108 protein-coding genes, 2 tRNA genes, 1 other RNA gene and 2 pseudogenes are annotated in these 110,198 nt (G+C 48.1%); 39 read left to right on the top strand and 74 right to left on the bottom strand.

The annotated features are described in order from the left end of the window. The 20 genes and pseudogenes from XMD564_RS11435 to XMD564_RS09765 form a co-directional block, all read right to left on the bottom strand. Nucleotides 1–465 (bottom strand): annotated as a pseudogene (locus XMD564_RS11435) (transposase); the annotation flags it as partial. 52 nt (nucleotides 466–517) lie between these two features. Further along, nucleotides 518–910, bottom strand: coding sequence for an MBL fold metallo-hydrolase (locus XMD564_RS09855; RefSeq protein WP_173508260.1), 393 nt, complete (start codon nucleotides 908–910; stop codon nucleotides 518–520). 333 nt (nucleotides 911–1,243) lie between these two features. Continuing rightward, on the bottom strand, nucleotides 1,244–1,699 hold the full coding sequence (locus XMD564_RS09850; protein ID WP_217364298.1) for a DapH/DapD/GlmU-related protein: 456 nt from the start codon (nucleotides 1,697–1,699) through the stop codon (nucleotides 1,244–1,246). 158 nt (nucleotides 1,700–1,857) lie between these two features. After that, nucleotides 1,858–3,120: a hypothetical protein gene (locus XMD564_RS09845; protein WP_173508259.1), complete on the bottom strand. Its 1,263-nt coding sequence runs from the start codon at nucleotides 3,118–3,120 to the stop codon at nucleotides 1,858–1,860. Nucleotides 3,121–3,130: 10 nt separating this feature from the next. Then, complete coding sequence (locus tag XMD564_RS09840) at nucleotides 3,131–4,051, bottom strand: hypothetical protein (protein WP_173508258.1); 921 nt, start codon at nucleotides 4,049–4,051, stop codon at nucleotides 3,131–3,133. 3 nt (nucleotides 4,052–4,054) lie between these two features. After that, nucleotides 4,055–5,116, bottom strand: coding sequence for a pseudaminic acid synthase (gene pseI / locus XMD564_RS09835; protein ID WP_173508257.1), 1,062 nt, complete (start codon nucleotides 5,114–5,116; stop codon nucleotides 4,055–4,057). A 3-nt stretch (nucleotides 5,117–5,119) separates the two neighbouring features. Beyond that, the gene (gene pseH, locus XMD564_RS09830; protein WP_217364297.1) at nucleotides 5,120–5,641 is read right to left on the bottom strand and encodes a UDP-4-amino-4,6-dideoxy-N-acetyl-beta-L-altrosamine N-acetyltransferase; all 522 of its coding nucleotides are present in this window, start codon (nucleotides 5,639–5,641) and stop codon (nucleotides 5,120–5,122) included. Next, a complete protein-coding gene (gene pseG / locus XMD564_RS09825) occupies nucleotides 5,638–6,738 on the bottom strand; it encodes a UDP-2,4-diacetamido-2,4,6-trideoxy-beta-L-altropyranose hydrolase (RefSeq protein WP_173508256.1) in 1,101 nt (366 codons plus the stop codon). Before pseG ends, pseH begins: the two co-directional genes overlap by 4 nt. Nucleotides 6,739–6,768: 30 nt before the next feature. Beyond that, complete coding sequence (locus tag XMD564_RS09820) at nucleotides 6,769–8,328, bottom strand: hypothetical protein (RefSeq protein ID WP_173508255.1); 1,560 nt, start codon at nucleotides 8,326–8,328, stop codon at nucleotides 6,769–6,771. 3 nt (nucleotides 8,329–8,331) lie between these two features. Continuing rightward, the gene (locus tag XMD564_RS09815) at nucleotides 8,332–8,967 is read right to left on the bottom strand and encodes a bifunctional 2-polyprenyl-6-hydroxyphenol methylase/3-demethylubiquinol 3-O-methyltransferase UbiG (RefSeq protein ID WP_173508254.1); all 636 of its coding nucleotides are present in this window, start codon (nucleotides 8,965–8,967) and stop codon (nucleotides 8,332–8,334) included. 3 nt (nucleotides 8,968–8,970) lie between these two features. Then, nucleotides 8,971–10,998 (bottom strand): aminotransferase class III-fold pyridoxal phosphate-dependent enzyme, encoded by a 2,028-nt coding sequence (locus XMD564_RS09810; RefSeq protein ID WP_173508253.1) that lies wholly within the window; start codon nucleotides 10,996–10,998, stop codon nucleotides 8,971–8,973. Further along, on the bottom strand, nucleotides 10,995–11,873 hold the full coding sequence (locus XMD564_RS09805) for an aldo/keto reductase (protein ID WP_173508252.1): 879 nt from the start codon (nucleotides 11,871–11,873) through the stop codon (nucleotides 10,995–10,997). Before XMD564_RS09805 ends, XMD564_RS09810 begins: the two co-directional genes overlap by 4 nt. Continuing rightward, nucleotides 11,870–13,030 (bottom strand): UDP-4-amino-4,6-dideoxy-N-acetyl-beta-L-altrosamine transaminase, encoded by a 1,161-nt coding sequence (pseC, locus tag XMD564_RS09800; protein WP_173508251.1) that lies wholly within the window; start codon nucleotides 13,028–13,030, stop codon nucleotides 11,870–11,872. Before pseC ends, XMD564_RS09805 begins: the two co-directional genes overlap by 4 nt. Next, complete coding sequence (gene pseB, locus XMD564_RS09795) at nucleotides 13,030–14,028, bottom strand: UDP-N-acetylglucosamine 4,6-dehydratase (inverting) (protein WP_173508250.1); 999 nt, start codon at nucleotides 14,026–14,028, stop codon at nucleotides 13,030–13,032. Before pseB ends, pseC begins: the two co-directional genes overlap by 1 nt. A 6-nt stretch (nucleotides 14,029–14,034) precedes the next feature. Further along, nucleotides 14,035–14,901 (bottom strand): NAD-dependent epimerase/dehydratase family protein, encoded by an 867-nt coding sequence (locus XMD564_RS09790; RefSeq protein ID WP_173508249.1) that lies wholly within the window; start codon nucleotides 14,899–14,901, stop codon nucleotides 14,035–14,037. After that, nucleotides 14,898–16,253: a UDP-glucose/GDP-mannose dehydrogenase family protein gene (locus tag XMD564_RS09785; protein WP_173508248.1), complete on the bottom strand. Its 1,356-nt coding sequence runs from the start codon at nucleotides 16,251–16,253 to the stop codon at nucleotides 14,898–14,900. Before XMD564_RS09785 ends, XMD564_RS09790 begins: the two co-directional genes overlap by 4 nt. Before the next feature lie 3 nt (nucleotides 16,254–16,256). Further along, complete coding sequence (gene metK / locus XMD564_RS09780; protein WP_173508247.1) at nucleotides 16,257–17,447, bottom strand: methionine adenosyltransferase; 1,191 nt, start codon at nucleotides 17,445–17,447, stop codon at nucleotides 16,257–16,259. Nucleotides 17,448–17,623: 176 nt separating this feature from the next. Next, entirely contained in the window at nucleotides 17,624–17,923 is a 300-nt protein-coding gene (locus XMD564_RS09775; protein ID WP_173508246.1) for a nucleotidyltransferase domain-containing protein, read from the bottom strand. After that, nucleotides 17,913–18,446, bottom strand: a complete 534-nt coding sequence (locus XMD564_RS09770) for an HI0074 family nucleotidyltransferase substrate-binding subunit (protein WP_217364295.1) — start codon at nucleotides 18,444–18,446, stop codon at nucleotides 17,913–17,915. The genes XMD564_RS09775 and XMD564_RS09770 overlap by 11 nt, the downstream gene beginning before the upstream one ends. A gap of 3 nt (nucleotides 18,447–18,449) precedes the next feature. After that, the gene (locus tag XMD564_RS09765) at nucleotides 18,450–18,782 is read right to left on the bottom strand and encodes a MarR family EPS-associated transcriptional regulator (RefSeq protein WP_173508245.1); all 333 of its coding nucleotides are present in this window, start codon (nucleotides 18,780–18,782) and stop codon (nucleotides 18,450–18,452) included. A gap of 231 nt (nucleotides 18,783–19,013) precedes the next feature. Here XMD564_RS09765 and XMD564_RS11340 point away from each other — a divergent pair, with 231 nt between their 5' ends. Together XMD564_RS11340 and XMD564_RS11335 are read left to right on the top strand one after the other, a co-directional pair. Beyond that, nucleotides 19,014–19,331 (top strand): site-specific integrase, encoded by a 318-nt coding sequence (locus tag XMD564_RS11340; RefSeq protein ID WP_217364294.1) that lies wholly within the window; start codon nucleotides 19,014–19,016, stop codon nucleotides 19,329–19,331. Nucleotides 19,332–19,353: 22 nt separating this feature from the next. After that, nucleotides 19,354–19,962: a tyrosine-type recombinase/integrase gene (locus XMD564_RS11335; protein ID WP_217364299.1), complete on the top strand. Its 609-nt coding sequence runs from the start codon at nucleotides 19,354–19,356 to the stop codon at nucleotides 19,960–19,962. Here the strand turns inward: XMD564_RS11335 and rfaH are convergent. Beyond that, the gene (rfaH, locus tag XMD564_RS09755) at nucleotides 19,955–20,434 is read right to left on the bottom strand and encodes a transcription/translation regulatory transformer protein RfaH (protein WP_173505763.1); all 480 of its coding nucleotides are present in this window, start codon (nucleotides 20,432–20,434) and stop codon (nucleotides 19,955–19,957) included. The genes XMD564_RS11335 and rfaH overlap by 8 nt on opposite strands. A 1,081-nt stretch (nucleotides 20,435–21,515) precedes the next feature. Here rfaH and XMD564_RS09750 point away from each other — a divergent pair. The 6 genes from XMD564_RS09750 to XMD564_RS09725 all read left to right on the top strand — a co-directional run bounded on the left by XMD564_RS09750 (nucleotide 21,516) and on the right by XMD564_RS09725 (nucleotide 29,700). After that, a complete protein-coding gene (locus XMD564_RS09750; protein WP_371731655.1) occupies nucleotides 21,516–23,669 on the top strand; it encodes a type I secretion system permease/ATPase in 2,154 nt (717 codons plus the stop codon). Further along, nucleotides 23,666–24,973: an HlyD family type I secretion periplasmic adaptor subunit gene (locus tag XMD564_RS09745; RefSeq protein WP_173508244.1), complete on the top strand. Its 1,308-nt coding sequence runs from the start codon at nucleotides 23,666–23,668 to the stop codon at nucleotides 24,971–24,973. Before XMD564_RS09750 ends, XMD564_RS09745 begins: the two co-directional genes overlap by 4 nt. Next, nucleotides 24,974–25,264 carry a hypothetical protein gene (locus XMD564_RS09740; RefSeq protein WP_173508243.1) on the top strand — a complete coding sequence of 97 codons (291 nt, stop codon included), beginning with the start codon at nucleotides 24,974–24,976 and terminating at the stop codon, nucleotides 25,262–25,264. It begins immediately after the preceding gene. 12 nt (nucleotides 25,265–25,276) lie between these two features. After that, on the top strand, nucleotides 25,277–29,023 hold the full coding sequence (locus XMD564_RS09735; protein WP_173508242.1) for a calcium-binding protein: 3,747 nt from the start codon (nucleotides 25,277–25,279) through the stop codon (nucleotides 29,021–29,023). Nucleotides 29,024–29,140: 117 nt separating this feature from the next. Further along, nucleotides 29,141–29,398 (top strand): type II toxin-antitoxin system Phd/YefM family antitoxin, encoded by a 258-nt coding sequence (locus XMD564_RS09730; protein WP_173480264.1) that lies wholly within the window; start codon nucleotides 29,141–29,143, stop codon nucleotides 29,396–29,398. Beyond that, entirely contained in the window at nucleotides 29,386–29,700 is a 315-nt protein-coding gene (locus tag XMD564_RS09725) for a type II toxin-antitoxin system RelE/ParE family toxin (protein ID WP_173494998.1), read from the top strand. The genes XMD564_RS09730 and XMD564_RS09725 overlap by 13 nt, the downstream gene beginning before the upstream one ends. 42 nt (nucleotides 29,701–29,742) lie before the next feature. Here XMD564_RS09725 and XMD564_RS09720 read toward each other — a convergent pair whose 3' ends face one another. Then, nucleotides 29,743–30,327 (bottom strand): type IV pilus biogenesis/stability protein PilW, encoded by a 585-nt coding sequence (locus XMD564_RS09720; protein WP_173494997.1) that lies wholly within the window; start codon nucleotides 30,325–30,327, stop codon nucleotides 29,743–29,745. Between the two features lie 62 nt (nucleotides 30,328–30,389). Further along, on the bottom strand, nucleotides 30,390–32,726 hold the full coding sequence (gene mrcB / locus XMD564_RS09715; RefSeq protein ID WP_173508241.1) for a penicillin-binding protein 1B: 2,337 nt from the start codon (nucleotides 32,724–32,726) through the stop codon (nucleotides 30,390–30,392). 80 nt (nucleotides 32,727–32,806) lie between these two features. Between mrcB and XMD564_RS09710 the strand changes: the two genes are divergently transcribed. Further along, nucleotides 32,807–34,351: a bifunctional aminoglycoside phosphotransferase/ATP-binding protein gene (locus XMD564_RS09710; RefSeq protein ID WP_173483795.1), complete on the top strand. Its 1,545-nt coding sequence runs from the start codon at nucleotides 32,807–32,809 to the stop codon at nucleotides 34,349–34,351. On the opposite strand, the gene XMD564_RS09705 is transcribed toward XMD564_RS09710, so the two are convergent. Next, nucleotides 34,315–34,941: a hypothetical protein gene (locus tag XMD564_RS09705; protein WP_173495129.1), complete on the bottom strand. Its 627-nt coding sequence runs from the start codon at nucleotides 34,939–34,941 to the stop codon at nucleotides 34,315–34,317. The genes XMD564_RS09710 and XMD564_RS09705 overlap by 37 nt on opposite strands. Nucleotides 34,942–34,993: 52 nt before the next feature. On the opposite strand from XMD564_RS09705, the gene XMD564_RS09700 reads away from it, so the two are divergent. Next, a complete protein-coding gene (locus tag XMD564_RS09700; RefSeq protein ID WP_173489050.1) occupies nucleotides 34,994–35,308 on the top strand; it encodes a Rieske 2Fe-2S domain-containing protein in 315 nt (104 codons plus the stop codon). On the opposite strand, the gene XMD564_RS09695 is transcribed toward XMD564_RS09700, so the two are convergent. Continuing rightward, the gene (locus XMD564_RS09695; protein ID WP_173508240.1) at nucleotides 35,305–36,477 is read right to left on the bottom strand and encodes an aminotransferase class I/II-fold pyridoxal phosphate-dependent enzyme; all 1,173 of its coding nucleotides are present in this window, start codon (nucleotides 36,475–36,477) and stop codon (nucleotides 35,305–35,307) included. The two genes, XMD564_RS09700 and XMD564_RS09695, sit on opposite strands and share 4 nt — an antisense overlap. A 171-nt stretch (nucleotides 36,478–36,648) precedes the next feature. Here XMD564_RS09695 and dksA point away from each other — a divergent pair, with 171 nt between their 5' ends. From dksA to panC, 6 genes are all read left to right on the top strand, one after another. Then, on the top strand, nucleotides 36,649–37,080 hold the full coding sequence (gene dksA, locus XMD564_RS09690; RefSeq protein ID WP_173480256.1) for an RNA polymerase-binding protein DksA: 432 nt from the start codon (nucleotides 36,649–36,651) through the stop codon (nucleotides 37,078–37,080). 49 nt (nucleotides 37,081–37,129) lie between these two features. After that, nucleotides 37,130–37,999: a tRNA glutamyl-Q(34) synthetase GluQRS gene (gene gluQRS, locus XMD564_RS09685; RefSeq protein WP_173480255.1), complete on the top strand. Its 870-nt coding sequence runs from the start codon at nucleotides 37,130–37,132 to the stop codon at nucleotides 37,997–37,999. Nucleotides 38,000–38,385: 386 nt separating this feature from the next. Continuing rightward, on the top strand, nucleotides 38,386–39,819 hold the full coding sequence (gene pcnB, locus XMD564_RS09680; RefSeq protein WP_173505769.1) for a polynucleotide adenylyltransferase PcnB: 1,434 nt from the start codon (nucleotides 38,386–38,388) through the stop codon (nucleotides 39,817–39,819). A gap of 1 nt (nucleotide 39,820) precedes the next feature. After that, entirely contained in the window at nucleotides 39,821–40,303 is a 483-nt protein-coding gene (folK, locus tag XMD564_RS09675; RefSeq protein WP_173508239.1) for a 2-amino-4-hydroxy-6-hydroxymethyldihydropteridine diphosphokinase, read from the top strand. Nucleotides 40,304–40,338: 35 nt separating this feature from the next. Further along, nucleotides 40,339–41,133: a 3-methyl-2-oxobutanoate hydroxymethyltransferase gene (gene panB / locus XMD564_RS09670; RefSeq protein ID WP_173482967.1), complete on the top strand. Its 795-nt coding sequence runs from the start codon at nucleotides 40,339–40,341 to the stop codon at nucleotides 41,131–41,133. A gap of 3 nt (nucleotides 41,134–41,136) precedes the next feature. After that, the gene (panC, locus tag XMD564_RS09665; protein WP_173480251.1) at nucleotides 41,137–41,985 is read left to right on the top strand and encodes a pantoate--beta-alanine ligase; all 849 of its coding nucleotides are present in this window, start codon (nucleotides 41,137–41,139) and stop codon (nucleotides 41,983–41,985) included. On the opposite strand, the gene XMD564_RS09660 is transcribed toward panC, so the two are convergent. Next, nucleotides 41,982–42,815 (bottom strand): 6-carboxytetrahydropterin synthase, encoded by an 834-nt coding sequence (locus XMD564_RS09660; protein ID WP_173482969.1) that lies wholly within the window; start codon nucleotides 42,813–42,815, stop codon nucleotides 41,982–41,984. The two genes, panC and XMD564_RS09660, sit on opposite strands and share 4 nt — an antisense overlap. Nucleotides 42,816–42,937: 122 nt before the next feature. Here XMD564_RS09660 and rsuA point away from each other — a divergent pair, with 122 nt between their 5' ends. Genes rsuA through XMD564_RS09645 form a run of 3 tightly spaced genes read left to right on the top strand, consistent with a single transcriptional unit; the run spans nucleotide 42,938 to nucleotide 45,353 of the window. Beyond that, nucleotides 42,938–43,636 carry a 16S rRNA pseudouridine(516) synthase RsuA gene (rsuA, locus tag XMD564_RS09655; protein WP_173480249.1) on the top strand — a complete coding sequence of 233 codons (699 nt, stop codon included), beginning with the start codon at nucleotides 42,938–42,940 and terminating at the stop codon, nucleotides 43,634–43,636. Continuing rightward, on the top strand, nucleotides 43,629–44,663 hold the full coding sequence (locus XMD564_RS09650) for a methyltransferase (protein WP_173508238.1): 1,035 nt from the start codon (nucleotides 43,629–43,631) through the stop codon (nucleotides 44,661–44,663). Before rsuA ends, XMD564_RS09650 begins: the two co-directional genes overlap by 8 nt. A gap of 6 nt (nucleotides 44,664–44,669) precedes the next feature. Next, nucleotides 44,670–45,353, top strand: a complete 684-nt coding sequence (locus XMD564_RS09645; RefSeq protein WP_173480247.1) for a YciC family protein — start codon at nucleotides 44,670–44,672, stop codon at nucleotides 45,351–45,353. A 301-nt stretch (nucleotides 45,354–45,654) separates the two neighbouring features. Here the strand turns inward: XMD564_RS09645 and pnp are convergent, their stop codons facing one another. The 14 genes from pnp to rlmE form a co-directional block, all read right to left on the bottom strand. Next, nucleotides 45,655–47,766 (bottom strand): polyribonucleotide nucleotidyltransferase, encoded by a 2,112-nt coding sequence (gene pnp / locus XMD564_RS09640; RefSeq protein ID WP_173482972.1) that lies wholly within the window; start codon nucleotides 47,764–47,766, stop codon nucleotides 45,655–45,657. Nucleotides 47,767–47,945: 179 nt separating this feature from the next. Then, complete coding sequence (rpsO, locus tag XMD564_RS09635) at nucleotides 47,946–48,215, bottom strand: 30S ribosomal protein S15 (protein WP_173480245.1); 270 nt, start codon at nucleotides 48,213–48,215, stop codon at nucleotides 47,946–47,948. Between the two features lie 102 nt (nucleotides 48,216–48,317). Then, nucleotides 48,318–49,262, bottom strand: a complete 945-nt coding sequence (gene truB / locus XMD564_RS09630) for a tRNA pseudouridine(55) synthase TruB (protein WP_173508237.1) — start codon at nucleotides 49,260–49,262, stop codon at nucleotides 48,318–48,320. A gap of 1 nt (nucleotide 49,263) precedes the next feature. Continuing rightward, nucleotides 49,264–49,644 carry a 30S ribosome-binding factor RbfA gene (gene rbfA / locus XMD564_RS09625; protein WP_173480243.1) on the bottom strand — a complete coding sequence of 127 codons (381 nt, stop codon included), beginning with the start codon at nucleotides 49,642–49,644 and terminating at the stop codon, nucleotides 49,264–49,266. Nucleotides 49,645–49,652: 8 nt separating this feature from the next. Beyond that, nucleotides 49,653–52,160 carry a translation initiation factor IF-2 gene (gene infB, locus XMD564_RS09620; RefSeq protein WP_173483790.1) on the bottom strand — a complete coding sequence of 836 codons (2,508 nt, stop codon included), beginning with the start codon at nucleotides 52,158–52,160 and terminating at the stop codon, nucleotides 49,653–49,655. Nucleotides 52,161–52,188: 28 nt separating this feature from the next. Further along, nucleotides 52,189–53,682 carry a transcription termination factor NusA gene (gene nusA / locus XMD564_RS09615; protein WP_173480241.1) on the bottom strand — a complete coding sequence of 498 codons (1,494 nt, stop codon included), beginning with the start codon at nucleotides 53,680–53,682 and terminating at the stop codon, nucleotides 52,189–52,191. Nucleotides 53,683–53,714: 32 nt separating this feature from the next. Continuing rightward, nucleotides 53,715–54,170, bottom strand: a complete 456-nt coding sequence (rimP, locus tag XMD564_RS09610) for a ribosome maturation factor RimP (protein WP_173480240.1) — start codon at nucleotides 54,168–54,170, stop codon at nucleotides 53,715–53,717. Nucleotides 54,171–54,405: 235 nt separating this feature from the next. After that, nucleotides 54,406–54,482: transfer RNA gene (locus XMD564_RS09605), tRNA-Met, on the bottom strand. A gap of 45 nt (nucleotides 54,483–54,527) precedes the next feature. Further along, a tRNA-Leu gene (locus XMD564_RS09600) sits at nucleotides 54,528–54,612 on the bottom strand. Nucleotides 54,613–54,619: 7 nt separating this feature from the next. Next, on the bottom strand, nucleotides 54,620–54,982 hold the full coding sequence (gene secG / locus XMD564_RS09595) for a preprotein translocase subunit SecG (protein ID WP_173480239.1): 363 nt from the start codon (nucleotides 54,980–54,982) through the stop codon (nucleotides 54,620–54,622). Between the two features lie 77 nt (nucleotides 54,983–55,059). Then, nucleotides 55,060–56,409, bottom strand: a complete 1,350-nt coding sequence (gene glmM, locus XMD564_RS09590) for a phosphoglucosamine mutase (protein WP_173482973.1) — start codon at nucleotides 56,407–56,409, stop codon at nucleotides 55,060–55,062. Between the two features lies 1 nt (nucleotide 56,410). Continuing rightward, the gene (folP, locus tag XMD564_RS09585; RefSeq protein ID WP_173508236.1) at nucleotides 56,411–57,280 is read right to left on the bottom strand and encodes a dihydropteroate synthase; all 870 of its coding nucleotides are present in this window, start codon (nucleotides 57,278–57,280) and stop codon (nucleotides 56,411–56,413) included. 57 nt (nucleotides 57,281–57,337) lie between these two features. Next, nucleotides 57,338–59,335: an ATP-dependent zinc metalloprotease FtsH gene (gene ftsH / locus XMD564_RS09580; protein WP_173489040.1), complete on the bottom strand. Its 1,998-nt coding sequence runs from the start codon at nucleotides 59,333–59,335 to the stop codon at nucleotides 57,338–57,340. A 52-nt stretch (nucleotides 59,336–59,387) separates the two neighbouring features. Further along, complete coding sequence (gene rlmE / locus XMD564_RS09575) at nucleotides 59,388–60,011, bottom strand: 23S rRNA (uridine(2552)-2'-O)-methyltransferase RlmE (protein ID WP_173498470.1); 624 nt, start codon at nucleotides 60,009–60,011, stop codon at nucleotides 59,388–59,390. A gap of 98 nt (nucleotides 60,012–60,109) precedes the next feature. On the opposite strand from rlmE, the gene yhbY reads away from it, so the two are divergent. The 4 genes from yhbY to XMD564_RS09555 all read left to right on the top strand — a co-directional run bounded on the left by yhbY (nucleotide 60,110) and on the right by XMD564_RS09555 (nucleotide 63,538). Then, nucleotides 60,110–60,412, top strand: a complete 303-nt coding sequence (yhbY, locus tag XMD564_RS09570) for a ribosome assembly RNA-binding protein YhbY (RefSeq protein WP_173480234.1) — start codon at nucleotides 60,110–60,112, stop codon at nucleotides 60,410–60,412. Nucleotides 60,413–60,656: 244 nt separating this feature from the next. Beyond that, nucleotides 60,657–61,700, top strand: coding sequence for a TRAP transporter substrate-binding protein (locus XMD564_RS09565; protein ID WP_217361972.1), 1,044 nt, complete (start codon nucleotides 60,657–60,659; stop codon nucleotides 61,698–61,700). Between the two features lie 15 nt (nucleotides 61,701–61,715). Continuing rightward, nucleotides 61,716–62,228 carry a TRAP transporter small permease gene (locus tag XMD564_RS09560; protein WP_173482975.1) on the top strand — a complete coding sequence of 171 codons (513 nt, stop codon included), beginning with the start codon at nucleotides 61,716–61,718 and terminating at the stop codon, nucleotides 62,226–62,228. Continuing rightward, a complete protein-coding gene (locus XMD564_RS09555) occupies nucleotides 62,225–63,538 on the top strand; it encodes a TRAP transporter large permease (RefSeq protein ID WP_173482976.1) in 1,314 nt (437 codons plus the stop codon). Before XMD564_RS09560 ends, XMD564_RS09555 begins: the two co-directional genes overlap by 4 nt. Before the next feature lie 356 nt (nucleotides 63,539–63,894). Here the strand turns inward: XMD564_RS09555 and XMD564_RS09550 are convergent, their stop codons facing one another. From XMD564_RS09550 to ffh, 22 genes are all read right to left on the bottom strand, one after another. Continuing rightward, on the bottom strand, nucleotides 63,895–64,311 hold the full coding sequence (locus XMD564_RS09550) for an acyl-CoA thioesterase (RefSeq protein ID WP_173483789.1): 417 nt from the start codon (nucleotides 64,309–64,311) through the stop codon (nucleotides 63,895–63,897). A gap of 51 nt (nucleotides 64,312–64,362) precedes the next feature. Beyond that, on the bottom strand, nucleotides 64,363–64,845 hold the full coding sequence (gene greA, locus XMD564_RS09545) for a transcription elongation factor GreA (RefSeq protein WP_173480230.1): 483 nt from the start codon (nucleotides 64,843–64,845) through the stop codon (nucleotides 64,363–64,365). Beyond that, nucleotides 64,842–68,063 carry a carbamoyl-phosphate synthase large subunit gene (gene carB, locus XMD564_RS09540; protein WP_173482978.1) on the bottom strand — a complete coding sequence of 1,074 codons (3,222 nt, stop codon included), beginning with the start codon at nucleotides 68,061–68,063 and terminating at the stop codon, nucleotides 64,842–64,844. The genes greA and carB overlap by 4 nt, the downstream gene beginning before the upstream one ends. Nucleotides 68,064–68,109: 46 nt before the next feature. Continuing rightward, nucleotides 68,110–69,249: a glutamine-hydrolyzing carbamoyl-phosphate synthase small subunit gene (carA, locus tag XMD564_RS09535; RefSeq protein WP_173480228.1), complete on the bottom strand. Its 1,140-nt coding sequence runs from the start codon at nucleotides 69,247–69,249 to the stop codon at nucleotides 68,110–68,112. 206 nt (nucleotides 69,250–69,455) lie between these two features. Next, nucleotides 69,456–71,348, bottom strand: coding sequence for a DNA topoisomerase IV subunit B (parE, locus tag XMD564_RS09530; protein ID WP_173489038.1), 1,893 nt, complete (start codon nucleotides 71,346–71,348; stop codon nucleotides 69,456–69,458). 12 nt (nucleotides 71,349–71,360) lie between these two features. Continuing rightward, nucleotides 71,361–71,948 carry a YqiA/YcfP family alpha/beta fold hydrolase gene (locus XMD564_RS09525; RefSeq protein ID WP_173483788.1) on the bottom strand — a complete coding sequence of 196 codons (588 nt, stop codon included), beginning with the start codon at nucleotides 71,946–71,948 and terminating at the stop codon, nucleotides 71,361–71,363. Further along, a complete protein-coding gene (locus tag XMD564_RS09520) occupies nucleotides 71,948–72,400 on the bottom strand; it encodes a DUF1249 domain-containing protein (protein ID WP_173480225.1) in 453 nt (150 codons plus the stop codon). The genes XMD564_RS09525 and XMD564_RS09520 overlap by 1 nt, the downstream gene beginning before the upstream one ends. Further along, nucleotides 72,393–73,028, bottom strand: a complete 636-nt coding sequence (locus XMD564_RS09515) for an NUDIX domain-containing protein (protein WP_173480224.1) — start codon at nucleotides 73,026–73,028, stop codon at nucleotides 72,393–72,395. Before XMD564_RS09515 ends, XMD564_RS09520 begins: the two co-directional genes overlap by 8 nt. Continuing rightward, nucleotides 73,025–73,912, bottom strand: coding sequence for a deoxyribonuclease IV (nfo, locus tag XMD564_RS09510; protein ID WP_371731420.1), 888 nt, complete (start codon nucleotides 73,910–73,912; stop codon nucleotides 73,025–73,027). Before nfo ends, XMD564_RS09515 begins: the two co-directional genes overlap by 4 nt. Continuing rightward, nucleotides 73,900–74,082 carry a hypothetical protein gene (locus tag XMD564_RS09505; RefSeq protein WP_173480223.1) on the bottom strand — a complete coding sequence of 61 codons (183 nt, stop codon included), beginning with the start codon at nucleotides 74,080–74,082 and terminating at the stop codon, nucleotides 73,900–73,902. The genes nfo and XMD564_RS09505 overlap by 13 nt, the downstream gene beginning before the upstream one ends. Before the next feature lie 21 nt (nucleotides 74,083–74,103). Beyond that, complete coding sequence (gene recJ, locus XMD564_RS09500) at nucleotides 74,104–75,834, bottom strand: single-stranded-DNA-specific exonuclease RecJ (RefSeq protein WP_371731421.1); 1,731 nt, start codon at nucleotides 75,832–75,834, stop codon at nucleotides 74,104–74,106. Next, complete coding sequence (locus tag XMD564_RS09495) at nucleotides 75,831–76,628, bottom strand: YdcF family protein (RefSeq protein WP_173498469.1); 798 nt, start codon at nucleotides 76,626–76,628, stop codon at nucleotides 75,831–75,833. Before XMD564_RS09495 ends, recJ begins: the two co-directional genes overlap by 4 nt. A gap of 35 nt (nucleotides 76,629–76,663) precedes the next feature. Continuing rightward, nucleotides 76,664–78,058, bottom strand: coding sequence for a threonine synthase (gene thrC, locus XMD564_RS09490; RefSeq protein WP_173480221.1), 1,395 nt, complete (start codon nucleotides 78,056–78,058; stop codon nucleotides 76,664–76,666). 12 nt (nucleotides 78,059–78,070) lie between these two features. Continuing rightward, nucleotides 78,071–79,372 carry a homoserine dehydrogenase gene (locus XMD564_RS09485; protein WP_173480220.1) on the bottom strand — a complete coding sequence of 434 codons (1,302 nt, stop codon included), beginning with the start codon at nucleotides 79,370–79,372 and terminating at the stop codon, nucleotides 78,071–78,073. 239 nt (nucleotides 79,373–79,611) lie between these two features. Beyond that, the gene (locus tag XMD564_RS09480; protein WP_173480219.1) at nucleotides 79,612–80,328 is read right to left on the bottom strand and encodes a DsbC family protein; all 717 of its coding nucleotides are present in this window, start codon (nucleotides 80,326–80,328) and stop codon (nucleotides 79,612–79,614) included. A 35-nt stretch (nucleotides 80,329–80,363) separates the two neighbouring features. After that, nucleotides 80,364–81,290 carry a site-specific tyrosine recombinase XerD gene (xerD, locus tag XMD564_RS09475; RefSeq protein ID WP_371731422.1) on the bottom strand — a complete coding sequence of 309 codons (927 nt, stop codon included), beginning with the start codon at nucleotides 81,288–81,290 and terminating at the stop codon, nucleotides 80,364–80,366. Beyond that, nucleotides 81,290–82,624 carry a hypothetical protein gene (locus XMD564_RS09470; protein WP_173498838.1) on the bottom strand — a complete coding sequence of 445 codons (1,335 nt, stop codon included), beginning with the start codon at nucleotides 82,622–82,624 and terminating at the stop codon, nucleotides 81,290–81,292. Before XMD564_RS09470 ends, xerD begins: the two co-directional genes overlap by 1 nt. Before the next feature lie 126 nt (nucleotides 82,625–82,750). Beyond that, nucleotides 82,751–83,107: a 50S ribosomal protein L19 gene (gene rplS, locus XMD564_RS09465; RefSeq protein ID WP_173480217.1), complete on the bottom strand. Its 357-nt coding sequence runs from the start codon at nucleotides 83,105–83,107 to the stop codon at nucleotides 82,751–82,753. Between the two features lie 28 nt (nucleotides 83,108–83,135). Further along, nucleotides 83,136–83,876 (bottom strand): tRNA (guanosine(37)-N1)-methyltransferase TrmD, encoded by a 741-nt coding sequence (gene trmD / locus XMD564_RS09460; RefSeq protein ID WP_173480216.1) that lies wholly within the window; start codon nucleotides 83,874–83,876, stop codon nucleotides 83,136–83,138. 3 nt (nucleotides 83,877–83,879) lie between these two features. After that, entirely contained in the window at nucleotides 83,880–84,413 is a 534-nt protein-coding gene (gene rimM / locus XMD564_RS09455; RefSeq protein ID WP_173480215.1) for a ribosome maturation factor RimM, read from the bottom strand. A 20-nt stretch (nucleotides 84,414–84,433) separates the two neighbouring features. Continuing rightward, nucleotides 84,434–84,682, bottom strand: a complete 249-nt coding sequence (rpsP, locus tag XMD564_RS09450) for a 30S ribosomal protein S16 (protein WP_173480214.1) — start codon at nucleotides 84,680–84,682, stop codon at nucleotides 84,434–84,436. 168 nt (nucleotides 84,683–84,850) lie between these two features. Then, complete coding sequence (gene ffh / locus XMD564_RS09445) at nucleotides 84,851–86,233, bottom strand: signal recognition particle protein (protein ID WP_173508235.1); 1,383 nt, start codon at nucleotides 86,231–86,233, stop codon at nucleotides 84,851–84,853. Between the two features lie 161 nt (nucleotides 86,234–86,394). Between ffh and XMD564_RS09440 the strand changes: the two genes are divergently transcribed. Further along, nucleotides 86,395–87,189, top strand: a complete 795-nt coding sequence (locus XMD564_RS09440; RefSeq protein WP_173480212.1) for an inner membrane protein YpjD — start codon at nucleotides 86,395–86,397, stop codon at nucleotides 87,187–87,189. Between the two features lie 65 nt (nucleotides 87,190–87,254). Continuing rightward, nucleotides 87,255–88,532 (top strand): HlyC/CorC family transporter, encoded by a 1,278-nt coding sequence (locus XMD564_RS09435; protein WP_173480211.1) that lies wholly within the window; start codon nucleotides 87,255–87,257, stop codon nucleotides 88,530–88,532. On the opposite strand, the gene XMD564_RS09430 is transcribed toward XMD564_RS09435, so the two are convergent. Beyond that, a complete protein-coding gene (locus XMD564_RS09430; RefSeq protein WP_173480210.1) occupies nucleotides 88,480–88,698 on the bottom strand; it encodes a DUF1289 domain-containing protein in 219 nt (72 codons plus the stop codon). The genes XMD564_RS09435 and XMD564_RS09430 overlap by 53 nt on opposite strands. Next, complete coding sequence (locus XMD564_RS09425) at nucleotides 88,698–89,294, bottom strand: CoA pyrophosphatase (protein ID WP_173480209.1); 597 nt, start codon at nucleotides 89,292–89,294, stop codon at nucleotides 88,698–88,700. Before XMD564_RS09425 ends, XMD564_RS09430 begins: the two co-directional genes overlap by 1 nt. Before the next feature lie 53 nt (nucleotides 89,295–89,347). Between XMD564_RS09425 and XMD564_RS09420 the strand changes: the two genes are divergently transcribed. Next, nucleotides 89,348–89,929 carry an NUDIX hydrolase gene (locus XMD564_RS09420; protein ID WP_173480208.1) on the top strand — a complete coding sequence of 194 codons (582 nt, stop codon included), beginning with the start codon at nucleotides 89,348–89,350 and terminating at the stop codon, nucleotides 89,927–89,929. Further along, a complete protein-coding gene (locus XMD564_RS09415) occupies nucleotides 89,929–90,246 on the top strand; it encodes a helix-turn-helix domain-containing protein (protein ID WP_173482987.1) in 318 nt (105 codons plus the stop codon). Before XMD564_RS09420 ends, XMD564_RS09415 begins: the two co-directional genes overlap by 1 nt. Here the strand turns inward: XMD564_RS09415 and XMD564_RS09410 are convergent. After that, nucleotides 90,240–90,722: a MarR family winged helix-turn-helix transcriptional regulator gene (locus tag XMD564_RS09410; protein ID WP_173480206.1), complete on the bottom strand. Its 483-nt coding sequence runs from the start codon at nucleotides 90,720–90,722 to the stop codon at nucleotides 90,240–90,242. The genes XMD564_RS09415 and XMD564_RS09410 overlap by 7 nt on opposite strands. Before the next feature lie 203 nt (nucleotides 90,723–90,925). On the opposite strand from XMD564_RS09410, the gene XMD564_RS09405 reads away from it, so the two are divergent. The 3 genes from XMD564_RS09405 (at nucleotide 90,926) to XMD564_RS09395 (ending at nucleotide 94,120) form a co-directional block, all read left to right on the top strand. Continuing rightward, complete coding sequence (locus XMD564_RS09405) at nucleotides 90,926–91,921, top strand: ABC transporter substrate-binding protein (RefSeq protein WP_173508234.1); 996 nt, start codon at nucleotides 90,926–90,928, stop codon at nucleotides 91,919–91,921. Between the two features lie 77 nt (nucleotides 91,922–91,998). Beyond that, a complete protein-coding gene (locus XMD564_RS09400; RefSeq protein ID WP_173482989.1) occupies nucleotides 91,999–92,895 on the top strand; it encodes a proline/glycine betaine ABC transporter permease in 897 nt (298 codons plus the stop codon). Continuing rightward, nucleotides 92,888–94,120 (top strand): glycine betaine/L-proline ABC transporter ATP-binding protein, encoded by a 1,233-nt coding sequence (locus XMD564_RS09395; protein WP_173489032.1) that lies wholly within the window; start codon nucleotides 92,888–92,890, stop codon nucleotides 94,118–94,120. Before XMD564_RS09400 ends, XMD564_RS09395 begins: the two co-directional genes overlap by 8 nt. A gap of 175 nt (nucleotides 94,121–94,295) precedes the next feature. Here the strand turns inward: XMD564_RS09395 and dapB are convergent, their stop codons facing one another. The 5 genes from dapB to grpE all read right to left on the bottom strand — a co-directional run bounded on the left by dapB (nucleotide 94,296) and on the right by grpE (nucleotide 99,792). Then, a complete protein-coding gene (dapB, locus tag XMD564_RS09390; protein ID WP_173508233.1) occupies nucleotides 94,296–95,105 on the bottom strand; it encodes a 4-hydroxy-tetrahydrodipicolinate reductase in 810 nt (269 codons plus the stop codon). A gap of 22 nt (nucleotides 95,106–95,127) precedes the next feature. Next, nucleotides 95,128–95,925 carry a serine O-acetyltransferase gene (gene cysE, locus XMD564_RS09385; protein ID WP_173494985.1) on the bottom strand — a complete coding sequence of 266 codons (798 nt, stop codon included), beginning with the start codon at nucleotides 95,923–95,925 and terminating at the stop codon, nucleotides 95,128–95,130. 3 nt (nucleotides 95,926–95,928) lie between these two features. Further along, nucleotides 95,929–97,056, bottom strand: a complete 1,128-nt coding sequence (gene dnaJ / locus XMD564_RS09380; RefSeq protein ID WP_173480200.1) for a molecular chaperone DnaJ — start codon at nucleotides 97,054–97,056, stop codon at nucleotides 95,929–95,931. A gap of 114 nt (nucleotides 97,057–97,170) precedes the next feature. Then, entirely contained in the window at nucleotides 97,171–99,096 is a 1,926-nt protein-coding gene (gene dnaK / locus XMD564_RS09375; RefSeq protein ID WP_173489029.1) for a molecular chaperone DnaK, read from the bottom strand. A 105-nt stretch (nucleotides 99,097–99,201) separates the two neighbouring features. Further along, nucleotides 99,202–99,792 (bottom strand): nucleotide exchange factor GrpE, encoded by a 591-nt coding sequence (gene grpE / locus XMD564_RS09370; RefSeq protein WP_173480738.1) that lies wholly within the window; start codon nucleotides 99,790–99,792, stop codon nucleotides 99,202–99,204. A 166-nt stretch (nucleotides 99,793–99,958) separates the two neighbouring features. On the opposite strand from grpE, the gene recN reads away from it, so the two are divergent. Next, on the top strand, nucleotides 99,959–101,635 hold the full coding sequence (recN, locus tag XMD564_RS09365) for a DNA repair protein RecN (protein ID WP_173508232.1): 1,677 nt from the start codon (nucleotides 99,959–99,961) through the stop codon (nucleotides 101,633–101,635). A 67-nt stretch (nucleotides 101,636–101,702) separates the two neighbouring features. After that, nucleotides 101,703–102,023 (top strand): outer membrane protein assembly factor BamE, encoded by a 321-nt coding sequence (locus XMD564_RS09360; RefSeq protein WP_173480197.1) that lies wholly within the window; start codon nucleotides 101,703–101,705, stop codon nucleotides 102,021–102,023. Between the two features lie 31 nt (nucleotides 102,024–102,054). Here XMD564_RS09360 and XMD564_RS09355 read toward each other — a convergent pair whose 3' ends face one another. Together XMD564_RS09355 and XMD564_RS09350 are read right to left on the bottom strand one after the other, a co-directional pair. Then, nucleotides 102,055–102,354: an RnfH family protein gene (locus XMD564_RS09355; protein ID WP_173482670.1), complete on the bottom strand. Its 300-nt coding sequence runs from the start codon at nucleotides 102,352–102,354 to the stop codon at nucleotides 102,055–102,057. An 8-nt stretch (nucleotides 102,355–102,362) separates the two neighbouring features. After that, nucleotides 102,363–102,794 (bottom strand): type II toxin-antitoxin system RatA family toxin, encoded by a 432-nt coding sequence (locus XMD564_RS09350; protein ID WP_173494981.1) that lies wholly within the window; start codon nucleotides 102,792–102,794, stop codon nucleotides 102,363–102,365. 113 nt (nucleotides 102,795–102,907) lie between these two features. Here XMD564_RS09350 and smpB point away from each other — a divergent pair, with 113 nt between their 5' ends. The 6 genes from smpB (at nucleotide 102,908) to XMD564_RS09320 (ending at nucleotide 108,325) form a co-directional block, all read left to right on the top strand. After that, a complete protein-coding gene (gene smpB, locus XMD564_RS09345; protein ID WP_173480194.1) occupies nucleotides 102,908–103,384 on the top strand; it encodes an SsrA-binding protein SmpB in 477 nt (158 codons plus the stop codon). Nucleotides 103,385–103,427: 43 nt separating this feature from the next. After that, nucleotides 103,428–103,787, top strand: a transfer-messenger RNA (tmRNA) gene (ssrA, locus tag XMD564_RS09340). Between the two features lie 188 nt (nucleotides 103,788–103,975). After that, nucleotides 103,976–105,157, top strand: a complete 1,182-nt coding sequence (locus XMD564_RS09335) for an integrase arm-type DNA-binding domain-containing protein (protein WP_173508231.1) — start codon at nucleotides 103,976–103,978, stop codon at nucleotides 105,155–105,157. Between the two features lie 14 nt (nucleotides 105,158–105,171). Further along, a complete protein-coding gene (locus XMD564_RS09330) occupies nucleotides 105,172–105,828 on the top strand; it encodes a hypothetical protein (protein WP_173508230.1) in 657 nt (218 codons plus the stop codon). A gap of 78 nt (nucleotides 105,829–105,906) precedes the next feature. Further along, nucleotides 105,907–106,122, top strand: coding sequence for an AlpA family transcriptional regulator (locus XMD564_RS09325; RefSeq protein WP_173508229.1), 216 nt, complete (start codon nucleotides 105,907–105,909; stop codon nucleotides 106,120–106,122). A gap of 1 nt (nucleotide 106,123) precedes the next feature. Then, nucleotides 106,124–108,325 carry an AAA family ATPase gene (locus XMD564_RS09320; RefSeq protein WP_173508228.1) on the top strand — a complete coding sequence of 734 codons (2,202 nt, stop codon included), beginning with the start codon at nucleotides 106,124–106,126 and terminating at the stop codon, nucleotides 108,323–108,325. Between the two features lie 407 nt (nucleotides 108,326–108,732). On the opposite strand, the gene XMD564_RS09315 is transcribed toward XMD564_RS09320, so the two are convergent. After that, nucleotides 108,733–109,047, bottom strand: coding sequence for an addiction module antidote protein (locus XMD564_RS09315; RefSeq protein ID WP_173508227.1), 315 nt, complete (start codon nucleotides 109,045–109,047; stop codon nucleotides 108,733–108,735). A 3-nt stretch (nucleotides 109,048–109,050) separates the two neighbouring features. Then, nucleotides 109,051–109,338, bottom strand: a complete 288-nt coding sequence (locus tag XMD564_RS09310) for a type II toxin-antitoxin system RelE/ParE family toxin (RefSeq protein ID WP_371740270.1) — start codon at nucleotides 109,336–109,338, stop codon at nucleotides 109,051–109,053. 395 nt (nucleotides 109,339–109,733) lie between these two features. On the opposite strand from XMD564_RS09310, the pseudogene XMD564_RS11430 reads away from it, so the two are divergent. Continuing rightward, a pseudogene (locus tag XMD564_RS11430) lies at nucleotides 109,734–110,198 on the top strand (transposase); the annotation flags it as partial.

Here is a 110,198-nt window from a genome sequence, read left to right as displayed (position 1 = left end):
GACTGTGCAGCATCAAATAACCGTAAGCTGACTGCTTTGCAGCCAGTTCTTTCAATCGATACCGAAGTGCTGAATCATCAGTTGGCGCCGCTACATATCGAAAGCTCGATCTGCCTAAACAAGCCAGCCTGCAAGCAGCTCTTTCACTTAAGTTATGATGTTCAATCAGATGTGTGACCACCTCTTTACGCTGAGCGGTCTTTACCACTTTTTTGAGAGAACATCCTTCATCGCATCGACCTCAAGTAACTTCTCCGCTAGAAGCTTCTTGAGTTTATTGTTTTCAGCTTCAAGCTCACGAAGGCGTTTGGCTTCGTTAACCTCAAGACCAGCATATTTACTTCGCCAGTTGTAAAAGGTTCCAGCTGATACATTTAGCCTACGGCAGATGTCATCTACCTTGGCTCCTGCCTCATGCTCTTTGATCGCCTTAATGATCTGTTCTTCGGTGTAACGCTTCTTCATATCGAGATCTCCATCCCTTTAGGTTAAATGGAAATCTCATCGAGGTCATGGTCTAGTTTTTGGGGGATAGGTCACAATTATCTGCTGCGTAAATTGTTATCGAGCCGCCATTATCAAATTTAAATGGCACGGCGTTGTCGCATTCAATTACTTCAAATCCAAGCATTTCTAACTTTCGCTTTACAAACTTTGAATCATAGTTGTGAATTATAACCGGTTTTTTAAATGGTAAAGCTTTAAAAGTTCTCTCACTAAGATGGTCTGGATGAATATGCGATACATAAATATAGTCGTATTCTAATTTTTCAAAATTTTTGCTTTCAAAAGGAGGGTAGTGATACCAACTTCCATAGTATTCTCCATCTGTTAACCAAGGATCTGTTAATACTTTAATTTCGCCTAGATGTATAATTTGGGTTGAGCTTTGAAGATGTGTAATTTTCATTGTTTATTATTCCTTCTGATAATTAACCTTTCAGCAGCAGATGATTTAAGCAATAGATCAAAATCTTTGCAGAGTCGCTTTACTTTTCTCAGTGCTTTAGCTTGTTCGTTCTTCTTAGCTTAAATCATCTGCTGCTGAATTGTTCAATTTCAGCTTTCATATCACCATAAGAAATCATTACACACCTCCATAGGTTGCAAATAAGTCTTAAATTATCGAGTCATCAAGGGATTGCCAGCCAGCATGCTTCGAACCAGTGTAGATTGGATTTAAAGGGATAATGAAAACCAAAAAAGTCTGCTAACAAAAAATCAGAGAAATTGCGTATCTCATCTATCGATTGCCTATAACCCTTGCTGGAGATCCAGCAACAACCAGAAAATCCTCAACGTCGTGCGTGACTACCGAACCAGCCCCGATAACTACTCCATTCCCTATGCTAACTCCGGGGCAAATTACGGCATTTACACCGATCCAGCAGTCATCACCAATTGAGATCGGCTTGTCGAGTCTGCTCAAATCACCTTCAATTTCAATAATCCTCTCTTCTTGCTCCCTGATGCTTAAATTCGAATATTCTCTAAACGGATGAGTACCTGATGAAATAAATACGTTTGGCGCAATAATACATGATCTACCAATCTTTATATTACCATTCAGGGTTGCTCTTCTTTGAACAGTTGTGTCATCTCCTATGCAGATTAAACCCGCCACATCAACTTCTACACTATGTGATATCCACACACGATTCCCAAGAATCAACGCCCCCCCCCCCTCTAAATTAAACAAGCAATCTCTTTTAACTCTAACTCCGTTCCCAATTATCGCTCTAGAAATCATTCCTTTATAAATACCTGACGGACTTAGCCAGGATCGCTTCGCGATAAAGTAAAAAAATACAGTGAGCGAATGGAAGATTGATCGAGTGTAGATTGACATTAGCTTTTTCATCTATATGCAACTCGGGCAGAATTAAACAACAACAGAATATAATTTATGATAACTGAAGTAAGAATTGAATAATATATCATATTGATACTCCCAACGTTTTCGAAAAAAACTTTTATGAATGACAGAGATATTATAAAATTAAAAATTCCAATTAATGCAATGCATATCAATATACGCTCCCTCCGGCATATCAAAAGATAGGAGCTCCAAAAATCAGAAACACGAATTATTGCTAGTGTGTAAACCAATGGAAAAAAATTTAGAATATCAACATAATCCGCAAAGTAAATTGGAAGATAAAACTCCAAAAAATAACTAAAAGGAATATAGCACAAGAAACCTGAAATGATTAAAGTGAATGCTATTTTTAATATTAATATATAATTTTCTTTCATACGCTCAGGCTTTTGAGCCAATATTGGATACAAACTCGAGTTAAGGACAACTTGAAAAGATTGAGCCGCCAAAACGATTATCATCGAAAATGAATACAAAGCCTGAGAAGGCTTATCAAGAAAAAAAACGGATAGCCATCTATCAATATTTTCAGCGCCAAAAGAGACCAACATCAACATCATCAAGCCTAAAGGCTCCTTCCATCTAACCTTTCTTATTCCCAATGCAGCAATATACAAAAACCTTAAGGTCGATATATTATTTTTTACAAACGTTTGGATAAATATAAAACTGCAGACCAACAGCGTTGCAATCGCCTCCACTAAAATTGTAGTCGAGGCGGTTTCAAAACAAATGGAAGCTAAATATCCAGCGAAGAAAACCAGAATTGATCTCGAAAGGTACTCCATAGAAAACGTAACCATCATTAAGTTACTTCGACTGAATATTGTTAGCAAAAGGAATGTTTGCTGCAAAGCACCATGCGCAAGGCCTGCTCCAACTACTTTCCCACTATAGGTAGATTCTGATGGGTAGGTAAAAACCCAAATCAGCAGAAAGAACACGCCCAAAAATAAAGTTACTATGATTGCCTGCGCTATGTTTTTCAGTGATTTTGTCAGTTTCCCCTGTTTCAGATACAGAGGCAAATCCCTCTGACTTATTGACTGCAGCCCCAATGCGCCCAACACACAAAATGATGAGGAGATCAAAAGACTCACGTTATAGCTTGCATATTCCTCTACATTCAACACTTGAGCTTGTACTAAGCTTCGCGCGAGCATAAGCACCATAGACAACCCTAGTAGCGGAATATAGCCCAGCATCCGAGTCCGAGTCCGAGTCCGAGTCTTTTGAATCATCTATGGGTACTTAGTTTATCATTCGGAGTTGACTTGGATCTCGCTCATCACTAACTACTCCGAAGTCGTTCAGTGAAAACTGGAATTGTAAAAGTAAACGGGCACTCTTTTTTGGGGTTTTGCCTTTATGTATTGACCATGTATCTTCTGCGAATCCGTCGCCGGCTAAGCCGGCAACTTCTACAATATCTTCGACGGGATAGTGAGAAGTTATTTCATCATCAGAGTAACGTCTTATATTCCATCTATCTAATAATGTGCGGGTTGGCGGTTTTCCTTTGGAATTTTTCACAACTACGTGCCCGCCATCTCCGATCTCAACATCTGTTAAATAGAAGAAAAACTTGAAAAACCTAAAATCATCAACATCGCGGTGAAATTTATGAGCATGACGGTACCGATCTTCGTCAGACGCATTCACCGGAAAAGTCCACCAGAGGTTCACTCCTACAAATCTGGAATTTTCGCCCAAGTATCCTTTTGCCACTTTATGGAGCATCGGGTCATTAACTAGTTGACCAATTTCTCTGCATTCATGCGCACTATTAAAATATTGAGCTACGAGTATTTCTTTATTGAGTTTTTTTGAGGCTTCGGCGTGCTCTCTAACGTAGAACCCCTTATCAAGTTTTCGATCTGCATAGCAACAAGCGCTCTCAGCGTACTGTCGAATGCCCTCGACAATATCTTTCGGCAGTTTTATACCAAAAGATACACCTGTTTTTTTTAAGTCTTGAATAATTCTATGTTCATCGATATTTGGAAAGACTGTACTAGAACTTATTGTTCTCGCGACCGCTGGCTGTCTAATTTTCAGCATTTTGATTATATTAGGTGCTAACACTCGAAAGATTTCAAACCTGGCAAAAAGTCGCATCATTGAATAGGAGGGATGATCCAGATACTGCTTCATACGCTTCAGGTAATTCATTGCTTATTTACCCCTATCAATGTCATCGAAACTTACAGGCTCACCAAACTCAACGTGACGCAATAATCTTCTGCCGATCACCTGGTCTAAATGCTTCGGTGCTATCCCAAAGCCCGGTCGAACACTGCGAACATCGGACGGTCCGATGATCGTACCTGCAGCTAGGGAGTTGACGAAGTAGAGGGACCTGCGGAATTGAATATTGCCTACCTCGCTGGATTTTCTACCGTAATCTATACTTCCAATAGATCTCCACGCAGTTTTCGAATTCCTGCAAAGCTCACTTAAGTCCTGGGGTTCCAATGAGAAGCTGTCATCAGGCCCCCCGCCGTTGCGATCTAAGGTGAAATGTTTTTCAATAATAGATGCTCCGAGCACTAGGCCCGCGATAGCTGTCGTATTATCCAGAGTGTGATCTGACAGCCCCGTCACTAGACCAAAGCGTTCGATCATATCGCCGATGGTACGCAGGTTGTAATCTTCTGCGGGGGCCGGGTAACCGCTGACACAATGGAGAATCGCCAGCTCTTTACAACCACCCTCTCGTGCGGCGGTGATGGCTTCTTGGATTTCCTCGGCATCTGCCATGCCGGTGGAAATAATCATCGGCTTGCCCGTCGCTGCCACGTAGCGAATCAACGGCAGGTCTACTGCTTCAAATGATGCAATTTTGTATGCAGGGGCGTTCAGTTCTTCGAGCAAGTCTACTGCAGTAGTATCAAAGGGAGAACTAAATATGGTAATGCCAACTTTTGCCGCGTATTCGAACAAGGGCTTGTGCCACTCCCAAGGCATATGTGCCTCTTCATAGAGATTATAGAGTGTTCTACCATCCCACAAACCACCTTTGATTTTGAATTCTTCAGAGTCTGAGTCCAGCGTGATGGTGTCGGGGCGATAGGTTTGTAGCTTGACAGCGTCGGCACCTGCTTTGGCAGCTTCGTCGATGATTTTGAGTGCAGTTTCCAGCTTACCGTTATGGTTAGCGGAGAGTTCAGCAATTATATAAGGTGACTGATTCCGCGAAATTTCCCGACCTGCTATTACAATTTTAGGCTCGTTCATAAATTAACCCTCAACTGGTCCTCGCCACTCGGCACTCAATAGACCAAAGCACAAAACATCATGAAATTGGATGCCATCAAAGTGATGTTCCCGCAGGCAGCCTTCTTCTGTAAAACCTAGTCTTTTATGAAAGGCGATTGAGCGTGTATTAAACCCAAGCGCTTGCCCACAAACTTTGTGAAGGTTTAACTGTGCGAATGCATAGTTTAGTGCCAGCTTTCCCAAGCTACTGCCGCTGCCCTTGGGTGCATCAGGTGACAGATAAAAGCCCCAGTCTGCCACTTCGACGCTTCGGGTACGTGTAATGTTTACAAAGCCTTGCGATTTACCATCTTGTACATAAATCAGCAGAGCTACTGCTGGGTTGTTGCTCGCGTTGGCGAACCAACCCCGATGCTCATCCAGCCGGATTTCGTGGGTGGAATACATGTTAATTCTCACCTCCGGGTGGTTACGCCATTCTAGCACCTGCTCAAGGTCATCCTCGACCATCTGACGTAGCCTATGTTCGTTCATCAACTTCATCTTTCAATAGCGCTCATAATGCTGACGACTTTGAAAACCCCGTTACCATCTGTGATAAAGGCCGCCGCGTTGCTCATATCCATTAGGTAAGCCGAATTTGATAGCTCTGTAAAAATTGAAGGCAACATTTCTCCTATCAGTGAAGGTTCACAAATCGTTCTCGCTGCACCTGCGGTTTCTAATGCCTCTGCGCCAGATACTTGATTCTCTGCTAATACTACCAAAATAGCGGGCAGCCCAAGGCAAGAGCGCTCCCATGAAGTACCTCCCGCTGCACCTATAGATAAGTCTGCAAGAAACATCCGCTTTGCCATATCTTGCACATCTACACTTACCCTTACTGTAAATTGCAACTGTGCTGCTTGCCGGCGGACTTCCTTCAAATATGGGGCAGTAGCCCCCATAATGATATCCAGCTCAGTACCGACTGGTAGTGACGACTGCGCAAGTGCTGTAAGTACCTGACCGGTCGCGTTGGTGCAATCAACACCGCCGAGTGAGATAAGAATGCGTTTAAGTTTCGGGGGCTTTCGGCGTATCAGGCTTTGCTCTCGGAACTCTGCAAATTCAGGTCGCAATAGCGCATAGCGTGGGCCAACCAATCGAAGGCACTCAAGCGGTAACAGCCCGTCATAATCTTCTGCAACACGGCCAAGGTTCTGATCTAACAGTAGTGCGCATTCGTGTGGCCGATTTGCCAAATCATCGATCACCATGATTTTGCTCACTGCGCTTGAAAGCGTGCGTTCCCACTGTGCATCAAGTGCGTAATGGTCTACGACCAGCCAGTCCGGCTTTAGTGTTGAAAACGCTTCCAACGTTTCGTTGGCATCCACTTGCCAGGGTACGCCCAACCAGCGTGCGTAGTCGTCGGATGCGATTCTATGCTGCTGCGGTGGAGTATCTGATGAAGCCGGTAACAAGGTTAGGTTGTGACCTTTACTGACGATTAAATCACCAAGATGCCCAGGATGTTCTCGGCAAATGAACCAGCATTCATGGCCTTGGCGAGTAAGTGCATCTGCTAGTGTCAGGCAACGCTGGACATGCCCAGTTCCAATTTGTACGGAAGCATCAGTCCTAAAAAATATTTGCACAAAAGGAATCTCTTAAGTATCTGGATAACACTACAGTGAATCACCCTTACGAAAAAAACTCCTCAAATATAACACTATATTCGCGATTAGTGATCTATGTTTGACAATACTATTTTTATCGATTTTAGAAATATGCATTGGTTTAAAGTTCTGTTCACGTAAAGCTTTTAAGACGTCAATCTCAAAGTTGCGATTTGAAGCTTCATATGCTTCATCAAGTATCATCCTACCGGCCATAAAAATATTTATGGCATCACTCGAATAACCATCAATCAACGAATAGCTATTTGCCGAATCCATCTTAATATTCCTCGATAAAAAAGGAAGTCGGTATGCCATTAGGTAAACGAACCTAAGCGCATTAATAGAAAAAACATCAGAGTTTTTGTAAGCGCCTTGCTTAAATATCAAATTAATATCAGATCCATTAAGTTCACTATCATTATATAAATTAATAGATATTCCCGCCTCAGAGAAATGATTCGGTGATATGCTGATTACTAACTTACCTAAAATTGCTGCTTCAATAGCAGCCGAAGATACTGAAACCAGTACAACCTTCGACTGGGAAATCAGTTGGTTGGTCGATGTTTCATCAGAAGAGTCGATGTACTGGTAACCTTTTTCCATCGCCCATCTTCTGTAGTCTTCATTAAGATGAGCTCCATCAATTCCTCCGATTCTTTCAGACCATACAGGATGTCCACGCACCAAAACCTGATCTGGATCTAATTGTAATTTAGTTATTATCTTTTCAAATCCATCAATTTGAGAAGGCCATTGCATTTCCCAATCAGGATGGTTTGAAACTTCACACATGCTGCTAGGTAGAACAAGCAACTCATGTTTTATATGCTCAACAAATTCCGATGAAGTTAATTTATTTGTGTATTGTCGCCACTCATTATCTGACGTGCCCGAAAATCTCTTATATAATAGCTCAGCTGCAGCATTACTTTGCTCCTGCGTAAGCTGCCGCTCTTTCCAAACGACTGACTGACTATGAATATATTTTAAACCGAGACAATCTTCGTCTCTGAGAATCTGAAAACCATCGCCGAACCACGTTCGTTCAAAAGAGTAAGTTTTTAAACCCGCATCCACGCATGCCTTAAAAATAGAATTCAGCATATCCATACGGCCATTAAAAACAAATACAGAATCTAGATCTCTTCTATCAATCCAGTCTCTGGCCGATGTGTAAGCACTTTTTGATAACGAATATAGACCTTTGAAATCATCATCCAGAAAAAATTCTTCTCTGAACGCCTCAAACCTTTTTATCGAAGTAAAACTAGACCTTGCACCCTTGGCTACTTCAGGGTCAATTTCGACAGCCTTTACATCCGCAGGTTTATGTTCTATGAAGTCAATGTTACTTCTTGTTATACGATTTATTTTGGAGATCTTGCAGAGCTTACAAGCTACAGACGACGAACGACCGAGAAGTTTAGAATAGCAATTATTGTCGCTTCCAGAACAGTCTAAAAAACAAACATTATGCCCAGCTTCATTCAGTATTTTCTCCAATATCCTCGACTGCTCAACGTGTAGTCGCCAAGGATAAATAACTACTATGCCAATATTCATAGATTATCCTTTAAATAATATCTGAACACTTACCCTCTCATTCGAATCCTTTGAAAAGGAATCTGAATAATGAGAAAAGCTGTGTTTCTCGATTAAAAAATAACCTTTCTCAATAAAATATCTTCCGTAATCCTCTTTATAAGAAAAAACATCATCAGCATGCGAATATTTATTTACAATCGATTTGAGTGGATCAAAGTCTGTAATAATAAGGAAACCACCATCCCGTATTAATTTATCGGCCTTTGCTAACATCTCTTGTAGCTTATCCCTGGGGATCAGATACAAACAAAACCCGAAAAAAACCATATCGAACTGGCCATCATTTAGCTCTACATCTTCTAACGTTCCCACTTTAAGATCTAAGGAACGTTTTGTTCTAGCAAGTCCCGAATCTATTGCTTTTTTTGACGGATCAATACCGACCCCTCGTGCAGCAAAACTCTCACATAGCGCTTCAAGCTTTCGACCATCAGCGCAACCTATTTCCAGAATTGAATTTATTTCTTCATGAAAATATTTTAATGTTTCCTCAATAAATTGAGTGTCTACGCTTTTACCTCCAAGTTCGAGAGCTGATTTATTTCTATCAAACCAAGCATCGCCTTCGCCGGTCTTAAATATTTCACTTTGATTCATAAATCAATTCAGTCTTTTAAACCCGCCATGACATACAGGCCCCTTCAAAAGCCCGTCTACATCTAATCCATTCTCACACTTGGCAATAATTTCAAAAACCTTTTCTAAATTAAACAAATATTCTTCAATGATATCTTTTTTATGTTCTGTACACAGGTAAATTGAATTACTTGCCAGGTAACCCCGATTTAGCATCTCTTGAGTTATTAAGGTTTTATATTTCAGTGAATTAGAGCTTTCAAAACTAAAGCCTGTTAATGCTGGAATCCCCCAATGCTTAATTTCCAATTCGTATTTATCCGCCAGAGCTTGCCATTGGCTTTTAATTTCTAAGCCCGTTTTTGTTATGTACTCCCAAGACTTCTCTCTTTGCATCACCTCTAATGTTTTCAAACCTGCCACTGAACCGATACGCTCCGTCCAAAAAGTACTACTAATGAAGCTCGTCTGAGCTGCCTCCATAATTTCTCGACGCCCAATAGTTGCAGTAACAGCGTAACCATTGCCCAAGGCCTTTCCAAACATAGCCATGTCTGGTTCGACACCATATTTTTTATGGATTCCACCAAATGTTTCCCTAAAACCAGAGGTACATTCGTCAAAAATTAAAACTATACCCCTGTCGGTTGCTAGTTGTCGGACTTTGTGGAGAAAGCCATCTTCAGGCCCCATGTTCCGGACAACTTCCATTTTTATCACACCGATATCGTGCCGGTTTATCAGGCCCGTCAAGCCTTCGATATCGTTGTAGCTAAACGGATAGACTGTCCCTTTAAGATTATTTGGAACACCGTTTGGCTCTAGCCCTGGTAATAAGTGGCCAGCTAAGTTTTCGTCATCACCCAAGTTTGCCGACAGATACCAGTCATGCCAACCATGGTATCCACATACCGCAACCTTATCCTTGCCGGTAGCTGCACGAGCGATTCGAATAGCTATGGCATTAGCTTCGCCCCCGGACCGAGCAAAACGCACCATGTCTGCCCAAGGATGGAGTTCAATTAATTTTTCGGCTAAATATACCTCTTCAGGTGCATTTAATGTCGACATATTTCCGTTATCGACAACCGCCCTAACCGCGTCATCAACCTCTGGATGGCCATAACCAAGAGTGTTAGTGCCTATACCCATAATGCTCATGTCAGTGTAGGCGTTGCCGTCCAAATCCCAAACGGTGCAGCCCTTGGCCTTACTGAAATAAGAGGGCCATTGATCTGGCAAAAACATTTCTGTACGCTTGGATAACAGCATATTGCCACCCGGTATTACATTTTTAGCGCGTTTCCAAAGTTTTTGCCCTTCGCCCATCATAGCTCCTTCGTTTCGTATTATCTGTTGATTGGTCTCGAATCTGTGAGGCTCAATTCGCTGGAGCTCAGCAACTTCCTTCCAGCTAAAATCTATTCGTGGTGCAAAATACTCAAACACTTGCCTGATCACCTGTAAATCGGCAACCTCATCCACTGTCCAACGCCATGCCGATAGATCCTCAGCTCCGGTTAAACCTTTTACTAAGTAGCGTCCTGAATTACGTAAGAACGGCGTGACATGCTCTCTATCAAAACGGTCAAGTGCTAACAGTTCTGATTCTTTTAATGCAGTATATTTAAACACTTCTATGTCTAAACCGTCCGGGTATGTCGGTGGAAAGCAGTTGCTGACGTAATCAGCTTTTGATGAATTGAAGTGTTCGATTACCGTATCGACTAGTTCGGCATCAACTAAGGGACAATCACCTGTGATTCTAACTATAACATCCGCCTTACTGACCTCTGCTGCCGAAACGTAGCGATTGAGTACGTCTTTTTCATCACCCTGAAAGCAATGGTACCCGAGATCTTTGACATGGGTTGCTAGAGGACGGTTCGCAGCATCCGTAGATGTTGCAACAACTATCTCGTCAATCAATTTAGACTTCGAAAGGCGGTTTAATAGAACCTCTATCAACGGCAAACCGCCCACCGACTTCATTACCTTTCCTGGCAATCGACTTGACCCCATTCTGGCCTGCACAATAGCAACAACTTTCATAATAAATTCCACTTAGCAGGATTGAGAACACGTAAATCTTCGATGAACGGTTCAAATTTATTAAATATCGATAGAGTATCTAATGAACTTAGCATTTGCTGTAGTTGCTCCACTGAGTTAACGCCAATTACTACTTTTTCAACTCCTTCTAAATTAACCGCATGACTTAGACACGCCTCGAGAGGCGTTTGATTTTTATCAGCGAGCCATTCGTCCCAACGTTCAAATGAGCTTTGCCACGGATTAAATTTGGACGGTCGCTCGGGCCTTGACATTAACAACAGACCTTGTAAGAAGATTGATCGAATATGAACTGCTACACCCGCAGATGATAATTTTTCCAGCCAACCGCTGGTTACCAATCTTTGATCGAAGGGGTTGTAGGGTGCTTGAATTAAATCAAACGATAATTCGGTGGGCAGGTCATCAAGTTCTTGGGGCTCATAAATTGATACGCCTATCCGCTTAACATACCCTCTGTCTCTCGCGGCACATAAATGTTTGTAAAGTTCGTCACCTAAGTTGGTGGCTAGTTGCTGAGGCCGGTGAAGCAGCAAGCCATCAAGCTGATCGATTTGCAACCGGTTTATGGATTCAGCGATCTGTTTATCTACCCAGGCTCCGATATCGTACACATCCTGAGGCACTTCAGGTAACTTGGTTACTACCGAAAAATCCCTACACCCTACTTGTCCTAACACTGTTTCGCTATCGCCATATGCAATTGCAGTATCCAGAGTGGAAACGCCAGCTTGTCTAGCCGTTTGAATTACGTTAAGTGCATCTGTGTAGGGAACTTTGCCGTTTTTATTTGCAACACCGTAGTCTAAACCGAACTGAACAGTTCCAAGGGCTATTTTCTCAGCAAAGCTCATGTTCTTGTTAGCTTCCTGAGCGCTTCTACGACATCCAACTGTTCTTTATCACTCAACCCCTGATACATGGGGAGACTTATCGCTTCGGAGTAATAACATTCAGCTTCCGGAAAATCGCCCTGTTTGAAACCCATCTTTTGATAGTAGGGCTGAGTATGCACCGGAATGTAGTGGAGATTGACTCCGATACCATGCGCCCGCAGTCCCTCAAAGACTTCTCGATGACTCCTTGCGCATTTATCAAGATTCAGCCTAATCACATATAGGTGCAGGCCCGAGTAGCTATCTTGGTGCTGAAACGGCCTAATAACAGGAAAGTTTTCTAATAAAATATCGTATTGCTGAGCTAACTGATGTCGGCGCGAGACGAACGCATCAAGACGTTCCATCTGACTAATGCCCAGTGCGGCCTGCAACTCGGTCATGCGATAGTTATAACCAAGAGCAATCTGCTGGTAATACCATGGCCCATCCGAATCGTGAGTCATTAAACTCTGGTCACGTGTCACGCCGTGACTACGATAAAGATTCATCTTTTCAGCGAGAAGATCATTATTGGTAACTGCCATCCCCCCCTCGGCAGTGGTAATAATTTTTACCGGATGAAAACTAAAGACTGTAATATCGCTGTATCGACAATTGCCGATATATTCACCCTGATACTTACCACCAATCGCGTGAGATGCATCTTCGATAATCTTAAATCCAAACCGCAGCGATAACTCATAAATGGCCTGCATCTCACAGGGTTGGCCGCACAGATGAACTGCTACAAGTACCTTTGGCAGTTTACCGTTATGCTCAGCGTCTACCAGCCTGGCTTCAAGAGCCCTTGGGCATAAGTTATATGTGTGAGGATCGATATCAACGAAATCTACCTTCGCCCCGCAGTAAAGACCACAGTTGGCTGAAGCCACAAAGGTAACGGGGGTTGTCCAAAGCCAATCCCCCTGCCCGAGCCCGAGTGCCATGCAGGCAACGTGAAGTGCGCTGGTGGCACTATTAACTGCGAGTGCATGTTTAGCTCCCACCTTGTAAGCGACCACTTTCTCAAACAAAGGCACTTTAGGCCCTTGAGTTAAAAAATCAGACTGTAACACTCCTACAACAGCATCTATGTCTGTTTGGCTAATATCCTGCCGGCCATAGGGAATCACTATATACTCCCGATTTTTTCGCGGTTTATATCGATCCAAAGTTGAAGCTCGTCATCGCTCATCCACTCGGTATTGTTGTCGCTTGCGTAAACAAATCCTTCGGGTACTTTTACGCCATCTTTAATGCGATTGACGTCCGTATCCCAATTATTAATCTGCGGCAATATCTTGTAGTGTTCGGAGTATTCGTACGTAAAATAAGCATCCTCAGCACCAATCATCTGCTCATGCAATTTCTCACCAGGACGAATACCTACCAGCTCCTGCTTGGCTTCCGGAGCAACCACACGAGCCAAGTCAGTAACCTTCATGGAAGGTATCTTCTTAACGTAGATTTCACCACCAACCATATCTTCAAAAGCATGCCATACCAGCTCGACGCCCTGCTCAAGCGAGATCATAAAGCGGGTCATGCGATTATCAGTGATTGGCAGTACGCCTTTTTCCTTGATTGACATAAAGAAGGGAATAACCGAGCCACGCGAACCCATAACGTTTCCGTAACGGACAACAGAAAAACGGGTGCCCTTGCCACCAGCATAATGATTACCAGCAACAAACAGCTTGTCGGATGCCAATTTAGTTGCGCCATAAAGATTAATAGGACTGCTGGCCTTGTCTGTTGACAACGCCACTACACCTTTAACCTTTTTATCGATACAGGCATCTATAAGGTTCATGGCGCCATCAACATTCGTCTTAACGCACTCGAAAGGGTTGTACTCAGCCGTTGGGACGATTTTGGTTGCAGCAGCATGTACCACATAGTCGACACCATCCAGTGCACGATACAGCCGCTCACGATCACGAACATCGCCAATAAAGAAACGCACACGAGGATCATCCTGGTAGCCTTTGGCCATATCCCACTGCTTCATCTCATCGCGAGAGAAAATAATAATTTTTTTGGGTTTGTATTTAGCCAATGTCATCGGCACAAACGTATTGCCAAACGAACCTGTTCCACCGGTTATTAAAATCGTACTATTAGTTAGCATTTATATTTATGACTCCCAACCAGTGCTGCGCAAACTATCAATATATGTTTCAAGATTGTGAATAGGCTCCCAACCCAGCGCTCGCGTTTTATCAGACACAACATCCGCAGCCATCCTATTCCCTCTTCTTTCAGGAATCATGTTAATTTCTCCGCCGAATATTTTAGCGACATCTAAAACACTAAAAGAAGCAGGATGCCCGATGCCAAACTCATCGCCAAATCCATTTTCACCGACGAGAATCAAACCACTCACGATATCTTTAACATGGGTGAAATTACGCTTTTGTTCTCCGGGACTGACGACTGTTAATTTATCACCCTTCTTCATTTTTTCGGCAAATATTGCGATCAAAGTTGCATATTTACCATTTCTTATTTCTCGGGGGCCATATGCGTTATAAAAGTATACTATCGAGTATGGGACGTTGAACCAATCTCCAAAGTTCTCAACTAATTCAGTATTTGATGCTTTGGTCCAACCATAAGGGCTTTGACGTCGACCTAACCCACCATCACCGAATTTTGTACTACTACCAGCATAGACGATTTTGGATGCATGCTCTCTACAAAACTGTAGAACTGAAAACGTCCCTATCTTATTAAAACACCAGACCTTTTCTATATCATCAAAACTCTGTTCAACCCTAGAATACTCACCAAGATGGTAGACAATATCGGGACTAAACTTGATATGATCCTGAATATCTTGAGTATCACCATTTATGTATTCAACATTAGCCACGTGATTGGCTTCACTGCCAGTGGAATAGTTGTCCAGCGAATAAACTTTGTTTTCTGGATTTTTAGCAAGCTCTTCACATAAGTGGCTTCCGATAAAACCGGCACCACCTGTCACAAGTATAGTTTTCAATTCATGCCCTTATTAATTATTGCTATTGAATCAGCACGTCCCACAGCAAAATAGACTAAACCAGCATTACGGACCTGCACCGGATCGTACAAGTTGCGTCCATCAACAATAACGGGACTCGCTAGCTGTTCCTTTAGCCAAGCAAAATCAACTGCTCGGAAGCTTTTCCACTCAGTACAGATCACCAGCGCATCAGCGCCTTCTACCGCGGCTTCTCGATCATCAACCAGTGTTAGATCGTCACGATCACCGTAGATGCGGTGTGTCTCTTCCATCGCTTCTGGATCGAACGCTTTTACTTTGCCGCCGGCAGTCCAGATAGATTCCATCAGCGTTCGGCTTGGCGCCTCGCGCATATCATCCGTATTCGGCTTAAAGCTCAAACCCCAAACTGCAATGGTGCGTCCTTTTAGGTCCCCATCAAATGCGTTGTTGAGCTTGGTAAAGAGCGTGGTTTTCTGGCGCAGGTTGACTGATTCCACTGCTTTGAGCAGTTCTGCATCGTAATCGACTTCAGCAGCTGTTTTTGCCAGCGCTTGAACATCTTTAGGGAAACAAGAGCCTCCGTAGCCACAACCAGGGTAGATGAAGTGGTAACCAATACGAGGGTCAGAACCTATACCTTTACGCACGTTCTCAATGTCAGCACCTAGGCGTTCAGCAAGGTTAGAGAGTTCATTCATAAAGCTGATCTTAGTTGCCAGCATCGCATTAGCAGCATATTTGGTCAGTTCAGCAGAACGAACATCCATGAACATCAACTTCTCATGGTTACGGTTGTAAGGGGCGTAACATTCGCGCATACGATTGATTACCCAGTCGGACTGAGTACCAACAACTATACGAGCACCTTTAGTGAAGTCCTCAATCGCTGAACCCTCTTTTAGAAACTCTGGGTTTGAGCAGACTTCGTATGGAATATCACTTGAGCGACTTGTCAGCACTTTGGCAATTGCTGCGCTTACTTTATCGGCTGTGCCTACAGGAACAGTCGATTTATCAACAACAATCTTTGGCGCATCCATGTGCTCAGCGATAGTGCGAGCAACGGTTAAGACATAACGTAGATCTGCAGAACCATCTTCATCTGGCGGTGTGCCTACAGCGATAAACTGTACCTCACCAAACCTTACGGCTTCCGCAGCATCGGTTGTGAAGTGAAGGCGACCTGCACGGTGATTCTCTATCACAATCGGCTCAAGACCTGGCTCGTAGATTGGAATAGTGCCCCTCTTTAGACCATCAATCTTTGCTTGGTCTACATCTACACAGGTGACTTCATGGCCAGCATCGGCAAGGCATGCGCCTGTTACTAAGCCGACATAGCCGGTACCAAATACGGTTATTTGCATTTTTTACAATCCTGCTGCGCTGCGAAGCTCGTCAGCTTTATCCGTCTTTTCCCATGGGAAGGCAGTAAAGGTGTCGTTACCTACCGTCATCTCAAATGGGTTGCGACCAAAGTGACCGTATGCTGCTGTTTGGCGATACATTGGGTGAAGAAGATCTAGCATGCTGGTGATCGCATATGGGCGAAGATCGAAGTTGTCGCGAACAAGCTGAATGATCTTCTCATCTGAGATCTTGCCAGTACCGAAGGTGTTGATCGATACCGAAGTTGGCTCTGCAACACCGATTGCGTAAGAGACTTGGATCTCACAACGATCAGCAAGGCCTGCTGCAACAATGTTCTTAGCCACGTAACGACCTGCGTAAGCAGCTGAACGGTCCACTTTTGATGGATCCTTGCCAGAGAACGCACCGCCACCGTGACGTGCCATACCACCGTAGGTGTCTACGATGATCTTACGACCCGTTAGACCACAGTCGCCTACAGGGCCACCGATAACAAATTTACCGGTTGGGTTAATGTGGTATTTAGTGCCAGCGTGCAGAAGATCTGCTGGAAGTACCTGTTTGATGATCAGCTCTTGAACCGCTTCCTGAAGATCTTTCTGAGAGATTTCTGGGTTGTGCTGAGTAGAGAGTACAACCGCATCTATCGCTACTGGCTTACCATTTTCGTAACGGCAAGTAACCTGAGACTTAGCATCTGGACGCAACCAGCCAAGCAGGCCAGATTTGCGCGCTTCAGCTTGGCGCTCAACTAGGCGGTGAGCGAATGTGATTGGAGCAGGCATCAGAACGTCAGTCTCGTTAGATGCGTAACCGAACATCAAGCCCTGGTCGCCTGCGCCCTGATCTTCTGGACGAGAACGGTCAACACCCTGCGCAATATCTACTGACTGTTTACCGATGATGTTGATCACACCACAGGTGTTACCGTCGTAACCTACGTCAGACGATGTGTAGCCGATATCGTTGATTACGTTACGCACTAGATCTTCTAGATCGATCCACGAAGAGGTAGTGATCTCACCAGAGACAATCGCTACACCCGTCTTAACCATCGTTTCACAGGCAACACGTGCGTATTTATCTTCTGCGATTATTGCATCAAGAATAGCGTCTGAAATTTGATCCGCAATTTTATCTGGATGCCCTTCTGATACTGATTCAGAAGTAAATGTCGAATACTCACTCAAAATAATATAACCAATTGATTTATAATATATTTTTAATTAATTGAACTTTTAAAAACCAGCTTCACTCTTAGTGTAACCTTAAGGTGATTTTAGGGTTATTCGAAACATTAAACCTTTCTATTTAAACCTACTTTAGATAACGATAAGGGCCCCTTATTAATATAAGCCCGCCTTACCTATAAAAGCGCCTCGTACTCTTTCAAAATATTCGCTTGAAAGCTTTCAGGTATGCGATTCCAATCTAAAACCTGAACAAGAATCGGAATTGTTGATTCTTGTAATAAATCTTTGAACACACCTAACTCGCTAAGATCAATCATTTCATCGCCATCCGGCAGCACAACCAAATCGAGGTCGCTACCTTCGTGAGCCAGACCACTAACACGGCTACCATAAGCCCAAATTTTAACTGGCTTTGTAAACGACCTTTTAGCTAGGCGGATAATTTCCTTGTGATCTTTATCTCTAAGCAGCATCTATAACTTCTGCCAACCGTTTAGCATCAATAATAAATTCAGGGATCAACAGCAGAGTTGTGTTAGCGAGTTTTTCACCATAATCATGACTCGTGGAATTCCGATTATCCCTGAAGTGCAACCATCTTTCTGCTTCTTCAGCAGTGATCAGACCATGCAATGCTGCATGACGAAATATATCTTTGAAATAAAGCTCATCAGCAGCCTTATTACTGTGAAAGAAAGGTCTCAATCGTTTTTTTAGTAACTTACCCGACTGCTCCAATATAATTTCAAACTCTTTGATGGTCGCTGAGCGATAGAGTTCAAATTCGATGCTTTCAGCTTGTGAGGCATTCAACATTTCGAAGGCACGCTCTAGGGCAGATATACATTTCACATAAAAAGCTGTGTCAATTTTCAGATCGCTCATCGATAGCACTTCTCTACTAAAATCAAAAATATCAGGACAAACCTCAAGAAAGTCTTTATCGCCCTTATGATAAGATTTCAATGATACCCAATTTTGACTTTTAGTTCTCAACACTCACTCTTCGATTCTTGATTGAATGTCCGCTATTTCAGCCTTTAAACGCTCGTACTCTTCCACCTTCCGTTTTAAGAATCGCGCAGTAATAACCCCTTTATCTGAAATACCTTTGGGAGTCAGAAGGTACAAGTAACCGGCTTTGTTATTTGAACGCTTGAAGTTTTCCGCTTTAACCAAGCCACGCTCTATTAGTGCAGACAATACGTAGTTGGTTTTACCCACACTAAACCCCAGCTGCGAAGCCAGTTCGCGCTGTGAAATATCTGGGCGTTCTTCTATTAACTGAAGAACCCGGTAATCGTATTCAAGAGTATCGCTGTTTTGACTCATTTAGGCACGCTACCGCCCCTGCTTGCCACAGTGAGGTTTCATTAAATATTCGTTCAATACGTGAACACACTATCAGCGTTTCAATAAATTTACAAAGTAGTGTTAGTTTTATCGAACTTAATGATACGAATTTAATAGAGTTTTAAGTCCACACAATTTTCCGCAGATCTTTAAATCGAAACTCCAAATTTTTGTCTACACTTAAGGCATCACGATACAGGGAGGTAGGTGATGGACGTAAAAGAATTTTTAGATGATTTGATGGCACAACTCGATGGTGCCTTTGCGGAAAACACCCTCAAAGCGTATCGCAGTGACTTTAAGCACTTTGCTAACTGGGCAATATCCAATGGTTTAGATCCTCTACCCCCTAAAGCTTCAGATCTAGCAGCCTACATCGCCGATATGTCTGAATGCCAAAAGAGTGCAACGATTCGACGCCGTATCGACACGATAGGGTCTATCTGCTTTTTCTCTGGTTTTGGTAGTCCTACCAAAACACCAGAAGTTAAAATTGCTCTGAAAAAGATGCATCGAAAAAATCGGTAGGTAGCAGAAACAGGCGCACCCGCTGACACTCGATCTTTTAGAGCAACTTTTAAAAAAATGTGACTCCTCTCTAGCCGGTCGGCGCAATGAACTACTGCTTAGAATCGGTTATGAGACCATGCGCCGCTCCTCAGAGATCTGTTCATTCTGTTTAGAGGACTTAAAGACACTTCCAAACGGTCACTTTGCGTTAAACCTTAAACGCTCTAAAACCGATCAGTTGGGCAATGGCAAACTCATCCCTATAAGCGATCTACTAGCAACTAGGATATCCAGATGGAAAAGTCGAATTGGCGCTAAAGAGGGGCATATTCTGCGATCCATCCGCAAAGACAACAAAACCTTGGGTGACAAACTCAACCCGGCATCCATCAATATTATTCTGGTCGATCTGCAATACAGGGCTAGGCGTAGAGATCTGCCACACTTAAGCGGCCACTCGTTTCGGATGGGTGCTGCTCTGGATATGTTGAATGCAGGCGTGCCGTTAGAGAAGATTATGCTGCGTGGCGGATGGCGAAAAGAGACAACCACATTAAGGTATCTGCAAAGTTGGGTCGATAACGTAAACCCAGCCGAACTTCAAATTGAGGAGTGTACGCCGGTTTGGGATGTTACGGCCTCTAACTAAGAGCCGACAGCTCTACGGACATCTTCTGCCAACGCCCCAATAACTCGAGCAAGACAAACGCTCTTTGTTCACCGTCGTATTCTAAAAACACTGCTTGCAGGTCTTTGAATGGCCCATCATTGATAGAAACCTTATCGTCTTTGGTGAACTGCTTTTCAGAATCGATGTGCCTTAACTGAGCTCGAATGGCATTGACGGCAGCTGTTGGCACGATAGCCGGTTCATTTCCAAAGCTAATCAGCTTAGCCACTCCGCGTGTTGATCGAATAGGGCGCCAATTACTCTCTTCTTTGGAGAGGTAAATGAATAGATAACCTGGAAAAAGCGGTGTCTCTATTTCAGTTCGCTTTCCTTGTTTGATTTGCTCAGTTTTAAGCAGCGGCAGGTAGGTTTCAAAACCTTGCTGTTCAAGCTCAAATTGGGCTTTAAACAATTGACCAGGCTTTGATTGAATAACGAACCAGTTGTACATAACCTTGTCTCAAAAACTAATCTTAAAAGCATTATAAACAAAAAAGAACGCGCCTTGAGAAATTCCATCTTCTCGCGGCGCGTAAGATTTTTGGCATTTGCCTGAGATCCCTCTCATCACTTCAATCCTTTGAAGTGTTTGTAAAGCTCACAACAATCCATTGCAGTTCACTTTACTGGGATCACTCCCATGTGAGCCATTCCTTTGGCTCCTTTAGCTACATAGGTAACTAAATCAAAAATAGGGTGCGCTTTGAAAAATTCCCTCTTCTCGCCACGCATCGGATATTAGTCGAAACTTGAGATCCCTCTCCAAACCTCACTCCGTTGAGGTTTGCGTGTAATGCATCATTGCCATCCTTTGCCGATCACATCACTGGACATTAAACGACAGACTCAATCGAAGGGACTCATTCCTGTAAAACTGTAGTGCCTGCTAGGGAACACTACAGAGTCAGAGTCTATCGTTCAGGGATCCCTCCCTGCTGTGCCCATCCTGCGGCACCCTTAACCGCCCTCATAACACGGTTAAATTTATGGTTGATGCGCATTGAAAAACTCCCTCTTTTCGCGGCGCATCAGATTTTGGCAATTGCCGAAGATCCCTCTCCAAACCCAAATCCCTTTGGGTATTTGCATGCATCGGATCATCCTTGATCGATCAACATGTCGATTTCAATCAGCTCTCAGGAGCGAAGGGGGAGCTCACTAACTAATCCTCTATGCTGGATGGATTGGTTAGGTGGAAAACCGATTCGAGATCTCTCTCGTTATCCCCATTCCGTCGGGGATGTATATAGGTATAGAACAAGATTTAAATTTTTGCGTAATAAAAAATGAAAAAAAGTTTAAAAAAATTCGATTTTTTAACAAAAACCCAGAGCAACATCTCTCTCAAACCCCTATGGATAGTGACTTTCAGGTAGATTTTAAAAAACTAAAAAAATTTGTCGTTTTTTTCTAAAAAATGATGGTAGTCGCAAAGCTAAGACTAATTAGTGGAATAAAAAGAAAAAATTATTACGCACATTTTCAATTCCTCTGCTAAACCTTAATGAGGTGTCCACGGAGGGATAGTTATTGTGAATCCATTTGAATCAGCCATATACAGCATTACGACATTAGCCAAGCTTAGACATAAAGCTTGTGATACAGAGCAGTTGCGCCATCAATGGCAAACATCCAAATCCACACTGACAGAAACGGATTTCATAAGAGCGCTAAACTCACTTAACCTAAAAGCAGGGATAAGAAACTGTAAAATCAGTGACTTACACAATGAATTTATGCCCGTTGCAGCACCTATGTCCGATGGGCAATACCTCACCCTTCTTCGCGTTAATCAAAATGGACAGGATTGGTTCTGCTTAGTCATCAAGCCCGGCGAGACCACACCCAGAAAACTCAATTTGGCAGAGTTTGATCAGCTCTGGGATAACAGAATTATTTTCATTAAAGAGCGAGAAACCCTAGGTTCTGATCGCCGATTTGATCTGAAATGGTTTATCCCTTCCCTGATTAAACACAAAGGGATTTTTACCGAAGTCATCATAATTTCTGTATTCCTTCAGCTATTTGCCCTAGCCACGCCCTTTTTCTTTCAAATCGTTATGGACAAAGTGCTGGTGCATAGAGGCTTCACTACGCTGGATATTCTGGCCATCGGATTTGCTGCACTGCTGATGTTTGAATTGGTGATGGGCATCGTTCGCAACTACCTGATGGTTCATACCACCAGCAGAATTGACGTGGAGCTTGGCGCTAAGCTTTTTAACCATGTCATGCGCTTACCTGCAGCCTATTTCGATTCACGCCAAGTAGGGCATACCGTGGCGAGAATCAAAGAGCTAGACACACTAAGGGAGTTCATCACTGGGGGTGCATTGACCCTGATGATTGATCTTAGCTTTCTTCTGCTCTTCATCGCTGTGCTTTGGATGTTTAGCCCTACGCTCACGTGGATCGTTCTTGGGTCACTTCCGTGCTACTTGCTGTTATCTATACTCATCACACCCACTTTGCGCCATCGCTTAAATGAGAGTTTCAAACGCAGTGCCGAAAACCAAGCGTTTCTGGTTGAATCGATCACGGGCATCGATACCGTTAAATCAATGGCGCTTGAGCCAAAGATGCAGCAACGCTGGGAAAAGCAGATTGCCCAAGCGACCAGCATCGGCTTCAAAGCTAAAAACCTCGGTAATATCGCGACTCAAATTGCTCAGTTTATTAGCAAGTTCACCACGGTGTTAATTATCTGGTTTGGTGCCCTTCTGGTCATGGACAATCAGTTAACCATCGGTGAATTGATCGCATTTAATATGATCGCGGGTCGAGTCAGTGCACCCATTTTGAAACTGGTTCAACTCTGGCAAGACGTCCAACAAGCGGGTATATCCTTGAAACGTCTCGGCGATATACTCAATACGCCCTCTGAGTCTGACGCTCAGACAAGCCAAGCGTCTCTCCCTAGCTTGCAAGGCTCCATTGCCTTTCAACACGTCAGTTTTCGCTACAGTCTGAATAGCCCCACGGTTCTGAATAGGATCAACCTTGAGATCAACGCCGGAGAATCGATCGGTATTGTCGGCGCTTCAGGCTCTGGCAAAAGCACACTGACCAAGCTGATTCAACGGACTTACCTACCCAACTTAGGAAAGGTGCTCATTGATGGTGTTGATTTAGCACAGGTCAACACTGATTGGCTTAGATCCAATATCAGCGTCGTTCCACAAGAGAGCTTTTTATTCAATAAAAGTGTGCGCGACAACATTGCGATACGCACACCCGGTGAATCGCTAGAAACCATTGTCAAAGCCGCCAAACTGGCCGGTGCGCACGAGTTTATCACTGAGCTTCCAGCTGCTTATGACACCTTGGCGGGTGAGCGTGGCAGCAACCTCTCAGGGGGGCAGCGCCAGCGAATCGCGATAGCGAGAGCCCTGATCAGCAATCCAAAAATTCTGATTTTTGACGAAGCAACGAGCGCTCTCGATTACATTTCAGAAGAGAAAATCCGTCAGCAGATGCACTTGATCTGCAAAGGGCGCACCGTCATCACCGTCGCTCACCGCCTGAACACAGTAAGACACTGCGATCGAATTCTTGTACTTGATCAAGGCGAGTTAGCTGAGTCTGGCACCCATCAAGAGCTGATGACATTAAACGGCCGCTACGCCGAAATGATTCGTCTTCAATCGGCCGATCAACCATCAGAATTTAAGGAGGCCATCGCATGAGGCTGACATCAAAAGAGCTGCACGATTTTTTACCTGGTGCGCTACTGATTCAAGAGCGACCACCCAAGAAATGGCCGAGGGTAACTGCCTACTTAATCGCCCTGCTGATGATGTCAGGCCTCACCTGGGCGTCTATTGGTGAGGTAGACATTGTGGCAAGGGCATCTGGAAAAGTCATACCAACCGGACAAACAAAACGAGTTCAATCGTCTATCACAGGGAAAATCGATTCGATCAACATCACCAATGGTGATGCGGTTCATGCCGGTGAAACCCTAATTGAACTGGATGCCACAGAACCTTTTAATCAACTCCAGCAGAAACTGGAGCAACAGAAGTTTAAGCAACACGAGATAGAACGCACCCGGCTCTTTGCTGAGTATTTAGAGAAAGGCAACGTCAAGTATCTGTCATCCTCTAACCCTCAACAGGCGCTCTTTTCAGAACAGATAGAGAGCTATAACAAGAAACTTGAACAGTTAAACGCGCAACTGCGCAGCTCAGAATTGAGTCATTCACAGGCTAAAACGCAACTCGATTCAATGTCACGACTCCGCTCAATTGTTGAGGCCGAAACAGAAGCGATTGAGTCATTGGTTAAAAACGGCGCTGCATCAAACAGCGCCCTTCTTACCCAACGCCAACGGCTTATTGAAGTGGAAGCTAGCGTAAGGGCGTTACAACTGGACGTAGCTTCAACCTTGAGCCAGGCCGTTTCAATTCAAAAGCAGATCCAAGCATTTAAAGCAGAGAGCAAAGCGCAAACGTTGAATGAACTGCATCGACTGCAAGAGGCCGCCAGATTTCTATATGGGGATATCGCTCAATTAGAGTGGTTTATTGAGCAGCATAACATTCGCGCACCGATTGACGGGATAGTCAGTGATCTCAACGCATTTACAGTTGGCGCTATCGCTACCAGCGCTGAGACCCTAATGAATCTTGTGCCACTGAATCAATCATTAAGAGTCGAAGCCTGGTTGCAAAACAGCGATGTAGGTTTTGTACAAACAGGCCAACGCGCCGAAATTAAAGTGGATGCATTCTCGTTCACAAAATACGGCGTAATCGATGCTGAGATCGTTCACCTTGGCGCCGATGCACAACAAAATGAACAAGGCGTTTTACTCTTTCCTGCAGAACTTAAACTCTTCTCAGAAACCTTAGAAATCGACGGCAATTCCCACCCCCTGCAACCCGGGATGAGCGTCAGCGCGGAATTAAAAACAGGCAAAAGGAGGATCATCGAGTATCTACTTTCACCGTTACTAAGAATGAAAACTGACTCAATTGAGGAGCGTTAAATGGAAAATGAAGAAGAAAATGATGTGTTTAAGGAAGAACCGGTCACTCTTAAACAAATACTATTTGGAAAACTAATCTTCTTTGGGACTCTAACTATTTTCATGTTGTTTATCCCAAAAAATGAATATTTCCAATACTTCGGTTACACAGTAATCATAGCAATCATTACAGCTCTAGTTTCACGAATGAAACTGGTTTCTATGAGTACTACACATTATCTATTACTGGGTCTAACAGGATACGGAATTGCCCTATGGATCCTCGCAATCACTCAAGCATTTAATAAATAAAAGGATATAAAGATGACGACTATCGCCAAGGAAGGTTTTGTTGACGCACTTTCACTAACCGTAAGCACCCATACCTATGAACGAAACGTGGGTATATTCAGTTCTAAAGAATCTACAACACTAGAAAAATTATCAGCTTTTGCTGCTATTACTGCAGCTGCAATTGACGCTACTACAGACAGCAAATCTCCATTGGGCATGACTTTAGGGCGTATGTTTGGAACCGTTGCTTTTACCACAGCCCTTGCTGAGGTCCTTGAGGATTTTGATCAAGGTGAATTCGAACTTGGAAATGCAATCGCACTAGTTGGCACAGCCGCCTCACTGGTACCCGGTCCTCATACTGCCGCTCTAGTGCCATTGATGGCGCTCTATCCGCTTGCCGATGACTTTGGCGAGTATCTCGCTGAAAAGGGAACATTAGATCCGATCTTCGACCTGCTTTTGCATCAGCCTGATGTGGAACTCACCTGGAACGATTGGGAGTTTGCAGCGAACGATCAATATGTTGAAGCACCCAGTTTCGCCAATGCAGAATCGATTACCTCACCGCTCGTTTTAGATCTGGACGGCGACGGCGTCGAAACTATTGGAATTGATCAAGGCGTCTATTTCGATCACGCTGGCGATGGTTTTGCCGAAAAAACTGGATGGGTATCACCTGATGATGGCATGTTGGCCATCGACCTGAACAACAACGGCAAAATCGATGACGGAACCGAGCTGTTTGGTAATAACACCCAGCTATCTAACGGAGACAAGGCCGCCAATGGGTTTGAGGCTCTAAAAGAGTACGACTCCAATTTCGATGGGGTCATCGATGAGTTCGATCGAGATTTTCAAGCGCTTAAAGTCTGGCAAGACCTCAATTTAGATGGACAAACTCAAGAGTTTGAACTGAAAACTCTAGAAGAGCTCGGAATCACATCGATCAACCTAGACTACTCTGAAGATTCACAGCAACAACAAGGCAACCACTTCATTCAAACGAGCTCGTTTGCAAATACAAATAGCCCTTCCAATGAGCTGGTCGATGTCTGGTTTCAAACTGATGAAACGCAATCCATCTATCAGGATTCCACTCAAACAGCTGATGACCTAATCAACTACCCTGATATTAAGGGCTGGGGTTATGTGGCCAACCTACAACAGGTAATGGCACACAATACAGAGCTCAAATCGATGGTTGACCAGTTCATTCAAGAGTCCGACCCTGCTGCACGATCTGCGTTGGTTAATGAGATCATCTACCAGTGGACGGGGGTAGCCGACGTCGACCCCTACAGTCGCGACCCAAGCCGCATTTATGGGCACGTCATGGATGCTCGACAGCTTGAGGCGTTAGAAGAGTTAACGGCTAAAGACTATGTTGGCACCTGGTGCTGGGGTGAACATGACCCAAACCCACATGGCCGCGCGGCACCGGTTCTGATCGCACAATTCAAAGCATTTAGCGACTATGTCGAAGGGCAGCTCAACGCCCAAACCCACTATGCTGAGGCTTTTGATTTGATTGGGGTTAAATTTGATTCAAGCACCGGTCAATTTGCTCCAGATACGGAGAATTTCGAAGCCCATCTGCAAAGCCTTATCGATCAAAACGACCTGTCACAAGCCAATCTACTCTTCAAAACAGTGCAGCAGCTATCGAATCTGTCGCCCGCTTATGACGATGTAATGGATGATCTGAAAGAGAACCCAGCTCTTGCCCCGTGGCTTATTGATTCACAGATCACAGGTACAGATGCTTCTGAGACACTGACAGGCTCAAATGATGATGATCTGATCACCGGTGGTTTAGGCGACGACCAACTCTTTGGCGGCGTGGGTAATGATATTTACCACTACAGCATTGGAGACGGCTCTGATCAAATCTATGACAGCCAAGGAAACGATGTACTTCTATTTGGCGAGGGTATTTCAGTCAGCAACCTTCTGTTTGAGCGAGGCATCAGTCACATCGACATTCATCTGCTGAATGAAGATGGCGCAAAAAGTGGCGCTGCTATTCGGTTAGAAAACGTATTCGACTTTGATGGCAGCCTTCAGGAGGGCACCATTGAAACCCTACGTTTTTATGATGGCAAAGCTCTTAATCTATCAGAAGTGATCACTCACTTTTCGACGAAAGGCGGCAACAGCGACGATTATTTATTCGGTTCCGATCTGGCGGATACACTTCAAGGCAATCAAGGTAATGACACACTTTACGGTGGTTCCGGGGATGATCTTTACCTATTTACTCAAGGGGATGGGCAAGACACCTACATTGAACATTCCGGCAGAGACACAATTCGCATCGTTGGAATAGAGCAATCTGATCAGCTAACTCTTCGACGCATTGGAACTTCTGGAGAGGATCTACTGATCCAATTCTCAGACCAAAACGGTCAATTGACGGGAGATCAGATCACCATCAAACAGGTCTATGACAAAGGTATTATCACACCCAATCTGATTGAAACAATTGAACTAGTGAATGCGGAGGGGGGTTCAACACAGCACTCTATTTTTGAGCTTAACAGCCTCTACCAATCACTAGACTCCAATAGGCTCTATGGACTTGAGGGGGATGATAGGTTGCAGGGAGCCGATGCCAATGAATACCTAGAGGGCGCCGGTGGTGACGACCATTTAATAGGTAACCGTGGAGATGATCACTTATCTGGAGGTGAAGGAGGTGACCTGTTAGTAGGTGGTGAAGGGGCTGACGTTTTGCAAGGAGGTCAAGGCAAAGACACCTACCTCTTTAGCCGAGGTCACGGTCAAGATGTGATCAACAACCGCGACCGTGACTCCATCGATAAGGTGTTGTTTGATTCCACTATTAGCAAAAAGCAAGTTGATATCAGCCGGATCAACGATGATCTCTTAATCGAAACAGGGCAGCCGGGGGATCTAATTACCGTCAAATCCTTCTTTAATGGCGATCTTATCTCACTCGACACCATCAAATTGATTGAGTTCAGTAACGGTGAACAGATGAATCTATCGGACATTGCCCAGCAGACGCTTGCGACCAGCAACGGCGATGATCATATCCAAGGCTTAGCCTCTGCTGATGTCATCAGTGGTCATGGTGGCGACGATACTATCTCCGGCGGTGGCGGCGATGATCTTATCCACGGAGATCAGAACAACGATCTCATCTATGGCGATTCCGGCGATGACGAACTATTTGGTGATCAGGGAGAAGATCGTCTGCATGGCGGTAGCGGTTCGGACCACCTGTTTGGCGGCAACGAGTCGGATCAACTTTATGGTGGATCCGGAAACGATAAGCTATCAGGCGACAACGGCACGGATCATCTCTTTGGGGGCAGTGGCCAAGACAGGCTTATGGGCGGCAATGGCGATGACCAGTTAACCGGCGGTAAAGGGGATGACCTGCTGGAGGGCGGAAAAGGCGATGATACTTACATTATTCGAGCGGATGATGGATCAGACCAAATAGTGGATAGCAGTGGGAGTGATACGCTTGTATTGGAAGGCATCAATTGGGAGCGTCTTCAGTTGGAGATGCTTAATGATTCGCTACTGATAAAAGACCGTGATTCCAGCACCGAGGTGACTATTCAATCGGCTAATAAAGATGGCATTGAGAGGATAGAAACTGAAGATGGCTGGGCTGACATGGCTGATATCTACGCCATCATTCATGCAATTGCCCAGTTTGATGCACTCGATGAAGAGGAGGTGACTCTGGAGGATAGAAACACTCGCAACAACGTCTTAGCAACTGCCTGGCATAGTGAGTGATATTGATACTCGATAAGGGGGTCAGACCGAAAGGTCAGCCCCCTTAAGCTACCCCTGAGATGAATTCCATTTAGATAAAGTGATACAATTGTATCACTTAAAACTCAGGGGTTATCTATGAAAACAGAGTTAGTAACCAACCTTAAAAGGCACGCGACTAAAATTCTTAGTGAGTTGCACGTCAACAAGGAGCCTATCTTGATTACAGAACATGGACAGCCTTCGGCCTACCTAGTAGACGTAGAAGATTACGAGTACATGCAAAACCGATTGGCTTTGCTTGAAGCGATTGCGCTTGGTGAAAAAGACGTTGCTGAAGGCAAAGTTCATACTCAAGCTGAAGTAGAAGCCAAGTTGGACAAATGGCTAAGCTAATCTGGACAGAAAAAGCGATCGATGACCTTTCAGAATTAGCAGAGTATGTTGCTATTAGTGACAGAGCCGCAGCAAAGCAGTTAGTGCAGAGAATACTGTCTAGCGTCAGGCGACTGGAACAATATCCTGAATCAGGTCGCCGCTTACCTGAGCTTCCATTACAAAACTACAGGGAAGTGATCACTCCACCCTCACGCATCGTCTACAGAATCGAGAAAGAAAATGTCTTCGTAATTAGGGTGATACGACAAGAACGCGATTTAAGGCGGTTAATGCTAGGGCTTAACACTCATAACCGATAAGTCATTCAAATAAAATCGCGGCCTTAATAAGACCGCTCCAACTTATCGAGTAGCTTCTGCGCGTGCAGCAGCGGCGCCAGCTGCATCCCCTGCCTGTTCGCGAATCAATGCCAGTTCACGCCAGAGTTTGCGCTGATAATCGGGAAGTCCCGTTGCAACGGCAACACCTCTTAGCGCAACCTGCTCTGCCTGAATCAGATTCAACTGGCGGCGTTTAATAGACGCTAAATGCAAATAGACCTGTGGATCGCGCGGTGAGATACGCAGTGCGCGTTCAACTTGGGATTCAGCAGCTGCCAGATCACCTCTATCCGCAGCCTGTTTTGCTTCAGCGAGCAACGACACTGTTGCTGAGTTGGAACTTTCATCAATCGCGAGCGGCTCAGAGGGAGCAATTTGAGCGGGTTGTTGTGAAGGTTGAGTTGGTGCGAAGTTCGGCACATCGTAGATGGGGGCAACATTCACATCACCGCGGGGTTCCACCGGAACAACCGCGCCGGGTGCAACCTTTGCATTGCGTGGCGACACATCACGCTCCTCTACCGGAGTGAGGTAAGGGCTTGGGCCTGCACAACCGACCAGCAAGGTCAGCACAGCTGAAGTGGATAAAGATTGGTACAGATTCATGAACCGACTCGATGTTCTCAAGATTAAGACGCACTAAGAATAATCAGTTGATTGCAGAAAATCTAATTAAACCAACCTTTGAACCAGTCTAATGGCGATTTAATCGCCTCCCCAGGTTTGCGTTTGCCACCACAGCTGACTCGCTGTACAGGTTCTGTGCCTTGAATGTAGGGAACTGAACGAGCCCCCTCACACTGCTGTTCGGTTTGAACATTTTGCGCTGCATCGACCCAAACATACTCCACCTCTCTCGGTTTTAAGGCCAAATAGGGTTCGGGCTGCTCTCTCTTCATCAGATCCGTCCACACCTTTAATGCGCCGCCTGATCCAGTAAAAGGTAAGGTCGCATTGTCATCCCGGCCAACCCAAACAACGGCTAAACGGCTGCCGGTAAATCCAGCAAACCAACTGTCTCGCTGCTGATCAGATGTCCCTGTTTTACCCGCCACATTTAAGTTGCTGGGAAGCGTTCTGTAGAGCGATCTAGCCGTACCCTCACGAGCCACCGATTGCATTGCGTAGTGAATCAGATGAACCTGTTTAGGATCAACGACTTGATTGAGCTTAAAGGGGTAGCGAGAGAGCTCTTGCCCATAGGCATCGGTGACTCGACGAATGGCGCGAAGCGGCATTCTGAACCCATTCGCGGCTAGCGTTTGATAGACCTGCGCTACTTCAATAGGTGCCAAGTTGAGCGCTCCCAATAGCAGCGATGGGTAGGGTTTGATCTCTGAATCAACGCCTAGTCGCTTCAACATATCGATGACCGAATCGACTCCTATATCCAGACCTAAGCGTGCTGAGGAGAGATTGTAGGAGCGCGAAATGGCCTCATACAGGGGCACCATACCCTTCTCTTTGCCGTCAAAGTTCTCAGGTGACCATACCGACCCGTCCGGCTGCTGCATCTGAAAGGCGCTGTCTTCGATCAGTGTCGTTAGGGTGTACCCCTTCTCTAACGCGGCCAAGAAGGTGGCCGGTTTAACTAAGGAACCAATCGGGCGGCGAGCATCCAAGGCCCGGTTAAATCCAGCAAATCGGGCATTACGTCCACCAATAACCGCTAACAACTCTCCTGTTTGCGGATCGGTAACCACCGTTGCGCCCTGCAGAGGCTGTGCTTTTTTGCCGTACTGTTTTTCTAACAACGCGATACGTTCACTTAACGCCGAAGCCGCATTCTGCTGCACTAAAGGATCCAGTGCTGTAAAAATACGAATCCCCTCAGAATTCAAATCCTCTTCGCGATACTCTTGTCGAAGCTGACGTTTCACCACATCGAGGTAGGCTGGGTAAGCCCCTTTTAAACGGGTGCCTCGTTTAATGACATCAAGCGGTTGTTGTATCGCACGTTGATACTGATTGGAGCTGATCATCGCTTGATCCAACAGCAGTTTCAGTACCAGATCACGGCGTTTTAGAGCTCTCTCTGGGTGACGCCGAGGATCATAATAAGAAGGCCCTTTAACCAACCCAGCTAGCAATGCAATGTGATGCAGCTCGAGTTCAGCGGCGGGACGGCCGAAGTAGAAGAGGCTACCTTGACCAAAACCGTGGATCGCACGCGCGCCATCCTGTCCCAGATAAACCTCATTAAGATAGGCCTCAAGAATTTCATCTTTCTCGTAGTGAAGATCCAACAGAACCGCCATCGGCAGTTCAAGCAATTTACGCGAGAGGGTTCTCTCAGAGGTCAGGTAGAAGTTCTTGATCAACTGCTGAGTAAGGGTACTCCCCCCCTGAACAAATCGACCCGCACGAAGATTGACCCACATCGCGCGGGCAATGCCCTTCAAAGAGATACCGAAATGATCGTAAAAGGCACGATCTTCAACGGCAACTAAGGCCTGGGGCAGTAGATTGGGCACATCTTGAATACGCACCAGTTCACGATCTTCATTATCACCAGGGTAGATCCCCCCTATCAGCACCGGTTCTAAACGCGCCAACGTCATGGAGCGATTGTTGGCATCCATCAAGCGAGCTATCTGCCCTTGCTGAAAGCTAAGAGTGACGCGTTTTGATCTCTCAGCGCCCTCAGGAAAATCAAAGCCACGGGTATATATGTCGGCTCGAGTGGCACTGATTCGCGCTGTGCCAGGGCGATTGACCTGATTACCAATACTGTAGCCAAGTGCTTTCAATTCGAGTTGCAAAGCCTGAGTGTCCAGACGTTGCCCAGGGTAGAGTTCTAATGGGCGTGCATAGACCTTAGCCGGCAGTGACCAGCGTTTGCCTTCAAACTTTTCACGCACCTGCGCATCGAGGTAGACCAGACCCACCGCAGCAACAACGGTAGCGACCAAGCCCAGTTTAAAAAGAAACCAAAACAGCGATTTAGCCCAATTGCGGCTCGATTTTGCTTTGGTTTGCTTAGATTGATGTCTCTTTTTTGTCATCTTCTCAGTATAATCTTCGACCCGCTGGCGCGTATCTCGTTAGGCCAGCTTATGTTTAGTAAGGGCAGTTTAGTCGAACTATGGAATCCACGCTGGTAAACAATCTACTCAATCCAGCTTGCTACCCGCATGAGGTGAGCGAGTTTGAAGTGATTGAGACGCACATCGCGTGGCTTATCAGAACCGGCGAGTTCGTCTACAAAATCAAAAAGCCGGTCAACTTTGGATTTTTAGATTTTACTACACTTGAGAAGCGAAAGTACTTTTGTGAGGAGGAACTTCGCCTCAATCAACGTCTTTCTGAAAATACCTATATTGAAGTTGTGGCTATCGGCGGTACTGAGAGCGATCCAGTGATTGGAGCGACAGGTGAGCCGATCGAATACGCCGTCAAAATGCGTGAGTTTGCTTCAGGGCTACTGCTCTCCGAGCTACTAAACGTCTACAAATTCGACCCCAACTGGATCGATAAACTGGCTGATAAAATTGCTGACTTCCATCAGCGCGCACCCATTGTTGCCCCCGGAAGTCCATGGGGTGAACCCGATAGCATTGCCGCCATTTCCGAAGATAACTACAGGGACATCGATCGTTCGCTTATTCCCGAAGAGGATGCCAAAGAGCTCGACCGTCTTTGGCAGCACATTAAAGATCGTTACCAACTGCTTGAACCCTTAATGCGTCGTCGCAAGCTCGATGGCTCGATTCGTGAGTGTCACGGTGATCTTCACCTGGGCAACATCACCTTAGATGGTGATTCACTCCTCGTGTTTGACTGCATTGAGTTCAACCTAGAGTTCCGTTGGATCGATAAGATGTCGGACCTTGGCTTCCTGTTGATGGACCTAGAGGCTAACGGCCACCCTCGTTGGGCGAACCGTTGTCTTAACCGCTATATGGAGATCACCGGCGATTACGAAGGGTTAATTCTACTGCCCTACTACAAAGCGCACCGCGCGATGGTACGAGCGAAAGTCGCCATGTTGGGCGAGAAACCCAATCTTGCTGAGTTCCAACACTACCTTAAACTGACCGCCGAATACGCGGCTGCGCCACTACCGATGTTGGTGATGATGCAGGGGATTAGCGGCTCCGGTAAATCACATATCTCTAGCAAATTAGCCGAGCTGATCTCCGGTGTTCGTGTACGATCAAGTGCTGAGCGTAAAAAGATCTATCGCAAAGCGTCTCGCGAAGGTGAAAGCCTTGAGATGTACGGTGCAGACATGAATATGCGCACTTTCCTAGAGATGAAGCGCGTCTCTGGCATTCTGTTAGAAGCGGGCCAGACTCTGATTCTGGATGCCGCATACATTCGCCAACGTTCACGTCGACAGTTTCTGCAACTGGCCGAAGAGCTGGGCTGCCCAGCACGAATCATCGCTTGCGAACCTCCAGAGAAAGTCATCGAGGCGCGCCTGGCTAAACGTTCCGAAGAGCGTGAAGACCCAACAGATGCCACCATTGAAGTGATGCAAGCGCAGAAACGCGTCGCTGAGCCATTAAGTGAAGAGGAAGAGAAGATCGCCCTTCACATCGATACCAGCGAAGAGAATGCGCACCTTAAGATCATTCAATACTTGATTGATCAGAAGCTGCTACCAGAGACGGTAAACTGCGGATAACCCTCCTCAGTGGGCTCTGCACTCTCGACTTCCACCTCGAACAGTTGCCTTAAGTGAGCGACCGTTAGAACAGAGTGGTCACCCTCGACAACAGAGTCTTGGGTGCCAAGTAAGTAAAAGTAATCCCCCATTCGTGAAGCCAAACTCGCCTCTTGAAGGGTCACAACAACCGCATAGCCCTCCTCTTTAAATGATCTAAGCAGCTCCACTGTCCGGCGTTTAAACTCCGCATCCATGGCAGTGCAAGGCTCTTCAATTAATATTAGGCTGGGCTCATTGGGGCGACTCACCAAATCACAGGCCAGCTGCACACGCTGCCTCTCGCCTCTCGAGAGCGTTTTAAAGGGGCGCTGCAATATTGATTCGAGTAACAACTGAGTTTTTACCCTTTCACTGCGCGATTCGAATAAGACTTCATCAGCACCCGAAGAGTGACCGGCCTGCAGAAGCAGAGACGAAACATTCATATCAGGATCAAGATTAAACTTTGAGAGAGACTGGCTTAACTCAGAAAAATGGCCAAACAGATCCACGTCATAGGCCTGTAAAATGACACTGACTTTGTGACGTTTAAAGGGATGAACAGGCATACCGTTTCTCTCTGTAAAGCATTAAAATTTGGAAAAATTTTAGGTGTAACCCATGATTCTCTGCAGTGTATCGGATTTAGTCGACGGTGAAAGCCGTGGTTTTGAACGGGAGGGCCTATCCCTTTTTGTTGTAAAACAGGGCGACCAAATCTCAATTTTCAAAAACAGCTGCCCCCATCGCGGTATTCGCCTAGAGTGGCAACCAGACACTTTCTTGGATGTCGAAAAGCAGTTCATCCAATGCGCCACGCACGGCGCGCTATTCACGATAAACGAGGGCGAGTGCATCGCGGGCCCTTGCCCAGGTGAACGGTTAGAGGCGATCCCCTTTGAAATCATCGACGGGAATATTAGGTTAACGATTTAACCTCTAGTGTCGCTGACAAACTGTTCAATTCGGTTAAGCGCCTCATCGATATTGGCCAAAGAGGTGGTGTAAGCGAAGCGAACAAATTTGTGCGCCTGATACTCACCAAAATCGGCACCAGGCGTCGCGACCACGCCCGCCCTCTCTAGTAACTCCCAGCACCAACTAAAGCTGTAATCACACAAGTCTGAAGCATCGGCATAGATATAAAAAGCACCCGCTGGCGTTCTAGGGACTTTAAAACCAATTCGCTTGAGCCCTTCTAACAGGCGATCACGTCGCTGCTGCAACTCCTCTCTTCGCAACTCGAACAGTTCAATCGCATCAGGTTCGAATGCTCTGAGCGCAGCATACTGAGACAAGGTCGTGGGAGAGATGTAGAGATTTTGTGCCATCTTCTCCATTTCAGCCACCGCTGATGCATCCGCTACCAACCAACCCAAGCGCCAGCCCGTCATGCCGAAATATTTTGAAAACGAGTTGATCACGATGCAGTTTGTATCGATGCTAAAGGCACTGGGAGTCTCTGCACCGTAGGTTAGGCCGTGGTAGATCTCATCAACAACCAAGGTGCCACCTAAACGAGAGACCGTTGCTGCAATATTGGCAAGCTCTTGTGGATCGATGACCGCTCCGGTTGGGTTAGCTGGCGAGGCAATAAGAACGCCTGCAGTCTGTTCATCCCAATGCTGCTCAACCAATTCAGCGGTTAATTGGTAGTTCTGTTCATGATCCACGGGAATAGAGACCGCTTGGGCCTCCACTATGCGCAAAAATTGACGATTACAGGGGTAGCCTGGATCGGCCATCAATATCTTTTGATCACGATTGGCTAACAGGGCAAAGGTCAATTGCAGTGCTGCTGAAGCACCTGCTGTGACTAACACATTGTCTGCGGCGATCTTCTGCCCGTAACGCTGTTGGTGAAAGGCTGCAATTTTTTCACGAAGAGCCGAAATACCTGCTGCCGGTGTGTAGGTCATAGGGGTAGTGTCCAGCAGACGTTTTGCCTCCTCGATCACCTGGGGTGCCGCACCAAAATCGGGTTCGCCCGCCCCTAAATGGATGATAGAGCGCCCCTGATCGGCTAACGCATGAGCGTGTTTAAGCAGATCCATCACTTTAAAGGATTCAATTAACTGCGAACGCTGACTCCAACTCTTAGACATATCACCTCCCGATCGAATCGACACAGTATACTTGTTACACCAACAGAGACTAGCCATCTTTATACTGTTCTGGTAACTTCGCTGACTTACTAAAAAACGGACTCTCTCGATCCAACGTATTACCCAATAATCGAGAGCAATAATACAATCACAGGGTACGAGGCAGACACTATGCCAAGCAGTAATACTGAATCTTTTACTCACATTGCGCCATACGACATCAAAGACTCAGAAGAGTACATGAACGATGCGCAGAAGGATCACTTCCGACTTATTCTTAAAGAGTGGAAGCGCGAACTGATGGAAGAGGTCGATATGACCATCAACCACCTTAAGGAAGAGGCTAGCAACTTTGCTGACCCTGCCGATCGTGCCAGCCAGGAAGAGGAGTTCAGCCTTGAACTTCGCACACGAGATCGTGAGCGCAAGCTGATTCGCAAGATCGATAAAGCACTCGAGTCAATCGATGAAGACGATTTCGGCTATTGTGAAGCCTGCGGTGTAGAGATCGGTATTCGCCGACTCGAAGCTCGACCAACGGCAACTCTCTGTATCGACTGCAAGACGCTTGCAGAGATAAAAGAAAAGCAGACAGGCAAATAATAGAAGCGCGGTTTGTACCGCGCTTTTTTATGTCCTTTATATTCATACAATGAACTACATTGGTCGATTCGCCCCCTCTCCAACAGGCCCTCTTCACGAAGGCTCACTGCTAACCGCGCTGGCCAGTTACCTAGAAGCTAAAAAGCATCATGGACTTTGGCTAGTCCGAATAGAGGATCTTGATCAACCACGCTGTCAGCAGGCGCATGAAAAGGCGATTCTTGAAGCGCTAGAAGCCTACGGTCTCCATTGGGATAAAACGGTCATGCGTCAAACTGACCGAATCGATCGCTACACTGATCTCTTTCAGTCGCTCATCGCTCAAGGGCAGGCATATCGCTGTGGTTGTAGCCGAACGGACTTAAAGAGTCGGCACGCCTTACCGCATTACGATCGGTACTGTTTGCTGCACCCTGCCAATAAAGAGCCAACCGCAGTCCGATTTAAAGTGGAGCAATGTTCAGGGTTTGATGACCTCCTTCAAGGCTCTCAGCCGACTCCTTCAGAAGGGGTTGGTGATTTCATTCTCTACCGTCGTGATGGCATTGTTGCTTATCAGCTTGCCGTCGTACTGGATGACTATGAACAGGGAGTGACTGACATTGTTAGAGGGTCAGATCTGCTTGATGAAACGCATAAACAGCGAGCACTGCAGCTCACACAGGACTACCCTCTGCTGAAATATGCTCATTTGCCGTTGGTGTTAGCCGCTGATGGACAAAAACTATCGAAACAGACCTTTGCGTGCGCCTTGCCAACAGAACCATTGGAAATCATTAAACAACTTAAAAAGGCGATGGTTAGGCTTGGGCAGATTGATGAAAAGTGCGATATACCGAGCGATGTAGAGACTTTTATTCAGTTCGCACTAGACGTTTGGGATATACAAAAAGTTCCAAAAGTTATTAAAAACAGCTAGTTATTTAGACTTTGGTATGAAGTGTTAAATTTTTTTCACTTTAGAGTTGAATAGAGCTAATGGATTACCTATAGTCGCTCCACAACAACAAGAAAGGACGGCGCAATACTTAGCTCAAATAAAAATAACAAGAGCAAAAGGTGCCGACGAAATACCTGCTCCGAATAAAAATAAAAATGGAGCATTACTCGATCGTGAGGACTGTCACCGCAAGGGACAATAAAAATAACACCAAATTATTGGTGGCAGCCTCACGCTCGAACCCCCAAACGCAAATCCTACCCCTCTAAAATTCATTTTATATAAGACATTTTCAGACCGGTTATTAATTCTTACTAACTACTGGTAGACTAGCGCCTTTGTATTTTGACTCGAACTGTTTTTAAATGACTTCTCAAATTGTTCTGTTCCTTTTGGGCATTGCCGCGATTGCTGGCCTCTATTTTGCGCTTCGTACTAAAGCGGCACCGATCACTGAAGCCAATATTGAAAACACCCAAGCGGATGATCTAGTCACAGCCATTTTGCCGGAAGGTGAACGTCGCGTTGTTCCCGAGTCGATCCATAACATTCCTCGCCACGCTCTGGATGACAATGCCATGCGTGTCGTCTACCGTTTGCTTGATAACGGCTACGATGGCTATCTAGTCGGTGGCTGTGTACGCGATCTTCTGGTCGGCAAAAACCCTAAAGATTTTGACGTTGCTACCTCCGCAACCCCTGAGCAAGCAGAACCCCTATTTAACCGTGCTCGACTTATTGGTCGCCGCTTCAAGATCGTCCACGTCCGTTTTGGTCGAGAGATCATCGAAGTCACCACTTTCCGTGCCGGACACGACAGCGTTTCAACCTCTAAGGATCAGTCACGACAGGCCGCGTCGGGCATGCTGCTGCGTGATAATGTCTACGGCACCATCGAAGAGGATGCAAAGCGTCGCGACTTCTCGATTAACGCGCTCTACTACAACGTTGAAGACAACTCCGTTTATGACTTTGCCAACGGCTACCCAGATCTTCTTGAAAAACGCATTCGCATCATCGGCGATGCAGAAGAGCGCTACCGAGAAGACCCTGTTCGTATGCTGCGCGCCGCTCGCTTTGCTGCAAAACTGAGCTTTGATATCGACCCCGACACCGCCCAACCGATTCATAAACTGGGTGGCTTGATCAGCAAAGTCGCTCCTGCTCGCATGTTTGATGAAGTACTTAAGCTATTACAAACCGGCTACGGCGAAGCCTGCCTTCGCCAACTGCTCCGTTTTGATCTATTTAAGTACCTTCTACCGGCCACTGATCGCATGTTAGGTAGCGATGAGTACCCAGTCGAGCAGCTCGTTAACAATGCGTTACGCAATACTGATCGCCGTCTTGCTCAGGATAAGAGCGTCAACCCCGCTTTTCTATTTGCAGCGATGCTTTGGTACCCGCTGGTGGATCGCATGCGTGATCTTGAAGGACATAAAGACCTACCGCCTCTACAGCGACTTCACGAGGCCGCTAATCAGATCCTAGGTGAACAGGTCCGAGCGACTGCCATTCCAAGACGTTTCTCCACGACGATTCGTGAAATCTGGGAGATGCAGCACCGTCTAATGCGCCGCGATCGTGCCGATCAACTGATGGAGCATCCACGCTTCCGTGCTGGCTACGATCTTTTAGTGTTGCGCGAAGAGAGTGGTGAAGATCTTAACGGAATCAGTGGTTGGTGGACCGAATACCAGAACAGCCAACCCAATGCTCGTCCTCAGGTACCCGCTGAAGAGCGCCGCAAACGCTCTCGCCGTCGTCGCCCTAATCGTAAGCCAAAAGAGCAGTCATAAGATGATTCGCGCCTACGTCGGATTGGGCAGCAATTTAGAGAATCCTCTAAAGCAGGTGACTGATGCTCTGCGAGAACTGCAGGCGATTCCCAACACCAACCTTGTAGAGCACTCCAGACTCTATCGCTCAGATCCAGTGGGTCCGCCTGGACAACCCGACTACATCAATGCGGTCGCCTGCCTTGAGACAGGCTTAGAAGCCGAACAACTGTTGGATGAACTGCAAGCGATAGAGCAAGCCCATGATCGTGTTCGAGTGCAACACTGGGGGCCGAGAACCTTAGATCTGGATATTTTACTCTTTGGTGATCAAGTCATTAATACTGAGCGACTCACAGTACCCCACGCCTTTATGTGTGAGCGTTCATTTGTACTCTACCCGTTGGCCGAAATCGCCCCCAATCTTCACTTACCTAACGGCACTGATCTAAAGCAACTATTAAGCCAATGCCCTATGGGCACACTGGAACCAATCGCACTATAATAGTGCGCATCTTATCGAATAGAGAGACTGATTAAATGAGCACACCAAGCCTGCACCGTTTAATTGAGAAAAAACAGGCGGGAGAGAAATTTGCGGTTCTAACTGCCTACGATGCAACATTCGCCCATGTCGCCAGCAGTGCTGGCGTAGACCTGATTCTGGTCGGTGATTCATTGGGTATGGTTCTGCAAGGTGAATCCAGCACGCTGCCGGTAACGGTTGACGATATGGCCTACCACACTCGCGCGGTGGCTATGGGCAACCAAGGGTCTCTCATCGTGTCTGACCTGCCCTTTATGAGCTACTCAAACACTCAGCAAGCGGAAGAGAGTGCCGCAAAACTGATGCGCGCTGGTGCCCACATAGTCAAACTGGAAGGCGGCGCTTGGTTAACTGACACCATTTCAGCACTCAGCCGCCAAGGCGTACCTGTCTGCGCACACCTAGGTTTAACACCACAATCGGTCAATAAATTGGGTGGATACAAGGTACAGGGACGCGACAACCATGCCGCGACGTTGATGCTTGAGGACGCTCAGCGCTTACAGGACGCAGGCGCAGATATGCTGGTGTTAGAGTGTGTGCCAACCCTACTGGCCTGTGAAATCACTAAAAACCTCGACATCCCAGTGATTGGCATCGGTGCAGGTAATCTTACCGATGCTCAAGTGCTTGTAATGCATGATCTGCTAGGTATTACACCTGGACGGCGTCCCAAATTCGTTAAAAACTTTATGGAAGGTGCTGGCTCGATCCAAGAGGCGATTGAACAGTACGTTGCCGACGTTAAAAGCGGCACATTCCCTGGCCCAGAGCACAGTTTCGAATAATCTATGAAAACCGTTACGACCATTGCCGAGCTTCGAGCTGCGGTCACTGCAGCACGTGCTGCAGGTAAAAAGATCGGCTTCGTGCCGACCATGGGCAACCTTCATCAAGGTCACTTAAATCTTTTGATTCGGGCTCGCGAGCTTTCAGACTTTGTTGTCTCATCGATCTTCGTTAACCCGTTACAGTTTAATAACGCTGACGACTTGGAACGATACCCTCGAACCCTTGAAGAGGATCAGGCGAGTCTGAAGGAGTTTGGTTGCGATCTGCTGTTTGCGCCAGCTGAGGCAGAGGTCTACCCCAAGGGTCGTGATTCACAGACCTTTGTTGAAGTACCAGAAGTCTCTAATCTTTACTGCGGTGCTAGCCGCCCCGGACACTTCCGCGGTGTCACGACCATCGTCAACAAACTGTTTAATTTGGTCCAACCTGACCTAGCGGTATTTGGACGAAAAGACTTTCAACAGCTGCACGTAATTCGCCGTATGGTCGATGATCTATCGATGCCCATTGAGATTGTTGGGGAAGAGACAGCCCGTGCTGACTCAGGTTTAGCACTCAGCTCTCGTAACGGTTATCTGACCGACAGCGAACTGGCTGCAGCGCCAGCGCTCTACCAACAACTGAGCCAAATCCGTGATCAGGTTCAAGCGGGTAGCAACGAGTTTGCAGTGCTACAGGTCAAAGCGAGTGAAGCATTAGAAGAGGCGGGGTTCCGTCGTGATTATGTGCATATCGTTAATCGCAATACGCTTCAGCCGGCGACACCGGATGACACTCAACTGGTGATCTTAGCGGCCGCCTATTTAGGTCACGCTCGTCTAATTGATAATCTTGAGTTCGATCGCTAAGCCGTTGCGATCGAACCCTTACCAATTCCCTCAAACGCACGCACTTCAATCTGTTTTCCAGGTAGGGTTGCCGCAATGGTTTGCGCCAGATGATTGGCGATCAACTCCACGGTAGATTCCGTGTCGATCATGTAGACCACTGAGGTAGGAAGCGTCAGGCTGAATGCCCCCTGGGGTGCTTGGTAGGCAAAATTGACAGACTGTTCGGTACGACTGACGACATGATCTTCTGTCCCTATGTAGATATCTTCAAAGCGCTTTGCCCACTGCGCTTCAAGTGCTAGATCACGCTCACCATCAATTAGAATGTGGATTCTTGAGCGGTGTCCATGAGCGATACGTTGGCAGTTACCCTCATGCTTCTGTAGACCGTGTGTGTAATGGTAGTAGGCACCGTCAATCACTTCCGGGTATAGGGTCACTTTGATACCACTGACCGTTGGGAAGATCGCAGCCAACTCCTGTTCACACCAACGAGCGACGGGTTCAGGCTCTATCGCATCCACGGGAAGGATCTCAAACGCTTGATGTGGCGCGCTGCAACGAAGGGGCTCACCCGATGGGTAGAGCCACTCCACAGTCGTGTTCTGTTCTGCTGTAGTCACCTTTAGGTTAGCTGTCTTATCGGCAATCACTAACGAGTGATCTAAGCCAGCATCAAACCACTGTTTCACGCGCTTTTTAACGATGCCAAAATCAACAATCATCCCCTCATCATTTAATTGGCCGTCCAGCTCTAAACGGACAGCCCAGGACTCACCCACAAGACCGCGTTGCGCGTCCAAATAGGTAAAATCAACATGGGTAAGATCATCAACAAATAGCTTCACACACGACTCCTAACAGCTTGTGCTGCTATTTTAGCGAATCGGGATAAGAAATCACCTGATTGTTCGCAGCCATCGGTTGCTCCGGTATAATGCAATGATCTTAATTCAGGTGAACCCTTCCTATGCGACTCGATAAGTACCTTGCTCAATCCACCGGTTTCTCTCGTAAAGAGGTGAAGCGTATGCTGCACGCCGAAGAGGTACGAGTGAATGGCGAACTTGAAAAGAACCCCGCTCGCAAAGTGGCTGAAGAGGATGAAGTCATTCTGGACGGCTACGAAATTGAAGCCCCGCGTGATCGCTACATCATGCTTAATAAGCCCCTGGGTTATGTCTGCTCACACGATGAGGGTGATCATGCGTCCGTGCTGGGCCTTATCGAACTTCCACGTGTCGATAACCTCACGATTGCCGGTCGGTTAGATGTTGATACAACAGGGTTAGTACTGCTCAGTGATAACGGGCAGTGGTGTCACCGTATCACCTCGCCACGTCATAAGCTGGGTAAGATCTATGAAGCGACCTTGGCAGACCCGATTGATGAGAGCTACATCGAGAAATTCGAGCGCGGTATTCAGCTTAATGGTGAGAAAGAGCTCACTAAACCGGCAAAATTAGAGATTCTCTCTGAGCAGGTAGCCAGAGTGGAGCTGTTCGAAGGACGCTACCACCAAGTAAAGCGCATGTTCGCAGCACTGGGTAACAAAGTAGAAGAGCTGCATCGCGAATCGATTGGACCGATCGCACTGGATGATGATCTCTATGAGGGTGAGTGGCGAGAGCTCACTGACGACGAGGTAGCCAGCATCTTTAATGGCTAACTTCGAATCGCTCATCAATCAGGAGATTCAAGCCAATCCAAACGGCCTTCTGATTGTTGATGAAAACCTCAACCCAAAAACAGTTCAAGCCGCCTCCGGTTGGCAGGCTCTGACCAACCGCTTTGATCAGCAACAAGCACTTTGCGCTCAAGGCTGGCAATGCTCACTCTCTGATTTTGAGTGGCCTACAGACTTAACCACTGATCTTATTCTGTATCGCATCAGCAAAGAGAAGGCGGTTGTTAATCATCTCATCAATTTGGCAGCAGAGCAGTTAAAGTCCGGTGCTCGCCTAATCTTGTTGGGTGATAAATCAGAAGGGATAAAAAGCTACGCCAAAAATGGCCAAAAATGCCTAAACGGTGATCGCTCTGAGGTTAAATTGGGCGGCGATAGCTGGAGGGTCGAACTCACAGTAGGCCAGGCAACAGGCACACCGTTAGATGATCAAGACTATCATCAAGTCCGAGAGGTTTCCAAAGTAAGTGAATACTCACTACTATCAAAGCCCGGTGTATATGGTTGGAAAAAAATCGACCAAGGTAGCCAGCAGCTGATTGAGTGCCTACCTTATATCCTCAATCGTCAGCTACCGATTGGAGCCGATCGTGTGTTAGACCTGGGCTGTGGATCAGGTTATCTTACTCTCGCTTCCTGTAGCCAAGCATCTTTCATCACAGCGACTGACAATAACGCAGCAGCAATCAAAGCGACGCAAGCAACCTTGGCAGCAGCGAACTTTCAGGCTGAAGTTTGCTTAACCAATGCCGGTGAAGAGTTGGCCTCTGAGTACGATCTGATACTATGTAACCCGCCCTTTCATAGTGGTTTTGGGATCGATTACGATTTAACTGACCGCTTTTCGAGAAATGCCGCTAGACTGTTAGCAGCAGAGGGGAAAGCCTGTTTCGTCGTGAACCAGCATGTACCACTGAAACGTATCGCATCAAGCTACTTCGAGTCTGTCGAGCTTGACCAAGATACAGGACATTTTTGCACCTATTTACTGACTAAGCCTAAGCGCTAGAGTTTTATGACTAAAGATTATCTACAACAATCGTTTTTCTTCTTCCGTTCCAACTTCAGTGCTCTATTGAGCATTCAACTGCCGTTTCTGATCATTCTGATGATCATCCAGATGAGCACTATTTCCGGAGTGGATGAGTCGAGCAACATGCAGGCACAGCTGATTCTGCTAACCGGTATGGACATGCTGTTTGTTCCTATCTACCTAGCGGCGACCATCTTCTATATGCAAGCCGTCATCGATGGAGGTTCGATCACAACCACGCAAAGCTGGTTTATGGCATTCCGCTGCTGGGGCAGACTCTTTTTAACCTTCGTGCTTTCGGCATTGGTAACAGCACTGGGACTCATGTTGCTGATCGCCCCCGGTATCTATATAGCCGTTCGCTTAGCCCTGGCTAACGCCATCTGTGTCATTGAAGGTAAAGGGCCAATCGACTCGATGAAAGAGAGCTGGGAAGGCACTGACGGCCTGTTCTGGACCATGTTCAAAGGTCTGGCTCTGATCTTTGGTGGCCTGTTCATTCTAGAGGTGATCCTATCGCCGATGGTCGATCCAAGCAGCATGATCTCGATGCTGATCTCAGTCACCCTAGACTTCCTAAATGTCCTAGGCACCATCTACGCCTATCGCGTCTACCGCGCATGGCGTGACAAAGAACCGGTTGAGGATGAACCTTCGGTTCTTTAATGGTGTTGGAGCATCTTTTCGCGGTTTGCCCTTCGGGGCAATTCGCTCCTACAGTAGGACTCCGTTGCGGGCTTATCGCGAAGTCCTATTGTAGGAGGGAATTCAGCTCTGCTGAAACCCCGATCGATTTCAACAGCGGGTAACAGGCTGAAGGCCAGTCACCATACTTCGTAGGAAGATCAGCGCTCCAGTGACTGGCTTTAGCCTGTCATCTGCTTTCTAAAACAATCGCGGCCTTTTTAAGACCGCTCCAACAAAAAACCGCCATAAAGGCGGTTTTTTTAGTGCGAATCAGCAGTGATTAGTTCTCTGCAGTTTCGTCCTCTTCAAGATCTTTCATTGAAAGCTTGATACGGCCGCGGTTATCGACGTCCAGTACCTTAACTTTAATGACGTCATCCATGTTGATGTAGTCAGTTACTGCGTTCACGCGCTCTTTAGCGATCTGTGAAATGTGTACTAGACCATCTTTACCAGGAAGAATGTTAACGAATGCGCCGAACTCTTCGATGCGAACAACCTTACCTTCGTAGATCTTGCCGATCTCTGCTTCTGCAGTGATCGCAACAACACGGTCAACAGCTGCTTGTGAAGCTGCTTTGTTGTCTGCGTAGATACGAACAGTACCGTCGTCATCTAGATCGATTGAAGCGCCTGTCTCTTCAGTAATAGAGCGGATAGTTGCACCACCTTTACCGATAACGTCGCGGATCTTCTCTGGGTTCACTTTAAGCTGAGTCATGGCAGGAGCGTGGTCAGCCAGTTCTGGACGAGCGTAACCGATCACTTTCGCCATCTCACGTAGGATGTGAACACGAGCGTCCAGTGCCTGTTCTAGAGCGATCTCCATGATCTCTTCAGTGATACCCGTGATCTTGATATCCATCTGCAGTGCTGTAACACCGGCTTCGGTACCTGCTACTTTAAAGTCCATATCACCTAGGTGGTCTTCGTCACCCAGAATATCGGTTAGGACAGCGAAACGATCGCCCTCTTTAACCAGACCCATTGCGATACCGGCAACTGCTGAACTGACTGGTACACCCGCATCCATCATGGCAAGTGAAGAGCCACAGACAGAGGCCATTGATGATGAACCGTTTGATTCAGTGATCTCAGAAACAAGACGCATGGTGTATGGGAAGGCTTCCTGAGTTGGAAGTACCGCAGAGACACCACGACGAGCCAGACGACCGTGACCGATTTCACGACGACCTGCACCACCCATACGGCCAGCTTCACCAACAGAGTATGGAGGGAAGTTGTACTGAAGCATGAATGGATCACGACGCTCGCCTTCAAGCGCATCGATGATCTGTACGTCACGGCTTGTACCCAGTGTACAAGTAACGATTGCCTGAGTTTCACCACGAGTGAACAGAGCTGAACCGTGTACGTTTTTAAGAACACCCACTTCCACTTCGATTGGACGAACGGTTTTACCGTCACGACCGTCAATACGTGGCTGACCGCTAAGGATACGTTCACGTACAGTTGCTTTCTCGATAGACGCGAATACTTTAGAGACTTCACCAGCGCCTGGTGCGCCCTCTTCACCTGTTGCAAACTGCTCTACAGCGGCATCGCGAAGTGCTTTAAGCGTGTCTTGACGCTCCATCTTGTCTGCTACTTGGAAGGCTGCTTCAACCTGTGCACCGAATGCAGCAGTAATCGCATCAGTCAGCGCTTCGTTTTTAGCAGCTGGCTGCCAATCCCACTTAGGTTTAGCGGCTTCAGCGGCAAATTCGTTAACGGCGTTGATAACCACTTGCATCTCTTGGTGAGCAAATAGAACCGCACCTAGCATCTCATCTTCGCTAAGCTCTTTCGCTTCTGACTCAACCATCAGTACCGCTTCGTTGGTACCCGCTACGACCATGTCTAGTTCAGAGTTTGCTAGCGCTTCGTAGGTTGGGTTAAGGATATAACCTTCATCTTCCGTGAAGCCCACACGTGCTGCACCGATTGGGCCAACAAATGGGATACCAGAGATGGTGAGTGCTGCAGAGGTACCGATCATTGCAGCGATATCTGGATCAACATTCTTATCAGAAGAGACCACAGTACACACCACCTGAACTTCGTTCATGAACCCTTTAGGGAACAGTGGACGAATTGGGCGGTCGATTAGACGAGACGTTAGTGTCTCTTTCTCAGTTGGACGGCCTTCACGTTTGAAGAAGCCACCAGGGATACGGCCAACTGCGTAGTATTTCTCTTGGTAGTGCACTGAAAGTGGGAAGAAGTCTTGTCCCTCTTTCGCTGTTTTTGCGCCAACGACAGTACACAGAACCTGTGTCTTTTCGTTAACAGTAACCATAACTGCACCAGTCGCCTGACGAGCGACCTTACCAGTTTCGATCGTTACGGTGTCATTACCGAACTGGAACGTTTTAGTAACCGTGTTAAACATCGATTAACTCCTAGTAATTAACTATGTTCCGCGTCCCCTGATCTTCACTCTTTTAAAGCCAGTACTCAGTTGAATTCAGTAAACTCAAGTGAGTACAGGCTGTCAGATCATTTGGTTTTGCGGAGGGTTTAAAGTAGAAAGGGCCATACTAAGTATGGCCCTAACTGGGTATCTAGCTCTTAGCGACGAAGACCTAGACGACCGATCAACTCAACGTAGCGAGTAGCATCTTTCTTCTTAAGGTAGTCCAGCAGCTTACGACGCTGGTTAACCATACGAATTAGACCACGACGTGAGTGGTGATCCTGCTTGTTCGCTTTGAAGTGACCCTGAAGGCCTTCAATGTTTGCAGTTAGAAGGGCAACTTGAACTTCTGGTGAACCAGTATCGTTCTGACCACGACCGTACGCTGCAACGATTTCAGCTTTCTTTTCAACAGACAATGCCATTGTTTTATCTCCTATTAGCAATATGCACACAGTCTAGGCTGCGGGTTAAGTCGCGCAACACCGAGCATATTTTCAGTGAAGCGTCATACCCTTGAGGGTAAATCAGTTTTCAGAGGTATCGAGTAGTCGACGAGCGCGTAATCGCCCCTCATCATCCACTTCAGCCATACCTAAGAATCGCTCTTCAGCAAAGAGTCTGACGAGGCCGCGCTCTGAGAATAACTCCCCTAAACGTTGCCCCTGCAGAAGACGATTTGCTAAATCTGCGGGTAATTCGATTGAAGGCAATGACTCCACTGCACTCCAGGGCGGCAATAATAGCGCATCTAAACGCATTTGTATGCACTCTAACGACTGATCTGACTCACGATGTTGTGCAATCTCATTCAACTGTTCGAGTGTCAGCATTGCGCTTCGATCGTAGGTAGCCACGGCAAGCCGTCGCAACATACTGACATGCGCACCACAGCCAAGTGCCAGACCTAGGTCTTCGACGATGGAGCGAATATAGGTGCCTTTAGAACAGTGCACCTCAAGATCAATCTCATCAGCACGCAGATCCAGCAGTTTGATCTCGTAAATGCATACCTGACGCGGCTTAACTTCGACCTTTTCACCTTTGCGCGCCAGCTTGTAAAGCGGCTGGCCATTGTGCTTTAAGGCCGAGAACATCGATGGAACCTGTTCGATTTCGCCAGAGAATTTGGCTTGAATCAGATCGTTTAACGCGTCTCGATCTAACTCAGGAACAGGCTTAGTTTCGATCACTTCGCCATTAGCATCACTGCTGTCAGTGCGAACCCCTAGCTTTGCCGTTGTGATATAGCGCTTATCAGAATCGAGAAGAAACTGTGAAAACTTAGTCGCTTCACCCAAACAGATGGGCAACATACCGGTAGCTAGAGGGTCTAGTGCGCCTGTGTGACCCGCTTTCGCTGCGTCATACAGACGTTTTACCTTCTGCAGGGCAGCATTCGAGCTGATGCCCTGAGGCTTATCAAGCAAAAAGACGCCGTCAATGCGGCGTCCTTTTTTACGTCGAGCCATGTTAGCCCTCGTTATCTTCGAGACGGCGAGCCTTCTCGATCAAGCTCGTTAGGTGACGACCGCGATGAATGCTCTCGTCATAATGGAAACGTAACGCCGGCATGACTCGCAGTGAGATGCCTTTTGCCAGTTCAGCACGAAGGAAACCTGCAGCCTGCTTAAGCACCTCTAGACTCTGCTTGGTCGCTTCCGCCTCATCCTGTTCACCCAGTGGGAGAACGGTAATGTAGACATCCGCATAGCCTAAGTCTTTCGCTACTTTGACGTGGTTAATCGTCACCATTCCAATGCGTGGATCTTTAATCTCACGCTGAATAAGGGTCGCCAAATCACGCTGGATCTGGTCCCCTACTCGGTCTGTGCGTTTAAAATCGCGAGCCATACAACCTCTTAGATGGTACGTTGAACTTCAACTGTGTCGTAAACCTCAATCTGGTCGCCGACTTTAACATCGTTGTAGTTCTTCACGCCGATACCACACTCCATGTTCTGACGAACTTCGTTGACGTTGTCTTTAAAGCGACGCAGTGACTCAAGCTCACCTTCGTAGATAACGACGTTATCACGTAGGACACGGATGCGTTTATTACGGAAGATTGTACCTTCGATAACCATACAACCGGCAACCGCACCGATCTTAGGCGCACGGAAGACATCACGAACTTCAGCAATACCAACAATCTCCTCTTTGAACTCAGGAGAGAGTAGACCACTCATCGCCTGTTTCACGTCATCGATGATGTCGTAGATAACACTGTAGTAGCGAAGCTCCATCTCTTCACGCTCAACAATCGCACGCGCCTGAGCGTCTGCACGAACGTTAAAGCCGATTAGGATCGCTGAGGAGGCCAACGCAAGGTTAGCATCGGTTTCACCGATACCACCAACACCGCCAGAGACGATGTTCACTTTTACTTCATCGGTAGAGAGATCTTCTAGTGAGCTAGTCAGCGCCTCTAGAGAGCCTCGAACGTCGGTCTTAAGGACGATGTTAAGCGACTTAACTTCACCCGCTTCCATGTTCGAGAATAGGTTCTCAAGTTTCGCCTGTTGCTGACGCTGCAGTTTAACTTCACGGTATTTACCCTGACGGAATAGAGCGATTTCACGCGCTTTCTTCTCAGTGGATACTACGGTGAAGTCTTCACCTGCATCTGGCGTTCCGTCTAGACCTTGAATCTCAACTGGAATCGCAGGGCCACCCGCTTCTAGCGGCTTGCCGTTTTCATCAAGCATGGCACGTACACGGCCGTAGTGAAGACCAGCTAGTACGATATCACCGCGCTTAAGGGTACCGTTTTGAACCAGTAGCGTAGCAACCGGACCACGACCTTTATCGAGACGTGACTCAACGACAACACCTGTACCTGGCGCATCTGGAACCGCTTCAAGCTCAAGAATTTCTGATTGAAGAAGGATCGCTTCAAGCAGCTCATCAATGCCCTGACCTGTTTTAGCAGAGACTGGACAGAACTGAACATCGCCGCCCCAATCTTCAGGAATAACATCACGTTGAGCCAGCTCGTTCTTAACTCGATCTGGATCCGCTTCCTCTTTATCGACCTTGTTGACCGCAACTACAAGAGGTACACCAGCCGCTTTAGCGTGCTGAACCGCCTCTTCAGTCTGTGGCATCACACCATCATCTGCGGCAACTACCAGGACAACGATATCCGTCAAAGAGGCACCACGGGCACGCATAGCGGTGAACGCGGCGTGTCCAGGAGTATCTAGGAAGGTCACCATGCCGTTGTCAGTCTCAACGTGGTAAGCACCGATGTGCTGGGTAATACCGCCAGACTCGCCAGAAGCTACACGTGTTGAACGGATGTAATCGAGCAGGGATGTTTTACCGTGGTCAACGTGACCCATAACGGTAACGACCGGAGCACGTGTCACAGACTCACCGCTGTGAGCGGCCACCGACTCCATCAACTCATCTTCGATCGCGTTCTCTACCATAGGCACCGCTTTGTGGCCCATCTCTTCTACCACAAGGATCGCAGTATCTTGGTCGATTGGCTGGTTGATGGTTGCCATCGCACCCATCTTGAACATCACCTTGATCACTTCAGCCGCTTTGATCGACATCTTCTTAGCCAGATCAGCAACCGTGATGCTCTCTGGAATAGAGACTTCATGAACAATCGCAGTCGTCGGCTCTTTAAAGCCGTGCTGGTTATCGCCTTGACGCATTGGCTTACCACGACCTGGCTTACCGCCTTTACCCGGACGAGCGTTCAGCGTGCCATTACCACGACCTTTCGACTTACGACGATCGTCGTTATCACGCTGGTTGTTACGGCGCTCATCGCGCTGCTTGTTCTTGTTGCGAGGATTTTCAGTTTTAGGTTCCGCAGCTGGTTTCTTCTCAACCGGCGTTTCAACCACTGGCTCAGGCTTAGGCTCTTCAGCTTTAACCGGTTCAGCGGCCTCTTTAACTTCTGCTTTTGGCGCTTCCACTTTAGGCTCTGCAGCCGTTTCAACCGCCACCTCTGGTGCCGCTTCAACGACCGGTGCTTCAACCTGTGGTTCAGGCGCTGCCACTGGAGTCTCTTCCACTGCTGGAGCTTCTGGAGCCTGTTCAATCTCTGTACGTTTCACGTAGGTACGCTTTTTACGCACTTCAACGTTAACGGTTTTACGACTGCCGGCACCGCCCACTTTCAGCGTAGAGGTTGTCTTACGCTTAAGCGTGATCTTCTTCGGTGCGCCAACGTCATCGGCATCTTCGCCGTGACTGCGTTTCAAATGGGCTAATAGCTGCTGACGCTCTATCTCTGTGACAGTTGAATCGTTGGATTTACCTTCGACTCCCGCTTCCTGCATCTGTGTTAACAAACGCTCAACGGATACACCAACCACATCGGCAAGCTGTTTAATCGTTACTTCTGCCATAAATGGGTTCTCCTTTTCCGTTGTCTAATTACTGCTGATCTTCTGCAAACCAAGGTGCACGCGCTGTCATAATCAACTCACCTGCGCGCTCTTCGGTCATGCCTTCAATGTCTAGCAGCTCTTCAATAGACTGTTCTGCAAGATCTTCCATGGTAACCACACCACGGCTTGCTAATGTGTACGCTAGGGTACGTTCCATACCTTCCATAGTTAGGAGGTCTTCTGCTGGCTCTACATCGCCAAGTTGCTCTTCACCTGCAATTGCAAGGTTAAGCAGTGCATCTTTTGCGCGTTCACGAAGGGCGTCAACGATCTCCTCGTCAAACTCTTCGATCTCAAGCATTTCGTTAGCCGGTACGTAGGCAACTTCCTCAAGCGTGGTGAAGCCCTCAGCAACTAGGATCTCAGCAAGGTCGCTGTCGACATCAAGGTGCTTGATGAACAGATCCACTGTTTTACCCACTTCAGACTCGTGTTTAGACGCCGCTTCCGCTTCGCTCATCACGTTCAGTTCCCAACCAGTCAACTCTGCTGCTAGACGAACGTTCTGACCGGCACGACCGATCGCCATCGCCAAAGCATCTTCATCAACCGCGACGTCCATTGAGTGAGTCTCTTCGTCCATAACGATCGAAGCGACTTCAGCAGGCGCCATTGCATTGATCACAAGCTGCGCAGGGTTGTCGTCCCAAAGGATGATATCGACACGCTCACCACCCAACTCATCAGAGACGGCTTGAACACGCGCACCGCGCATACCAACACAGGCACCTACAGGATCTAGACGACGATCCTGAGTCTTAACAGCGATCTTAGAGCGAGCACCTGGATCACGAGCCGCTGCACGGATCTCAATCATCTGCTCGGCGATCTCTGGCACTTCGATAGAGAAGAGTTCGATCAACATCTCGTTTGAAGTACGGCTAAGGATAAGCTGTGGGCCGCGACCTTCAGAACGAACTTCTTGAAGCACCGCGCGAACACGCTCACCCATACGGAAGATTTCACGAGGTAGTAGGTTTTCACGTGGCAGAAGTGCTTCTGCGTTGTTACCCAGATCAACAATCACATTGTCGCGAGTCACTTTCTTAACAGTACCCGCGATCAATTCGCCCTGGCGATCACGGTAAAGATCAACTACTTTAGCGCGCTCAGCCTCACGGACTTTTTGTACGATAACTTGCTTCGCTGTTTGAGCTGCGATACGACCGAATGCAACCGACTCAACCTGCTCTTCGTGGTAATCACCAGGCTGCAGATTAGTGTCGATCTCTTCTGCCTCTTGCATGGTCAACTCGGTACCCAGTGCAGGAACCGCTTCGTTATCCACAACCAACCAACGGCGGAAGGTGTCATAATCGCCCGTTGCACGGTCGATAACCACTCGGATATCAGCTTCTTCGTCGTAGCGCTTCTTAGTGGCTGTTGCCAGCGCGACTTCAATCGCCTCAAAGATGACCGCTTTCGGGACATCTTTTTCGTTAGAGACGGCTTCAGCAACCAGTAGAATCTCTTTATTCATATCAGTTCTTCGCTCCTAATAGTCAAAGCGGATTAAAATTGCGGCACCACATTGGCCCGATCGATCAGGTCATGCGGTAACAAATATTCGTGATCATCAACGACCAAAAGCACATCTTCGCCTTCGATGCCGTTAAGAATCCCTTTAAACTTGCGACGCCCCTCAAACGGCGAGCGCAGACGCAGTTGAATCGTATGGCCAGCATACGCAGCGAATTGCTCTAGAGTGTAAAGGGGACGATCCATCCCTGGGGATGAGACTTCAAGGGTGTAGTTCTCTGAGATGGGGTCTTCTACATCCATCACAGCACTCACCTGCTGGCTAACGCGCGCACAGTCATCGACCGACACTCCGTTAGGGCCATCTATATAGATACGCAACAGGCTATTTTTACCTGACGCGTTGTACTCCAGCCCCCAAAGCTCCAAATCTAAGCCCTGCACAACTGGATCAATCAACTCTTGTAACAGCTTTAATTTTGCTGACACTGTTCACCTATAAATTTCAAAAACAAAAAATGGGTCATATAGACCCATTTTTGACTTATCTACCACCATGTACGGAAGGCAGATATCACTGTCTTCTGTTTGGACGCGGCCATCAAATAGCTACGAAAAAGCCCCATAAAGGGGCTTACCAAACAAGGATGTAACATCCTAAAAGTGGTAGTAAAAACCCGTCAAAACTAGTCTTCAGGATTTTCACAAATACCCAACGTAAAGTTGGTAGCGGGGGCCAGATTTGAACTGACGACCTTCGGGTTATGAGCCCGACGAGCTACCAGGCTGCTCCACCCCGCATCAAAAACAGGTAAATTTTACGCTTCACCCACTGCGTTTACAACTTGGTGCCCAGAGCCGGACTCGAACCGGCACGTCCTAAGACACTACCCCCTCAAGATAGCGTGTCTACCAATTCCACCACCTGGGCTAAACTTTTAGTTGTCTCCTGCTGTTGGAATCTCTGATTCCGACACAACAGGCAGTTCCGTTGTTGACGCTTGCTCAACCTGGGCAGCCGCTTCAATCGTTGCAGCATCAGGGATACCTGCATCACCAACAGACGCGGCTTTCTCTTTCGCGAACACAGCCAAAACGAAGCTGGTTACAAAGATACCCGCAGCAAGAATGGCTGTAACGCGACCTAGGAAGCTACCGCTACCCTGGCTACCGAAAACAGTTTGAGAGGCACCACCACCAAATGACGCACCCGCTTCTGCACCCTTACCCTGCTGAATAAGAATCAGGCCGATAACCGCTGCTGCAAGCAATACGTGAATGATAAGAACGATGGTTTCCATTCTAGCTTTAAACCTTAATTACGCACCGAAAACAGGGGTGCCATTTAAAAGAGGCGCAAATCTTACCCGAGCACCCGTCAAGATACAAGCGCCTGCAGCTCTTTTTCAACCTGCCCCGCCAGTGTCTCACAGACCTGATCCACCTCATCAAGATCGGAGCCTTCAACCATAACACGGACCACAGGCTCAGTCCCGGAGGGACGTAGCAATACGCGACCACGATCAGCCAAACGCGCCTCGGCTGCTGCAACATGCTCTGCCACGGCTGGCGAAGATGCGATATCTACCTTCTTAGCCAAGCGCACGTTGATCATCTTCTGCGGTAGTTTTTGCATACCGTGCTTCAGCTGATTAATCGTTTTGCCTGACTGCGCGACCGCTTTAAGCACCTGAACAGCGGCAATGGTCGCATCACCCGTCGGTAGAATATTACGACAGACAATGTGACCTGACCCTTCGCCACCCAAATTCCAGTCGTGCTCTGCGAGCTGCTCTAATACATAGCGATCGCCCACTTTAGCTCGCACGAACGGAATATCCATTTTTGCCAGCGCTTGCTCTAAACCAAGATTGGTCATCAGCGTACCAACGACACCGCCCTGCAACTCACCGCTCTGCTGTAACGCCTGGGCAATGATGAAGAGGATCTCATCGCCATCGACGATCTCTCCCTTATGGTCAACAAGAATCAATCGATCGGCATCACCATCTAATGCAATACCCAGATCTGCCTCTGCTTCGAGCACTTTAGCTTGAAGTGCTGCAGGCGCCGTCGCACCACACTGCTCGTTAATATTTAGGCCGTCTGGATCGGTACCAATCTCGATGACTGAAGCGCCTAGCTCAGCAAAGACCTTAGGCGCAATGTGATAACCAGCGCCGTTGGCACAATCAACGACAACCTTAAGGCCCGCTAAATTCAAACAACCCGCGGCAGTCGATTTACAGAACTCTATGTATCGCCCAGCGGCATCATTGACTCGACGAACCTTGCCTAATTCGGCTGAGCTAACCGTAGTCATAGCCAGATCAAGCTGGGCTTCAATGCGCTCTTCGACATCATCTGGCAGCTTAGTGCCCGCCGAGCTGAAGAACTTAATACCATTGTCGTCATAGGGGTTGTGCGATGCACTGATCACAATACCGGCATCAGCGCGGAAGGTACGAGTTAGGTAAGCGATCGCTGGCGTTGGCATAGGGCCTAGCAATAACACATCAACACCGGCGGCAGACAGGCCTGCCTCAAGCGCCGACTCAAACATATAACCGGAGATTCGAGTATCTTTGCCAATCAGGACTTTACTACGTCCTTCACGGGCAAACACACGACCCACAGCCCAACCGAGCTTCAACACAAAATCTGGGGTGATAGGAAAGGTTCCTACCTGTCCACGAATACCATCTGTACCAAAATAACGACGACCCAATTTAGATCCCTTCCTTTAAAACGGCTTCCGTCATACGAACCATATCGACGGTTGCTAAAACATCATGCACACGAATAATTCTTGCACCGCGCTCAACCGCGAGCGCAACGGTTGCAAGACTACCAAAGAGTCGCTGGTCAGCCTCACGGTTAAGCACCTGGCCCACCATGGTTTTTCTAGAGGTGCCCGATAACACAGGCACGCCTAAGTCCAATAATTTATCCAAGCGATTGAGTAACTGTAAATTATGTTGCAAGGTTTTGCCAAACCCAAAACCGGGATCTACGATTAATCGTTCTTTCGCAATCCCTGCAGCCATACACCGATCTAACTGCTGATCGAGAAAATCCATCACCTCAGAGACCACATCGGCATACTCTGGCTGTCGCTGCATTGTCGCCGGGCTACCCTGCATATGCATCAGACAGATTGGCAGATCCGTTTTTGCAGCAGCCTCTAGCGCGCCTTCACGCCCTAGAGCTCTAACATCATTAATGAGACCAGCCCCTAGCTTGGCCGATTCTGAAATCAATTGAGCAGAGCTGGTATCGATAGAGACCACCACATCGATCTCGGCATTGATTCGTTCCAGAACCGGCAATACACGATCCATCTCCTCCTGCTCACTGACTTCAGCGGCACCAGGGCGAGTCGATTCACCGCCGATATCAACAATCGTCGCGCCGTCGTTAACCATCTGCTGGGCATGCTGGAGCGCTTTATCGATAGAGAGCGCAGAGTGTTGATAGAGGTGACCGCCATCCGAAAAGGAGTCAGGCGTCACGTTAAGAATACCCATTACCTGCGTTTTAGAGAGATCGAGTACTCGACCGGCACACTGTAGCTGCGTCACATTTCTACCTTTATTCATACACTCTGCAAACAACGAAAAAGCCCTCACGAGTGAGGGCTTTTGTGAATCACGATATTACTGTTTGGGCTCGTCTTTTTGATCATCTTGAGGATCGCCCCAACCCGACTGACCCTCGTTAGATTGAGAAGCTTGATCATCCTGATCTACTTCTGGCACATCAGACTCAGCGACAGACTCAGAACTGTTAGCCGCCTCTTCCTCTTTGACGGCATCAACACGCTCTTGAGAATCGTTCCAACCCTCTGGTGGCGTCACCTCTTGACGCGCCATCAACTGATCAATTTGATCGCTGCTGATCGTCTCGTAGGTCATCAACGCTTCACACATTGAGTCAAGGATATCACGGTTATCCGTCAGAATTTGGTAAGCCTTCTGGTAGCACTCATCGATGATTTTGCGAACTTCGGCATCGATCTTGTTCTGAGTTTCACCCGACATCGGTTTAGATGGCTGCCCCATGCCGCGACCAAATGGATCATCATCTTCATCACCGTAGAGCAGTGGACCCAACTCATCGGTCAGACCCCAACGCGTCACCATGTTGCGCGCAAGCTGAGTCGCACGCTGAATATCGTTTGAGGCACCGGTTGTTACCCCCTCTTTACCCAGTGTCATCTCTTCCGCAATTCGGCCACCGTAAAGCGAACAGATTTGCGAGATAATGCCCTGACGACTGAACGAGTAGCGATCCTCTTCAGGAAGGAACATCGTCACACCCAACGCACGACCACGCGGGATGATAGACACTTTATAAACCGGATCATGCTCAGGCATCAGACGACCGACAATCGCGTGACCTGCCTCGTGGAATGCCGTATTCAGACGCTCTTTGTAAGACATGACCATAGAGCGGCGCTCAGCACCCATCATGATCTTATCTTTCGCTTTCTCGAACTGCTCCATACCGACAGTGCGACGGCTATCGCGTGCGGCAAACAGGGCTGCTTCGTTAACCAGGTTAGCCAAATCAGCACCCGAGAAGCCCGGCGTACCACGCGCAATCAACTCAGGCTTAACATCATCACCCAGCGGAACTTTGCGCATGTGGACTTTAAGAATTTTTTCACGACCTTGAATATCAGGCAGACCAACGTGCACCTGACGGTCAAAACGACCTGGACGTAGCAGAGCAGGGTCAAGCACATCGGGACGGTTGGTTGCCGCGATCACGATGATACCCTCAGTGCCTTCGAAACCATCCATCTCGACAAGAAGCTGGTTCAACGTCTGTTCGCGCTCGTCATTACCACCGCCAAGACCGACACCACGTGAACGACCGACCGCATCAATCTCGTCGATGAAGATAATACAAGGCGCATGTTTCTTAGCTTGATCAAACATGTCACGCACGCGTGACGCACCGACACCGACAAACATCTCAACGAAGTCAGAACCGGAAATACTGAAGAAAGGCACCTTAGCTTCGCCAGCAATCGCCTTAGCAAGCAGCGTCTTACCGGTACCAGGGTTACCTGCCATTAGGACACCACGAGGGATATGGCCACCTAAACGCTGGAATTTACCTGGATCGCGAAGGTAGTCGACCAACTCAGCAACTTCCTCTTTGGCCTCTTCTACACCTGCGACATCTTCGAAGGTTGTTTTGATCTGATCTTCACTCATCATGCGCGCTTTCGATTTACCGAAAGACATAGGGCCGCCTTTACCGCCGGCACCGCCCTGCATTTGACGCATAAAGAACATGAAGATGGCAATGATGATAAGAATCGGGAAGGTCGCGACGAGCAGCTGCTGCCATAGACTCTGCTGCTCAGGCATTTTGCCTTCAACGACGACATTGTGCTCTAGAAGGTCATCAATCAGCTTGGGATCCGAGATCGCTGGGCGAACGGTTTCAAAACGATCGCCATTCTGACGCACACCTTCGATGGTAAAACCATCAACCGTCACACGCTCAATACGGCCTGATTGAACCTCTGCCACAAAGTCAGAGTAGCTCAGGCGGCCGCTCTCGGTCTCGGCGCTAAAATTATTAAAGATGGTTAGCAGTACGGCTGCAATCACTAACCATAGCACCAAATTTCTTGCCATATCGTTCAACTTCTTACCCTCTATAAACTAAAACGAAAGCTCTGTTTAAAAGCTATACGTCTTTAAAACCTTTTCCGAGCAGATAGACCTCACGCGAACGCGCGCGAGATGAATCTGGCTTACGGGTGACCACCGATTTAAAGTTACTGCGCAGCTCTGCCAGGTAGGGATCAAACCCTTCACCCTGAAATACTTTCACCAAAAAGTTGCCGTTCGGTTTCAGTATCTGACGCGCCATATCCAACGCCAACTCCACCAAATACATCGCAGCTGGCTGATCGGAAGATGCATTACCACTCATATTGGGGGCCATATCTGAAATTACAAGGTCTACTGGCTCATCTCCTATCGCAGAGAGGATCTCCTCGAAGACGGAATCTTCCGTAAAGTCGCCCTGAACGAATGTAACACCGCCCAGCGGAGCCATCTCAAGAATGTCCGAAGCCACTACACGGCCGGAGTCACCAACAATTTCGGCCGCCACTTGAGACCAACCACCTGGCGCAGCGCCCAGATCGACAACCGTCATTCCAGGCTTTAACAGATGGTCTTTATCATTCACTTCCATCAACTTATAGCAGGCGCGTGAACGGTACCCATCATCTTTAGAACGCTTTACGTATTGATCGTCAAAATGCTCTTTTAACCAACGACCACTGCTTTTAGATCTTGCCAAGGGATGTTCCTAGAAAGCATCACTCTATGATGCATGCAACAAAGGGGTTAAAATGAAGAAATTGTAACGCCCACCAAATTTAAGGCACTAATTCTAATATGAGCTTAACAACTGATCAAAAAAAGCGTCTTCGCACGCGTGCACACACTTTAAACCCAATCGTTATGGTTGGCGGCAACGGACTGACTGAAAACGTTCAGTTAGAAGTAGACCGAGCGCTGGAAGATCACGAACTGATCAAAGTAAAGTTCGCCGTTGGCGATCGTGACCTAAAGCGCGAACTGATTAAAGAGCTAGTCGCTGTTGTTGAAGCAGAACTGGTGCAAGAGATCGGTAACGTAGCGGTGCTATTCAGAGCGTCGGATGAACCAAATCCAAAACTCTCCAATCTAATGCGTTAATCATTGGTTCATTTATTGATATTACAGGCCTTACAGCTTAATTAAATGTAACCAACCCCCTATTCAAAAATGTGAACAAGGGATTGTTGAACAACCGTATAAAAAATAGTGTTACGCAACGAGTCGCTTTAATAGAAGAAAAACAACTTCTAATATCTAGATCCAACTCAACGAGTTTAATGATTCTTGAGCTAGTATTAACAAGTTAGTCGATGTCTTGTTTAAAACCCCAAGGAGAAAAATAATGATCAAACGTATTATCGCTCAGACTGCCGGTGTTGCAGTTCTTGGCGCTGCTATTGCAGCTTCTGCACAGGCCGCTGAATTTAACCTAAAGATGCACCACTTCCTTCCTGCGAAGGCACCTGCACACGCTAAGTTCTTCCAGCCATGGGCTGATTCTATTGAAGAAGCGTCTGAAGGCCGTATCAAGATCAAGATTTACGGTTCAATGTCTCTGGGTGGTAAACCACCTCAGCTAGTTGACCAAGTTCAAGACGGTTTCGTTGACATCATCTGGACGCTTCCTGGTTACACTCCAGGCCGTTTCCCAGCGATCTCTGCATTTGAAAACCCATTCATGGTAACGGATGCATACGAAACGTCGCAGGCACTTCAGGCTTACTACGAAGCTAACCCAGAAGTTCAGAAAGAGTTTGCTGATATGCACCCTCTAGCATTCTGGACGCATGACCGTGGCGTTGTTTACTCTAAAGGTGACGCAATCGACTCTGTTGCTGACTTCGCTGGCAAAAAGATTCGTAACCCAAGCCGTCCAGTTGCTGCTGCTCTAGATGCTCTAGGCGCTACTCCAGTCGGTATGCCTGTACCAGAGATGCCACAGGCACTGGCCAAAAACGTGATCGACGGCACAGTGATTCCATTTGAAATCGTACCTGCTCTCAAACTTCATGAGCTTGTCGACAACGCGGTTGAAGTTCAAACAGAAGATGGCCGTGGTCTATACACCGCAGTATTCCTTTTGGGCATGAACAAAGCTAAGTACGAATCAATGCCTGCTGATCTTCAACAGATCATGGATGACCACGCTGGCATGTACTTCGCCAAGCTAGGCGGTGAGTTCTTCAAAAACGCTGAAAACTACGGTCGTAAGCTGATTGACGAGAACGCAACTCGCTCACAGATGCCAGCTGCAGAAGTGAAGAAAATGCAGGAAGTAACCGCTAACGTACCCGTTGAGTGGGTTAAAGAGATGGACGGTCTAGGTCTACCAGGCCAGAAGCTTCTTGACTCAGCTAACGCTATGCTTGAGAAATACAGCAAATAATTAAAAGGTGTTCAAGTGACAACACTGTTACTGAAAACCCGGTCTCTAGCAGACCTCTACGAGCGAGCCACTTTGTGGCTCGCTCTTTTATCAGGATTCATCCTGACGATCATGGCATTCACTACGGTGACCAGTGTGGCGGGACGATACTTTTTCTCCTCGCCCATCAATGGTGATACCGAGATTGTCCAAATGTTTACCGCTGTGGTTGTTGCGTTAGCAATGCCCTACTGCCAAATGCGCTTTGGCAACGTCATTGTCGACGTCTTAACAGCTTCAGCTCCCGCGCCTTTCCGTCTCACTATGGATGTTATCGGCAGCCTAATTTTGGCCGTGCTCTTTTACTTCCTGGCGACACAGGCCTATGAGGGTGGCTTAGCTGCCCAGAAATACGGCAATGAGACGATGATGCTGCGGATGAAAGAGTGGTGGTTCTATATGACCATCGCCTTTGGCTTTAGCCTTACCTCTATCGCTGGTGTGCTTAAACCACTGGCAATGATTGCAGAATATAAGGGTGTGAAATGAGTGACGAATTAACGGCAGGCGTCATTATCCTGTTCATGCTAGTCATCATGTTTTTGCGTGTGCCGATCGGCATCGCAATGATGCTTGCCGGTGCGGTCGGTTACTCAATCATCGACGACTTCAGCACCCTAATGTTCTACATGAAGGGCTCATCCTTCGGACAGATGGCAAGCCATTCGCTATCGATCATTCCTCTGTTCCTACTGATGGGTAACCTCGCAACTCGTTCAGGTATTAGCCGTTCACTATTCACCGGTGTTAACGCCTTTATTGGCCACTACCGCGGTGGCCTGGCGTTAGCTGCCGTTGGCGGCTGTGGTGTATTTGGTGCGATCTGTGGTTCATCACTGGCAACAGCAGCGACTATGGGTCAGGTGGCACTTCCAGAGATGAAACGGCACGGCTACCACGGTGCTATGGCAACAGGCGCACTAGCCGCTGGTGGTACTCTAGGCATTCTAATCCCACCATCCATCGTTCTGATCATCTACGCGATCATGACCGAGCAGAACATCGTCAAGCTCTTCATGGCAGCGATGGTACCCGGCATCATGGCGATCATGGGCTACATGCTGGTTATCGCGATTCTGGTGAAGCTGAAGCCTCACTACGCGGACAAGAGCGCGAAAGCGAGCTGGTCTGAACGCGGTAAGGCACTGCTTGAACTGCTACCTGCAAGCTTCCTATTCATTGGTGTATTGGGCGGTATCTACGGCGGTATCTTCACACCTTCTGAAGCAGCCGCTTACGGTGTGGTTGGCACAATCGTCATTGCGCTAATCAACCGCCAGCTTACCTGGGATGGGTTCATCGACTGTATCAAGCAGACCGCTATCAACAGCGCGATGATCTTTGTCATCCTTCTGGGTGCCGATATCTTCAACGCCTTCTTGAGTCTAAGCGGCATGCCAGAGACACTGGCTGAGTGGATTCTGGATCGCGAATTGTCGCCTATGCTGGTACTGATGCTGATGTTAGCAGTCTACCTAGTCCTAGGCTGTTTGATGGATTCGCTATCGATGATCCTTCTGACAGTACCGATCTTCTTCCCAGCCATCATGGGGTTGGACTTCGGCATGACCGAAGAGCAGACCGCACTCTGGTTCGGTATCATCTGTTTGATCGTGGTTGAGGTCGGCATGATCACCCCACCTGTTGGGATGAACGTTTTCATTATTAATAAGATTGCAGAGGGCGTTCCAATGCGGGATACCTTTGTCGGTGTTCTACCCTTCTTGGCGTCAGACTTCGTTCGCGTAGCCTTGCTACTGCTATTCCCTGTTCTGACCTGGGGTATTATTCCAGATTAAGCGCGTTAAATCGTACTGCAAAAACCGCCTTTATGGCGGTTTTTTTTGTTGGAGCCATATCGAAGATGTGGCGATCTTTTCGGTGACTGGCCTTCAGCCTGTCATCCGCAGGTAGGCTTTACTCCTTTTCTGGAAAACGCTAGGAAAGCAGATGACAGGCTAAAGCCAGTCACTGGAGCGCTGATCTTCCTACGAAGTGTGGTGACTGGCTTCAGCCTGTCAACCGCTGTCAAATTACGCTAGAGAGTCTGGAAGAGACTGTGAGAGTCGGGTCAGACCAGAGGTCGGACCCCACTCTACGATCGATTTCAAGAGCCTAAAAAAGATCGCGACCTCTTCGAGATCGCTCCAACAGACTAAAGCAGTGTCTCAACATACTCCGGCAGCTCTTGTGCTGGCGGTACTGGCTTGGAGTTACCCTCATCATCCAGTGCGACAAACTTGAAGATTGCTTCGGTCACTTTTTCACGATGACCTATGCGACTGCGGCGCACCCAGCACTCCACTTTGATATCCATTGAGCTACTGCCGACTCTAACCACTTCGGTGTAGACACCCAGTACATCTCCTACACGAACCGGGCGGATAAAGCTCATACCATCCAGTGCAACCGTCACCACTCGACTCTGTGCACGCTGGCCCGCACAGATGCCGGCCGCCATATCCATTTGTGACAATACCCAACCACCGAAGATATCACCTGATGGGTTGGTATCAGCCGGCATCGCGATAGTACGAGTGGTTAGGCGGCCTGTAGGGGTTTCTTGGGACATGGGGAACTCCAAATAATAAAAAACCGCCCGAAGGCGGTTTAATAAGTCAGCTTAGATATGCTTAACTTCTGCAATCTCGTATTCAGTCACACCGGCCGGTGTCTCAACCGCGGCGATGTCGCCCTCCTCTTTGCCGATCAGTGCTCGTGCGATCGGGGAGTTGATAGAGATCTTATTCAGTTTGATGTCTGCTTCGTCGTCACCCACAATCTTGTAGGTCACTTCAGCGTCGGTATCGACGTTGATTAGATCAACCGTCGTACCAAAGATCACTTTACCAGTGTGTGGCAGGCTGGTGACATCGATCACTTGAACCACTGAAAGCTTGCTCTCAATGTCCGCGATACGACCTTCAATAAAGCCCTGCTGTTCACGCGCTGCGTGGTACTCAGCATTCTCTTTAAGGTCGCCATGCTCACGTGCTTCAGCAATTGCTGCAATCACGGTTGGACGATCTTGGGTTTTAAGACGCTCCAGCTCAGCGCGAAGTGCCACTTCGCCCTCAACCGTCATGGGAACACGATTGACACTCATGCAGACGCCTCCGCGTGAATCTCTTGTAGACGACGCACAGTACGCTCTTCACCGTAACGAAGTGCTTCGGTAATCGCCACTGCACCAGCCATTGTCGTTGAGTAAGGCACTTTATGCTGTAGCGCTGCACGACGGATATCGGCTGAGTCAGCTATCGCTTTACGCCCTTCCGTTGTATTCACAACGTAGTTAACTTCACCGTTCTTCAACATGTCAACGATGTTTGGACGACCTTCAGTAACCTTATTCACAACCTTAGCTGTAATGCCGTGAGTCTCCAGTAGTGCTGCTGTACCGCTGGTTGCAACGATATCGAAGCCAAGTTCAACCAACTGTTTAGTCAGTTCACAAGCCGCCTCTTTATCAACGTCACGTACTGAGACAAACGCAGTACCTGGCTTAGGTAGCTTGTCGCCAGCTCCCAAGTGAGCCTTCATGAACGCTTCACCGAAGGTTTCACCGGTACCCATGACTTCACCCGTAGACTTCATCTCTGGGCCAAGGATTGGGTCAACACCTTGGAATTTATTGAACGGGAATACCGCCTCTTTCACGTTGAAGTAGCTTGGTACGATCTCTTTCGTAAAGCCTAGTTCTTCAAGTGATTTACCGGTCATAACCAGTGCAGCGACTTTCGCTAGAGAAACACCGATACACTTAGATACGAAAGGAACTGTACGTGATGCGCGAGGGTTAACCTCGATTACGTAAATCTCGCCATCTTGGTACGCTAGCTGAACGTTCATCAAGCCAACAACACCTAACTCAAGCGCCATCTTGCGCACCATCTCGCGCATCTCGTCCTGAACGTCTGCTGCAAGGTTGTACGGAGGGAATGAACATGCTGAGTCACCTGAGTGAACACCCGCCTGCTCAATGTGCTGCATGATCGCTCCAATCACAACCTGCTTACCGTCACATACCGCATCGATATCCACTTCGATCGCTGCATTTAGGAAGTGATCAAGTAGTACTGGTGATTCGTTAGAGACCTGAACCGCGGTATTCATGTACTTGCGCAGCTCATCCTCTTTGTAGACGATCTCCATCGCACGACCGCCCAATACGTAAGATGGACGAACAACCAATGGATAGCCAATCTTCTCAGCTTCAATGACCGCCTCTTCAAGGCTACGTACTGTTGAGTTCTCTGGCTGTTTCAGACCAAGACGCTTAAGCATCTGCTGGAACAGTTCACGGTCTTCAGCACGGTCGATCGCTTCAGACGAGGTACCAATGATTGGAACGCCAGCCTGTTCTAGAGCTACGGCTAATTTCAGAGGAGTCTGACCACCGTACTGAACAATCACGCCTTTAGGCTGTTCAACTTCAACGATTGCCAACACATCTTCTAGAGTGATCGGCTCGAAGTAGAGGCGGTCTGATGTGTCATAGTCGGTAGAGACGGTTTCAGGGTTACAGTTAACCATGATGGTCTCGTAGCCATCTTCACGCGCTGCAAGCGCTGCATGAACACAGCAGTAGTCAAATTCGATACCCTGACCGATACGGTTAGGGCCACCACCGATGACCATGATCTTGTCACGATCCGATGGGTTCGCTTCACACTCCTCTTCGTACGTTGAGTACATGTAAGCGGTATCAGTCGCAAATTCTGCGGCACAGGTATCGACACGTTTGTAGACTGGCTTAATACCAGCTGCCTGACGATGCTTGCGGAACTGCTTCTCTGAAACACCCAATAGCTTGGCTAGACGAGCATCTGAGAAACCTTTGCGCTTCAGCATGAACAGATCGGTTGTAGAGAGTTCACTCAGTGCGGTTTCCGATACACGCTGCTCATCTTTGATGATGTCTTCGATCTGAACCAAGAACCAAGGATCAACGCCACTCAGCTTGTAGATCTCATCAACGCTCATACCCATACGGAAGGCGTCGCCGATGTACCAGATGCGCTCGGAACCTGGAGTTGTTAGCTCGTAAACGATCTTATCGCGTGCATCTTCAGCGGTAATATCAACAATCGGATCGAAGCCTTCAGAACCAACCTCTAGACCACGTAGCGCTTTCTGCAAAGACTCTTGCTGAGTACGACCAATCGCCATCACCTCACCCACCGACTTCATCTGAGTCGTTAGGCGATCATTTGCTTGTGGGAATTTTTCAAAGGTGAAACGAGGGATCTTAGTTACTACGTAGTCGATGGCAGGCTCGAAGGACGCTGGTGTTTGACCGCCAGTGATATCGTTCTGAAGCTCATCAAGGGTGTAACCGACCGCCAGTTTTGCCGCCACTTTCGCAATTGGGAAACCTGTTGCTTTTGAAGCCAGTGCTGAAGAGCGCGATACGCGTGGGTTCATTTCGATCACCACAACGCGTCCAGTCTTTGGACAAACACCGAACTGTACGTTCGAACCGCCTGTTTCAACACCGATCTCACGCAGAACTGCAATCGAAGCATTACGCATCAACTGGTACTCTTTATCGGTCAACGTCTGCGCTGGTGCGACTGTGATCGAGTCACCAGTGTGTACGCCCATGGCATCAAAGTTTTCGATCGAACAGATGATGATACAGTTATCGTTCTTGTCGCGGACAACCTCCATCTCGTACTCTTTCCAACCGATCAACGATTCATCAATAAGTAGCTCGTTGGTCGGTGATAGATCCAGACCACGCTCACAGATTTCGATGAACTCTTCACGGTTGTAGGCGATACCACCACCAGAACCACCCATAGTGAATGATGGACGGATGATCGCTGGGAAGCCAACCTGATCCAGTACCTGAAGAGCCTCTTCCATCGAGTGAGCGATCGAGGCGCGTGGACACTCAAGGCCGATGTTCTTCATCGCCTTGTCAAAACGTTCACGGTCTTCCGCTTTATCGATCGCATCTTGAGTAGCACCGATCATCTCAACACCAAACTCAGCGAGAACACCTTCGCGGTCGAGGTCGAGTGCACAGTTCAGTGCAGTCTGGCCACCCATAGTCGGTAGCAGCGCATCTGGACGCTCTTTCTCAATGATCTTAGCAACCGTTTTCCAGTTGATTGGCTCGATGTATGTCGCATCAGCCATCGCTGGATCAGTCATGATCGTCGCTGGGTTTGAGTTAACAAGAATAACTCGGTAACCCTCTTCGCGAAGCGCTTTACACGCTTGTGCGCCAGAATAGTCAAACTCACACGCCTGACCGATAACGATCGGGCCTGCACCTAGGATAAGAATACTTTGTATGTCGGAACGTTTTGGCATCGTAAAACCTGGTCTAAATCTGTTTCTCTAAGTTACCCGTTACAACTCAGCCCTGTTGGCGTGAGCGCATCATCTCAACGAAGCGATCGAAGAGTGGTGCCACATCGTGTGGACCAGGGCTCGCTTCTGGGTGCCCTTGGAAACTGAACGCTGGACGATCAGTACGCTCAATACCCTGTAGTGAGCCATCGAACAGTGATTTGTGTGTTGCACGTAGTGTGCTAGGTAGTGAATCTTCAGCCACCGCGAAACCGTGGTTCTGGCTGGTGATCATCACCTGCTTGCTATCTAGATCCTGAACGGGGTGGTTGGCACCGTGGTGACCAAACTTCATCTTCTCAGTTTTAGCACCTGACGCAAGCGCAAGTAGCTGGTGACCAAGACAGATGCCGAAAACTGGCAGTTCTGTTTTTAGAATGTCAGAGATCGCATCGATCGCGTAATCACATGGTTCTGGGTCACCAGGACCATTCGACAAGAAAACGCCATCTGGATTCATTGCAAGCACTTCAGATGCTGGAGTCTGTGCAGGCACAACCGTCAAACGGCAGCCGCGCTCAACCAGCATGCGTAGAATATTTTGTTTAACACCGAAATCGTAAGCCACTACGTTGAACGGTTGATCAGCATCGGCTTTCTCTGTGTAGCCAGTACCAAGCTCCCAAGTGGACGTGCGCCAAGCATCAGAACTGTCACGTGTAACGACTTTTGCTAAGTCCATGCCTTTCAGGCCAGGGAAGCCACGAGCAGCATCGAGTGCTTTCGCTTCATCAATATTATCACCCGCAACGATGCAACCATTCTGGGCACCTTTCTCACGAAGAATACGCGTTAAGCGGCGTGTATCGATGCCGGCAATACCCATGATGTTGCGCTCTTTTAGGTACTCATCTAGCGCCTGCTCAGAACGGAAGTTGCTCGCAAGCAGTGGCAGATCACGAATCACAAGACCTGCAACCCAAGTGCGATCAGATTCTGCATCTTCAGCGTTACAACCCACGTTACCAATGTGTGGGTAGGTGAGTGTCACGATCTGGCGGCAGTAGGATGGATCGGTAAGGATCTCTTGATAACCGGTCATTGAGGTGTTGAATACAACCTCACCTGATGATTCGCCTTCGGCGCCGATCGAAATACCCCTAAAAATAGAACCGTCTTCAAGGGCTAAGATGGCTGGCTGCGTCAAAAGAACCTCCCCGCGCGCTGGCTAGATATGAAAAATTACTGTGGCTTGGCTGCAAAAAAGCGAGGCCAACTTGGGGTCCGCCTCGCTTTCAAAAACATCTCTTCGGTGGGATGCGCCGCTATCGCGGGCAAAACCTGCGGTATTCTAAGGGAATTAGCTGCGCAAGTCCATGCCGAATCGGTCGAATATGGTGAGTAAAAGTCAACTTAAACTGTAGCTAAGTTGCCCTTCTCCTCAAGCCAGCACTTGCGATCGGAAGCCCGCTTCTTCGCCAACAACATATCAAGCACCTGGTGAGTATCATCTCCAGACTCCAGCGTTAACTGAACCAAACGACGGGTATCGGGATCCATCGTTGTTTCACGCAACTGCATCGGGTTCATCTCACCCAATCCCTTGAATCGTTGTACTCCGATGCGCGCGTTATTGCGCTCCGCTTTGATGCGCTCAACGATGCCATTCTTCTCAGACTCATCCAGAGCGTAGAAGACCTCTTTCGCCACATCGATTCGGAACAGCGGCGGCATAGCGACATAGACATGCCCTGCAGCCACTAGGGGTTTGAAGTGCCTTAGAAAGAGTGCACAGATCAGCGTGGCGATGTGCGCACCATCGGAATCGGCATCAGCAAGAATACAGACCTTGCCGTAACGCAAATTACTCAGATCTTCAGCACCTGGATCCACGCCAATGGCCACCGAAATATCGTGAATCTCTTGCGAACCGAGGATCTCTGAAGAGTCGACCTCCCAGGTATTCAAGATCTTTCCGCGCAGCGGCATGATCGCCTGAAAGTCCCGACTACGCGCCTGTTTTGCTGAACCGCCTGCCGAGTCACCCTCGACCAAGAAGAGTTCACTGCGCATAGGGTCGGTGCCCGAACAGTCGGCCAATTTACCTGGTAGAGCCGGCCCCTGCGTTACCTTTTTACGCACCACTTTCTTAGCAGAACGCAGACGTTTTTGTGCATTGGCGATCACCAATTCAGCAATCGCCTCACCCTCTTCAACGTGCTTATTTAGCCATAATAGGAAGGCATCTTTTACCGCACCTGAGATAAACGCCGCAATTTGACGTGAAGAGAGACGCTCTTTGGTTTGACCAGAGAACTGCGGGTCACGCATCTTAGCTGAAAGAATAAAGCAGCAACGATCCCAGACATCCTCTGGCGACAGCTTCACACCGCGTGGCAGCAGGCTGCGGAAGTCACAAAACTCACGCAACGCTTCCAAAAGACCGGTACGCAGGCCATTCACATGGGTTCCGCCTTGCGCGGTCGGGATCAAGTTGACGTAGCTTTCGCAGGTCATCTCACCACCCTCTTTTAGCCACTGCACGGCCCACTCAACAGCATCCTCTTCACCCTGCAAAGAGCCACAAAATGGCTCCTCTGGGAGGGTTTCATAAACTTGTGTATTACCTTTCAGATACGCCACTAAGCCATCTTCGTAGTACCACTCCTCTTTCTCTTTCTTACCAGTAGAGAGATCGGTAAAGGTCACTTTCAAACCGGGACAGAGAACGGCCTTGGCACGCAGATTATGCTTCAGACGACTGACACTAAACTTAGGCGAATCGAAGTAACTAGGATCGGGCAAGAAGCGAACAGTGGTACCGGTATTGCGCTGACCACAGGTATCGACCACTTCAAGATCCGATACTTTCTCGCCGTCTGCAAAGCCGATGCGATGCACCTGACCACCACGACGAATTTGCACCTCCAACAGCTTAGAGAGTGCGTTAACAACGGAGACACCCACCCCGTGGAGACCGCCCGAGTAGTTGTAGTTGTCATTGTTAAACTTACCGCCGGCATGCAGTTTAGTCAGAATCAGCTCAACCCCTGGGACACCCTCCTCTGGGTGAATGTCCACCGGCATACCGCGACCATCATCGGACACAGAGAGTGAGTTGTCGGGGTGCAGAATGATATCGATCTGCTTTGCATGGCCTGCCAACGCCTCATCGACTGAGTTGTCGATCACCTCTTGTGCTAGGTGATTGGGACGATCCGTTTCTGTGTACATTCCCGGGCGACGCTTTACTGGGTCAAGCCCGCTTAGTACCTCGATCGAACCAGCATTATAGTCCTTTGACATATCTCTCTTTTCCTAGCCGTTCTCAGGCTGCCAGCGATTCTCAGCGAAGGCAAAAATCGTCGGCAACATGGATTCAAAATTTTCAAAGCCGTGATGGCCGCCCGGTTGAACAATCTGCGAGGACTCACTGTAGTAGCTAACAGCCTCACGATAGTCGAGGGTCTCATCTCCCTCTTGCAGCATCAGCAGTAGACGTTCCGGGTATGTCAGTTGAGGATAATACAACCGCTCTAACTGAGCCATATGTTCAAGCGTCAATTCATACTCTTCGCCAGAGTAGAAATTCTTTTGCGGACCTAGTAACGCACCCAACAGTGTGTGTGGCGCAACCGCCGGGTTAACTAAAATGGCTTTTACATGTGCGTAGCGCTCACTGAGGCAAGTCGCATAAAAACCACCCAAAGAGCTGCCAATCAATAGTAGCTCGTCATGCTGCTGAACAATCGTCTCTAGCTGCTGCATCGCCTCTTCTGGCCAGTGCGACAATGCGGGTACTGATAGCTGCGATGCCCTACCGATCGACTCAAAGTGGCGTATCAACTGCTGACCTTTAAGCGACTCGGGTGAACTGTTAAAACCGTGAATATAGAGAAAATGCATTACTGTCCGCTCACCACCTTCACATCATGACGCACACCCTGAGTCGCACAGTGTCCTAACCACTCCGCAAGATGTTGATTAAGCTGGTATTTTTCATCTGGCTGATGCATCGCATCATTAGGGTAATCGTAACGTCCAGGCAGTTGTGAGCGACGTTTTAAACAGACCACTTCCGCCATCCGTGCATCATGATAGAGACGTATCACAAAAGACTGTGGGTTAAACCATGGGGAAGCTTGCTCAGGCCAGTAAGAGAGTGTCCACGTCGAGGTGTAGGCAAACTCCTCATCGCGTTTAATGGCGACAACATAGGCGTGTTGATGCCACTCGATACGAAACTCAATAGACTCCTGCTGAGCAGGAAGCAGACGCATCAGACGGGCATAGTTGGTCTCAGAGACAACACTCTGTTTTACCAAATCCGGTACGTACTTACGCTTCACATCATGCATCAACAGCACCTTGTAAACTTAATTTATTCAGCGCCAGCCACTGCAAACCTATGATGGCAGGCGAACTATTAATAACACCCTGATTGACTAACTCTATGGCATCATCACTCGAAAGGACGTGAACACGAATATCTTCACCCTCCTCCGGCAAACCATGAATGCCTCTGGCCTGCTCCGAATCCACCTCAGCATAAAGCAGATCGATCCACTCATCACAGCCACCGCCACTGGGCAGATAACGAATAATTCTACGCGGCTCGCCGATCACCAAGCCAGCCTCCTCAATCGACTCACGCTTAGCAACCTGTACAGAGCTTTCACCCTCTTCCACCACACCAGCAACCACCTCAAGCATCCATGGAGAGGGGCCCTGCAGAGACCCAACCCGAAACTGCTCAACCAACACGACAGAGTCCTTCGCAGGATCATAAAGCAGCACACAGACCGCATCTCCCCGCTGAAACAGCTCGCGTGTGATCTCAATCGATTGACCTAAAAAAGTCTTATGCTCAAGCGTTAACCGCTTAACCCGAAAATAACCCTGAAAGGCCGTCTCATCGTTGATCAAGCGATAATCTTGTTGCCCAAAGCTGGGAGCCCAAGCCGGTTTGGAGTGCTCAGAACTCATTGCGCAGCCTGTTTCTCGCCAGCAAATTGACGCAACTGCTGAATCTCTTCTGGCCAAATCGTCTCATCAATAGTCTCTAAACAGAGCGGGACACCACGAAAACGATCGTCCTGCATGATGTAACGAAACGCCTCCCAGCCAATTTCACCCTGACCCAATGAGTGGTGACGATCGACGCGACCACCCAGCGCTATTTTAGAGTCGTTAATGTGCATACCGCACAACCTATCAAAGCCGATCAGTCGTTCAAACTCGGCAAAACTCTGCTCACAGGCTTCAAAAGTGCGTAGATCATAACCTGCAGCAAAAATATGGCAGGTATCGATGCAGACACCAATGCGTTCAGGGTATCGGCTTTTGTCGATGATGGCCGCAATCTCTTCAAATCTGTAACCTAAATTGGATCCCTGCCCCGCCGTCGTCTCAATCACGGCGATGACCTGTTCGGTCTCCTGAGTCGCGATATCGATCGATTCAGAGATGGTCGCTAAACAGCTTGTCACATCGATCTTTTTAAGATGACTGCCCGGATGAAAATTCAGATAACAGAGCCCTAACTGCTCGCAACGCTGCATCTCATCAACAAAGGCGTCGCGTGACTTCTCAAGTGGCTCTGCCTCTGGGTGCCCCAAATTAATCAGGTAACTGTCGTGCGGAAGAATTTGCTCTGGCAGAAAGCTATGCTCGGCACAGTTCGCTTTAAACTGCTCGATTGTCTCATCGGCAAGCGGCTTAGCTACCCACTGTCTCTGATTCTTAGTAAACAGCGCAAACGCATTGGCACCGATCGCCGCCGCATTCAATGGCGCATTCTGCACCCCACCCGCTGCGCTAACATGGGCACCAACGTAGTAGGGCTTCAGTGAGTTACTTACAGCTTGCACGCACCACCTGCACAGTCGTCAAAGTCCATCGACTCAAGCTCCATTCGCTCAGAGTGTGCGCTTTTAATCACCTTCAATAGACTACCCTCAGCGGATCCATCTTCAGCGACTCCAGCACGCTCAAATACAGAGACCAAAATACCCAGTTCGTCTGTCGTAAAATCGTTCATTCTCTTCTCCTTATTATCGGGCTAGAGTGGCTTAAGCCACTCCACCATTAGCTGTAAGCTGCGCTGCCCACGAAATTCATTGATATCCAATCGGTAGACGGCACGCACACGATTGATCGACGCATTCGGCCAAATATCAGACTCTACATTAAAGGCGATTGCATCCAGTGCCAAGCCTGTTGTCGGCTCTTGCAGTACCATTTTCAGATGTTTTTGACCGACGATACGCTGCTGCAACAGTCGAAACTCACCATGGAAGCTCGGCTCTGGGAATTGGTGCCCCCAGGGGCCCGCTTCTTGAATCATCTGAGCCAACTCCATGGTGAATTGATTAGGTGCCAACTCACCATCTGTCTCGATCACTCGATCCAGATCCTCTTTGCGTGTCTGACGAGTCACTTCAGCCGCAAAAGCAGTCTCGAAACGGGCTAGATCCGCTTTAGAAATGGTCAAACCGGCTGCCATCGCATGACCACCAAACTTTGAAATTAAGCCAGGATGTTCGGTCGCTATACGATCCAATCCATCGCGTATATGGAACCCCTCAATGGAACGAGCCGATCCTTTAATCTCACCCTCATCACCCGGCGCAAACACGATCACCGGTCGATGCAGTTTCTCTTTAACGCGAGAGGCAAGAATACCAATAACGCCTTGGTGCCACTGCTCGTTAAAGAGCGCTATGCCGGCTGGGCGTTCCGCCTCCAAAAGATCCAACGACTCTAAATGGGCCATCGCTTGAGCCTGCATTTCAGACTCAATAGAGCGTCGCTCGCGGTTTAAGGCATCCAGCTGTTCAGCGTATTCACGGGCACGTTGTGGATCCTCCTCTAGTAGACACTCAATACCCAAGCTGATGTCATCCAAACGACCTGCCGCATTAAGACGTGGTGCAACGGCAAACCCCAAATCAGAGCTACTAATGCGTTGATTATCACGCCCAGCAACCTCTAAAAGCGCAAGGAGGCCCGGACGCGCTCTGCCGGCACGGATACGGGCCAACCCTTGATGCACTAAGGTGCGGTTATTCCGCTCCAGAGGCACTACATCGGCCACCGTACCCAAAGCAATAAGATCAAGATAGTTAGCCAAATTCGGAGCCTTAACTCCGCTCTTCTCAAACCAACCAAGCTGCTGCAGCTGACGACGAAGTGCGATTAAAAGATAGAAGATGACTCCGGCACCACAGGTCGATTTCGCCATGAACTGACAGCCGGCCTGATTGGGATTAATAATTGCCACAGCCTTGGGCAATACCGAGCCCGGCAGGTGGTGATCTGTCACGATCACATCGATCCCTAGCATATTGGCTCGATCAACACCTTCGATACTGGAGATACCATTATCAACGGTAATGATCAGATCGGGCTGCTTCTGCTGAGCAACCTCAACAATTTCCGGAGACAGGCCATAGCCGTATTCGAATCGATTCGGAACGAGATAGTCGACCTGATTAAAACCAAACGCACGCAGAGCCAGTAACGCTGTCGTCGTACTGGTCGCACCATCACAATCGAAGTCGCCAACAATCAGGATCGACTCCTGTTGCCGAAGCGCAGTGACAAGCCTTGCCACCCCGGCATCAATGCCTAACATGGCACCATCGGGGAGCAGGGTCTCCAACCCCTTTTCAAGCTCACTGAGCTCAGACACGCCGCGCCCGGCGTAGATACGCGCAATCACCGGATGCAAAGAGGCAAGTGAGGAAGATACAGCGCCTATTGGGCGCTCAATAATCATCGCTTCGCTCAAGACTCACCTGGCAAAAGCTGATCAGTTTTATCGGTTAGGTAGTAGACAACCAGGCCTATCCATTCGCGCAAACCGGTGTGAAGGTCTCGCATGTTACGCCACAGCCTTGGATCCAACTTAAAGCCTGTTGTAGTCGTCGTGTAGTAATCCACTGGGTAGGGAATGACCTGCCAACCCTGTTTCTCAAAGATACCTACAGAGCGCGGCATATGAAAAGCCGAGGTCACCAACAACCACGGCTTATCAGGCACAGCACCCAACAATTTTGCCGACAATAGCGCATTTTCATAGGTGTTTCGGGACTGGTTCTCCAAAAGGACCCTATCCGCAAGACCTATTTGCCCCAGATAATCGGCCACACCATCCGCCCCTTTGAAAGATTGACGGAGAACGGACCCACTGCCACCGGTAAAGATGATTTTCGCTTCAGGAAAACGCTTAGCCAAGGCTGGAATCACCATCACCCGCTCAGCAGCGGCATTGAACTGGGACTGTTGCCAAACCGAAGAGAGCTCAGGGTTTTCACCGCCGCCCAAAATCACGATCCCGGCGGGCTCAATCTGATTCAGATCCGGTTGCTTAAAACGTGACTCCAAAGGGTACAAAACCGCATCTCCCAAGGGCATCAATAAAATCGCCATCAACAGCAGTAGATCAATAGATAGCAGCCAGCTAGCTAAGCGGCGCTTACCTAACCAAAGTAAAAAAAGGCCAAGCAGCATCAACCAGACCAAAAGATGGTCAGGTGCAGCGAGGAACCAGAAAAGCTTTGAGAGCGAGAAGAAACTGTCCATACAAAAAAACGCCCCTCAAAGGAGGGGCGATTCATTTAGCTCTTGTGCGAGTGAGTCGCCACAAACTGTTGTACTGTGGCCAGATCGTTATCCAGCACCGACAGACGCTCTTCTCGTTCAAACAGATCGCTCATATGAGCCGGCAAGCTAGGCGATTCAAGACCTGCTTTCACAACAGGATCTGGGAACTTAACCGGGTGCGCGGTGGCCAGAGTGACCATAGGTACACTCATATCACGACGACATTCGCGTGCTGCTTTAACACCAATCGCTGTGTGCGGATCCAGTAGGTACTCAGTCGACTCGTAGACATCAGCAATAACCTGACAGGTTGTCTCATCATCAACGGCGTAGCTGTTAAACAGCTCGCGAACCTTATCCCACTCACCATCACCAAGATGAACAGACTCTCTCTTAAAGCGCGCCATCAGATCAGCAACGGCTTTACCGTCACGACCATAAACATCAAATAGAAGACGCTCAAAGTTCGACGAGACCATAATATCCATCGATGGCGACAGAGTATGCTCAAGCTGACCTTTAGACATATCGTTACCGCTGATGACGCGGTGAAGAATGTCATTACGGTTAGTCGCTACCACCAACTGATCGATCGGCAGACCCATCTGTTTAGCGAGGTAGCCGGCAAAAATATCACCGAAGTTACCCGTTGGAACCGAGAAAGAGACTGGACGATGAGGGCCACCCAAGGTCAGCGAGGCTGAGAAGTAGTAGACGATCTGAGCCATGATACGAGCCCAGTTGATTGAGTTCACTGCACCCAGCTTCATACCGTTTAGGAAGCTCTGATCAGCAAAACTGTCTTTCACCATCTCCTGACAGTCATCAAAGTTACCTTCCAAGGCGATATTGAAGACATTGTCTTCCAATACGGTCGTCATCTGACGACGCTGTACTTCAGAGACACGGTTGTAAGGGTGAAGAATGAAGATATCCAAGTGATCAGAGTGACGACAGCCTTCGATCGCTGCAGAACCCGTGTCACCTGAGGTAGCACCCATAATCACCAGGCGTTCATTGCGCTGTTTCAGCACATGATCCATCAAACGACCGAGCAACTGCAGTGCGAAGTCTTTGAATGCCAAGGTAGGACCATGGAACAGCTCAAGAACGAACTCGTTGCTATCGATCTGAACCAAAGGTGCTACGGCATCGTGTTTAAAGACAGCGTAGGTCTCATCGATCATCGATTTAAGATCCCCGTCGCTAATGCACTCTTCAACGAACGGCTTGATCACTTTGAAGGCAAGATCCGCATAGCTAAGGCCTGCCCAGCTTGCGATCTCCTCTTTCGAGAAAGTCGGTAGAGTCTCAGGTACATAGAGACCCCCATCAGACGCCAAACCAGCTAATAGCACATCCGCAAAATTGAGTGCGGGCGCATCACCACGAGTCGAAATATAACGCATCGAAAATTCCTCTTAATCAGCCAGCTGTTCAACACGGATGCGGGTCACTTCACCCACAACGTCTGGCAGTGCTTCGATCTCGCGAAGCGCTTCGTTCATTGTCGATTCAACCACTCGTTGAGTCAGCAGAATGACAGGCACCTGTGATTCACGGATCGGTTTCTGAATCACGGCTTCAATATTGATCCCTTTTTCACCGAGGATGCGGGTAATGTGAGCCATCACGCCTGGGCGCTCAACGGCTTGCAAGCGAAGGTAGTAAGCACTCTCAACCTGTTCAACAGGAAGCACTTCAGCATCTGAAAGCTCGCTAGGCTGGAAAGCCAAGTGGGGAACTCGGTTGTCACGGTCAGCAGTGAGTGTACGAACCACATCCACCACATCAGCAACTACTGCAGAAGCCGTTGGCTCAGCACCGGCACCCGCACCATAGTAGAGGGTTTGACCCACCGCATCACCATCAACAAGGACGGCATTCATGACACCATCGACATTGGCCAGTAACGCTTTCTCTGGAATCATCGTTGGGTGAACACGTAGCTCAATACCCTTCGCTGTGCGGCGGCTAATACCTAGGTGCTTGATGCGGTAGCCTAGCTCTTCAGCGTAGTTCACATCCTGTGAAGTGATCTTACTGATACCCTCGGTGTAGGCTTTTTCGAACTGCAGTGGGATACCAAACGCGATTGAGGCAAGTATGGTCAGCTTGTGCGCTGCGTCTATGCCTTCAACATCAAAGGTCGGATCCGCTTCTGCGTAGCCCAACGCCTGAGCTTCCGCCAATACATCTTCAAAGGCACGACCTTTGTCACGCATTTCGGTCAAAATGAAGTTACCGGTACCGTTAATGATGCCAGCCAACCAGTCGATCTTGTTCGCAGATAGACCTTCACGAATCGCTTTGATGATTGGGATGCCACCAGCAACTGAGGCCTCAAACGCGACCATCACATTCTTCTCTTGCGCAGCCGCAAAAATCTCGTTGCCATGCACCGCGATCAACGCCTTGTTCGCAGTGACGACGTGTTTACCGTTTTGAATGGCCGTCATCACGAGATCAAAGGCTGTCTCGTAACCGCCGATCAGCTCAATGACGATATCGATCTCAGGGTTGGTTGCGATCTCGAAAATGTCCGATGTAACGTGGATTCCTGTCGTATCAAACGCAGGGTTAGGGCGACGCATAGCGACCTGTTCAATCTGAATTCGACGACCCGCACGACGTGCAATCTCAGACGCATTGCGATTAAGAACATCGAACGTACCGCCACCGACAGTACCCATTCCACAGATGCCAACTTTTACCGGCTTCACAACCTTACCTCATTCGAAGTGAGCTCGAGCGGTTCACCCGACCCAGAGCGTTAAAAAATGGGGCATATTATAGCTAAAAAAGGGTGTTTGAACTATGGGTATTAGGGAGGTTTTACTGATAAAAAGCGTAATTAGAGGGCGGATGTCAGGCTGAAGCCTGACACCAGTGCTTCAACCTAACTACAGAGAAACGTGACTGGCTTTCAGCCTGTCACGACCCTACCAGCATTTTCCAGAGATTACTTAATCCCCAACACCGGCAGCAGACGCTCGGCTGGCATGTAACCCGGTAATAGATCACCCGTCTCGGTAATCATCGCAGGGGTGCCGGTAACCCCTAGCTTTTGACCCAGCGCCAGCTGTTCAAGCACGGGTGTTTGGCAGCCATCCGCTTTAACAGAGCCACCATCTAGCGCTGACTCCATTGCTGCTAAGCGGTCATCGGCACACCAGATCTGATCCATACGTGACGCAGTAGCACCGCCAGGACCAGAGCGAGGAAAGGCTAAGTAAGCGACTTCGACACCCGCTTCGTTCAGAGCATCCACCTCTTCGTGCAGCTTCTGACAGTAGGGGCAATCGATATCGGTGAAGACATAAAGTCGAGTTCTCTTCTCACCTTTAGCTGGGAAAATAACCATATCGCTATCAGCCACCTGCTGCATGGCATCTAAACGCATCCCACTTAAGCGCTTCTCGGTAAGATTGATCAGACGGTTCTCTTGTGTGATCTGATACGCCTTGCCCGACAGAATAAACTGCGCATCTTCACTGACGTAGAGCACCTCACCAGAACCGAGTAGCACCTCATAAAAACCGGTCATATCGGACGGCTCAATCAGCGTAATAGGAATCGAAGGATCAACCGCTTTCAGCTTCTCTTCAATCAGGGTCTCTGTATTTGCCAGAGCCGGCAAAGTCACAAGGGACAACAACAGTACGAACAAGGTTTTCATCTTAACTCCTTAAAAATTGCGCCCAGTGTGCCAGTTTAACCCCGCGGATGAAACTGCTTGTGCAACTGCTCTAAGCGATGCGTGGCAATTTGCGTATAGATCTGGGTGGTCGATAAATTGGCATGCCCCAATAGCATCTGCACGGCACGAAGATCCGCCCCATGATTCAACAAGTGTGTTGCAAACGCATGTCTAAGCGTATGGGGCGATAGTTCTGATTTAACGCCCGCCTGCTGGGCCCAAAATTTAATACGATGCCAAAAGGTCTGTCGGGTCATCTGCTGTCCTCGACGACTCAAGAAGAGCGCTTCAGGGTTGGTAGCACCCATCAACAGTGGCCGTGCAGCTGATTGATAGCGTTTCAACCAATCAATGGCCGCCTCGCCAACAGGGACCAGTCGCTCTTTATCACCCTTACCGACAACCTGTAATAGCCCAGCCCTCAGGTCAATTTGACCCACCTCAAGCCCAATCAACTCAGAGATACGCAACCCGGATCCGTACAACAGCTCCAACATAGCTCGATCTCGCAACCCCAGTGAATCTTCAACATCCGGCGCCTCAAGCAGCGCATCCACTTCTGCTTCGGAAATGGACTTTGGCAACGCGCGCCCGCGCTTTGGATTGGAGATATTCAACGTAGGGTCAACGTCGATCACACTTTCGCGCAATAGGTAGCGATAAAATCCACGGATACAGGAGAGTTGTCGTGCAGTAGAGCTGGCTTTAAACGCTTCAGAGAGGCGCCAGGCAAGATAGTGCTGTAAATCAGACTGCGTAACAGCCATCAGTGATTTTCCCTGCTGATTCAACCAACAGGCAAACTGATTAAGATCGCGTCGATAGGAGCTCTGCGTGTTATCACTTAAGCCACGCTCCATCCACAAGCCTTGAATAAACTCTTTGATTAACGCGGCATCTTTGGAGTCAGGGCTTTGCGCAGTAAAACGTGCATCCGGCACTAACGGTAGACCTCAATAGTTTCTAAAAAGTTTCGATCAACAGAGTAGGAAGCATACCCTTGATCGACCCTTCTGAGTAGAACTAACTTATTGTCTGCCACCTCGATCAAACGCCCCTCAATAAAGCGCCCGAAGTGGGTGTAGAGACGAATCTGATACTGTAGATAGTCATCCAACTCATCAAAGCTAGCAGGATAGAACTGCTTAGAATCCTCAAGCTTTTGCACTTCGCGGCTAGAGAGAATCTTCTCCTTGAGCTGCTCAACATTGACCAACCCCTCCTCCTGAGGGGTTAACTGTTCAGCCTGCTCCGCATCTGGCAACAAGGACTCCCAATCCAATCCCGCTAAATCAAGCCCCACCGAGTTGATGCGCAAAGAGGGATTCAAGCGTTCAGCTAAGACGTGGGGGGCGTTCATCAATACGAACAGCTCACTGCCCATACCGCCCGCTGGTGAGATACCCAAATCAACACTTGAACCCGGGGCAATGGCCTGCTCATAGGCATTCCAAAGCCGCTCTGGTACCTGCATACCCAACTGTGTAGCCTGAGCTTTTAACAGATCGGCATGCGCCAAGCGATACTCCGCCTCCGTCACCTCAGTCTGTTCAGCACAGTAGGTATCGCGGCGAGCATTAAATCCAAGGTCTTGGTAGGCAAACTGAAAACGCTGGACTCGCGGACTGGCCGCCAACAAGGTCTGTGGTGCAAGGTATCCAGGTGTAAAACTAACCTCCAAAACCAATCGTTGCGAGGCGATCCCCAACAGCTGAATCTGACTACCCAAGACTAGACGTCCATTATCGTTATCTGGGTCTAAGCGAATGTTAAGATCCGCCTGAATTTCGGGGTATCCCATATCTCGTAACACAGGCAGAGAGAATTCACGCACATCGCCACAACCCAGAGCGGCGATGTTAACTAACCCTTTGCTCGCAGCAGCACTCTGATTCGCAAGGGCCGTCTCCATAAAGTCGGATGCCAGATCCATTCTTAACTTATCGATTTTGATGGCCAAGAAACTGGGCCAGTCAGAAGCACTGCTGACAGGAGAGGGCTGCAGGAAGAAGAGCGGCGCGTCCGCTCGAATACTGATATTGGCCACCTTGATGGCAGATTCATAACCGAAAGGAGCCGCCTGCAGCGACTCAATACGGACTTCACCGCGTGGATCCAGAACCAACTGCTCATAGTGCACACGATAACCGGGCAGCAGAACCGTTAACGTATCATCGATATAGGCTTTAGCTTTGTAATAGACATAGGCATAACCGCCCCCACCGACCAGCAGCGTCGCTATCAATAACAGTAGAACGGTTTTAAACCAACGCAAAGGATTCCCCCAACAGTCATCACTTCATACTAGACCACTATTTGAAATAGGAGAAATTTGAGCAATAAAAAAGGCGACACATGGCCGCCTTTCTTAATCGAGATCAACTCAGTTAATAAAATTAACTTAGTTAAGCTTCTCTTTGATACGTGCAGACTTACCGCTACGCTCACGTAGGTAGTAAAGTTTCGCCTGACGAACGTCACCACGACGCTTAACTTCGATCGCTTCAACCGCTGGGCTGTAAGTCTGGAAAGTACGCTCTACACCCACACCGTGAGAGATTTTACGTACAGTGAAAGCAGAGTTTAGGCCGCGGTTACGCTTACCTAGAACTACACCTTCGAACGCCTGTAGACGGCTACGGTTGCCCTCTACTACACGTACTTGAACTACTACAGTGTCACCTGGGCCGAAGTTCGGTACTTCTTTACCAGTTTGTTCAGCTTCGATCTGCTGAATGATTAAGTTTTTGCTGCTCATCGCTCGCTCCTAACTTTTCAACTGCGGACTACTTTTTAGTCTCGCCGATGTATTCGTTTAACAACGTTTGCTGTTCTGGGTCCAAATCGATCTTCTCTAGCAGATCAGGGCGACGCTCATAGGTCCTTCCTAATTGCTGTTTTAGGCGCCATTTGCGTATCTCTGCGTGATTTCCACTCATCAATACCGACGGTACGCCAACGCCATCTAACTGTTCTGGTCGTGTGTAGTGTGGACAATCAAGCAATCCTTCCGAGAAGGAGTCCTCTTCAGCAGAGGCTTGGTCACCCAGTACACCAGGCACCATTCTTGATATCGCATCAACCATCACCATGGCTGGGAGCTCACCACCACTCAGGACAAAATCACCGAGTGACCACTCTTCATCCACTTCCGCTTCGATCAGGCGTTCATCAACCCCTTCGTAGCGACCGCAGACAAAGATCAAACTCTCTGCCGTGGCCAGTTCTGTCACACCTTGTTGATCTAAGCGTCTGCCTTGTGGCGACAGATAGATCACTTTAGCCTGACTGGGTGCTGCCGCTTTCGCCGCCGCTATCGCATCTCTCAATGGCTGAACCTTCATCAACATCCCAGGACCACCACCAAAGGGGCGATCATCGACGGTGCGATGTTTGTCGTGAGTAAAATCTCTTGGATTCCAACTCTCGACTTGGATCAGTCCGTTTTTAACTGCTCTGCCTGTAACACCAAAACGGCTAACCGCCTCAAGCATTTCAGGGAACAGCGATACGATCCCAAACCACACAACTTAGAACTCTGGGTCCCAATCGACCCGCATTGTTCCAGCGTTTAAATCAATTTGTTTGATCACCTGATCCGGTACATATGGGATCAATCGTGTCTCACGATCAACGCTCTCGTCTGTACCTTTAACAACCAACACATCATTTGCGCCGGTCTCTATTAGGTGATCTACCCGACCCAACAATTCGCCGGATTCGGTATAAACCAATAATGTCTCTAATTGACTCCAGTAGTACTCACCGTCATCCAACACTGGTAGAACCGAGCGTGGTACTGCAATCTCCGCTTCACAATATTGGCGGGCTGCTTCGGGTGAATCTATAGAGTCCAATTTTGCGATTAAACCCTTACCCTGTTTTTTAGCGCTGGTTACCTTAACCGGTACCCATTCACCTTGTTGTTTTACCAACCAGGGGCGATAGCTGAGGATATTCTCCATCGAATCAGTGTATGAGTAGACTTTAATCCAACCCTGTACACCGAAAGGTGAGTTGAAGCGTCCAAGAACTACGTAGTCCTCTGCTGCAATCTCTGCCACTGCTATCAGGCCTTAATCAATTACTTAGCTTTACGTGCTTCTTTAACCAGTGTGCTAACACGTTCGCTCATTTGAGCGCCCTTGCTAACCCAGTACTCTACGCGCTCTAGATCAAGACGTAGACGCTCTTCCTGGCCGCGAGCAACCGGATTGAAGAAACCAACACGCTCAATAAAGCGGCTGTCACGCGCAAAACGAGAGTCTGCGACATGAATGTGATAGAACGGACGCTTTTTAGCGCCACCACGGGACAAACGAATAGTGACCATTAAGGACCCCTTTATTTCGCGGATGGGTTTTGAGATCGCCCATCATTGTTGTTTCTTCACCAATCCCAGCAAATTGCCCAGACAGATGAAGGCCAAATTAAATAGGGCGCAGATTCTACGTGAATACTGCGCCCATTAAAAGCTATTTTTTGATCAGAGTTTGATCAATTACATACGTGGGAAACCACCAGGACCGCCCATACCCGGTGGCATCATCCCTTTCATGCCACGCGCCAGTTTCGCCATACCCGATTTAGAACCAAACTTCTTCATCATCTTAGCCATCTGCTTGTGCTGTTTAAGCAGGCGATTGATCTCTTGGATGTTGGTACCCGAACCAGCTGCAATACGACGTTTACGCGAGCCGCTGATAATATCTGGGTTGCGACGCTCTTTAGCCGTCATCGAGTCGATGATCACGGCAAACTTCTTCATGCCCTGCTCAGCCTGAGCCGTTTGTGCCGCTTGGATCATCTGCCCCATACCCGGTATCTTCTCCATCATCGACATCATACCGCCCATGTTGTTCATCTGATTGATCTGATCACGGAAGTCTTCTAGATCAAAGCCTTTACCTTTGCTGACCTTCTTCGCCAGCTTTTCCGCTTTATCCTTATCAATCTTGCGCTCAGCCTCCTCAATTAAGGAGAGCACATCACCCATACCCAAAATACGCGAAGCAACACGATCAGGGTGGAAAGGCTCAAGGGCATCGACCTTCTCACCAACACCTAGGAACTTAATAGGCTTGCCAGTAATGTGGCGTACCGACAGAGCCGCACCGCCTCGGGCATCACCATCGGTCTTAGTCAGAATCACACCGGTAAGAGGCAAGACTTCATTAAAGGCTTTTGCAGTATTCGCTGCATCTTGACCCGTCATAGAGTCAACGACGAACAGCGTCTCGACCGGATTAACCGCTGCATGCAGCTCTTTAATCTCAGCCATCATGGCATCATCAACCGCTAGACGACCCGCGGTATCGACAATGACAACATCATGGTGCTGAATTTTTGCATGCGCCGTCGCGCCATTAACGATATCGATCGGCTTCTGTTCAATAGTCGACGGGAAGAACTCGACATCCACCTCGCCGGCCAGAGTCTCTAGCTGACGAATAGCTGCTGGACGGTAGACGTCAGCTGATACGACCAACACCTTCTTCTTTTCACGCTCACGGAGGAAACGCGCCAGCTTTGCAACCGAGGTGGTTTTACCCGCACCCTGCAGACCGGCCATCATCACCACAGCAGGTGGCGTTGCCGCAAGGTTAAGCTGCTCGTTCGCTTCACCCATCACGCGAACCAACTCTTCGTTAACGATCTTAACGAAAACCTGACCAGGACTTAGGCTCTTAGAAACTTCTTGTCCAACCGCACGCTCTTTGACCGCGTTTACAAACTCTTTAACCACCGGCAGGGCAACATCAGCCTCAAGAAGCGCCATACGTACTTCACGCAGCGTATCCTTAATATTGTCTTCGGTCAGTTTCGCGCGTCCTGTAACGGAGCGAAGCGTGCCAGTTAAGCGTTCTTGAAGATTTGCAAACATTCTATTCCTCATTGTGCGGGTCTAATGGGTCGTTTCGATATCGAGATATCCCGCCAAATTTGCGCCGTAGTATAGCGCAGGGACAGGCTGACTGTATATTTCGCATCCCAGCAATTTGTGCCACACTTGTGGAATTAGGTTTACACAGTCCGGAGTTTTGGATGCTATCGCTATTTACCCTTGCCGCCATTGGCCTCTATCTGATTGCCAGCCAGTGGCAAATGAAGCAGTTCGCGACTCAACAAGGCGGACCGCGCAACCGCATACAGGCTTTTGGTTTCATCGCCGTCATTTTTCAACTGATCGCGACTTTACAGATCATTTCGGGCGGATTTGGCTTAAACCTCAGCTTCTTTGTTGCCGGCTCGATGATCTCGATCGCCGTGGTCGTTCTTCTGCTATTGGGTAGCCTACGTCATAAGCTCGACAATCTGTTTATGTGGGTCTTTCCAATGGCCGCCATCACTCTGGCTCTGGCCTATGCTTTCCCTGGCGAAGGGACCAAATCAAGCTACAGCGCTGGACTGCTAAGCCACATTCTGTTGTCTATTATCTCCTACAGCCTGTTCACGCTTGCCGCACTGCAAGCTCTGTTGCTCTCTAAGCAGGAGCATGCTCTGAAAAGCCATAAGACCAGAGGCTTACTGAATACCCTGCCACCACTGCAGGTGATGGAGAACCTACTGTTTGATTTGATTACTGCGGGTCAGGTGGTACTGACGCTGGCGTTGATAACGGGTTACGTCTACACCGATGATCTGTTTGCACAACACCTCGCTCACAAAACGCTGCTATCCCTTGGCGCTTGGGTTGTCTTCACCATTCTGCTAACAGGACGTGCGATGTTTGGTTGGCGAAGCCGCACGGCTCTACGCTGGACACTCAGCGGATTTGTTCTGCTGATGCTCGGCTTCTTTGGTTCAAAAGCCGTTCTAGAGCTAATACTTGGGGCTTAATTGGGTTGACACCCACGCCCCATCTACACAAAATGAGCTTCCGTTAACAATATAGGCATTTCCCCTTGGAAGACGCGTCGATAAGCTCGCTCTCAATTCTTCTGTTTATCCTGATCCTCTGTTCTGCATTTTTCTCTAGTTCAGAAACTGGCATGATGTCGCTCAATCGCTACCGTTTGAAGCATTTAGCGAAGAATAACCACCTAGGTGCACGCAAAGCCGCCAAACTGCTAGATCGCCCAGATCGTCTGATCGGCCTGATTTTGATTGGCAACAACTTCGTCAACATTCTCGCATCAGCCATCGCGACCGTCATTGCGGTTCGAATCTGGGGGGATGCAGGTATCGCCATCGCGACCGGTGCCTTGACGCTGGTCGTGCTGATTTTTGCGGAAGTGACACCAAAGACACTGGCAGCCATGTATCCAGAGAAGGTGGCTTTTCCGGCCTCCTATGTTTTAGTACTGCTACTTAAAGTGTTTTACCCCTTGGTGTTTGCCGTCAACCTCATTACCAATGGAATTTTCCGTCTACTCGGTATCAAGACGACCGGGGAAGATGCCCACAATCTTAGTACCGAAGAGTTACGTACCATCGTGAATGAGTCAGGCGCTCTGATCCCTCAATCGAATCAATCGATGCTACTTGGGGTCCTGGAGCTTGGTGAAGTGACCGTTAATGACATCATCATTCCACGCAACGAGGTAGAGGGCATCGATCTGGACCATGAGATGGACCAGATTCTTGAGCAGCTCTCTAAGACCAAACATACCCGCCTGCCGGTCTACCGTGGCGACATCAATCAGATCGTCGGCGTACTTCACATGCGCAATCTGGCCCAGTTGATTCAACAGGGAAAAGTCACCAAACCCGCTATTATGGCGGTGGTTCATGAGGCCTACTTTATTCCAGAGAGCACACCGCTGCAGACACAGCTCCTTAACTTTCAGAAAGAGAGCCGCCGCATCGGCGTCGTAGTGGATGAGTACGGTGATGTACAAGGCATTGTCACCCTGGAAGATATCTTAGAAGAGATCGTCGGCGAGCTCTCCAACGATCAATCGGATATCCATGAAGACATTCACCAACAGGAAGATGGCAGCTACTTTATCGATGGCTCGGCTTACATTCGTGAGATCAATAAAGCACTGAATTGGGAGCTTTCGACCGAAGGGCCAAAAACGCTTAACGGCCTGATCACGGAACAGCTTGAATCCATTCCCGATGCAAACGTCTGTATCGAACTGAATGAGTACCGTTTAGAGACGCTACAAATCAGTGACAACCTGATTAAGACGGTTCGTGTCCAGCGTCTCGAGATCGAGAGTGACGAGGAGGAGTAGCCTCCCGCTCTCGAATCAACGCCCAGACTTCACGTTTTTTCTCGTTGGAGTAGGTACTCCAATAGGCGATCTCTAGACCTGAACGACGACAGGCAATACAGAGATCGTCCTCATCGAGAGCGCACACGCCCATGCAAGGATTGGGAATCGGTTTTTCTGAATCCATTATGTTCGCTCTGGCCTCGGTCTGGTTTGAATCTGTGCATCAAAGGCACTGTTTAATAGCTCAGCAATGACCCAGGCGGTTAGCCCCCAGATCTCATAGCCTTGATAATCCCATGCTGGTGCATATCGAGTCTTACCGGATAGATCCATGAACTGATCAAATCGCGCACGGCCCGGCTCCATAAAGAAGCTCAACGGTACTCGAAAAACAGCTTCGATCTCATCGGGATTAGGTTGCTCGACAACCGTATGCGGCACAACACCAACCCAGGGAACCACTTTGAGGCGATGCTTAGAGAGCACATCACTTAAAGCCCCCAAGGGCCTAACTTGTGAAGGCTCAATACCTAGCTCTTCATGGGTCTCACGCAAAGCCGTAGCAAGAATATCCTGATCCTCGGGATCTCTGCGACCACCTGGAAAAGCCACCTCACCGGCATGACTCGACAGCTTGCTGTGTCGCAAGGTCAGTATCACCTCTGGTATGGCCAGATCGGTGATTAACATCATCACACCCGCCTGCCGATCAGACGAATAGTGGTCAGATAGCTGCCAAGGCTTGTAGTGAGTCAGGGTTTGCTCTATTTTCGAAATCATTAGTTTAATCATACACCGAATAGAAGAAAGCTACGCAAAAGATAGGAGATTCGATGAAGTTCTGCAGCGAGTGCGCCACACCTGTTGAATGGACCATTCCAGAGGGTGACCACCTTCCCAGACACGTCTGCCCCAACTGCGAGACGATCTTCTACTCCAACCCCAAAATCATCGCCGGCTGCCTACCCATCTGGGAAGAGAAAGTATTGATGTGTCGTCGCAACATCGAACCACGCAAAAACTATTGGACCCTACCGGCAGGCTTTATGGAGAATGGTGAAACCACTGAACAGGGCGCCATGCGTGAGACTTGGGAAGAGGCTGAAGCGGAAGTCGATATCATATCGCTCTACACCCACACCTCCATTGTGCATGTGAATCAGCTGCAGCTCTTCTTCCTAGCCAAGATGCGCACCCCAAGCTTTTCAACGACGTCAGAATCCAATGAGGTCGCACTGTTCAGCGAAGATGAGATCCCTTGGGATGAGATCGCCTTCCCCACGGTCAGCAACGCACTGCGTCTGTTCTTTAAAGAGAGAAACGCTGGCGGGCCGTTTAACTTCCACAGAATCAGTATCGATCGCCACAACGAGCAGAACAATGCATCGACCACCCAGCATGAGATTCACATTTAATGTCAGTGTTAAAAGAGAGCAAAGCGGCCAAAGCTTTCCAACGCAAACTGCTGATCGCTTGGTGCATTGATCAGCACCCAGGCAACCTCACCCACCTACAGAAACTCACGGGCATGCCAAGACGGACACTGCAGGATGCCATTAAAGATCTGGATGATCTGTCGATCGAGTGTTCATTTCAACAAACTGAAGGGGCTTTGAATAACCAGGGCGTCTACCGCATTGATCAGTGGGGCTGTATTGATCCAGACTGGGTTAACCAGAATATTGAATCAATCGCGGAATCCTTAGAGATAAAGCTTCAGCTCGACTACTGATTCGCCGTCGCCGCCAAATCGAGAAGCGGCGAAGCGTCGATCGCCTCAGCATCCATCATCTGAGCAAGATCCTGCAGGGTATTAACGACCTGGAATCGCTTCGCTTCAGATAACTTAGAAAAGCGCTCTTCAAAACGCTCATGCAGAAGTGGTGGAACGGAACCCAGGGTAGAAGCACCCTCTTCGGTCAGACGCGCATTTACTTTACGCTTATCGGTCACTGAACGAACACGCACCGCTAAACCGCGCTGCTCTAGGCGGTTTAAAATAGTCGTTACCGTCGCCTGACTCAGTGAAACGCTTTCCGACAGCGTCTTAACAGTCACATCACCCAGATCCCCAATTGCACGCAACACCATTACCTGCGGAATGGTGAGGCCACAGCTCTTCGCAATACGCTTTGATTGAATATCCGTCGCACGAATAATCTTACGTAGAGCAATGAGTACATCTTGTGATTGCTGAATGTCTGTCATGTAAAGCCTGTCATTGAGATAAGTAGCACGATTAACAACCTGCTGAGCGGGCGCATTTATAGCCCATCCCCTTTTCATCATCAATCACTATTTAAATAATTACAACTATAATTATTTGAACTCTAATGATTAGACCTGTTAGGATGTTTGTCACGAGAGGTTAATAGCCTAATAAGAAACTGAAAACGAATGGGAACAGACACATGAAAAAACAGATACTTGCTGCATCACTGCTAGCCGCTAGCTCAACTGCATTTGCAGGTTCACACGCGTCTTGTGGTGACGTTCAGATTGCCGACATGAACTGGGCATCAGCAACCTTTATCGCCAACGTTGACCGCTTCATCCTAGAGCATGCATTTGGCTGTAATGCTGAAGTCGTGCCTGGCGACACCGTTCCGACTTCAACGTCAATGATTGAGAAACAGCAGCCAGACATTGCACCTGAGCTTTGGACTAACTCTTTCAAAGAGGGTCTAGAGAAAGCGGTAGCAGAAGGCAAACTATCGGTTGCTGGTAAAGTGTTCAGCGATGGTGGTGAAGAGGGCTTCTGGGTACCTAAATACATGGTTGAGAAGGATCCAAGCCTTGCAACAATCGAGGGTATCAAAGCAAACGCAGCACTGTTCCCACACCCAGAAGATGATTCAAAAGCAGGTTTCGTAGGCTGTCCTTCTGGTTGGGGCTGTCAGATCACTGCAGGCAACCTTCACAAAGCACTTAACCTAGACGATGCTAACTTTGAACTGGTTGATCCAGGTTCTGCAGCAGGCCTAGACGGTTCGATTGCACGTGCATACGAGCGCGGTCAAGGTTGGTTCGGTTACTACTGGGCACCAACAGCGATTCTTGGTAAGTACGAGATGGTTAAAGTGGACTTCGGTTCAGGTGTTGATGAGCAGCATTTCATCGACTGTATCTACAAAGCAGACTGTCAGGATCCAAAACCGTCTATGTACCCTGAATCACCTGTCTACACATACACAACTGCTGAGTTCTCTAATCGCGCTCCAGCAGCAGCTGAGTACCTAGCTAACCGTTCTTTCACAAACCCACAGCTTAACAGCCTTCTAGCGTGGATGGATGAGAACCAAGCAGATGGTGAGTACGCAGCTGAGTACTTCCTAACCGAGCACGCAGACATTTGGAAAACGTGGCTAACAGCTGATCAAGCGGCTAAGGTTGAAGGCGCTCTTTAATCCTTAACAACTGCGTTATACTCACGCCTCGCTTTGAATAAAAGCGAGGCGTTTCTGTGTAATAACAAGAGGTATCTATGGCAGAGAAATCCTGGTTAACGGATATTCCTGAGATGGACCGAAGCTCACTACTGCAGCTTCGCAAAACGATGGACGGTGCATATCGTGACTTTTCACGTGAATATGGCGACTCTATCGAAGCATTTTTTGATCCGCTTCTTACCTTCTTAATCTGGTTTGAAAAACTCCTACTCAACAGCCCTTGGTGGTTGGTTCTGGGTGTCATTGCTGGTCTTGCCTATGCTGCAAGTCGCTCAGCTAAACTGACGATCGGCGTTGCTGTATCCCTGGTTGTGGTTGGCTACTTTGGCATGTGGGACGACACCATGCGGACCATGAGTATCATCACCGTCTGCACACTGATCTCTATTGTATTGGGTATCCCAATCGGCATTGCCATGGCGCGATCTAACCGCGTGCAATCCACTGTCACTCCGATGCTCGATATCATGCAAACCATGCCAGCCTTCGTCTACCTGATCCCGGTCGTTATGCTTCTGGGTATTGGCCGTATCCCTGGCGTGATCGCGGTAGTGATCTATGCTATCCCGCCTGTAATTCGCTTAACCAATTTGGGTATTCGCCTGGTTGATAAAGAGGTACTTGAAGCAGCGACGGCCTATGGTGCTAACCCACGTCAGCGTCTTTTAGGTGTTCAGCTGCCGTTGGCGATGCCGACAATTATGGCGGGCATCAACCAGACCATCATGATGGCGCTCGCCATGGTCGTTATTGCCTCTATGATCGGTGTAAAAGGCCTTGGGCAACCGGTACTTAAATCGATCACCAACCAATACTTCACCATCGGTCTTCTGAATGGTTTAGCCATCGTTGTACTTGCGATCATCTTTGACCGCGTTTCACAGGCATACGGAAAGCGCACTCAGGCGCACCTAGGAGGTGGCCATGAGTAATTCAGACGTATTGATTCAGGTTAAAGATCTTTACAAAGTCTTTGGCGACAAACCAGAAAGCGTTATGCCGATGGTTAAAGCGGGTAAAAGCAAGGATGAGATCCTAGCGGAAACTGGCCACACCGTCGGTCTTAAAGAGATCGATCTCGAAATCAAACGCGGTGAGATCTTTGTCATCATGGGCCTATCCGGCTCAGGCAAATCAACACTGATTCGCCACTTCAACCGCCTAATTGAACCGACTGCGGGTGAGATCATTGTTGAAGGCACCGACGTCATGAAACTCAACACTAAGGAGCTTGAACAGTTCCGTCGTCACAAGATGTCGATGGTGTTTCAACGCTTCGGTTTGATGCCTCACTACACAGTACTCGATAACGTCGCATACGGGCTTAAAATCCAAGGTGTCGACAAGTCAGTTCGTGAGCAGAAAGCGGTTGAGTGGTTAGAGACGGTTGGTCTGAAAGGCTATGAAGAGCAGTACCCAAACCAGCTATCGGGTGGTCAGCAACAGCGTGTTGGTCTTGCTCGCGCACTCTGTACTGATGCTGAAATCCTCTTGATGGATGAAGCCTTCTCGGCACTGGATCCTCTGATCCGTTCAGAGATGCAGGATCAACTGATTGAACTGCAACACAAGCTCAATAAGACCATCATCTTCATCACGCACGATTTGGACGAAGCACTGCGCCTGGGTGATCGCATCGCGATTCTTAAAGATGGCCTGCTGGTCCAGCAAGGTGAGCCAGAAGAGATTCTACTTAACCCTGCCGATGAATACGTAGAAGCGTTCGTTAAGGATGTGAACCGTGCCCGCGCATTGACGGTAGAGACTGTTATGAAGGAGCCGGAACACCGTATTACAGCTGAAACCATCGGTGAAGCGCTGAAAGAGATGAAGAGAGGCGCTTACGATTACGGTCACGTGGTGGACGATTCAGGTAGCTACCAAGGCACCGTCACTCAAGAATGGCTTGAAGAGGAAGCTAAGGGCGGTAATGCAGATTCCACTTGGGAAGAAGCCGATCTAACCGAGACAACGACCATCACCTCTGATGCAGTACTTGAAACGGTTATCCCGGAGACGCTTGAAGCGGATCACCCAATCCCTGTTGTGGATGAGGAGGGCCAGCTGCAAGGTGAGCTATCTCGCTCAAGCTTGGCGGAAGTACTGGTCGACTCTTCTGAAACAGAGTCAGAATCTGTAGAGAATCAAAAGGTTTAACAAGCCCATTGATACAGACACAAAAAAGCCAGCTCATGTAGCTGGCTTTTTTTCGCCCTGAATAAAACAGGGCCCGTGTGAGTAACTCGACACGGGCCCATAAAAGGAACAACAACATGAAGATAATATCAGAGAGAGGTAGGAAAAGTACAGTCCTCAACTCTCTGGAGCGGGCTTAACGAAGCTCTAAAACATCCTGCATATCGAACAAACCTGCACCCTTGCCTGACAACCAACCTGCTGCTCGTACAGCGCCTTTTGCAAAGGTCATACGGCTAGACGCTTTGTGGGTAATTTCGATTCTTTCGCCCTCTGTGGCAAAGAGTACAGTGTGATCACCGACCACATCACCGGCACGAATGGTCTCGAAACCGATCTCTTTTTCAGGGCGCGCACCGGTCTGACCTTCACGACCGTAGACCGCACACTCTTTCAGATCACGTCCCAGTGCATCGGCAACCACTTCACCCATACGCAATGCTGTGCCTGATGGCGCATCCACCTTATGACGGTGGTGTGCTTCGATAACTTCGATGTCATAACCACCATCGTCACCCAGTGCTTTGGCAGCCACTTCAAGCAGTTTGAAACAGAGGTTTACGCCAACAGACATATTCGGCGCAAAGACGATTGAGATAGACTCACCGCCCTCTGCCAACTTCGCTTTCTGTGGCTCAGTTAGACCCGTCGTACCAATCACCATCGACTTATTGGCAGATTTACAGATCTCAAGATTAGCAAGCGTTGACTCTGGGCTAGTAAAGTCGATCAACACATCAAAATCGTCTGTCACAGACTCCAACGAGCCAGTAATCGTAACACCCAGACGACCCACGCCTGCCAATTCACCTGCATCGGCACCGATCAACGAACTATCAGGAAGCACAATGGCTGCGCCTAGGGTTACACCCTCTGCCGCGTCGACAGCTTCGATCAATGTTTTACCCATGCGCCCTGCGGCACCCGTGATGGCAATACGTGTCATCTCTTTTTCCTTAACTGAAAATCTATTCGTCAGTGACGCTCAGCCCTTGGTCCATATCCAAGGCTGGCATATCACTCATTAGGCAACCCACCACTTTGGCAGGGACACCCGCTACCGTCGTATGCGCCTCTACAGGCTCTAAAACCACACTACCTGCACCCACTTTGGCACCTTGGCCGACTTCGATGTTGCCAAGAATCTTAGCACCAGCGCCAATCAAAACCCCAGCGCGAATTTTCGGATGTCGATCGCCCGACTCCTTACCGGTACCCCCTAGGGTCACTGATTGCAGTATCGAGACGTCATTCTCAATGACACAAGTTTCACCGATAACAATGCCTGTTGCGTGGTCAAACATTACACCCTGACCGATGTTAGCAGCGGGGTGAATATCAACCTGCAGGGTTGAGCTCATGCGACTCTGTAGATAGTTTGCCAAGGATTGACGCCCTTGACGCCACATATAGTTAGCCACTCGATAGGATTGAAGCGCGTGATACCCTTTTAAGTACAACAGTACCGTGCTGTAGTCACGGATTGCAGGGTCACGCGTGTAGACCGCCAGTAGATCGGCACAGGCAGCTTCGATCAGTTTAGGGTCCGCTTCATAAGCGACCTCAAAGATCTCACGCATCGCCACGGCCGGCACCACATCATCCGACAGCTTTTCAGCCAACAGATAAGAGAGTGCCGAACGCAAGGTCGGATGGCTGTTTATCGTCGTATGATAGAAACTCGACAGAAGCGGCTCGTTAGCACTTAATGTACTCGCCTCACTCTGAAGTGCTTGCCATACCTCTGCAACCGCCTGATCACCCATAACTTAGGTCATATCCTCAAAGAATTTTTTTACTGAATCAAAGAAGCCGTGCTTCTTCGGTCCATGTTTCTGGTGCTCTTCCGTAGAGTCACGGAACTCTTCTAGCAACTCTTTCTGACGTGAAGTGAGGCTGACCGGAGTTTCAACAACCGCGCGAACCATCAAATCACCCAACGCGCCACCGCGCACTGGCTTGACACCCTTGCCTCTCAGACGGAACATTTTGCCAGTCTGTGTCTCGGCCGGGATCTTCAGTTTAACCTGACCATCCAGTGTTGGCACGTTTAGTTCACCGCCCAACGCCGCATCGACAAAGCTGATCGGCACTTCACAGTAGAGATTGGCACCGTCGCGTTCAAAAATTGGGTGATCTTTAACACTCACCTGAACATAGAGATCGCCTGAAGGGCCACCGTGTGCTCCCGCTTCGCCCTCACCAGATAGACGAATACGATCACCGGTATCCACACCCGCTGGGATCTTAACTTCCAATGTCTTGGTCTTCTGCGTGCGGCCCTGGCCGTGACAGACATTACAAGGATCAGAGATCACTTTGCCTTCACCATGACAGGTTGGACAGGTCTGCTGAACCGCAAAGAAACCTTGCTGCATACGGACCTGACCGGCACCACCACAGGTACCACAGGTCTTAGCCGTTGTGCCCTTCTTAGCGCCGCTACCATCACAGGTTTCACAAGAGACGTAGGTAGGAACTTTTAGCGTCTTTTCACAACCGCGCACAGCCTCTTCAAGACTCAAATCGAGGTTGTAACGCAGATCGGCACCGCGACGCACGCTGGAACGACCGCGACCACGACCACCGCCGCCACCGAACATGTCGCCAAAGACATCGCCAAAGATATCTGAGAAGCCACCTTCAAAGCCGCCGCCCATACCACCTTGGCCACCCAACCCAGCATGACCATACTGATCGTAGGCCGCTTTCTTCTGCGCATCGGACAGTACTTCGTACGCTTCGCTGATCTCTTTAAACTTGAGTTCAGCCGCCTCGTCATCCGGGTTGCGGTCAGGGTGATACTTCATCGCTAAGCGACGGTAAGCCTTTTTGATGTCACGGTCAGATGCATCACGAGAGACACCTAAGAGTTCATAATAATCTTGCTTGCTCATACTGCGTGTAAACCTGTAATTACGCTATCGTGAATATGACAACGCGGGAGTAAAGACCCCCGCGCTGACACACGATTTTGTGAGAGTCTTAACTCTCGTTATTGCTTGCTAAGCTTACTTCTTGTCGTCTTTGACTTCTTCAAACTCAGCATCAACAACGTCATCGCCTGCATCGCGAGCCGCTTCAGCTTCAGCGCCTTGGCCAGCTTCTGCTTGTTGTGCAGCCTCTGCATACATCTTCTGAGCAACACCCGAAACCGCTTCTGTTAGCGCTTCAGTTTTTGCTGTGATCTCTGCAGTGTCAGAGCCTTTCAACGCCTCTTCAAGTGCAGTGATGGCTGCTTCGATGTTCGATTTCTCTTCATCAGAAGCCTTATCACCCGCATCTTCTAGCGTCTTACGTGCTGTGTGAACCATGGCATCACCTTGGTTACGAGCAGCCGTTAGCTCTTCAAACTTCTTATCTTCTTCAGCGTGCGCTTCGGCATCCTGAACCATCTTCTCGACTTCGTCATCGCTTAGACCAGAAGAGGCTTTAATAACGATCGACTGCTCTTTGCCAGTCGCCTGGTCTTTAGCAGAAACGTTTAGGATACCGTTAGCATCGATGTCGAAGGTCACTTCGATCTGTGGCATGCCACGTGGTGCTGGTGGGATATCGGCAAGGTCGAAACGGCCCAGCGACTTGTTCTGAGTCGCTTGCTTACGCTCACCCTGAACAACGTGAATGGTTACCGCTGTCTGGTTGTCTTCCGCTGTCGAGAAGGTCTGCGACTTACGCGTAGGGATAGTCGTGTTCTTGTCGATCAATGGTGTAGCAACGCCACCCATGGTTTCGATACCTAGAGTCAGTGGTGTTACGTCGAGTAGAAGAACGTCTTTCACATCACCTGACAGTACCGCACCCTGAAGCGCAGCACCCATCGCTACCGCTTCGTCTGGGTTAACGTCTTTACGTGGCTCTTTACCGAAGAACTCAGCCACTTTCGCCTGCACCATTGGCATACGAGTCTGACCACCGACGAGGATAACGTCGTCGATTTCAGAAGCGGATAGGCCAGCATCTTGCAGTGCAATGCGACATGGCTCAAGTGAACGTTGTACAAGATCTTCAACCAGTGACTCTAGCTTCGAACGAGACAGTTTAACGTTCAAGTGTTTAGGACCTGTTGCATCCGCAGTGATGTAAGGCAGGTTAACGTCAGTAGACTGTGCCGATGAAAGCTCAACTTTCGCTTTCTCACCCGCCTCTTTTAGACGCTGTAGCGCTAGCGGATCGTTGTGTAGATCGATGCCAGACTCTTTCTTAAACTCGTCTGCTAGGTAGTTGATAACCGCAAGGTCGAAGTCTTCACCACCTAGGAATGTATCACCGTTGGTTGCAAGTACTTCAAACTGGTGCTCGCCATCAACGTCTGCAATTTCGATGATCGAGATATCGAAAGTACCACCACCTAGGTCGTACACTGCAATCGTGCGATCACCGGCTGCTTTATCCATGCCGTATGCAAGTGCTGCAGCGGTTGGCTCGTTGATGATACGTTTAACTTCTAGGCCTGCGATACGACCCGCATCTTTTGTTGCTTGACGCTGAGAGTCGTTGAAGTAAGCAGGAACCGTAATAACCGCTTCCGTTACCGATTCGCCTAGGTAATCTTCAGCAGTCTTCTTCATCTTCTTAAGAACTTCTGCAGAGATCTGAGGCGGTGCTAGCTTCTCGCCTTTTACCTCAACCCAGGCATCGCCATTGTCCGCTTTAGCGATGTTGTAAGGCACCATTTTGATGTCTTTCTGTACAACATCGTCTTCAAAACGACGACCGATTAGACGCTTGATCGCGAATAGAGTGTTGTCTGGGTTAGTAACTGCCTGACGTTTCGCCGACTGACCAACCAGAGTTTCGCCTTCTGCCGAGTAAGCAATGATCGACGGAGTGGTACGATCGCCTTCAGCGTTCTCAATAACTTTAGTTTTATCGCCTTCAAGTACTGCTACACACGAGTTGGTAGTACCTAGGTCAATACCGATGATTTTACCCATGTTTAAATCTCCTAATGACACCGCGCTGGGTGTTTAAAACTGTTTTACCTTAACCCCTATATGGGTGTGGTCTTTCAAATATCAAGTCTGGTTTATAAAAAGGTCTTAACCTTTAGCGACCATCACCATCGCAGGACGAACTAAGCGACCATTAAGTAGGTAGCCCTTCTGCATCACCGCAATGACAGAGTTTGGAGCTGCACCTTCCGCTTCAACCATCGACATCGCTTGATGGTGCTCTGGGTTGAACGCCTCACCCTCTGGGTTGATCACTTCTAGATTGAATTTAGCAACGCCATCGATGAACATTTTGTGCGTCATCTCAACGCCTTCACGAAGCGGTTTAACTACCTCATCTTCGACCTGGCTCGCCTCAATAGCGCGCTCTAGACTGTCGATGACCGGCAGTAGCTCTTCGGCAAATTTCTCAACAGCAAACTTACGCGCTTTATCCACCTCAACCTCAGCACGACGGCGCTGGTTAGCGATCTCCGCTTGGGCACGAGGTTCAAGCTCTGCCAGCTGTTTTTGCAGCTCAGCAATCGTCGCATTCGCAGCGGCTAGCTCTTCTTGAAGGGATTCAACGGTCAGCTCTTCCGTCTCAACCAGTTCAGGCTCCACAAGATTCTCTTCAGCCGTCGCGTCGACTTGACTCTCTTCAACCTGATCTTGGTGTGTCTGATCTTCATTCGCCATGGTGTTATCTCCAGAATCATTCAATCTTGTCTCCTATGTGGTATCGACCATCTGAAATTCAACCCTTCCACGCGCTTTTTTGACCTAAGACTGCACTTTTCTATTGCCTAATACACAAACATTGGTTAAAAATACAGTAACTGTATATCTAAACAGGTATTAAGCCATGTTAACGCTACTCAGCATCCGAAACTTTGCGATCGTCTCAACACTCGACCTAGAACTGAAATCGGGCATGACCGTCGTCAGCGGTGAGACCGGTGCCGGCAAATCGATCATGCTTGATGCACTGGGATTAGCCTTAGGCAAACGCGCTGAAGCCGACTCGGTTCGAGAAGGGGCAAAACGAGCTGAGATTAGCGCCGCGTTCGATATACAAGCACTACCCGATGCGAAACGCTGGTTAGAGGCGAATGAGCTAGAGTCGGAAGAGATCAACGAGTGTATTTTACGCCGCACACTGAGTGCCGACGGTCGCAGCCGAAGCTATATTAATGGCCACCCCTGCCCACTGAACCGCGTCAAAGAGCTGGGTGAGCTGCTTGTCGACATACACGGCCAGCACGAACACCAACGTCTATTAAAGCGCGATTTTCACCGCACCCTGCTCGACAACTACGCCAAAACGAATGAGACAGCACAGGAAGTACGTAAACTCTTTACCCAGTGGCAATCAAAGCAGAGTGAGTTGAAACGCCTTCAAGACATGAGTGAAGAGGCGAATGCGCAACTGCAACTGCTGAGCTATCAAACGGAAGAGCTCAACCGTTTAGACCCTCAAACAGGTGAACTGCAAGCCTTAGAAGAGGAGCAGAAGATACTCTCCAACGCAGGGTCAATCCTTAACAGTGGCCAACAGATCCAGATGCTTCTTAGCGAGGGTGAAGAGAGCAACGCCACAGCGGTACTCAACCAAGCACTGCACCTATTGGGCGACATCGAAGCGGACTCACCTGCACTACAGCAGACCGCCGAGATGCTAAACGCTGCTCTGATTCAAGTGGAAGAGGCCGAACGCGAGTTGAGCCATTTTGTTCAACGAGTTGAGTTGGACCCTGAGCGCTTACAAGAGGTGGAAGATCGCTTAACCAGCATCTACGATCTAGCCAGGAAACACCGCATTGCGCCAGAGCAGTTACCGGAATTAAAAGACCAACTAAATACTGAACTCGACTCTTTGGCTCATGTCGATGAGAACTTAGAGCAACTCGAATCCGAGGTTGCTACGGCTAATGCCGCATTGATTGAGAAAGCTCGCCAACTCAGCAAGCTGCGTAGCAAAGCAGCCAAACAGCTCGATCAAGAGGTGAATGAACAGCTTGCCATGCTGGGCATGAACAGTGCACGTTTCACAGCCAGCCTGAGTGATATCGATCCTAAATACATTACGGCCCAAGGCTTGGAAGAGATTGAGTTCCTGATCAATACCAATCAGGGCCAAACCGCAAAACCGCTGGCCAAAATTGCCTCGGGTGGTGAACTGTCACGAATTAGCCTTGCGATTCAAGTTGTAACGGCTAAGACGACTGACACCCCGACACTCATTTTTGACGAAGTCGATGTCGGTATTGGCGGAGGCATTGCCGAAGTCGTTGGACGGCTGTTACGTCAATTGAGTGAACGAGCACAGATTCTCTGTGTCACACACCAACCTCAGGTGGCTTCACAAGGAACCCAACACCTGTTTGTCAGCAAAGGCGCAGACACCGGTTCGGTTGAGACCAAAATCACACCACTCACCGAAAATCAGCGCATTAATGAGATCGCTCGAATGCTGGGTGGACTTGAGATGACTGATACCACCCTTGAGCACGCTAAAGAGATGCTGACCAGCGCGCTATAGACTGGTCGATTCAAACAGTGGCGTGTAAACTAAAGCCACTTTGAACAGTAACAGGAACAACCTGAACATGCGCAAGCTCATCATCTCTGCCTTTCTTGCTACTCTCGTGACCGGCTGTACAACCTTTCCAGGCGTGTACAAAATGGATGTTCCGCAAGGCAACCAGGTGACACAAGAGATGGTAGATCAGCTTCGCCCTGGAATGACGCCGAGCCAAGTTCGCTATGTGCTAGGAACACCCCTGTTAACGGATACCTTCAACCAGAACCGATGGGACTATGTCTTCCAGTTGGTACAAGAGGATGAAGTGGTAGAGCTACGTCAGTTTCGCGTCTACTTTGAAAACGACAAGCTGGTGCGTTTGGAAGGCGATCTGAAACCTCAGTAACGCAGAGCTCAACGAATACAAAAAAGCCAACTTACGAGTTGGCTTTTTTGGCTTTAGCTTCGGCTGCTCGACGAGCGCGAACCTCTTTAGGGTCAGCAATTAACGGGCGGTAGATCTCTACTCTATCACCGTCACGCAAGACCTCTGCTTTAGGGTCCTTGATCGCACGGCTGAAGATACCCATTGGGTCGCTGTTGATATCGATCTGTTTATACAGCTCAGCAATGCGCGAGCGAACAACCGCATCATAAGCCGTTGTGCCCTCTTCTACTTGCAGAGCAATGATCTTCTGCTCAGTCGGCAGAGCATAGGCCACTTCAACATTAATCACTGATCACCTCATCCGTAAATTTGATCAGCGCGCGACACAAAGGCATCCACCAAAGTTGTCGCGACACTATTAAACACTTTAGACATCGCCATTCCAGTTAGCTTGCCTTCAAACTCGAAACTGAGATTGAGTTCTACCTTAGAAGCTTCATCTGACAACTCAGTGAACGTCCAAACCCCCTCAAGACTTTTAAAGGGGCCATTAACCAAACCAATGGTCATTGAAGCGGGACGGACCAGACGATTACGCGTCGTAAAATCATAACTAAGCCCCCCTTTAGCGAGCTTCAGTGTCGCTTCGAGCATATCATCACTCTCAGCGATCACTTCCGTGCCAGAGCACCAAGGCAGGAACTCTGGGTAGCGACGCACATCGTTGATCAGATCAAACATCTGCTCAGCGGTGTGTAATACAAGGGCGGTTCTATTTACGACCGTCATAACGGGTGGCAAGTCTCAAATAACAGTTACAAGCTGCTTATTGTCCAGTTTATATACGCTTTGAACAAGAGGATTCCTTCCTTTGCTTACAACAGCTCTATATAATCCGCCGCATGGCAAAAAAGAAGAAAGCTCCTGGCGGAAACACCATCTGCCAAAATAAACGTGCACGATTCGAGTACAGCATCGAAAATAAATTCGAAGCTGGCCTCGTGCTGACCGGGTGGGAAGTCAAAAGCCTACGCGAAGGCCGCGCACAACTGGTTGAGTCTTACATCGATTTTAAAAACGGTGAAGCTTGGCTATTAGGTGCCCACTTCTCGCCATTAAAAACCGCCTGCACACACGTTGTTGCAGATCCGGTTAGACCACGCAAACTGTTGCTGAACCGCACAGAACTGAACCGCCTAGCCGGTGCAGTCGAAGCCAAAGGTTTCACCTGTGTTGCACTGAGCCTCTACTGGAAAGAGAGCAAAATTAAGTGTGAGATCGGTTTAGCAAAAGGTAAGAAACTTCACGACAAACGTGCGACTGAAAAAGAGCGCGATTGGAACCGTGAAAAACAGCGTGTTCTCAGCAAGAACCAATAGAGTTCTTGTAACCCAGATAGCAAACGCTATACTGGCCAGTTCTGGGGGTGACTTGGATTCGACGCCGATTGCGAACCCTTAGGTGCATGTCGAGAATGTGATGATTCTCGTAAATCCCTCATCACACAGTTATAGTTGCAAACGACGATAACTACGCTCTAGCAGCCTAAGCCTGCTAGCGCTGCCCTCTAAGGTGTCTATAACTCAGAGTTTCGGCAGTGTCATATGAGATAGAATCGCCCGGAGACTTCGCCTTAAGGCAAAGGGTTAAAACTCAAAAAGGCTCGCCCATAACAGCCTGACTCTCGGCTCGTGACGGGTTAACTCAATAGAGATGTCTATGCATGTAGAGCTTGAGGCAGAGGATTGACGGACGCGGGTTCGAAACCCGCCACCTCCACCAATTTCAAATCTTAGAAAATCCTAAGAAGTCCTCAAAGCCTTGTAAATACGGGGCTTTGAGGATAATCTCATTCCCATAACGTCCTCCAAAATCCGGTACCAACCACATCACTTTGGGGGCACTTATGGGGGCTCTTTTGAAATAGCCAAAAATCGAGGCCCCCACTTTAGAAAATGGGAGCCCCTGTCATGCCTCTTACAGACATCAAAGTTAAAGCCGCTAAAGCTAAGGACAAAACCTATCGCCTATCCGATGAAAAGGGGCTTTATCTAGAAGTTACTAAGACGGGGCGAAAATATTGGCGATACAAATATCGATTCGCTGGCAAAGAGAAAAAACTAGCTATCGGCGTGTATCCAGAAATCACTCTTAAGGCTGCGCGACTTGAACACGAAAAAGCTCGTCAGCTTCTGCGCGAAGGCACAGACCCGAGCACAAACAAACAAGAGCTAAAAGCCAGCATCCAAATTGAGGCGACCAACACCTTCGCTTCTGTCGCACGAGAGTGGGTAGAAACCCGCATGCATGATAAAACCGAAGGACATCAACAGCGCGTTACACGCGCTGTTGAAAATGACCTAATTCCTAAGCTTGGCAACTTAGACATAAACGAAATCAATGCCCCCACCCTGCTAAAAGCCATTAGAGTAATTGAAGCGCGAGGAGCACTTGAAACCGCACACAGAACCAAACAGATAGCCGGCCAGATCTTTAGATACGCTATTGCAATTGGAAAAGCAGAACGCGACCCCAGCGCAGATCTAAAAGGGGCACTTAAAAATCCAATCAAAAGACACTTCGCAGCCATTACAGAACCTAAAGAGGTTCGTAAGCTATTAATAGCCATTGATGAATATCCTGCATCGATTCAAGTCAAGTCAGCTCTTCAGTTATCAGCACTATGGTTCTGCCGACCTGGCGAGCTTCGACACTTAGAGTGGTCAAACATCAATGAAGATGAAAATCGTGTTGAGCTGATCTCAGAAAAAACCAAGCAACAGCACATCATCCCAATCTGTACCCAAGCTAATGAAATACTAAAAACACTCAAAGCATCGAATGTAAGATCAAAGTACATATTCCCAAGCAATCGCGGCGGATCACGCTGCATGTCAGAGAACGCAATACGCGTTGCGTTACGCTCTATGGGTTACAGTAATGAAGAGATGACTGCCCACGGCTTTAGAGCAATGGCTCGCACCCTTCTGGACGAAGTCCTAGAGTACAGGATAGAGTGGATAGAACAGCAACTAGCCCACGTCGTTAAAGACCCTAACGGCCGTGCCTACAACCGCACCAAGCATCTAGCGCAAAGAACTGAGATGATGCAGCGCTGGGCTGATTATCTAGACGAACTAAGAAATAGCTAAGATCCTAAAGAAATATGGCTAAAAAAAGAAATAATGCATTCAGATTCAAGAGCCGCTCAGAGGAGGCTGTATACAACACATTACAGACTTCGCGAACTAAAATTAGTGATAACCAGTGGGAATTGTTGTGGGCTGAAATCGAGCGCTTGATTGAGCTGCATTTTATTTTAAAGGCTTCCTACAAACACGAGCGTAACTCGCCCGTTTCGACTAGAAAGACTCTTGAAAAACTACAGCGTCAATTAAACGAGGCCTCAAAGCAGCTTGAAGACCTATCTGAAAATCAATTCAGATTAATCCAACAGCATACTTTTCTTAAGCAAGGGATAAAATCTAAAGCAACTGATTCAGGGGCTGCTTTAACACTGCTCCAGTTTACGGGATTGATCAATGAAGTTCTTCTTGGCGTGACGGGATACAAAGAAACCTTACATGAATCCTTACCTAAGACTCAAGGAAAGCAGAAAGACCATTCACTATCAAAGTTTATATTTGACCTTTCAGAATTCATACGTTCGAATAAGATACCGATTACAGTAACTGACTCGGAAAAAAGTGCGTTTCACAGATTGATTGAAAGCATCTTCGAGTATCAATTAAGTATGAAAATAGATTACCCAGCTAAACGAATTTCCAATGCATTAACCTTCTTTGAGGGGCCGAAAAAATAAAAACTGATTTTTTCAGCCCCCCTCTATGAAAGCCCGGTCATAACATTCTGAAACCTCCTAAAACATCTGGAGAAAATCATGAATGTACGTCTAATTCGCCTCTCTGAGGTTAAACATCTTACCGGCCTAAGTCGCAGTAAAATCTATGCTGATATGTCTGAGGGCACTTTTCCAAAAAGCATTAAGCTGGGTGAACGATCCGTTGCTTGGAATCTAGCCGATATCGAGGAGTGGATTCACTCTAAGATAGACTTCGAGTCTTCTCAGCAATCAGCTGAACAGGGGGAGAAATAATATGAAAACTTTCTCTCTACAATTTGAAGCAGAAAAACTTCAAAAAGCTGGTTACAAACTTATCGAGCTTAAGGAGTATTCAAAACAACCTAAAGGCCGGGGCTGGAATACAGATCTTGCTGAGGTAATTGAGATTAACCCTTTCGCTACCGGATACGGACTGCATTTGTCCTCATCGGGTTTGTGTTCTATTGACCCTGATAACTATGAGTTAGCTAAAGCGGGCTTTGAGGCTCTCGCGAGGGAATTCAATCTTGGAGTGACTTTAGAAGAGCTACTAGATCTCGGAGTTAGAACCTCATCTACACGACCAAATAGTGGCGGGAGGTCGACTTTTGAAAGCCACCCTGAGCTTAACTGGGTCAAATTTAGCTGCTCATTATACGGGACAATGCTTGAGCTAAGAGCTAATGCAAAAAACCTTCAGGACTGTATTCCAGGAACAGAATACAAAGACCAAAAGACCGGTGAAATTTATCATCAGCAATACTCAGGCAGTAAAAACCTAACTGAAGTATTTGCTTTACCTCCATGCTTTTTAGAGTTCTGGAAATCTATATCCACCGAACCAGACACTAGAAGAACTGCTCAGAAAGCTTTTAATAAAGGTGTAGCAGAGTCTCTCGGTATTTCAGAAGAGTCCTTAGGTGGGCATTTAGACGCTTCAGCGGGTGGCAAACTGGCCTTTTACAGTTCAGCTTATACTCAAGAATTTAATCGAAACCACAGTGTTAAAGATTTCTTAGATGCGCATGGGTATAACGCTCATGGTGAACGCTACAGTGCTCCAAAAGCTTCTGGGTCTCCAGGTATTCGATTGATCACCGATACTGATGATCTGTGGCATTCAGATCATGCTAGCGATCCACTATTTGGCACCTTTGATGCTTGGACTTGTTATGTTGTTCTTGAACATAACAGTAACTTGCAAGCCGCCGAGGAGACTTATTCTGAGCGGCAAGCTAGGGAGTTAATTGAGGATTTTGAAGAGTTAACAGATGCAGCTAGCTCATTCTTAGATAAGCCATACCCCAAAGCCACTAAATTTGTTCTAGACGGTATCCTGTCCGAAGGGATTTCAGTTCTGGCTTCTTATCCAGGCGGGGGGAAGACTACAGCAATGATCTCGTTGGTAGCTTGTGTAACTGGGGCAACGGTAGAACACCCATTAAAAACATATCCAAAGACAATAAAGCCAAGAAAGGTTATTTACTTCAGTGAGCATCCTGAACAGGTAGAGTTAATCATCCAAGCAATGGTTAAAGAAAACATGATTGAGGTTCAAAAGCTAAAAGAGAGGTTACATATTGCTCCTGCTCAACGAATCAAACCTGAGAAGATAAGTAAGTTAGCCGAACAGTATGTCGACAAAAAGTATCTGCAGACTGTTACAAGAAACAATGTAACGATTGAGGCTACACCGTGGTTAATTTTTGACACCACAAGTGCGGTTATAGATCTGGAGGATGAGAACAGCAACTCCGAATGGGGTAAAGCAATCTCTGCCTTGAAAAATAGCTTTGTAATGGACAAGCAAATTCCCATTACTCTAGTGGCACACACTGCTAAAAACGGAAAAGACTCTTCAGACGCTACCAAGCTAACTACACGAGGAGGCAGTGCGCTAGAGGGGGATGCTACGCAAATAATGTTTCTCGTTAAGGATAAGCATAATAATCGATACATAAATATCGGAGATTCAAAGCACAGGTTCACCCCATCAGCTCATGCGTTAGAAGTTGATTCTTCTGTTGTAAATATTACCGCTATAAACGAGTTTGAGGAGACTGTTGAAGAGAGCGTACTCGTATGTGATTTGAATTTACTTTCAAGAGATGAGTTTGAGATTAGACAAAACCAAGATACAAGCACCAAGTTCGGTGAAATTTATAATACTTTCCGAGACGATCTGCTGGCTCAAATAAGAGAAAGTGAGCGTTTAATGAAAGCAATATCTGTCTCCAGTTTCAGAACCTTGATAAGAAAGCTGAAAGTCCCAGGGTTAGGGAATACGGACAGAGTTAATGAGTTTGTTGAATGGCTTTTAGAGGAACGGGTTGATTTTGTTGAGTTATCGTCTGAAGACTATGATTTCTCTAATTTAGGGAAGCAAATAAATTTCAGCGCGAATGTTAAAACGCTTATAGTCACCGCTGGGCTCCAATCAAAACTTGGCGTTGAGTTTGGAGCAAGTCCTTTCTGATACTGAGTGACTACTACCACCACCTTAAGGATAATATTGGTGGTAGTAGCCTTTAATCAGCGGGAGAGGAATCTTTTCAACTCTCATGGGACTGAAGGAGAGCTAAAGCTCTCTCCTTCATCAGTCCCGCCGCATGTGGCTATTTTGGGTACAAACTACTCAATTCGATTACCCCGCTTTATATTGAGATAAGCGCGGGTCCTTTTAGAGCCAGGGAGGACGGGTGGATTCGAACCTCAACGATTGGAATCTGCAAGCCAATATACCTTTGACGACATATGCATTTCTTATAATTTGTATAATAGTTCAACTCAGTACTCTATAGCGCCCAGAGAATGGCCTGTTAAAACTAGGCTTACTTAAACCCGTCCATCTCTATTTCGGCTACCAAAGGTATGCGACTAACATCAATGTTGCACAGCTTTATGACTAACCGCTTTGAGATCAATATTAAGTGCCCGCAAAACAAGCAAAATAGTTTCAAAGCGCGGTTTAGCTCCAGCTGATAGAGATTTATATAGACTCTCGCGACCCAGCCCAGTTTCTTTGGCAATCTGGGTCATCCCTCTAGCTTTGGCTACATAACCAATCGCACGAACAAGTTCATCGCTATCACCTTCTTCGAGAACCATAGAGAGATATTCTGCAATATCATTTTCATCACGAAGCTGGGATGCCATATCAAAATCAGGCAGATTGGTGACGTTCGTTAATCGACTCATAATCTACTCCTTTAGCGACTTTGCTAGCCGCTTTGCCTTATTAATATCTTTGCTCTGGGTGAATTTATCTCCACCACCAAGCATTACAATCAAAGTATCCTCATGCTGGACAAAATACATTCGCCAGCCCGACCCAAAGAATTCACGCATTTCGAACACATTGTCACCAACAGGTGCAACATCCCCCAAATTGCCTCGAGCAGCCCTTTCAATTCGTCGAGCTAAACGGATTCTAGTTCGACTATCTTTTAAGCCGTTAAGCCAGTCATCGAATTCTTCTAGAGTTTTAATGAGATAAATACAATAATTGTATCCTTATGGATACAATCTAAGCAATACCCCACTCATCTGTACGCTTGAGTACGTCAAAAGCTGTTCTGTGTAGGGGTTTGTATGTAAAGGTTCTTGAATGGTTACGTGAGAACTAGTTGTATAGCGATGTACGTAATGAAAAACAACATCAAACCGGACATTAAAGCGGACACAAAACCCCAAAAAATTTGACATCCTGGATTTTTTATTCAATATATTCAATAAATTATAAATAAACAAACCGGACATTAAAGCGGACATAATAGATGCAAAAATTAGAGCACATTGCCCTCATGGAACTGACCTATCCCCCAAAAACTAGACCATGACCTCGATGAGATTTCCATTTAACCTAAAGGGATGGAGATCTCGATATGAAGAAGCGTTACACCGAAGAACAGATCATTAAGGCGATCAAAGAGCATGAGGCAGGAGCCAAGGTAGATGACATCTGCCGTAGGCTAAATGTATCAGCTGGAACCTTTTACAACTGGCGAAGTAAATATGCTGGTCTTGAGGTTAACGAAGCCAAACGCCTTCGTGAGCTTGAAGCTGAAAACAATAAACTCAAGAAGCTTCTAGCGGAGAAGTTACTTGAGGTCGATGCGATGAAGGATGTTCTCTCAAAAAAGTGGTAAAGACCGCTCAGCGTAAAGAGGTGGTCACACATCTGATTGAACATCATAACTTAAGTGAAAGAGCTGCTTGCAGGCTGGCTTGTTTAGGCAGATCGAGCTTTCGATATGTAGCGGCGCCAACTGATGATTCAGCACTTCGGTATCGATTGAAAGAACTGGCTGCAAAGCAGTCAGCTTACGGTTATTTGATGCTGCACAGTC

Origin of the sequence: Marinobacterium sp. xm-d-564, from assembly GCF_013283345.1 — a bacterium.
GTDB lineage: Bacteria > Pseudomonadota > Gammaproteobacteria > Pseudomonadales > Balneatricaceae > Marinobacterium_E.
Note: the sequence above shows the minus strand (reverse complement) of the source record. Positions and strands in the feature narration are given on the sequence as shown.

Excerpts from the sequence above, each read along its gene's own strand:
- XMD564_RS09855 (WP_173508260.1), bottom strand. The coding sequence starts at position 910 with ATGAAAATTACACATCTTCAAAGCTCAACCCAAATTATACATCTAGGC.
- XMD564_RS09845 (WP_173508259.1), bottom strand. The coding sequence starts at position 3,120 with ATGATTCAAAAGACTCGGACTCGGACTCGGACTCGGATGCTGGGCTAT.
- XMD564_RS09840 (WP_173508258.1), bottom strand. The coding sequence starts at position 4,051 with ATGAATTACCTGAAGCGTATGAAGCAGTATCTGGATCATCCCTCCTAT.
- pseI (WP_173508257.1), bottom strand. The coding sequence starts at position 5,116 with ATGAACGAGCCTAAAATTGTAATAGCAGGTCGGGAAATTTCGCGGAAT.
- pseH (WP_217364297.1), bottom strand. The coding sequence starts at position 5,641 with ATGAAGTTGATGAACGAACATAGGCTACGTCAGATGGTCGAGGATGAC.
- XMD564_RS09820 (WP_173508255.1), bottom strand. The coding sequence starts at position 8,328 with ATGAATATTGGCATAGTAGTTATTTATCCTTGGCGACTACACGTTGAG.
- XMD564_RS09815 (WP_173508254.1), bottom strand. The coding sequence starts at position 8,967 with ATGAATCAAAGTGAAATATTTAAGACCGGCGAAGGCGATGCTTGGTTT.
- XMD564_RS09810 (WP_173508253.1), bottom strand. The coding sequence starts at position 10,998 with ATGAAAGTTGTTGCTATTGTGCAGGCCAGAATGGGGTCAAGTCGATTG.
- XMD564_RS09805 (WP_173508252.1), bottom strand. The coding sequence starts at position 11,873 with ATGAGCTTTGCTGAGAAAATAGCCCTTGGAACTGTTCAGTTCGGTTTA.
- pseB (WP_173508250.1), bottom strand. The coding sequence starts at position 14,028 with ATGCTAACTAATAGTACGATTTTAATAACCGGTGGAACAGGTTCGTTT.
- XMD564_RS09785 (WP_173508248.1), bottom strand. The coding sequence starts at position 16,253 with ATGCAAATAACCGTATTTGGTACCGGCTATGTCGGCTTAGTAACAGGC.
- XMD564_RS09775 (WP_173508246.1), bottom strand. The coding sequence starts at position 17,923 with ATGCTGCTTAGAGATAAAGATCACAAGGAAATTATCCGCCTAGCTAAA.
- XMD564_RS09765 (WP_173508245.1), bottom strand. The coding sequence starts at position 18,782 with ATGAGTCAAAACAGCGATACTCTTGAATACGATTACCGGGTTCTTCAG.
- XMD564_RS11340 (WP_217364294.1), top strand. The coding sequence starts at position 19,014 with ATGGACGTAAAAGAATTTTTAGATGATTTGATGGCACAACTCGATGGT.
- rfaH (WP_173505763.1), bottom strand. The coding sequence starts at position 20,434 with ATGTACAACTGGTTCGTTATTCAATCAAAGCCTGGTCAATTGTTTAAA.
- XMD564_RS09745 (WP_173508244.1), top strand. The coding sequence starts at position 23,666 with ATGAGGCTGACATCAAAAGAGCTGCACGATTTTTTACCTGGTGCGCTA.
- XMD564_RS09740 (WP_173508243.1), top strand. The coding sequence starts at position 24,974 with ATGGAAAATGAAGAAGAAAATGATGTGTTTAAGGAAGAACCGGTCACT.
- XMD564_RS09735 (WP_173508242.1), top strand. The coding sequence starts at position 25,277 with ATGACGACTATCGCCAAGGAAGGTTTTGTTGACGCACTTTCACTAACC.
- XMD564_RS09730 (WP_173480264.1), top strand. The coding sequence starts at position 29,141 with ATGAAAACAGAGTTAGTAACCAACCTTAAAAGGCACGCGACTAAAATT.
- XMD564_RS09725 (WP_173494998.1), top strand. The coding sequence starts at position 29,386 with ATGGCTAAGCTAATCTGGACAGAAAAAGCGATCGATGACCTTTCAGAA.
- XMD564_RS09720 (WP_173494997.1), bottom strand. The coding sequence starts at position 30,327 with ATGAATCTGTACCAATCTTTATCCACTTCAGCTGTGCTGACCTTGCTG.
- mrcB (WP_173508241.1), bottom strand. The coding sequence starts at position 32,726 with ATGACAAAAAAGAGACATCAATCTAAGCAAACCAAAGCAAAATCGAGC.
- XMD564_RS09710 (WP_173483795.1), top strand. The coding sequence starts at position 32,807 with ATGGAATCCACGCTGGTAAACAATCTACTCAATCCAGCTTGCTACCCG.
- XMD564_RS09705 (WP_173495129.1), bottom strand. The coding sequence starts at position 34,941 with ATGCCTGTTCATCCCTTTAAACGTCACAAAGTCAGTGTCATTTTACAG.
- XMD564_RS09700 (WP_173489050.1), top strand. The coding sequence starts at position 34,994 with ATGATTCTCTGCAGTGTATCGGATTTAGTCGACGGTGAAAGCCGTGGT.
- XMD564_RS09695 (WP_173508240.1), bottom strand. The coding sequence starts at position 36,477 with ATGTCTAAGAGTTGGAGTCAGCGTTCGCAGTTAATTGAATCCTTTAAA.
- dksA (WP_173480256.1), top strand. The coding sequence starts at position 36,649 with ATGCCAAGCAGTAATACTGAATCTTTTACTCACATTGCGCCATACGAC.
- gluQRS (WP_173480255.1), top strand. The coding sequence starts at position 37,130 with ATGAACTACATTGGTCGATTCGCCCCCTCTCCAACAGGCCCTCTTCAC.
- pcnB (WP_173505769.1), top strand. The coding sequence starts at position 38,386 with ATGACTTCTCAAATTGTTCTGTTCCTTTTGGGCATTGCCGCGATTGCT.
- folK (WP_173508239.1), top strand. The coding sequence starts at position 39,821 with ATGATTCGCGCCTACGTCGGATTGGGCAGCAATTTAGAGAATCCTCTA.
- panB (WP_173482967.1), top strand. The coding sequence starts at position 40,339 with ATGAGCACACCAAGCCTGCACCGTTTAATTGAGAAAAAACAGGCGGGA.
- panC (WP_173480251.1), top strand. The coding sequence starts at position 41,137 with ATGAAAACCGTTACGACCATTGCCGAGCTTCGAGCTGCGGTCACTGCA.
- rsuA (WP_173480249.1), top strand. The coding sequence starts at position 42,938 with ATGCGACTCGATAAGTACCTTGCTCAATCCACCGGTTTCTCTCGTAAA.
- XMD564_RS09650 (WP_173508238.1), top strand. The coding sequence starts at position 43,629 with ATGGCTAACTTCGAATCGCTCATCAATCAGGAGATTCAAGCCAATCCA.
- XMD564_RS09645 (WP_173480247.1), top strand. The coding sequence starts at position 44,670 with ATGACTAAAGATTATCTACAACAATCGTTTTTCTTCTTCCGTTCCAAC.
- pnp (WP_173482972.1), bottom strand. The coding sequence starts at position 47,766 with ATGTTTAACACGGTTACTAAAACGTTCCAGTTCGGTAATGACACCGTA.
- rpsO (WP_173480245.1), bottom strand. The coding sequence starts at position 48,215 with ATGGCATTGTCTGTTGAAAAGAAAGCTGAAATCGTTGCAGCGTACGGT.
- truB (WP_173508237.1), bottom strand. The coding sequence starts at position 49,262 with ATGGCTCGACGTAAAAAAGGACGCCGCATTGACGGCGTCTTTTTGCTT.
- rbfA (WP_173480243.1), bottom strand. The coding sequence starts at position 49,644 with ATGGCTCGCGATTTTAAACGCACAGACCGAGTAGGGGACCAGATCCAG.
- infB (WP_173483790.1), bottom strand. The coding sequence starts at position 52,160 with ATGGCAGAAGTAACGATTAAACAGCTTGCCGATGTGGTTGGTGTATCC.
- nusA (WP_173480241.1), bottom strand. The coding sequence starts at position 53,682 with ATGAATAAAGAGATTCTACTGGTTGCTGAAGCCGTCTCTAACGAAAAA.
- secG (WP_173480239.1), bottom strand. The coding sequence starts at position 54,982 with ATGGAAACCATCGTTCTTATCATTCACGTATTGCTTGCAGCAGCGGTT.
- folP (WP_173508236.1), bottom strand. The coding sequence starts at position 57,280 with ATGAATAAAGGTAGAAATGTGACGCAGCTACAGTGTGCCGGTCGAGTA.
- ftsH (WP_173489040.1), bottom strand. The coding sequence starts at position 59,335 with ATGGCAAGAAATTTGGTGCTATGGTTAGTGATTGCAGCCGTACTGCTA.
- yhbY (WP_173480234.1), top strand. The coding sequence starts at position 60,110 with ATGAGCTTAACAACTGATCAAAAAAAGCGTCTTCGCACGCGTGCACAC.
- XMD564_RS09565 (WP_217361972.1), top strand. The coding sequence starts at position 60,657 with ATGATCAAACGTATTATCGCTCAGACTGCCGGTGTTGCAGTTCTTGGC.
- XMD564_RS09555 (WP_173482976.1), top strand. The coding sequence starts at position 62,225 with ATGAGTGACGAATTAACGGCAGGCGTCATTATCCTGTTCATGCTAGTC.
- XMD564_RS09550 (WP_173483789.1), bottom strand. The coding sequence starts at position 64,311 with ATGTCCCAAGAAACCCCTACAGGCCGCCTAACCACTCGTACTATCGCG.
- greA (WP_173480230.1), bottom strand. The coding sequence starts at position 64,845 with ATGAGTGTCAATCGTGTTCCCATGACGGTTGAGGGCGAAGTGGCACTT.
- carB (WP_173482978.1), bottom strand. The coding sequence starts at position 68,063 with ATGCCAAAACGTTCCGACATACAAAGTATTCTTATCCTAGGTGCAGGC.
- parE (WP_173489038.1), bottom strand. The coding sequence starts at position 71,348 with ATGTCAAAGGACTATAATGCTGGTTCGATCGAGGTACTAAGCGGGCTT.
- XMD564_RS09525 (WP_173483788.1), bottom strand. The coding sequence starts at position 71,948 with ATGCATTTTCTCTATATTCACGGTTTTAACAGTTCACCCGAGTCGCTT.
- XMD564_RS09520 (WP_173480225.1), bottom strand. The coding sequence starts at position 72,400 with ATGCATGATGTGAAGCGTAAGTACGTACCGGATTTGGTAAAACAGAGT.
- XMD564_RS09515 (WP_173480224.1), bottom strand. The coding sequence starts at position 73,028 with ATGAGTTCTGAGCACTCCAAACCGGCTTGGGCTCCCAGCTTTGGGCAA.
- XMD564_RS09505 (WP_173480223.1), bottom strand. The coding sequence starts at position 74,082 with ATGAACGATTTTACGACAGACGAACTGGGTATTTTGGTCTCTGTATTT.
- XMD564_RS09495 (WP_173498469.1), bottom strand. The coding sequence starts at position 76,628 with ATGGACAGTTTCTTCTCGCTCTCAAAGCTTTTCTGGTTCCTCGCTGCA.
- thrC (WP_173480221.1), bottom strand. The coding sequence starts at position 78,058 with ATGCGTTATATTTCGACTCGTGGTGATGCGCCCGCACTCAATTTTGCG.
- XMD564_RS09480 (WP_173480219.1), bottom strand. The coding sequence starts at position 80,328 with ATGAAAACCTTGTTCGTACTGTTGTTGTCCCTTGTGACTTTGCCGGCT.
- rplS (WP_173480217.1), bottom strand. The coding sequence starts at position 83,107 with ATGAGCAGCAAAAACTTAATCATTCAGCAGATCGAAGCTGAACAAACT.
- rpsP (WP_173480214.1), bottom strand. The coding sequence starts at position 84,682 with ATGGTCACTATTCGTTTGTCCCGTGGTGGCGCTAAAAAGCGTCCGTTC.
- ffh (WP_173508235.1), bottom strand. The coding sequence starts at position 86,233 with ATGTTTGCAAATCTTCAAGAACGCTTAACTGGCACGCTTCGCTCCGTT.
- XMD564_RS09440 (WP_173480212.1), top strand. The coding sequence starts at position 86,395 with ATGCTATCGCTATTTACCCTTGCCGCCATTGGCCTCTATCTGATTGCC.
- XMD564_RS09430 (WP_173480210.1), bottom strand. The coding sequence starts at position 88,698 with ATGGATTCAGAAAAACCGATTCCCAATCCTTGCATGGGCGTGTGCGCT.
- XMD564_RS09425 (WP_173480209.1), bottom strand. The coding sequence starts at position 89,294 with ATGATTTCGAAAATAGAGCAAACCCTGACTCACTACAAGCCTTGGCAG.
- XMD564_RS09420 (WP_173480208.1), top strand. The coding sequence starts at position 89,348 with ATGAAGTTCTGCAGCGAGTGCGCCACACCTGTTGAATGGACCATTCCA.
- XMD564_RS09415 (WP_173482987.1), top strand. The coding sequence starts at position 89,929 with ATGTCAGTGTTAAAAGAGAGCAAAGCGGCCAAAGCTTTCCAACGCAAA.
- XMD564_RS09410 (WP_173480206.1), bottom strand. The coding sequence starts at position 90,722 with ATGACAGACATTCAGCAATCACAAGATGTACTCATTGCTCTACGTAAG.
- XMD564_RS09405 (WP_173508234.1), top strand. The coding sequence starts at position 90,926 with ATGAAAAAACAGATACTTGCTGCATCACTGCTAGCCGCTAGCTCAACT.
- XMD564_RS09400 (WP_173482989.1), top strand. The coding sequence starts at position 91,999 with ATGGCAGAGAAATCCTGGTTAACGGATATTCCTGAGATGGACCGAAGC.
- XMD564_RS09395 (WP_173489032.1), top strand. The coding sequence starts at position 92,888 with ATGAGTAATTCAGACGTATTGATTCAGGTTAAAGATCTTTACAAAGTC.
- dapB (WP_173508233.1), bottom strand. The coding sequence starts at position 95,105 with ATGACACGTATTGCCATCACGGGTGCCGCAGGGCGCATGGGTAAAACA.
- cysE (WP_173494985.1), bottom strand. The coding sequence starts at position 95,925 with ATGGGTGATCAGGCGGTTGCAGAGGTATGGCAAGCACTTCAGAGTGAG.
- dnaJ (WP_173480200.1), bottom strand. The coding sequence starts at position 97,056 with ATGAGCAAGCAAGATTATTATGAACTCTTAGGTGTCTCTCGTGATGCA.
- dnaK (WP_173489029.1), bottom strand. The coding sequence starts at position 99,096 with ATGGGTAAAATCATCGGTATTGACCTAGGTACTACCAACTCGTGTGTA.
- grpE (WP_173480738.1), bottom strand. The coding sequence starts at position 99,792 with ATGGCGAATGAAGATCAGACACACCAAGATCAGGTTGAAGAGAGTCAA.
- recN (WP_173508232.1), top strand. The coding sequence starts at position 99,959 with ATGTTAACGCTACTCAGCATCCGAAACTTTGCGATCGTCTCAACACTC.
- XMD564_RS09360 (WP_173480197.1), top strand. The coding sequence starts at position 101,703 with ATGCGCAAGCTCATCATCTCTGCCTTTCTTGCTACTCTCGTGACCGGC.
- XMD564_RS09350 (WP_173494981.1), bottom strand. The coding sequence starts at position 102,794 with ATGACGGTCGTAAATAGAACCGCCCTTGTATTACACACCGCTGAGCAG.
- smpB (WP_173480194.1), top strand. The coding sequence starts at position 102,908 with ATGGCAAAAAAGAAGAAAGCTCCTGGCGGAAACACCATCTGCCAAAAT.
- XMD564_RS09335 (WP_173508231.1), top strand. The coding sequence starts at position 103,976 with ATGCCTCTTACAGACATCAAAGTTAAAGCCGCTAAAGCTAAGGACAAA.
- XMD564_RS09330 (WP_173508230.1), top strand. The coding sequence starts at position 105,172 with ATGGCTAAAAAAAGAAATAATGCATTCAGATTCAAGAGCCGCTCAGAG.
- XMD564_RS09325 (WP_173508229.1), top strand. The coding sequence starts at position 105,907 with ATGAATGTACGTCTAATTCGCCTCTCTGAGGTTAAACATCTTACCGGC.
- XMD564_RS09320 (WP_173508228.1), top strand. The coding sequence starts at position 106,124 with ATGAAAACTTTCTCTCTACAATTTGAAGCAGAAAAACTTCAAAAAGCT.
- XMD564_RS09315 (WP_173508227.1), bottom strand. The coding sequence starts at position 109,047 with ATGAGTCGATTAACGAACGTCACCAATCTGCCTGATTTTGATATGGCA.